The sequence below is a fragment of the Paracoccus litorisediminis genome (assembly GCF_009711205.1).
Classification (GTDB): domain Bacteria; phylum Pseudomonadota; class Alphaproteobacteria; order Rhodobacterales; family Rhodobacteraceae; genus Paracoccus; species Paracoccus litorisediminis.
The window spans coordinates 387512-501455 of sequence record NZ_WMIG01000002.1 but is presented as its reverse complement, the minus strand read 5'-3'; the positions used below and the strand labels follow the sequence as shown (position 1 = coordinate 501455).

Annotated in this window: 105 protein-coding genes (2 of these 105 cut by a window edge); 49 read left to right on the top strand and 56 right to left on the bottom strand. The window is 64.7% G+C overall.

All coding sequences use genetic code 11. The features are described 5' to 3' along the window. Positions 1-778, bottom strand: partial view of a multiple monosaccharide ABC transporter substrate-binding protein gene (chvE, locus tag GL300_RS07850; RefSeq protein WP_246195115.1) — the 5' portion only. 263 nt of this gene lie to the left of the window's left edge; 778 of the gene's 1041 nt are visible here — the first part of the coding sequence; it begins with the start codon at positions 776-778; its stop codon lies off the left edge, out of view. Positions 779-1068: 290 nt separating this feature from the next. On the opposite strand from chvE, the gene GL300_RS07845 reads away from it, so the two are divergent. Then, a complete protein-coding gene (locus tag GL300_RS07845) occupies positions 1069-2028 on the top strand; it encodes a LysR family transcriptional regulator (protein ID WP_155039042.1) in 960 nt (319 codons plus the stop codon). A gap of 1 nt (position 2029) precedes the next feature. Here the strand turns inward: GL300_RS07845 and GL300_RS07840 are convergent, their stop codons facing one another. Together GL300_RS07840 and efp are read right to left on the bottom strand one after the other, a co-directional pair. After that, complete coding sequence (locus tag GL300_RS07840) at positions 2030-2338, bottom strand: GNAT family N-acetyltransferase (protein WP_155039041.1); 309 nt, start codon at positions 2336-2338, stop codon at positions 2030-2032. Between the two features lie 126 nt (positions 2339-2464). Beyond that, entirely contained in the window at positions 2465-3028 is a 564-nt protein-coding gene (efp, locus tag GL300_RS07835) for an elongation factor P (RefSeq protein ID WP_155039040.1), read from the bottom strand. A gap of 344 nt (positions 3029-3372) precedes the next feature. On the opposite strand from efp, the gene GL300_RS07830 reads away from it, so the two are divergent. Beyond that, entirely contained in the window at positions 3373-3693 is a 321-nt protein-coding gene (locus GL300_RS07830) for a DUF6280 family protein (RefSeq protein WP_024842734.1), read from the top strand. 50 nt (positions 3694-3743) lie between these two features. Here GL300_RS07830 and GL300_RS07825 read toward each other — a convergent pair whose 3' ends face one another. Together GL300_RS07825 and GL300_RS07820 are read right to left on the bottom strand one after the other, a co-directional pair. After that, on the bottom strand, positions 3744-4460 hold the full coding sequence (locus GL300_RS07825; RefSeq protein ID WP_155039039.1) for an LrgB family protein: 717 nt from the start codon (positions 4458-4460) through the stop codon (positions 3744-3746). Next, on the bottom strand, positions 4457-4807 hold the full coding sequence (locus tag GL300_RS07820; RefSeq protein ID WP_155039038.1) for a CidA/LrgA family protein: 351 nt from the start codon (positions 4805-4807) through the stop codon (positions 4457-4459). Before GL300_RS07820 ends, GL300_RS07825 begins: the two co-directional genes overlap by 4 nt. Before the next feature lie 152 nt (positions 4808-4959). Between GL300_RS07820 and GL300_RS07815 the strand changes: the two genes are divergently transcribed. The 7 genes from GL300_RS07815 to GL300_RS27240 all read left to right on the top strand — a co-directional run bounded on the left by GL300_RS07815 (position 4960) and on the right by GL300_RS27240 (position 13225). Continuing rightward, positions 4960-8406: a chromosome segregation SMC family protein gene (locus tag GL300_RS07815; RefSeq protein ID WP_155039037.1), complete on the top strand. Its 3447-nt coding sequence runs from the start codon at positions 4960-4962 to the stop codon at positions 8404-8406. Between the two features lie 53 nt (positions 8407-8459). Continuing rightward, complete coding sequence (locus tag GL300_RS07810) at positions 8460-8915, top strand: YbjN domain-containing protein (RefSeq protein WP_155039036.1); 456 nt, start codon at positions 8460-8462, stop codon at positions 8913-8915. 9 nt (positions 8916-8924) lie between these two features. Next, complete coding sequence (locus GL300_RS07805; protein ID WP_155039035.1) at positions 8925-9365, top strand: RidA family protein; 441 nt, start codon at positions 8925-8927, stop codon at positions 9363-9365. Next, entirely contained in the window at positions 9365-10120 is a 756-nt protein-coding gene (locus GL300_RS07800; RefSeq protein ID WP_155039034.1) for a glycerophosphodiester phosphodiesterase family protein, read from the top strand. Before GL300_RS07805 ends, GL300_RS07800 begins: the two co-directional genes overlap by 1 nt. Then, on the top strand, positions 10117-10869 hold the full coding sequence (locus tag GL300_RS07795; RefSeq protein WP_155039033.1) for an SDR family oxidoreductase: 753 nt from the start codon (positions 10117-10119) through the stop codon (positions 10867-10869). The genes GL300_RS07800 and GL300_RS07795 overlap by 4 nt, the downstream gene beginning before the upstream one ends. Positions 10870-10900: 31 nt before the next feature. Continuing rightward, a complete protein-coding gene (locus GL300_RS07790) occupies positions 10901-12034 on the top strand; it encodes a GNAT family N-acetyltransferase (protein ID WP_155039032.1) in 1134 nt (377 codons plus the stop codon). A gap of 789 nt (positions 12035-12823) precedes the next feature. Further along, positions 12824-13225, top strand: coding sequence for an integrase core domain-containing protein (locus tag GL300_RS27240; RefSeq protein WP_343042928.1), 402 nt, complete (start codon positions 12824-12826; stop codon positions 13223-13225). Between the two features lie 660 nt (positions 13226-13885). On the opposite strand, the gene GL300_RS07780 is transcribed toward GL300_RS27240, so the two are convergent. Next, positions 13886-14674 carry a TIGR02186 family protein gene (locus GL300_RS07780; protein ID WP_155039031.1) on the bottom strand — a complete coding sequence of 263 codons (789 nt, stop codon included), beginning with the start codon at positions 14672-14674 and terminating at the stop codon, positions 13886-13888. Further along, on the bottom strand, positions 14671-15594 hold the full coding sequence (locus GL300_RS07775; RefSeq protein ID WP_155039030.1) for a sulfite exporter TauE/SafE family protein: 924 nt from the start codon (positions 15592-15594) through the stop codon (positions 14671-14673). Before GL300_RS07775 ends, GL300_RS07780 begins: the two co-directional genes overlap by 4 nt. Positions 15595-15797: 203 nt before the next feature. Between GL300_RS07775 and surE the strand changes: the two genes are divergently transcribed. From surE to GL300_RS07760, 3 genes are read left to right on the top strand one after another with little or no spacing between them, the layout of a single operon-like run. Further along, positions 15798-16589 carry a 5'/3'-nucleotidase SurE gene (gene surE, locus GL300_RS07770; protein ID WP_155039029.1) on the top strand — a complete coding sequence of 264 codons (792 nt, stop codon included), beginning with the start codon at positions 15798-15800 and terminating at the stop codon, positions 16587-16589. Between the two features lie 7 nt (positions 16590-16596). Next, a complete protein-coding gene (locus GL300_RS07765) occupies positions 16597-17247 on the top strand; it encodes a protein-L-isoaspartate(D-aspartate) O-methyltransferase (RefSeq protein ID WP_155039028.1) in 651 nt (216 codons plus the stop codon). Between the two features lie 31 nt (positions 17248-17278). Next, a complete protein-coding gene (locus GL300_RS07760; protein ID WP_246195104.1) occupies positions 17279-18451 on the top strand; it encodes a LysM peptidoglycan-binding domain-containing protein in 1173 nt (390 codons plus the stop codon). A gap of 42 nt (positions 18452-18493) precedes the next feature. Here the strand turns inward: GL300_RS07760 and GL300_RS07755 are convergent, their stop codons facing one another. From GL300_RS07755 to GL300_RS07735, 5 genes are all read right to left on the bottom strand, one after another. Further along, the gene (locus tag GL300_RS07755) at positions 18494-19105 is read right to left on the bottom strand and encodes a hypothetical protein (protein WP_155039027.1); all 612 of its coding nucleotides are present in this window, start codon (positions 19103-19105) and stop codon (positions 18494-18496) included. Between the two features lie 29 nt (positions 19106-19134). After that, on the bottom strand, positions 19135-20529 hold the full coding sequence (locus GL300_RS07750) for a TolC family outer membrane protein (RefSeq protein WP_155039026.1): 1395 nt from the start codon (positions 20527-20529) through the stop codon (positions 19135-19137). 33 nt (positions 20530-20562) lie between these two features. Further along, complete coding sequence (locus GL300_RS07745; protein ID WP_155039025.1) at positions 20563-21216, bottom strand: protein-L-isoaspartate O-methyltransferase family protein; 654 nt, start codon at positions 21214-21216, stop codon at positions 20563-20565. Between the two features lie 115 nt (positions 21217-21331). Continuing rightward, positions 21332-21769 carry a PaaI family thioesterase gene (locus GL300_RS07740; protein WP_155039024.1) on the bottom strand — a complete coding sequence of 146 codons (438 nt, stop codon included), beginning with the start codon at positions 21767-21769 and terminating at the stop codon, positions 21332-21334. 45 nt (positions 21770-21814) lie between these two features. Beyond that, positions 21815-22795, bottom strand: a complete 981-nt coding sequence (locus GL300_RS07735) for a zinc-binding metallopeptidase family protein (RefSeq protein ID WP_155039023.1) — start codon at positions 22793-22795, stop codon at positions 21815-21817. An 88-nt stretch (positions 22796-22883) separates the two neighbouring features. Here GL300_RS07735 and GL300_RS07730 point away from each other — a divergent pair, with 88 nt between their 5' ends. Next, positions 22884-23717 (top strand): aldo/keto reductase, encoded by an 834-nt coding sequence (locus GL300_RS07730; protein ID WP_211594961.1) that lies wholly within the window; start codon positions 22884-22886, stop codon positions 23715-23717. Between the two features lie 85 nt (positions 23718-23802). After that, complete coding sequence (locus tag GL300_RS07725; RefSeq protein ID WP_155039022.1) at positions 23803-24252, top strand: RbsD/FucU family protein; 450 nt, start codon at positions 23803-23805, stop codon at positions 24250-24252. 19 nt (positions 24253-24271) lie between these two features. Here GL300_RS07725 and GL300_RS07720 read toward each other — a convergent pair whose 3' ends face one another. From GL300_RS07720 to GL300_RS07700, 5 genes are all read right to left on the bottom strand, one after another. Continuing rightward, complete coding sequence (locus tag GL300_RS07720) at positions 24272-24628, bottom strand: hypothetical protein (RefSeq protein WP_155039021.1); 357 nt, start codon at positions 24626-24628, stop codon at positions 24272-24274. Between the two features lie 66 nt (positions 24629-24694). Continuing rightward, positions 24695-25738 carry a selenide, water dikinase SelD gene (selD, locus tag GL300_RS07715; protein WP_155039020.1) on the bottom strand — a complete coding sequence of 348 codons (1044 nt, stop codon included), beginning with the start codon at positions 25736-25738 and terminating at the stop codon, positions 24695-24697. After that, on the bottom strand, positions 25735-28845 hold the full coding sequence (locus GL300_RS07710) for an efflux RND transporter permease subunit (RefSeq protein ID WP_155039019.1): 3111 nt from the start codon (positions 28843-28845) through the stop codon (positions 25735-25737). Before GL300_RS07710 ends, selD begins: the two co-directional genes overlap by 4 nt. Further along, entirely contained in the window at positions 28845-30104 is a 1260-nt protein-coding gene (locus GL300_RS07705) for an efflux RND transporter periplasmic adaptor subunit (RefSeq protein WP_155039018.1), read from the bottom strand. The genes GL300_RS07710 and GL300_RS07705 overlap by 1 nt, the downstream gene beginning before the upstream one ends. Positions 30105-30216: 112 nt before the next feature. Further along, on the bottom strand, positions 30217-30390 hold the full coding sequence (locus GL300_RS07700; RefSeq protein WP_155039017.1) for a DUF1674 domain-containing protein: 174 nt from the start codon (positions 30388-30390) through the stop codon (positions 30217-30219). A 54-nt stretch (positions 30391-30444) separates the two neighbouring features. On the opposite strand from GL300_RS07700, the gene GL300_RS07695 reads away from it, so the two are divergent. The 9 genes from GL300_RS07695 (at position 30445) to GL300_RS07655 (ending at position 41456) form a co-directional block, all read left to right on the top strand. Beyond that, positions 30445-31716 (top strand): RsmB/NOP family class I SAM-dependent RNA methyltransferase, encoded by a 1272-nt coding sequence (locus tag GL300_RS07695; protein ID WP_155039016.1) that lies wholly within the window; start codon positions 30445-30447, stop codon positions 31714-31716. A 30-nt stretch (positions 31717-31746) separates the two neighbouring features. Beyond that, positions 31747-33393 (top strand): heparinase II/III family protein, encoded by a 1647-nt coding sequence (locus GL300_RS07690; RefSeq protein ID WP_155039015.1) that lies wholly within the window; start codon positions 31747-31749, stop codon positions 33391-33393. Positions 33394-33429: 36 nt separating this feature from the next. Then, positions 33430-35019: a bifunctional phosphoribosylaminoimidazolecarboxamide formyltransferase/IMP cyclohydrolase gene (gene purH / locus GL300_RS07685; protein ID WP_155039014.1), complete on the top strand. Its 1590-nt coding sequence runs from the start codon at positions 33430-33432 to the stop codon at positions 35017-35019. Positions 35020-35024: 5 nt separating this feature from the next. Further along, positions 35025-35753, top strand: a complete 729-nt coding sequence (lspA, locus tag GL300_RS07680) for a signal peptidase II (protein WP_155039013.1) — start codon at positions 35025-35027, stop codon at positions 35751-35753. A 32-nt stretch (positions 35754-35785) separates the two neighbouring features. Next, positions 35786-36349 (top strand): DUF3035 domain-containing protein, encoded by a 564-nt coding sequence (locus tag GL300_RS07675; RefSeq protein WP_155039012.1) that lies wholly within the window; start codon positions 35786-35788, stop codon positions 36347-36349. A 99-nt stretch (positions 36350-36448) separates the two neighbouring features. Further along, positions 36449-37870, top strand: a complete 1422-nt coding sequence (locus GL300_RS07670; protein ID WP_155039011.1) for a M16 family metallopeptidase — start codon at positions 36449-36451, stop codon at positions 37868-37870. Continuing rightward, entirely contained in the window at positions 37867-39180 is a 1314-nt protein-coding gene (locus GL300_RS07665) for a M16 family metallopeptidase (protein WP_155039010.1), read from the top strand. Before GL300_RS07670 ends, GL300_RS07665 begins: the two co-directional genes overlap by 4 nt. 43 nt (positions 39181-39223) lie before the next feature. After that, positions 39224-41035, top strand: a complete 1812-nt coding sequence (mutL, locus tag GL300_RS07660; protein ID WP_155039009.1) for a DNA mismatch repair endonuclease MutL — start codon at positions 39224-39226, stop codon at positions 41033-41035. 49 nt (positions 41036-41084) lie between these two features. Continuing rightward, positions 41085-41456: a DUF3775 domain-containing protein gene (locus GL300_RS07655; protein ID WP_155039008.1), complete on the top strand. Its 372-nt coding sequence runs from the start codon at positions 41085-41087 to the stop codon at positions 41454-41456. On the opposite strand, the gene GL300_RS07650 is transcribed toward GL300_RS07655, so the two are convergent. The 5 genes from GL300_RS07650 to GL300_RS07630 all read right to left on the bottom strand — a co-directional run bounded on the left by GL300_RS07650 (position 41457) and on the right by GL300_RS07630 (position 46498). After that, complete coding sequence (locus GL300_RS07650; protein ID WP_170297621.1) at positions 41457-42641, bottom strand: PQQ-dependent sugar dehydrogenase; 1185 nt, start codon at positions 42639-42641, stop codon at positions 41457-41459. It lies immediately after the preceding gene. A gap of 70 nt (positions 42642-42711) precedes the next feature. Beyond that, on the bottom strand, positions 42712-43764 hold the full coding sequence (locus tag GL300_RS07645; protein WP_155039006.1) for a saccharopine dehydrogenase: 1053 nt from the start codon (positions 43762-43764) through the stop codon (positions 42712-42714). Positions 43765-43792: 28 nt separating this feature from the next. Continuing rightward, the gene (locus GL300_RS07640; protein ID WP_170297620.1) at positions 43793-44659 is read right to left on the bottom strand and encodes a C40 family peptidase; all 867 of its coding nucleotides are present in this window, start codon (positions 44657-44659) and stop codon (positions 43793-43795) included. Continuing rightward, complete coding sequence (locus tag GL300_RS07635; RefSeq protein ID WP_155039005.1) at positions 44656-46050, bottom strand: leucyl aminopeptidase family protein; 1395 nt, start codon at positions 46048-46050, stop codon at positions 44656-44658. The genes GL300_RS07640 and GL300_RS07635 overlap by 4 nt, the downstream gene beginning before the upstream one ends. 70 nt (positions 46051-46120) lie before the next feature. Beyond that, positions 46121-46498 carry a hypothetical protein gene (locus GL300_RS07630; RefSeq protein ID WP_155039004.1) on the bottom strand — a complete coding sequence of 126 codons (378 nt, stop codon included), beginning with the start codon at positions 46496-46498 and terminating at the stop codon, positions 46121-46123. Positions 46499-46637: 139 nt separating this feature from the next. On the opposite strand from GL300_RS07630, the gene GL300_RS07625 reads away from it, so the two are divergent. Next, a complete protein-coding gene (locus GL300_RS07625) occupies positions 46638-47288 on the top strand; it encodes a carbonic anhydrase (protein WP_155039003.1) in 651 nt (216 codons plus the stop codon). A 65-nt stretch (positions 47289-47353) separates the two neighbouring features. Continuing rightward, on the top strand, positions 47354-48601 hold the full coding sequence (gene kynU, locus GL300_RS07620; protein ID WP_155039002.1) for a kynureninase: 1248 nt from the start codon (positions 47354-47356) through the stop codon (positions 48599-48601). A gap of 42 nt (positions 48602-48643) precedes the next feature. Here the strand turns inward: kynU and GL300_RS07615 are convergent, their stop codons facing one another. From GL300_RS07615 to GL300_RS07605, 3 genes are read right to left on the bottom strand one after another with little or no spacing between them, the layout of a single operon-like run. Next, positions 48644-49195, bottom strand: coding sequence for a biotin transporter BioY (locus tag GL300_RS07615; RefSeq protein ID WP_155039001.1), 552 nt, complete (start codon positions 49193-49195; stop codon positions 48644-48646). A gap of 1 nt (position 49196) precedes the next feature. Then, complete coding sequence (locus GL300_RS07610) at positions 49197-49811, bottom strand: energy-coupling factor transporter transmembrane component T family protein (protein WP_155039000.1); 615 nt, start codon at positions 49809-49811, stop codon at positions 49197-49199. Further along, the gene (locus GL300_RS07605; RefSeq protein WP_155038999.1) at positions 49786-50511 is read right to left on the bottom strand and encodes an energy-coupling factor ABC transporter ATP-binding protein; all 726 of its coding nucleotides are present in this window, start codon (positions 50509-50511) and stop codon (positions 49786-49788) included. The genes GL300_RS07610 and GL300_RS07605 overlap by 26 nt, the downstream gene beginning before the upstream one ends. Before the next feature lie 91 nt (positions 50512-50602). On the opposite strand from GL300_RS07605, the gene GL300_RS07600 reads away from it, so the two are divergent. Continuing rightward, positions 50603-51535 (top strand): pirin family protein, encoded by a 933-nt coding sequence (locus GL300_RS07600; RefSeq protein ID WP_155038998.1) that lies wholly within the window; start codon positions 50603-50605, stop codon positions 51533-51535. Here GL300_RS07600 and GL300_RS07595 read toward each other — a convergent pair. Genes GL300_RS07595 through ugpB form a run of 6 tightly spaced genes read right to left on the bottom strand, consistent with a single transcriptional unit; the run spans position 51532 to position 57351 of the window. Then, a complete protein-coding gene (locus GL300_RS07595) occupies positions 51532-52506 on the bottom strand; it encodes a zinc-binding dehydrogenase (protein ID WP_155038997.1) in 975 nt (324 codons plus the stop codon). The two genes, GL300_RS07600 and GL300_RS07595, sit on opposite strands and share 4 nt — an antisense overlap. Before the next feature lie 20 nt (positions 52507-52526). Beyond that, positions 52527-53135: a TetR/AcrR family transcriptional regulator gene (locus GL300_RS07590; protein WP_155038996.1), complete on the bottom strand. Its 609-nt coding sequence runs from the start codon at positions 53133-53135 to the stop codon at positions 52527-52529. Between the two features lie 54 nt (positions 53136-53189). After that, positions 53190-54254: a sn-glycerol-3-phosphate import ATP-binding protein UgpC gene (locus tag GL300_RS07585; RefSeq protein WP_155038995.1), complete on the bottom strand. Its 1065-nt coding sequence runs from the start codon at positions 54252-54254 to the stop codon at positions 53190-53192. Continuing rightward, positions 54255-55124: a sn-glycerol-3-phosphate ABC transporter permease UgpE gene (gene ugpE / locus GL300_RS07580; RefSeq protein WP_155038994.1), complete on the bottom strand. Its 870-nt coding sequence runs from the start codon at positions 55122-55124 to the stop codon at positions 54255-54257. Beyond that, complete coding sequence (gene ugpA, locus GL300_RS07575) at positions 55117-55998, bottom strand: sn-glycerol-3-phosphate ABC transporter permease UgpA (RefSeq protein WP_155038993.1); 882 nt, start codon at positions 55996-55998, stop codon at positions 55117-55119. Before ugpA ends, ugpE begins: the two co-directional genes overlap by 8 nt. A 54-nt stretch (positions 55999-56052) precedes the next feature. Beyond that, on the bottom strand, positions 56053-57351 hold the full coding sequence (gene ugpB / locus GL300_RS07570) for a sn-glycerol-3-phosphate ABC transporter substrate-binding protein UgpB (RefSeq protein ID WP_155038992.1): 1299 nt from the start codon (positions 57349-57351) through the stop codon (positions 56053-56055). 340 nt (positions 57352-57691) lie between these two features. Between ugpB and GL300_RS07565 the strand changes: the two genes are divergently transcribed. Continuing rightward, entirely contained in the window at positions 57692-58645 is a 954-nt protein-coding gene (locus GL300_RS07565; protein WP_155038991.1) for a hypothetical protein, read from the top strand. Here the strand turns inward: GL300_RS07565 and GL300_RS07560 are convergent, their stop codons facing one another. Then, positions 58646-59422: a DeoR/GlpR family DNA-binding transcription regulator gene (locus GL300_RS07560; RefSeq protein WP_155038990.1), complete on the bottom strand. Its 777-nt coding sequence runs from the start codon at positions 59420-59422 to the stop codon at positions 58646-58648. Between the two features lie 192 nt (positions 59423-59614). On the opposite strand from GL300_RS07560, the gene glpD reads away from it, so the two are divergent. The 11 genes from glpD (at position 59615) to purU (ending at position 72075) form a co-directional block, all read left to right on the top strand. Then, positions 59615-61192 (top strand): glycerol-3-phosphate dehydrogenase, encoded by a 1578-nt coding sequence (gene glpD / locus GL300_RS07555; RefSeq protein ID WP_343042927.1) that lies wholly within the window; start codon positions 59615-59617, stop codon positions 61190-61192. A 10-nt stretch (positions 61193-61202) separates the two neighbouring features. Continuing rightward, positions 61203-62279 carry an ABC transporter ATP-binding protein gene (locus GL300_RS07550; protein WP_155038989.1) on the top strand — a complete coding sequence of 359 codons (1077 nt, stop codon included), beginning with the start codon at positions 61203-61205 and terminating at the stop codon, positions 62277-62279. Positions 62280-62291: 12 nt separating this feature from the next. After that, positions 62292-63380: an ABC transporter ATP-binding protein gene (locus GL300_RS07545; protein ID WP_155038988.1), complete on the top strand. Its 1089-nt coding sequence runs from the start codon at positions 62292-62294 to the stop codon at positions 63378-63380. Beyond that, positions 63380-64255, top strand: a complete 876-nt coding sequence (locus GL300_RS07540) for a carbohydrate ABC transporter permease (protein ID WP_155038987.1) — start codon at positions 63380-63382, stop codon at positions 64253-64255. The genes GL300_RS07545 and GL300_RS07540 overlap by 1 nt, the downstream gene beginning before the upstream one ends. After that, positions 64252-65055 carry a carbohydrate ABC transporter permease gene (locus GL300_RS07535; RefSeq protein ID WP_155038986.1) on the top strand — a complete coding sequence of 268 codons (804 nt, stop codon included), beginning with the start codon at positions 64252-64254 and terminating at the stop codon, positions 65053-65055. The genes GL300_RS07540 and GL300_RS07535 overlap by 4 nt, the downstream gene beginning before the upstream one ends. Beyond that, positions 65055-65480, top strand: a complete 426-nt coding sequence (locus GL300_RS07530) for a DUF2160 domain-containing protein (protein WP_155038985.1) — start codon at positions 65055-65057, stop codon at positions 65478-65480. Before GL300_RS07535 ends, GL300_RS07530 begins: the two co-directional genes overlap by 1 nt. Before the next feature lie 60 nt (positions 65481-65540). Beyond that, complete coding sequence (locus tag GL300_RS07525) at positions 65541-67265, top strand: ABC transporter substrate-binding protein (RefSeq protein ID WP_155038984.1); 1725 nt, start codon at positions 65541-65543, stop codon at positions 67263-67265. Between the two features lie 63 nt (positions 67266-67328). After that, positions 67329-68816, top strand: coding sequence for a glycerol kinase GlpK (glpK, locus tag GL300_RS07520; protein ID WP_155038983.1), 1488 nt, complete (start codon positions 67329-67331; stop codon positions 68814-68816). Then, on the top strand, positions 68813-69946 hold the full coding sequence (locus GL300_RS07515; protein ID WP_155038982.1) for an iron-containing alcohol dehydrogenase: 1134 nt from the start codon (positions 68813-68815) through the stop codon (positions 69944-69946). The genes glpK and GL300_RS07515 overlap by 4 nt, the downstream gene beginning before the upstream one ends. A 265-nt stretch (positions 69947-70211) precedes the next feature. Further along, positions 70212-71099 carry a bifunctional methylenetetrahydrofolate dehydrogenase/methenyltetrahydrofolate cyclohydrolase FolD gene (gene folD / locus GL300_RS07510; protein ID WP_155038981.1) on the top strand — a complete coding sequence of 296 codons (888 nt, stop codon included), beginning with the start codon at positions 70212-70214 and terminating at the stop codon, positions 71097-71099. A gap of 91 nt (positions 71100-71190) precedes the next feature. Beyond that, a complete protein-coding gene (gene purU / locus GL300_RS07505) occupies positions 71191-72075 on the top strand; it encodes a formyltetrahydrofolate deformylase (RefSeq protein ID WP_155038980.1) in 885 nt (294 codons plus the stop codon). A 36-nt stretch (positions 72076-72111) separates the two neighbouring features. On the opposite strand, the gene GL300_RS07500 is transcribed toward purU, so the two are convergent. The 5 genes from GL300_RS07500 to GL300_RS07480 form a co-directional block, all read right to left on the bottom strand. Continuing rightward, positions 72112-73212 carry a flagellar basal body P-ring protein FlgI gene (locus GL300_RS07500; RefSeq protein WP_155038979.1) on the bottom strand — a complete coding sequence of 367 codons (1101 nt, stop codon included), beginning with the start codon at positions 73210-73212 and terminating at the stop codon, positions 72112-72114. Next, complete coding sequence (locus GL300_RS07495) at positions 73212-74225, bottom strand: flagellin (RefSeq protein WP_155038978.1); 1014 nt, start codon at positions 74223-74225, stop codon at positions 73212-73214. The genes GL300_RS07500 and GL300_RS07495 overlap by 1 nt, the downstream gene beginning before the upstream one ends. After that, complete coding sequence (gene flgK, locus GL300_RS07490; RefSeq protein WP_343042925.1) at positions 74222-75682, bottom strand: flagellar hook-associated protein FlgK; 1461 nt, start codon at positions 75680-75682, stop codon at positions 74222-74224. The genes GL300_RS07495 and flgK overlap by 4 nt, the downstream gene beginning before the upstream one ends. A 31-nt stretch (positions 75683-75713) precedes the next feature. After that, the gene (locus tag GL300_RS07485) at positions 75714-77048 is read right to left on the bottom strand and encodes a flagellar hook protein FlgE (RefSeq protein ID WP_155038977.1); all 1335 of its coding nucleotides are present in this window, start codon (positions 77046-77048) and stop codon (positions 75714-75716) included. Positions 77049-77134: 86 nt separating this feature from the next. Continuing rightward, positions 77135-77926, bottom strand: coding sequence for a flagellar motor protein MotB (locus tag GL300_RS07480; RefSeq protein WP_155038976.1), 792 nt, complete (start codon positions 77924-77926; stop codon positions 77135-77137). A gap of 143 nt (positions 77927-78069) precedes the next feature. Between GL300_RS07480 and GL300_RS07475 the strand changes: the two genes are divergently transcribed. The 4 genes from GL300_RS07475 to GL300_RS07460 are packed head-to-tail and all read left to right on the top strand — an operon-like array spanning position 78070 to position 82133. Next, positions 78070-78750, top strand: a complete 681-nt coding sequence (locus GL300_RS07475) for a paraquat-inducible protein A (RefSeq protein WP_155038975.1) — start codon at positions 78070-78072, stop codon at positions 78748-78750. Continuing rightward, positions 78747-79397, top strand: coding sequence for a paraquat-inducible protein A (locus tag GL300_RS07470; protein ID WP_155038974.1), 651 nt, complete (start codon positions 78747-78749; stop codon positions 79395-79397). The genes GL300_RS07475 and GL300_RS07470 overlap by 4 nt, the downstream gene beginning before the upstream one ends. An 8-nt stretch (positions 79398-79405) precedes the next feature. After that, positions 79406-81472, top strand: coding sequence for a PqiB family protein (locus GL300_RS07465; RefSeq protein ID WP_155038973.1), 2067 nt, complete (start codon positions 79406-79408; stop codon positions 81470-81472). A 1-nt stretch (position 81473) separates the two neighbouring features. Continuing rightward, entirely contained in the window at positions 81474-82133 is a 660-nt protein-coding gene (locus tag GL300_RS07460; protein WP_155038972.1) for a PqiC family protein, read from the top strand. A 1-nt stretch (position 82134) separates the two neighbouring features. Here the strand turns inward: GL300_RS07460 and ferA are convergent, their stop codons facing one another. The 7 genes from ferA to GL300_RS07425 all read right to left on the bottom strand — a co-directional run bounded on the left by ferA (position 82135) and on the right by GL300_RS07425 (position 89126). Beyond that, on the bottom strand, positions 82135-82680 hold the full coding sequence (gene ferA / locus GL300_RS07455; RefSeq protein WP_155038971.1) for a flavin reductase FerA: 546 nt from the start codon (positions 82678-82680) through the stop codon (positions 82135-82137). Between the two features lie 56 nt (positions 82681-82736). After that, entirely contained in the window at positions 82737-83534 is a 798-nt protein-coding gene (locus GL300_RS07450) for an inositol monophosphatase family protein (protein ID WP_170297619.1), read from the bottom strand. Then, positions 83521-84873, bottom strand: a complete 1353-nt coding sequence (locus tag GL300_RS07445) for a TldD/PmbA family protein (RefSeq protein ID WP_155038970.1) — start codon at positions 84871-84873, stop codon at positions 83521-83523. Before GL300_RS07445 ends, GL300_RS07450 begins: the two co-directional genes overlap by 14 nt. A 93-nt stretch (positions 84874-84966) precedes the next feature. Then, a complete protein-coding gene (locus GL300_RS07440; protein WP_155038969.1) occupies positions 84967-86583 on the bottom strand; it encodes a DUF2125 domain-containing protein in 1617 nt (538 codons plus the stop codon). Between the two features lie 215 nt (positions 86584-86798). Then, positions 86799-87140 (bottom strand): DUF2853 family protein, encoded by a 342-nt coding sequence (locus GL300_RS07435; RefSeq protein WP_155038968.1) that lies wholly within the window; start codon positions 87138-87140, stop codon positions 86799-86801. 83 nt (positions 87141-87223) lie between these two features. Continuing rightward, entirely contained in the window at positions 87224-88615 is a 1392-nt protein-coding gene (ahcY, locus tag GL300_RS07430) for an adenosylhomocysteinase (protein WP_192336211.1), read from the bottom strand. Positions 88616-88685: 70 nt separating this feature from the next. Beyond that, a complete protein-coding gene (locus tag GL300_RS07425; RefSeq protein ID WP_155038967.1) occupies positions 88686-89126 on the bottom strand; it encodes a hypothetical protein in 441 nt (146 codons plus the stop codon). Between the two features lie 162 nt (positions 89127-89288). Between GL300_RS07425 and GL300_RS07420 the strand changes: the two genes are divergently transcribed. The 3 genes from GL300_RS07420 (at position 89289) to GL300_RS07410 (ending at position 96750) form a co-directional block, all read left to right on the top strand. Further along, on the top strand, positions 89289-90215 hold the full coding sequence (locus tag GL300_RS07420; RefSeq protein WP_155038966.1) for a glucokinase: 927 nt from the start codon (positions 89289-89291) through the stop codon (positions 90213-90215). Between the two features lie 89 nt (positions 90216-90304). Then, positions 90305-92218, top strand: a complete 1914-nt coding sequence (locus GL300_RS07415; protein WP_155038965.1) for an autotransporter assembly complex protein TamA — start codon at positions 90305-90307, stop codon at positions 92216-92218. Beyond that, the gene (locus GL300_RS07410; protein WP_246195103.1) at positions 92218-96750 is read left to right on the top strand and encodes a translocation/assembly module TamB domain-containing protein; all 4533 of its coding nucleotides are present in this window, start codon (positions 92218-92220) and stop codon (positions 96748-96750) included. The genes GL300_RS07415 and GL300_RS07410 overlap by 1 nt, the downstream gene beginning before the upstream one ends. Before the next feature lie 77 nt (positions 96751-96827). On the opposite strand, the gene GL300_RS07405 is transcribed toward GL300_RS07410, so the two are convergent. The 3 genes from GL300_RS07405 to GL300_RS07395 all read right to left on the bottom strand — a co-directional run bounded on the left by GL300_RS07405 (position 96828) and on the right by GL300_RS07395 (position 102105). After that, positions 96828-99455 carry a DNA translocase FtsK gene (locus GL300_RS07405; RefSeq protein ID WP_155038964.1) on the bottom strand — a complete coding sequence of 876 codons (2628 nt, stop codon included), beginning with the start codon at positions 99453-99455 and terminating at the stop codon, positions 96828-96830. Positions 99456-99459: 4 nt separating this feature from the next. Further along, a complete protein-coding gene (locus GL300_RS07400) occupies positions 99460-100653 on the bottom strand; it encodes an aminotransferase class I/II-fold pyridoxal phosphate-dependent enzyme (protein WP_155038963.1) in 1194 nt (397 codons plus the stop codon). 126 nt (positions 100654-100779) lie between these two features. Continuing rightward, on the bottom strand, positions 100780-102105 hold the full coding sequence (locus GL300_RS07395; protein ID WP_155038962.1) for an amidase: 1326 nt from the start codon (positions 102103-102105) through the stop codon (positions 100780-100782). Positions 102106-102246: 141 nt separating this feature from the next. On the opposite strand from GL300_RS07395, the gene GL300_RS07390 reads away from it, so the two are divergent. Next, complete coding sequence (locus GL300_RS07390) at positions 102247-103470, top strand: UbiH/UbiF/VisC/COQ6 family ubiquinone biosynthesis hydroxylase (RefSeq protein ID WP_155038961.1); 1224 nt, start codon at positions 102247-102249, stop codon at positions 103468-103470. Between the two features lie 93 nt (positions 103471-103563). Beyond that, positions 103564-104139, top strand: a complete 576-nt coding sequence (locus GL300_RS07385) for a LolA family protein (RefSeq protein WP_155038960.1) — start codon at positions 103564-103566, stop codon at positions 104137-104139. 33 nt (positions 104140-104172) lie between these two features. On the opposite strand, the gene GL300_RS07380 is transcribed toward GL300_RS07385, so the two are convergent. The 5 genes from GL300_RS07380 to GL300_RS07360 form a co-directional block, all read right to left on the bottom strand. Further along, positions 104173-104751, bottom strand: coding sequence for a transglycosylase SLT domain-containing protein (locus GL300_RS07380; protein WP_155038959.1), 579 nt, complete (start codon positions 104749-104751; stop codon positions 104173-104175). A 78-nt stretch (positions 104752-104829) separates the two neighbouring features. Next, positions 104830-105876, bottom strand: coding sequence for a molybdenum ABC transporter ATP-binding protein (gene modC, locus GL300_RS07375; protein ID WP_155038958.1), 1047 nt, complete (start codon positions 105874-105876; stop codon positions 104830-104832). Beyond that, entirely contained in the window at positions 105873-106565 is a 693-nt protein-coding gene (modB, locus tag GL300_RS07370; protein ID WP_155038957.1) for a molybdate ABC transporter permease subunit, read from the bottom strand. The genes modC and modB overlap by 4 nt, the downstream gene beginning before the upstream one ends. Further along, positions 106562-107302 carry a molybdate ABC transporter substrate-binding protein gene (gene modA / locus GL300_RS07365; protein ID WP_155038956.1) on the bottom strand — a complete coding sequence of 247 codons (741 nt, stop codon included), beginning with the start codon at positions 107300-107302 and terminating at the stop codon, positions 106562-106564. Before modA ends, modB begins: the two co-directional genes overlap by 4 nt. A gap of 61 nt (positions 107303-107363) precedes the next feature. Continuing rightward, a complete protein-coding gene (locus GL300_RS07360; RefSeq protein ID WP_155038955.1) occupies positions 107364-107720 on the bottom strand; it encodes a winged helix-turn-helix domain-containing protein in 357 nt (118 codons plus the stop codon). A 105-nt stretch (positions 107721-107825) separates the two neighbouring features. Between GL300_RS07360 and GL300_RS07355 the strand changes: the two genes are divergently transcribed. Both GL300_RS07355 and GL300_RS07350 read left to right on the top strand, forming a co-directional pair. After that, positions 107826-109007 (top strand): acetyl-CoA C-acyltransferase family protein, encoded by a 1182-nt coding sequence (locus GL300_RS07355; protein ID WP_155038954.1) that lies wholly within the window; start codon positions 107826-107828, stop codon positions 109005-109007. A gap of 100 nt (positions 109008-109107) precedes the next feature. After that, a complete protein-coding gene (locus tag GL300_RS07350) occupies positions 109108-109812 on the top strand; it encodes a DUF1003 domain-containing protein (protein ID WP_155038953.1) in 705 nt (234 codons plus the stop codon). Between the two features lie 313 nt (positions 109813-110125). On the opposite strand, the gene GL300_RS07345 is transcribed toward GL300_RS07350, so the two are convergent. The 4 genes from GL300_RS07345 to GL300_RS07330 all read right to left on the bottom strand — a co-directional run. Beyond that, entirely contained in the window at positions 110126-110740 is a 615-nt protein-coding gene (locus GL300_RS07345; RefSeq protein ID WP_155038952.1) for a queuosine precursor transporter, read from the bottom strand. Between the two features lie 97 nt (positions 110741-110837). Then, the gene (locus tag GL300_RS07340; protein WP_155038951.1) at positions 110838-111815 is read right to left on the bottom strand and encodes an esterase-like activity of phytase family protein; all 978 of its coding nucleotides are present in this window, start codon (positions 111813-111815) and stop codon (positions 110838-110840) included. Then, positions 111788-112651, bottom strand: a complete 864-nt coding sequence (gene mepA, locus GL300_RS07335; protein ID WP_343042924.1) for a penicillin-insensitive murein endopeptidase — start codon at positions 112649-112651, stop codon at positions 111788-111790. Before mepA ends, GL300_RS07340 begins: the two co-directional genes overlap by 28 nt. Next, a protein-coding gene (locus tag GL300_RS07330) for an MFS transporter (protein WP_155038950.1) crosses the window boundary here: on the bottom strand, positions 112648-113944 show its 3' portion. The gene runs 62 nt beyond the window's last position; the window shows 1297 of its 1359 coding nt (coding positions 63-1359); its start codon lies off the right edge, out of view — the gene reads right to left on this strand; its stop codon occupies positions 112648-112650. Before GL300_RS07330 ends, mepA begins: the two co-directional genes overlap by 4 nt.

Sequence of the window (113944 nt, the reverse complement as noted above, 5' to 3'; positions counted from 1 at the left end):
CCGCGTCCTGACCCGAAACGATCGGCATCTTCAGGTCGCCCGAGCCATAGCCGACGCCTTTGAGCGAGGACAGGATACCGATCGACAGCCCGTCATAGGGCGACAGCACGCCGTTGACCTGCTTGTCGGTGTAGTTGGCCGACAGGATGTTATCCATGCGCGACTGGGCCGTTGCCGGGTCCCAACGCAGCGTGCCGACCTTGTCCATGCCCTGCTGGCCCGAGGGGATCACGATCTCGCCCGAGTCGATCATCGGCTGCAGCACCGACATCGCGCCGTCATAGAAGAAGAAGGCGTTGTTGTCGTCCGGGCTGCCGCCGAACAGTTCGACGTTCCACGGCTTCACGTCCGGGAAGCGCTCTTTCAGGCCCGCGACCAGGGTGTTGGCCTGCTCGACGCCGACCTTGAAGTTGTCGAAGGTGGCGTAATAGTCGATGTCGCCGGTGTCGCGGATCAGGCGGTCATAGGCGATGACCTTGATGTCCGCGGCCTTGGCGTTTGCCAGCGCGTTCGACAGCGTGGTGCCGTCGATGGCGGCGATGACCAGAACGTCCACACCCTTGGTGATCATGTTCTCGATCTGGTTCAGCTGGTTCGGAATGTCGTCATCTGCATATTGCAGGTCGGTCTGATAGCCGGCTTCCTGGAACTGCTTGACCATGTTGTCGCCGTCCGCGATCCAACGGGCCGAGGTCTTGGTGGGCATCGAGATGCCGACCATGCCTTCGGCCGCGGCGATGCCCGGCACGGAGAGCGCGGCAACCGAGGCGGCTGCCAGAGCGAGTTTCTTAAGGGTAAACAATTAATTTCCTCCCGTTATGGGGCACGACAGAAGAAGGCGCTTTTTCTGGCGCCCTTTATGGCAATCTTCCGGTGCATCCCCCCGACTTCGCGGGCCGTCCGGGCCCGTCCCGAGGCCGATCACCGCGGCAGCGGACTTCTGCCCCGCTTGCCTGCCCGCAAGTTATCTTTGTGCAGGGTTTGGCGTCAATTTCGGTTTCTGGAACTCGATATACCTATTATGGTATATCTTAGCGCTAACATCGAAATGGACGCGAGGGGCGACGGATGCGGACAAATCGCGATCTTGGCGACGAGCTGGTCTCTCGCGGCATAAAATTGAGGCAATTGGCGCTTTTGGTTGCCGTTCAGCGCAGTGGGCAGCTTAGTTTGGCGGCAGCCTTGATGAATATCACGCAGCCGGCGGCTTCGCGGCTGCTGGCTGACCTTGAGCGGATCGTCGGCGCGCAATTGTCGCAGCGTCATAGCCGGGGAATCACCCTGACTCCGGCAGGGGAACGGCTGGCCGAGCGGGCGCGGTCGATGCTGCGCGACCTTGATCTGGCGGGCCGCGAGGTGCGTGACATCAATCGCGGCAGCGTCGGATCGGTGCATGTGGGTTCCGTGACCGGCCCCTCATTGGATCTGGTCCTGCCGGTGGTGCGCAGCCTTGAGCGATCCGAGCCCTATCTGCGCTTCAAGATCGAGGTGACCTCCAGCGATCGGTTGGTGGCGGGGCTGCTCTCGGGCAATCTGGACCTGTATATCGGCCGTGTCCCCGAGGGGATCGAGGCCAGCCAGTTCGACACCATCCCGATCGGGGCCGAGCCGCTGTCGCTGGTGGTGCGCCGCGATCATCCGCTGGCCCGGCGCAAGGGACTGACATTAGAGGAATGTTTGCCCTTCGACTGGGTGATGCAGCCGACGGGCAGCATGCTGTGCGACACGGTCGAACGCTACCTGACCGGGCGCGGTCTGGCCCTGCCGAGCACGGTGATCTCGACCGGATCGCTGATGCTGTCCTTTGCCTTCGTCATGCGCTCACAGGCGGTGGCGGTGATGTCGAGTTCCGCCGCGCGGCTGTTCTCCGAGGCGGGCGAGGGGGGGCCGGTCACCGAACTGGATGTCGTGCCGGGCCTGAGCGTCCCGGCCTATTCCATCGTCACCCTGCGCGACCGAGAGCCGACGCCGGCAGCGCAGATCTTTCTGAAGGTGCTTGAGGAGGAATTGCGCGGGCGCGGCGCCTGATTTAGGCGATCCCGGCCCGAAGCTCGGCCCATTCCGGATGGCGATCGAATTGCGCCCGGACATAGGTGCAGCTCGGAACGATCTGCATCCCCTGCCGCCGCGCGTCGTCGATCAGCCGCTGGACCAGCGCCATGGCGACGCCGCTGCCGCGCATGGTGTCGGGGGCAAGGGTATGGTCGGCGACGATGACACCCGGTCCGCCGGAATGCCAGGTCAGCTCGGCTTCGCCATCGGCACCGGGAATCTGGGCCGCATAGCGCCCGGAAGTGCCGAAATCCTCATGCGTGATGCGAATTGCAGGTTGTGCCATGGGCTGCTCCGTCATTGCGACTCGGGACTGCAGCATAGGCGCGTTCGGCCCTGTCGGCAGAGCCATTTCGCACGCTTTGGCGCGAAATCGTGCAGTTGCGCCGGGTTTGACCCCGGCGCGACCGAATCAGGCGCGTTCCGAATACTCGAACATCTCGGTATTCACGACGATGTCCTCATCGACGCCGACGAAGGGAGGGATCATGACGCGCAGGCCATTGTCGAGGATCGCCGGTTTGAAGCTTTTCGAGGCGGTCTGGCCGTTCAGCACCGGCTCGGTCTCGACGACCTTGCAGACGACTTTCTGCGGAATGCGGACCGAAAGGGCTTCATCGCCGTAATATTCGACAGTGGCGGTCATGCCATCCTGCAGGAAGGGGCGGCGGTCGCCCAGCAGGTCGGCATCCAGCTCGATCTGCTCGAAGGTTTCATTGTCCATGAAGACCAGACGGCCGTCGGTTTCATACAGGAATTGCTGGTCCTTGTTGTCCAGGCGGACGTTTTCGACCTTGTCTTCGCTGCGGAAACGCTCGTTGAGCTTGCGCCCGTCGCGCAGGTTCTTCAGCTCGACCTGAGCGAATGCGCCGCCCTTGCCGGGCTTGACATGGTTGACCTTGACCGCGGCCCAGAGCCCGCCGTCATGTTCCAGCACGAGGCCGGGCTTGATTTCATTGCCGTTGATCTTGGGCATGCGAGGCGACCTTTTCGCGAAAATGTTGCGGCTCGCGCGTCTTGAACCGCATGTGCTGGCCCCTATATCCACGGGCACGTTCCGTCGCAACCAGATCGTCAATCCGGCGTTGTCAAGGGCTGTCGGGCGTTTTCGTTTGTCGTGAAAGCTTCAGCTGCCGCAAGCTATGATCAAGATCGGCTTGGGTTTGCGCGGGGCGCATGGCTGTCATGTGGGCTAGGGCATACCGAATCATTGGCAGGATCGGCTAAGTCGCCCCTTGCCCGCCAGTCTGGCGACTGTAGCGACCCGACATCGGTCAGGTCGGTATGATGCGGTACCGCAAGAAAAACAGGATACAGTAGATGCGCGATTTCGTGGATGGTTCGGCATTCAATTTTGAGCAAGGCCAACGTGCCCGCAAGCTTTTTGCCGCCGTTGTGCTGGCCGCACTTGATGATGCGATCGCGGATGACAAAAAATACGGCAACGGGCCTGATCAAATTGCACGTTGGGCACGGTCGCGCGATGGCCGCGAGGTTCTGTCCTGCGCTGGCATCGATCCGAACGAACGAGTCGTGAAGGGCCTGATGGAGTTCGTGGCCAAAGGCGTGCGGACCTCGGTCGCGCTGTCGCGCGAGGAAAGCGAACGCCGCCACGCCGCCGAAGAGGCAGACGCCGCCTGATCCCGGCCCCTGCTGCGCATCTGGGCCGTCCGCATGGGCGGCCTTTTTCGTTATTGGAACAGGCGCAGGACCAGCGGCGCAATGATCGCGGTCAGCACGGCGTTCAGCCCCATACCAATCCCGGCAAAGGCGCCAGCGGTCTCGTTGACCTGAAAGGCGCGGGCGGTGCCGATGCCATGCGCCGCGACCCCGACGGACAGGCCACGTGCACGCCAGTCATGGATTTTCAGCAAATTCAGCAGCGGTGTGGCGATGATCGCGCCGAAAATCCCGGTCAGCAGAACCAGGACGGCGGTGATCGTCGGTTCCCCGCCCAACCCCTCGGCAATGCCGATGGCGACGGGCGCGGTGGTCGATTTCGGCGCAAGGCTGGCCATCATCACCGGCGACAGGCCTGTCGCCTTGGCGATCACCAGGACCGATACCACGGCAGTCAGCGATCCTGCAGTCAGCGCCGCCAGCAGTGGCAGCAGCGCCTTGCGGACTCGGTGCAGGTTGTCGAATAGCGGCATTCCCAGCGCGACCGTGGCCGGGCCCAGCATGAAATGCACGAATTGCGCGCCCTCGAAATAGGTCTGGTAGCTGGTCCCGGTCAGCTCCAGCAGCACTGCCAGCAGCGCCACCGCGACCATGACCGGATTGGCCCAGCTTTGCCGCCCGGCCGCGCGAAAACAGCGATCCCCGATCCAATAGGCGAACAACGTCGCGGTCAGCCACAGCAGCGGCCCGCGCGACAGATAGGACCAGATCAGCGCCGCATCGGTCATTCGTGCCGCCCCAGCAGCCGCACGACGCCGACGAAAACCAGCGCCCCCACCGCGATGGCCAGTGCCGTCGAGACGGTCAGCGCAAGCGCGATGGCGAGGCCGTCGCTGCGGAACTCGGCCATATGGGCGACGACGCCGACGCCTGCGGGGACAAAAAACAGCGACAGGTTCGCCAGCAATCCGCGTACGACCGGGCGCAGCATCTCGGCCAGGGACGGGCGTATCAGGCAGCTTGCAACCAGCAACATCATCCCGATGACCGGCCCCGGCACGGTCAGGCCAAGACCGCGAGCGGCGATCTCTCCGATCAGCTGAAAGGACAGCAATATGGCCAGCGCGGGAATCATGGCGTCAGATTAGCGCGGCCTAGGGCAAGGTCCACCGCTCAAATATTGTGGATAACAGTGCGCGACCCTCCATATCTGGTGGCCAAGATTGACTTGAAGGCGCAAATCACCAAGAATTGCCGCATTTCACGTGAATCAAAGGCCTTGCCACATTGCGCTTCGACAGACTTCGCCTGAACGGATTCAAAAGCTTCGTGGACCCGACCGATCTGGTCATCCACGAGGGGCTGACGGGCGTGGTCGGGCCGAATGGCTGCGGCAAGTCGAACCTGCTTGAGGCCTTGCGCTGGGTCATGGGCGAAAATCGCCCCTCGGCCATGCGCGGCGACGGCATGGAGGACGTGATCTTTGCCGGAACGACGCGACGTTCCGCCCGCGCCCATGCCGAGGTGACGCTGACCCTTGATAACAAGGACCGCCTTGCCCCGGCGGGCATGAATGACAGCGACGCGCTGGACGTTACCCGTCGGATTACCCGTGATGCCGGCTCGGCCTATCGCATCAACGGCAAGGAAGTCCGTGCCCGCGACGTGCAGATGCTGTTCGCGGATGCCTCGACCGGGGCGCATTCTCCGGCGTTGGTGCGGCAGGGGCAGATTTCCGAACTGATCAACGCCAAGCCCAAGGCCCGACGCCGCATCCTTGAGGAAGCGGCCGGGATCTCGGGCCTGTATCAGCGCCGGCACGAGGCCGAGTTGAAGCTGAACGCGGCCGAGGCCAACCTGACCCGCGTTGACGACACGCTGGACCAACTGTCGTCTCAGGCCGCCTCGCTGGCGCGTCAGGCCCGCGCCGCCGCCAAGTATCGCGAAATAGGTGCCGTTCTGCGCAAGGCGGAAGGCCAGCTTCTGTATCGCCGCTGGCATGACGCCGATCAGGCCCGCACCCAAACCGCCGAGATCCTGCGCGAAGCGATCCGCGCCGCCTCTGACGCGGAAATCGCAGCGAAACGCGCCATTTCTGCCCGCGAAGAGGCCGACCGTCAGCTTCCGCCGCTGCGCGAGGAAGAACAGGTCGCCGCCGCAATTCTGTCCCGCGCCACCGTCGAACGCGAGGCTCTGGACGAGGCCGAGGCCCGCGCCGCGCAGGCGATCAAGACGCTGCTGGCCCGCATCAGCCAACTGGATCGCGACATCGAACGCGAATCTGCCCTGAATCGCGACGCGGTCGAGGTGATCGAGCGGCTGGAATGGGAACGGCGCGAGTTGGAAAAGGCCGGGCAGGGCCATGACGCCAAGCTGGAAGCCGCTGCCAGCACCGCCGAGGAAGCCGGCGAGGCGCTGCGCGAGGTCGAAGACAAGCTGGGCGAGTTGACCGACGAATCCGCCCGGCTGGCCGCGCGCTATCAATCCGCCGAACGGCTGGCCCATGACCTGCGCCAGATGCTTGACCGTGCCACGCGCGCCGCCTCCGAGGCCGAGGGCACGCTTGAGGCCGCGTCTGAAACCGGGAGCATCGCGCAATCCGCCCGCTCGACCGCCGAGGAAACCTTGGAGCAGGCCCGCGAGCGCGTCGAGGCCGCCGAGGACAGCCTGTCCGCCGCCGAGGAGGCCCGCGGCTCACTTGAGGCCGAGGAAGCCCTTGCCCGCGCCACCCGCGCCGAGGCCGAAGGTGAACTTTCCGCGCTGAATGCCGAAATGGCGGCCCTGACCCGTCTGGTTGAGCGCAATGACAAGGGCGGCGAGTCGCTTCTGGACCTGATCCGGGTGGAAAAGGGCTACGAGGCAGCCTTTGGCTCGGCATTGGGCGATGACTTGTCCTCGGGGCTGGCCAACGACGGCTCGGGCTGGCACGTGCTTCCCGGTTACGGCGCGGCCCATCCGCTGCCCGTGGGCATTGCGTCGATCGCAGCACAGGTCGAGGGGCCAGCGGCGCTGGAGCGTCGCCTGTCGCAGGTGGGGCTGGTCAAGGATGTCGCGACCGGGGCAAGGCTGCAATCCACGCTGACGCCCGGCCAGCGGCTGGTCACGCTGGAAGGCGACCTGTTCCGCTGGGACGGCATGCGCCTGCTGGCGGGCGAAACCGTATCGGCGGCGGCGCTGCATCTGCAAAAGGTCAACCAGCTGGCCGAGATCACCCGGCAGGCCGAGGCCGCGCAGGCCCATGCGACGGATGCGGTCGCCACGCATCTGGCCCTGCGCGACCGCCACATCGCTGCCAGTGAGGCCGAAAAGCGCGCTCGTGATGCTCGCCGCGAGGCTGAACGTGCGATGTCGGATGCCGCGCGCATCCTGACCAAGGCAGAATCCGAACTGTCCATGGCACAAAGCCGCGCCGAATCCGCCCGTGCCGAGTTGGACCGCCATCGCGCCGATGCTGGCGATGCTCGTACGCGCCTGTCCGATGCCGAACGCGCCATCGGTGAATTGCCGGATCGGGGCAGCATTGCCGCTGCGCTAGAACATGCCCGCACCGCGGTTGAGGCCGCGCGCATCGCCACGATGACCCGCCGTGGCCGTCTGGACGAATTGAAACGCGAGGTGCTGTCGCGCACCAAACGGCTGCAGGAAATCTCGACCGAGGAATCCGGCTGGCGGCTGCGTCTGGATCAGGCCGGATCACGCTCGGCCGAGCTGATCTCGCGCCGCGACCATGCTACCGAGGAGCTGGAGGCGGCCGAGGCCCAGCCCGAGGTTCTGGCCGAACGCCGCGAAGCACTGACAGAATCCGAAGCGCGCGCCGCCGCCCGTCTTGCCCGTGCCCGTGCCGCGCTGTCCGCCGCCGACCAAACCCTGCGCGTTGCCGCCGAGGCTGAGCGCGAGGCGGAACGCGGCGCATCCGACGCCCGTGAGACCCGCGCCGCCCGTCAGGCCCGTTCTGAGGCCGCGACCGAGGCCGAGGCCAATGCCCGCGCCCGTATCCAGGAAGACGCCGAATCCACCCCCGAGGCTTTGCTGGAGTCGCTGGGCGAATTGCAGCAAATCGCCCTTGCAGCGCTTGAGGACCAGATCCTGCGCCTGCGCCAGCAGCGGGATTCGTTGGGCGCAGTCAACCTGCGCGCCGAGGATGACAAGCAGGAGCTGGAAACCGAGCGCGACCGCCTCAGCGGCGAAAAGGAAGACCTGACCGAGGCCATCCGCAAACTGCGGCAAGGCATCGGCAGCCTGAACAGCGAAGGTCGTGAGCGTCTGCTGACCGCCTTTGACACGGTGAACCGCAATTTCACCACGCTGTTCACCCACCTGTTTGGTGGCGGCGAGGCGCGGTTGGTGCTGGTCGAATCTGACGATCCGCTGGAAGCTGGGCTGGAAATCATGTGCCAGCCTCCGGGGAAAAAGCTGTCGACCCTCAGCCTGCTGTCGGGGGGCGAGCAGACCCTGACCGCGCTGGCGCTGATCTTTGCCGTCTTCCTGGCCAATCCCGCGCCGATCTGCGTGCTGGACGAGGTCGACGCGCCGCTGGACGACGCCAACGTCACCCGCTTCTGCGATCTGATGGACGAAATGACCCGCCGGACCGAGACGCGATTCCTGGTGATTACCCACCACGCGGTGACCATGGCGCGGATGGACCGGCTGTTCGGCGTCACCATGGTCGAGCAGGGTGTCAGTCAATTGGTCAGCGTCGATCTGAAGCGCGCGGAAGCACTGGTGGCCTGAATCCGAAAACGCTAATAGGTCTGCCATTCCCCCTCGCGGAGCTTAAGACCAAGATGCGTGCGCTTTGCGCTTTCCTGACCATTGTCTGTCTGCACCCCCTGCCGCTTCTTGCCGCGCAGGTGACAGGCGATCCCGAAATGATCGGCCAGATCATGTCCGAAATGGGCCTGAAGGTCACGAAACGGCAGGACATCGAAGGCCTGCCCATGCTGGAAAGCGAGATCGACGACACGCTGTTCAACGTCTTCTTCTACGAATGCCATCCGCAATGCCGTCGGATGCAGTTCGTCACCGGCTTCCAGATGGCCGAGCCGATGACTACTGCCGATGCGAATGACTGGAACCGCGACAACCCCTTTGCCAAGCTGGTGGTGGCGGAATCGGGCAATCCCTATCTGGAAATGGATATCGGTCTTGCAGGCGACGGTCTGGGACGCGAGAATTTCGAGGACGCGCTGGAAACCTGGCGCGGTGTCCTTGGCGATTTTCGCGCCTCCATCACAGAGTAGGTAAAGACCATGAGCATCGAGACGAAACTCGCCGAACTGGGGATCACGTTGCCGGAGGCGCCCGCGCCTGCCGCGAATTACGTGCCTTACGTGATCTCGGGGAACCTGCTTTTCGTCTCGGGGCAGATCAGCACCGCCAAGGGCAAGCTGGGTGCCGATCTGGCGGTCGAGGCCGGGACCGAGGCCGCGCGGACCTGTGGCCTCGCGTTGCTGGCGCAGGCGCGCGCCGCGCTGGGGTCGCTGGACCGTGTGAAGCGCGTGGTCAAACTGGGCGGCTTCGTCAATTCGACCCCGGAATTCACCGACCAGCCCGAGGTGGTCAATGGCTGCTCGAACCTGATGGTCGAGGTTTTCGGCGACAAGGGCCGCCACGCCCGCGCCGCGGTTTCTGCGCCGGCTCTGCCGCGCGGCGTCGCGGTCGAGATCGAAGCGATCTTCGAGATCGAGTGATGGACCTGCATCCCGATTTCCTGCGCCTGCCGATCGCTCATCGGGGGTTGCATTCGCTTGGGCTGCCGGAAAACAGCATGGGCGCGTTCCGCGCGGCCATCGCCGCTGGCTACGCCATCGAATGCGACATTCAGGCGGCGGCGGATGGGACTCCGGTCGTGTTCCACGACGATGACCTGCCGCGCCTGACCGGGGCCGAGGGGCTGGTGCGCGCCCTTGGCATCGACGCGCTGTCCATGCTGCGCATCATGGGCACCGAAGAGTCGATCCCGACCTTGGCCGAATTGCTGGCCGAGGTGGCGGGCCGCGTGCCACTGCTGATCGAGATCAAGGATCAAAGCCTGCGCTCGACCGATCAGATTGGCGACCTGTCCGAACGCGTGGCCGAACTGCTGGGCGATTATGCCGGTCCGGTCGCGGTCATGTCCTTCAATCCGCATAGCATGGCGGCTTTCCATCGCGTCGCGCCGGATATCGCTGTTGGCCTGACCTCCTGCGACTACGACGCCGCGGATTGGCCGGATATCGATGCAACCACTCGCGTATCGTTGGCCGCCATTGCAGATTTCGACCGCGTCGGGGCCAGTTTCGTGTCGCATGACCGCAACGATCTGGACAATCCGGCGGTGACGGCGCTGAAGGCACGCGGCGTTCCGATCCTGACATGGACCATCCGCTCGTCCCAGCAGGAGCAGGCGGCGCGGCAGGGGGCCGACAATATCACGTTCGAAAACTATCTTCCGGGGGCAGCATGACCGATAGAAAATCCATGATCGTGACCGGGGGGTCGCGTGGCATCGGCCGGGCGGTTGCCCTTCTGGCGGCTGAACGCGGCTGGGACGTGGCAATCAGCTGGCGCGACGATTTCGCCGCCGGGCACGAGGTGCTGGAGCGCATCCGCGCCATGGGTCGCCGCGCCGTCGGCTTGCGCGCCGATGCCGCAAGCGAGGCCGACGTGGCCGCCCTGTTCGACGCGGCCGAGGGCGAGTTCGGGCGCATCGATGCCGTGATCGTCAATGCGGGCATGCTGGCCCGCGCGATGCCTTTGGCCGAAATGACGCTGGAGCGCATGCAGCGCGTCATCGACGTGAACGTGATCGGAGCGCTGCTGACCGCACGCGAAGCGGCACGGCGGATGGCGCGGCCCAAGGACCAGCCCTCGGCCTCGATCGTGCTGCTGAGTTCCGCTGCCGCGCGGCTGGGCGGTCCGGGGGAATATGTCGATTATGCCGCCAGCAAGGGGGCCATCGACAGCCTGAATATCGGGCTTGCCAAGGAGTTGGCGCCGCAGAACATCCGCGTCAATGCTGTTCGCCCCGGCCTGATCGAGACCGAGATCCACGCTTCGGGTGGCGATCCTGAGCGGGCGCAGCGCCTGTCCGTGGGTGTGCCGATGGGGCGTCCCGGCAGCGCCGAGGAAGTGGCCGAGGCAATCCTGTGGCTGGCCAGCGAACAGGCAAGCTATGTCACCGGGACAAACCTGGAAGTGACCGGCGGGCGCTGACAAGGCGAACCCGTCCGGTTAGGTTCGGCGCATGAGTGAACTCAGCGTCTCGGTCCTGTCTGCGATTTCCGGCATCGAACCCGCGCTATGGGATGGCTGCGGGGCGGGGGCCAACCCCTTCACCACGCATCGTTTCCTGTCCGCGCTGGAGGCGTCCGGTTCGGTCGGGCAGGGCACGGGCTGGCACCCGAGCCACCTGATCGCGCGGCTGGACAGTCAGGTGGCGGGCGTCGCGCCCTGCTACCTGAAGACCCACAGTCAGGGCGAGTACATCTTTGACCATGCATGGGCGCAGGCATTCGAGCGTGCGGGCGGCGACTATTACCCCAAGCTGCAATGCGCCGTCCCCTTTACGCCGGTCACCGGCCCCCGGCTGATTTCAAACCGTCCGGCGGTGCAGGGGGCGCTGCTGCAGGCGATGGCGCAGGTGGCCAAGCAATCCGGCCTGTCGGGCGTCCATGTCACTTTCTGCACCGAGGCCGAGGCCGAGTTGGGCGAGGCGGCGGGCTATCTGCCCCGCGCGAGCGAGCAGTTCCACTGGCTCAATCGCGGCTACGCATCCTATGAAGATTTCCTGTCCGAACTATCCTCGCGCAAGCGCAAGGCGATCCGCAAGGAACGCGAGCGCGCACAGGCTTTCGGCGGCACGATCAGCAGCCTGCGTGGCGACCAGATTTTGCCCCGGCATTGGGACGCGTTCTGGCACTTCTATCAGGATACCGGCAGCCGCAAATGGGGTCGGCCCTACCTGACGCGGGCGTTTTTCGACATCCTGCATGACACGATGCGCGACGATTGCCTGCTGGTTCTGGCCGAACGGGATGGCCGTCCGGTCGCGGGCGCGTTGAACATGCTGGGTACAGACACAATCTATGGCCGCTACTGGGGCTGCGTCGAGGATCACCCGCATCTGCATTTCGAACTTTGCTACCACCGGGCCATCGACTGGGCGATCGAGCACGGTCTGTCCCGTGTCGAGGCCGGGGCGCAGGGAGAACACAAGCTGGCGCGGGGCTACCTGCCGACACAGACCCATTCCCTGCACTGGCTGGCCGATCAGGGCTTCCATGATGCAGTGGCGGATTACCTGACCCGCGAGCGCATGGCGGTTGGGCAGGAAATCGAATTGCTGACCGAGATGGGCCCGTTCCGGCGCGGCGCCTAAATGACGAAACCTCTGGCTTACGTTGATAATGTTTTCGGATTCCGATTGGTCGCGTTATCGACGTTTGAGGTTGAACCGAGTAGCCGCGCGCCAGCGGCGAATGGTATTTGAAAGCAGAATACGTGGAAAGAACGGATATTCAGCGATTATCAGTGTGATCGATTCTGATCGACCGTTTGTGATAGATTTTGACAATCTTTTTACGGCTGGGTCGGATCTCAGTCGCCTCAGGTGGGCGGGTGCTTGGTGTCAAAAAAAGAATGTAAATTACGCGGCATTTCTTGAGAGTGATGGCCACAGGAAATATTTAGACCCGTCATTCTAAGATCAGATAACCTAGGTGAATTAAATTCTATTGCGCCGCAGCTTCAAGAAGCGTGTCTGCTATGGATCTTCAATGGGCGGCTACGCGGCATTGGCCTAAGCAAGTTTATGTCAGGCGGATACGGCATTGGCTACCAACCCAATATCATTAGACAATAAGGATGGAGGCGACTGGCAGACTGAAAGCTTCCTTGGTTGTCGACCAAAACGATGGTTCGCGCTTTGGAGTGAGAGTGCTTTCGCAGAGCGCAACGAAATGCGAGTTCTGGTGATGTATGATCCGTTCGAAAGATTGGACTCTCGGCATCCGGCACTCGTCCCGCGGGAAAAGCACAAAGTCCCCTTCCTTGGGTACGCCTTGGAAGGGCATGCATATTCGATCGGGATGTGGAGTGAACCCCTCGGGCTGGACCACGGGACCCTGAAGAACTGATACGCTGAACGGGCCTTGATCGGAGAAGGCTCATGACATCACGAGGTCCCCTATCGTCGGCATTCGACCCCATTCAAGCTGCAACTCTGCCAGGACATCCGTGCCGGGGTGATCGGCCGCCGGGATGCATTCATCACACGGACAGGGGCTGCCAATACGCATCCCAACTCTATCGCGAAGCTCTGGACGCTGCAGGTTTACTCGGCTCGATGAGCAGCGTCGGGAACCTCTATCACAATGCCCAATCCGAGAGTTTCATGAAGACCCTGAAGGTCGAGGAGGTCTATCTCGCCGGATACGAAACCTTCGCCGATGTAGCCGGCCGATTGCCGGTCTTCATCGAGCAGGTCTACAATACCCGAAGACTGCATTCAGCCCTCGGCTACCGTCCGCCCGAGGAATTCGAAACGCTAATCGCTCAGAAGGCGGCTTAGTTCGATGAAGTCCCGTGGTCCAGCCCGAGGGGGTAACTCCAATGGTGGCTCAAATATTTGCATTTTCTCTGTAGTCAGAGGTGATTGATGCGGATCGCAAATCGTTTCGTCTTGCGGCCTGAATTCACCGGAAGTTCGCCAGATAATATCTTTTTAGAACGCCAAATATAATCTCCATTTGACCGTGAGTCGGGCCGAGATTGTACTTGCACATGCAGAGATAAAATACTCGAGGGGATTCTTCCTGGATGGGCATCCCTGAGAAACTTCGGCGTGATGTACTTAAGGTGGTTCCTGAAGGGTATTTCCGATAGGCAATAGAAATTTTGTGCACAACCGGTTGATAGGGTGGCGTTAACGCGGATTTTCTTGATTGAAGTGTTGGCGATCCAGTTTGAGGTTTTCGTATCCGAATTTGATAACGGTTTGCGACACGCAAACTCAGCCCTAATCGCTTTGGGGTGGTCGATTTCGCTTCAGCGTTAGAAAGATAACCGCTACCTCAGGCCTGATTGCAGGCCGCGCGCTGTTGATGGGTAATCGATCCCCAACCAGGCCGGTGAAATTCAAGTTACAGCGGTCACGGCAAGATTTTTGCACATGCAGTTCTTGAGTTCGTGCCGGATACGATAGTCCCAGAGAAATTCAATGGCGCGGCGCCTAACGGCGCTGCAACTGCCGGAAGGCGGCCGAGGCGCCCCAGCCGGCGGCGACGGCGATGGCAAGCGACATGAAGCCATAGATGAAGGGCTGTTCCAGCGCGAGGCGGTAGAGCCAGCGTTCCAGCCCGACCTTGCGCACCTCGATCGGTGCGCGGAACGTGTCCATCACCTTGCCGTCGCGGACGAGAAAGATGCGGGTGCCGTAAAGCCCCTCGATCAGGTTCGCGGGCAGGCGGACATCGGCGCGAAACAGCGTCTGTTCGGCGACGGTGACCGCGCCATCATCCAGCCGGTACAGATCGTGATCCTCGCGCAGGCGGACCAGCGCCTCGGTATAGGGCACGACATCTTCGACCTCGGATGCCCCGGCAAAGGCGCGGATCGCTTGCGGGACCGAGATGCGGTAGCGGCTGTCCTCATCCGGGTTCAGGATGCGCTCCAGTGGCCGCGTCGTCGCTACGACATAGAAATTCGGGGCCGAGGCCACGCCGACCTTGCCGGTATTGACCCAGATGCCAAAGCGCCGCTCCTTGTGGCGGACGGTGACGGGTCGGGCAGGTCCCTCGACCGTGACGATCACGTCCAACGGTTCGGTGGTGGGGATCGGCGTCTCGCGCTTGATCGCGCCATAGATGATGATGTCCGAGCCGTCGAAACTGGTGGTGATGTCCACGTCGTCCCGCGACAGGTCCGCGACGATGCGCTCTGGCGGCGGCGCGGGCGGCCCGTCTTGCGCGGCCAAGGGCAGGGCGGATGCGATCAGCAGGGCGAGGGCACGCAGGATCATCCCACCACCCCCGGCGTCAGTGAATACAGGTCGTCCGGCTTCAGGAACAGGTCCAGCGCCAGCTTGCCGCAGACCGCCAGCACCAGAAGCGCCAGCAGGATGCGCAACTGCTCGGCCCGGAGTTTTGCACCCAGGGTCGTGCCGAACTGCGCACCGACCACGCCGCCCACGATCAACAAAACGGCCAGCATGACGTCGACGGTGTTGGACGATACGGCGTGCATCAGCGTGGTATAGGCCGACAGGAAGGTGATCTGGAACAGCGAGGTCCCGATCACGACCTTGGTCGGCATGCCCAGCAGGTAGATCATCGCCGGGACCATGATGAAGCCGCCGCCGACCCCCATCAGTGCGCCCAGCACACCCACCGCTGCACCAACCATCAGCACTGGAATCGCGCTGATATACAGACCCGAGGCGCGGAACTTGACCTTCAGCGGCCAGCGATGAACCCAACCATGCTGGTTGCGGCGCATCGGCTTGATCGGGCCGCTTTTCCGGGATCGATGCAGCGCGCGCAGGCTTTCCTGCAGCATCATCGCCCCGATCAGGCCCAGAAAGACCACGTAGCATAACTGCACAACCAAATCGACCTGACCCAGCCGCTGCAGCTTGTTGAACAGGATCACCCCGAAGGACGATCCGACCAGCCCGCCCGCCAGCAGCACCCAGCCCATGCGGAAATCGACGGTCTTGCGCTTCAGATGCGCCAGCACCCCGGAAAAGGACGAGGCCACGACCTGATTTGCACCGGTCGCCACCGCAATGGCCGGGGGGATGCCGATGAAAAACAGCAGGGGCGTGATCAGAAAGCCGCCGCCGACGCCGAACAGCCCCGACATCAGGCCGACGACGCCGCCAAGCCCGACAAGGGTGAAGGCGTTGACCACCACCTCAGCAATAGGAAGATATATCTGCATGTTCTGCCCGGCTTTCTGCCCGTTTTGATCCTGCCCTTGCCACGCTCCGACGTCAAACGCTGCAGTTGCATAAGCAGCGGGTTGTCGCAGATGTGTGGCGCGGATAAGCATGGTTTTGACGGGGATGTGATCGCGGACCGGGTGCCCCTTCGGGGCACGGCTCGCCCATTCCTTCGGGAACGGGTTGAGGAAGTGGGGGCGACATGCGGATCCTGATCACCAATGATGACGGCATCAACGCGCCGGGACTGGTCACATTGGCCGAAATCGCGGCCGAGATTGCCGGTCCCGAGGGCGAGGTCTGGACCGTCGCACCCGCGTTTGAGCAATCCGGTGTCGCGCATTGCATCAGCTATGTCCATCCGACCCTGATCGCGGAACTGGGTCCCCGGCGCTTTGCCGCCGAGGGCTCGCCCGCGGATTGCGTGTTGGCGGCCCTGGGCGACGTGATGCGGGACAATCCGCCCGATCTGGTGCTGTCCGGGGTCAACAGGGGCAACAATTCCGGCGAAAACGTGATGTATTCCGGCACCATAGGCGGCGCGATGGAGGCGGCACTGCAAGGCCTACCCGCGATCGCGCTGTCGCAATACATGGGCACGCGGACCTCAACCCTTGCCGATCCGTTCGAGGCCGCGCGCCAACACGGTCCACGCCTGATCCGCCAGCTTCTGGACCGCGGTGACTGGACATCGGACGCGGATTTCCGGCTGTTCTACAATATCAACTTCCCGGCCTGCGATGCGGCATCGGTCAAGGGGGTGCGGGTCGCGCCGCAAGGTCGTCGCAGTGGCGTGCGTTTCGAATCCGAGCCCTATCACGCACCGAACGGCCGCCGCTTCCTGTGGATTCTGGGTGGCTCGCAGACCTCGCCCGCCACGCCGGGGAGTGACGTGGACGCCAATATGCAGGACTATATCTCGTTGACGCCAATGCGCCCGGACCTGACCTGCCACGCCAGTCTGGCTGCCCTGCGCGTTCTGGAAGAGGGCTGATCCGCCGATGAGCGACGAACCCGAGGCCGCGGAACGAAAGATGCGTTTTCTGTTCGCCCTGCGTCAGCGCGGGGTGACCGATCCGCGCGTGCTTGAGGCGATGGAGCGCATCGATCGGGGCGAATTCGTGCGCGGCCATTTCGAGGATCGCGCCTATGAGGATACGCCCCTGCCGATTCCCTGTGGGCAGACCATCAGCCAGCCCTCGGTCGTCGGGCTGATGACGCAGGCACTGGAGGTTGGGCCGCGCGACAAGGTGCTCGAGATCGGCACGGGCTCGGGCTATCAGGCGGCGATCCTGTCGCTGCTGTGTCGCCGGGTCTATACGGTCGACCGCCATCGCCGTCTGGTGACCGAGGCCGAGGAGATCTTTCGCCATTTCGGCCTGTCCAACATCACCGCCATGGTTGCGGACGGTTCGCGCGGATTGCCCGAACAGGCACCCTTTGATCGCATCATGGTGACCGCCGCAGCCGAAGACCCGCCCGGCCCGCTCTTGGCGCAATTGAAAACCGGCGGTATCATGGTGGTACCGGTCGGTCAGTCGGATGCGGTTCAGACCCTGATCCGTGTGCGCCGGACCGAAAACGGATTTGATTACGACGAGTTGCGGCAAGTGCGCTTCGTGCCGCTGGTCGAGGGATTGGGACAGACATAATCCCCGGCCGCGCAGAGTGAGGAACGGGCAGATGGCAATCACATGGCGGCTGGCCTGCATGGTCGGCATGGTTTCAACACTGGTCGCATGCAATGCACCGGGAGGGGTGAACCTTTCGACCCTCGACCCCGATCTGCGTGGCTGGGGAGGCGGGGCCTTGGATACCGCAGGTGCTGCCGCTGCCGCGCCGCCGCGTCCGGTGCCGGACAATCGCGGCATCATCAGCTATCCCGGCTATCAGGTGGCCATCGCGCGGCAGGGTGAGACGGTAGCGACCATCGCCGCGCGGCTGGGGCTGAACGCTGGCCAGTTGGCCAGCTACAACGCCATTTCCGCCACCGCGCCGCTGAATGCCGGCGCGGTCGTGGCGCTGCCGCGCCGTGTCGCTGCCGGCGCGCCCGTGGCGGCGGCAACCCCGGTCACGTCCTCGACCGGGCAGGTCAGCGATCCCTTTGCCGGGCAGGGGATGAAGACGCCGACCGTGCCGCCGCAGGTGGGCGCGACCACTCCGACGCCGACCCAGCCCGCCGCAAGCCAGCCTCGGCAGCATGTCGTTGTTGCTGGCGAAACCGCATGGTCGGTGGCGCGGAAATACAATGTCTCAGTCAAGGATCTGGCCGAATGGAACGGCCTGTCCTCGAACCTGACGCTGCGCACCGGGCAACGCTTGCTCATTCCTGTTGCCGGGCAGCGTCCCGCAACGACTGCTGCGATCACCGCGCCGGGGGCAGGCAGTCCGACTCCGGCACCGCCCTCGGCGGCGCAGCCCCTGCCGAATGAAAAGACCCAGCCGACGAACAAGCCGGTCGACAAACCGGCCAGCCCCGACCTGGGCAAGACCCGAACCGCAGCATCGGGAAGTGGCAAGTTCCGTATGCCTGCCAATGGCGCGATCATCCGCGCCTATGAGAAGGGCAAGAATGAGGGCATCGACATTTCCGCTGCGCCGGGCAGCCCGGTAACGGCGGCGGGGTCGGGAACGGTGGCCGCGATCACCCGCGATACCGATCAGGTTCCGATCATCGTCATGCGCCACGACAACAATCTGATGACAGTCTATGCCGGTCTGGATAATGTCACCGTGACCAAGGGGCAGAAGGTCGGGGCCGGGACCACGCTGGGCAAGGCCCGCAATCAGGGCGTCGTCCATTTCGAGGTCCGTAACGGCTTCGACAGCGTCGATCCCGAGAAATACCTGAACTGACGGATCGGTGGACAGAGGCGGCCCGGTTGGTCCGCCCCTGCCTTACCCCTCGAAATAGATTTCGCGGATAAGGGATTCGACCTCAAGCCGAACCAGTTGTCGCAACTGGTGGCTGATTTGTAGACCGGTTTCCCCGGAAAGTTCTTCGCGCAGGACGGCGCGGACGGTCTCGCGCAGATCCGGTTGTGCGGACATCACATCTGCGAACAGGTTTTGCTCGGCAGGCAGGCTCAGTTCTGGCGCGAAGGCGGTCAGGGACAGTTCCTCTGGCACCTCGATCGCCGCAATCGAATCGGGGGCGATTTGCACGGGGTCAGCAGCCAGCAGGCGGGGCAGCGAGGTCATCCGGGCCAAGGCAGCCTCGGCCTCGGCGAACTCGACCTCCTCTTCGGGGGTCAGGGCGGGTTCTTCGACCAGCGGAACAGGGGCATTTGCAGCAATACGGCGCAAATCCGATTCTGCCGGAACCGGGACCAGATCCTGCCGGGCAAGGATCAGGGGCGGATTCCCAGCGCGGGAGTTCAGCGGCGCGGCGTAGGAATACGACGGCTCATCGCCCTCAACCTGATCCTGTGCAATCAGCCGCCGGATCGAGGCCAGAACATCCCCGACATTTTCAGCCTGCGCGCCGCGCCCTGCGAGGTCATGCTGCATGGTGTGCCCCCCGGCTGGGGGCAACAGCCTTAATTCTTGCCGATCGAGCGCAGCACCCGGTCGAGGCTTTCGCCCTGCCGGCTGGTGAAAGGCGCGTCCTTGACTGCTTTGTAATAGGCCGATGGGTCATAGGTCGGGATTCCCAGTTTCAGGTTTTCTACCGTCAACAAACCCATAGCCGACAAAAGTTGATAATGTGCTAATTGGAGATTAGCGACCGCGGTGATCTTGTCCGCCATCGCCTGCAGAAGGATCTGCTCGGCCTCCAGCACGTCCAGCGTGGTCCGCGCGCCCAGCGTCGCTTCCTCGCGCACGCCGTCAAAGGCCTGCCTGGCCGAAACGATCTGCTGGTCGATGGCGCTGATCTGCGCTCGCGCCACGTCGATTCCCGCCCAAGCCGTGCCGACCGCCTGATCGACCTGACGCGCAGTGTTCAGCAGCGAGGCGCGGGTGGCATCGCGGCTTGCCATCGCGCGGCGATGCGCGGCGGGCAGCCGGCCGCCCGAATAGATCGTCTGCGACATATCCAGTGAAACCGAGGCGCTGTCGGTCCGGACCGAGGTGCCCGTGTTGACCGTCTTGTTGCTTTGCGCCTGCAAGGCGGCGCCGCCGGTTAGCGACGGATTACGCTCAGCCGCAGCGGCGGCGACCTGCAATTCCGAGGCCGCGGCCTCGCGCTTGGCCTGCTGGATCAGCGGATGGGTGCGCTGCCCGATTTCGCGGGCGCTGACCAGGCTTGCCGGAAGTTTCGGCGTCGGCGGTGGTGCCGCTAGCTTGCCGGGGAATTTGCCGGTCGCCGCGCGGTAGCTTTCGCGGGCAACCTCCAGATCGCCCTGCGCCGAGGCCAGATCTGCGCGGCTGGCGGCAAGGGCGGCATCCGCCTGCGACACGTCGGTCTGCGTAATCTCGCCCACATCGAAGCGGTCGGTCGCGGCCTGCTGTTCCTCGCCCAGAACACGGACCGAGTTCTGTTGCAGCTCAACCTGTTCGGTGGCGCTGCGGACGTTCAGATAGGCCTCGATCGCACCCAGCAGCACGTCTTGTTCCACGCCTACAAGTGCGGCGCGGGTTGCCAGAACGTTTTCCTTGGCAATGTCGATGGCGATGGCGTTGCGGCCGAAATCATACAGCGTCATCGAGGCCTGCAGCCCAAGGCTGGCCGAGTTGGCGTCGAAGCCCTCGATATTCTGATAGGTATAGGACGCGAGCCATTGCACGATCGGGCGCAGCTGCGCCAGCGCGGCCGCAGCGTCTTCGTCCGCGGCGCGCAGCACGGCGCGGTTCTGCTCAAGCAGGGCCGAGTGGCGATAGGCCGCAACCATCGTATCGGCGAGCGTTTCGGCATTGGCCGGCAGGGCGGTCGCGCTGGCAAGCAGGGCGGCAGCGATCGGCCTTCTCAGACGTCTCAGCGTATTGCGGAACATGCCCTCTCCCCTGCCCCTGCCGGGGCTATTATTTTACAAGACGAAGCCGCGTTTTTCGGTAAAGCCCGGAAGCACCGGCGCGCCGGCATTGAAAGCGAAGCGCCAATTGATCCGGCCGTCAAGCTTGCGACCGAAGCGGACCACACCCAGATTGCCTTCGCGGAACAGCGCGACAATGCGGCCGCCATCGCGCAGCTGATCGGCCAGCGCTTCGGGCAGATGCTCGATCGCGCCCTCGATCAGGATGGCGTCATAGGGGGCCTGGCTGGCGCAACCCGCCTCAAGCGGGCCGGTCACGACGCCGACGTTGAACACGTCCTGCGCCGACAGGCGGGCCTGCGCCTCGGCAGCGATCTCGGCTTCGGATTCAAGGGCGACCACGGCCTCGGCGATGCGGGCCATGACGGCGGCGGTATAGCCATAGGCTGCGCCCACGTTCAGTGCCAGATCACCGGCCTGAAGGTTCAGCACCTCAAGCATCTTGCCCAGCGTGCGCGGCTCAAGCATGACGCGGCCTGCGGCAAGCTCGATATTCTGGCCGGCATAGGCCACGTCGCGGCGGGATTCCGGCACGAATTCCTCGCGCGGGACGTTGAGCATCGCCTCGATGACAGGATAGCTGGTCACGTCATTTGGGCGGACCTGGGTATCGACCATCATGGTGCGGCGCTGCGCGAAATCGGTCATAACGGGAACCTGTCTTCGTTTTGCTTTGGGTTCTATTGCCACGGAATGACGGACTGGGCAACGCCCCGAGCATTCTTTGCCGGGACGATCGGGCAATCCGGACACAATTGGCGCGCTAAGCCGGACCTGCGCTGCGGCCGTCATTCCAGTCCATGACCATCTGGGTCTGGGTGACGATGGCCGCGACCTTGCCATCGTTGCGGGTGATGGTGGTCTGCCAGATCATCGTGGTCCGACCCTTGTGCAGCGCGATGGTGCGGCCATGCACGGTATCGCCGATATGGATGGGGCGGATGAAGTTGGTCTTGCTTTCGATGGTGGTCGTGGCCTTGCCGGGCCCAAGGTTGATCGTCGCAGCCGTCCCGCCCAGATTGTCGGCGAATCCCATGATCGCGCCGCCATGCAGGACGCCGTTGCGATTGGCCAGATTGCCGGTCGCGGGCATGTCGCCGATCACTTCATCGGCATTGGCCCGCAGGATGCGAATGCCCAAAAACCGCGAGAATTCGGGCTGCTCGGCGGCGGCTTGCGCGGCTATTTCCAGATCATCCATCGCGAATCCCTTTTCCGCGCAGGCTGGATCGGCGCAGGTGCTGCGTCAAGCGGGCAGGGGCGTCATCGTCGCACCCTGTGACAGCCAGCGATGGGCAAAGCCCAGCTTGGCCCGGGTCGTTGCAGTCAGCACAAAGGGATAGACGTCAGGATTGTCGATGGCGCGGTTGATCTCGTTCACCGCCAGCGCGACCGAGGTTGCCACGGTCAGCAGATGTTCCGCATCGGTATCGGCATAAGCATCATAGCCCGGTGGCGGAATCTGCGGCCCGTTCAAGCCCGAGGCCATCAGGCTGTCGGTCATGTCGACCAGATGCAGGATATGGGCTGCGGTCTCGGCCCAGTCCTCATGCGGATGGGTGGTGGCGTAGTCGCTGATAAAGGTGTCGCCCTTGGCCAGCGGCTGGTTGTAATGATCCAGCAGTGCCGCCGCGTAATCGGCGCGTTCATCGCCGAACATGGCGCGGAACTCGGCCAGAAAACCGGGAAGCAGCGCAAGCCGTTCGAACAGGAAATGCGCGATCTCATGGCGGACATGACCGACCATCGAACGATAAAGCTCGCCCAGCTGTTGCTGGCGCAGGGCGCGCAGGGCGTCGTCGGCCTCGACCACGTTCAGGGTGATGACGCCCGCCGCATGGCCCATGGTGACCGGGACCTCATGCGGACCTGCATGTTCGGACAGCATCCGGAACTGGACGCGTGTGCCTGAATCGGCATCGGTGAACCAGTGCCAGCGCGCCAGATTGGCCAGCACCCAACGCTTGGCGGCCTCGCTTTGGGCCAGCAGATCGCGATTCCCCTCGACTGAAAGGTCCGGGATGGTGCCGGTCATCGCGCAGGATCGGCACAGCCCGCCGCTTTCTGCCGCCCAGTTGCAGCCGATCTGGTCGCGGTTCGGACAGGCGGGCGCGTCGCTGACGAAGCCTCCGGCCTCGGGCGCGAAGACTAGCGGCGTGCCGCAGGCGCAGAATGTGTTCTGAAAATAGACACGCTGTCCGCATCTGGGGCAGGTCAGGCGCTGCATGGGCAGGGACTCATTGTGTTCGGACCAGACTGCGGGAAAGATGAAAGGGGGGATTGCCTATCGGCCCCGACGGCAACAGGATTGGGGCATGATCCCTCGCACAAACCTTCCGGACGGAGAGATGGTTCCCGCGCTTGGCCAGGGAACCTGGATGATGGCCGAGCATGCTTCGCGCCGCGAGGCCGAGATCGCCGCCCTGCGCAAGGGATTGGATCTGGGCATGACGCTGATCGACACCGCCGAGATGTATGCCGAGGGCGCGGCCGAGGAACTGGTCGCCGAGGCCATATCGGGCCGTCGCGATCAGGTGTTTCTGGTGTCCAAGGCCTATCCCTGGAACGCCTCGGCGCGTGCCCTGCCACGGGCCTGCGCGGCCAGCCTGAAACGGCTGGGGACCGACCGGATCGACCTTTATTTGCTGCATTGGCGCGGCGATGTGCCCTTGGCAGAAACCGTCGCCGCGATGGAGGCCCTGCGCGATGCCGGGCATATCCGCCATTGGGGTGTCAGCAATTTCTCGGTCGCGGATATGGAGGATCTGTTTGCCGCCGGTGGCTGGCGCTGCGCCGCGAACCAGATTCTTTACAACCTGACCCGGCGCGGGCCGGAATGGGACCTGCTGCCCTGGCTGGCCGCTAAGGGGATTCCGGCGATGGCCTATAGTCCGGTCGAGCAGGGGCGGTTGGCGGGGAATGCCGACCTGCACCGGATCGGGCAGGGGCTGGGGCTGAGCGCGGCGCAACTGGCACTGGCTTGGGTTCTGAACCGAACCGGCATGATCGCCATCCCCAAGACCGGCCATGCAGCCCATGTCTCGCTGAACCTGCGCGCCGCCGAACTGGGGCTGACACCCGCCATTCTGGCCGAAGTCGAAGGCATCTTTCCCGCACCCATGACTGCACAGCCGCTTGAGACGATTTGACAGGGCATTGACGAGCGGTCTCTCAAAACGTCATTTGGCAGCATAGTCTGGAAGTAGCCGGTTCATTCCGGCCAGGAGGGGTAAGATGCTCAAGGGGATCCATTCGACGATCTCGCCCGAGTTGCTGTATGTCATGGCGCAAATGGGTCATGGCGACGAGTTGGCAATTGTTGACGTCAATTTTCCTGCCGCGAGCGTCGCCCGGCATCTGCCCTACGACAAGGTCCTGACCATTGGCCTCAGGCTTCCGCAGGCTGTGACGGTCATCACGAACCTGATGCCGCTCGACACGTTCGTGCCGGCAGCCGCGACCTCGATGCAGGTCGTGGATGATCCCGACGCGGTGCCCGAGGCGATTGCCGAAACCATCCCGATCATCGAGCGTGCCGGCTCGGCATTGCAGTCGATCGATCGTTTCGGCTTCTATGAATTCGCCCGAAACAGCTTTGCCATCCTGCAGTGCCACGACACCCGGCTTTACGCGAACATGATCCTGAAAAAGGGCGTGATCACGGCGAACCCGGCGCGGGCCTGATCGGAAACCAGCAAAAAAATCAGCAGACCGGCGCGGGCTCCGGGCGGCCCTTCAGGTCCAGCCCCCGTGCGGTCGGCGATTGCCATGTCTTGGTGTGACGTGTCGCGCCCTGCGGGTTGGTGCCGATCATCGACCCGCCTGTCCCGCCACTCCAGCCGGTTGAACCAGCGTTCGATGGCGCGGTGCCGTCGGCGGTCGCCGCGTCGGGTGTAGCGGGCTCGGCCATGGCGGCGGCGGGCGGGCAATCCCCGGGTTCGAGTGTCGCCTGCCGCTCAGCGGGGGGCGCAGGGGTCGGCGTGGTTTGGGCGAAGACGGGCAGGGCCAATGCAGCGGCAAGGCCAAGGCCGATCAGTCGGGGCAGGTAAAGGCGTCTCATGGTCTGATCCCTTCACGTGATCCGACCGAACGCCCGGACAGCGCCGGGCGTTCCCCCGAAAGGACTTCAGGCGACGGTGATGCCCGCGCTGCCTTCTTCGGCGTGACCGATGATCGCGGCCAGCGGGAAGCCTGCCGCGCGGATCATCTGCAGGACCGTTTCGGCGGTTTCGGGCGCGCAGGCGACCAGCAGCCCGCCCGAGGTCTGCGGATCGGTCAGCAACGCGCGCTGCCAGTCGGGTAGCCCTTCGGGCAGCAGCACTTCCGACCTATAAGCCGCCCAGTTCCGGGTCGAGGCACCGGTAAAGAACCCCGCCTGCGCCAGTTCGGATGCTCGCGTGAGCAACGGCAAGCTGGCCAGATCGATGCGCAGCCGCAGACCGGAGCCGCGTGCGATTTCCAACCCGTGCCCCAGAATGCCAAAGCCGGTCACGTCGGTGATGGCATGGACATCGTCGCGCTTGGCCAGATCGCTGCCGACCCGGTTCAGCGTGGTGGTGCTGGCGACCATCTCGGCCAGGCCCTCGGCATCCAGCGCACCTTTCTTGATCGCGGCAGAGTAGATGCCGACCCCCAACCCTTTGGTCAGGATCAGCGCATCGCCGGGGCGCGCATCGGCATTGCGGCGCAGTTCGGACGGATGGCACAGCCCGATCACCGCAAGGCCATAGATCGGCTCGGGCGCGTCGATGGAATGGCCGCCGGCGACCGGGATACCTGCCTCGGCGCAGATCTCGCGTCCGCCCTCAAGGATCTGGCGGATCTGTTCGGGGGGCAGCTTGTCGATGGGCATGCCAAGGATCGCCAACGCCATGATCGGTCGTCCGCCCATGGCGTAGATGTCGGAAATCGCGTTCGTCGCCGCAATGCGTCCGAAATCGCGCGGATCATCGACCATCGGCATGAAGAAATCGGTCGTGGCGATGACGCAGGTATTGTCGTCGACCTGCCAGACTGCCGCATCGTCCGAGGTCTCGGTCCCGACCAGCAGTTGTGGGAAGGCCTGCGCCACCGGCTGCCCGGCCAGCAATTCGCGCAGCACCGAGGGCGCCAGCTTGCAGCCGCAGCCGCCGCCATGCGCAAGAGAGGTCAGTCTGGGATGTTCGTTCATGTCACCTGTTCCTTCTTGCGCCGCAGGTCGGTCAGCCAGCGTACGGTAACGTAGAAGGCGGGCACCATGAAGATGCCAAGGAACGTGGCCGAGATCATCCCGCCCATCACCCCGATCCCGATCGAGTTCTGCGCCCCCGCCCCCGCGCCCTTGGCAATGGCCAAAGGCAGCACGCCAAGGATGAAGGCCAGCGAGGTCATCAGGATCGGCCGCAGGCGCTGGCGCGCGGCCTCGGTCGCCGCGTCGACGGCTGTGCGGCCCTTGTCCTGCAACTCACGCGCAAATTCGACGATCAGGATGGCGTTTTTCGCCGCAAGCCCGATGGTGGTGAGGATGCCGACCTTGAAATAGACGTCATTGGCCTGCCCCAGTGTCAGCGCGGCGATCACCGCGCCCAGCACCCCCACCGGAACCGCCAGCATGACCGAAAACGGGATCGACCAGCTTTCGTAAAGGGCGGCCAGCGACAGGAACACGACCAGCGCCGAGAGCGCGAACAGGAAGGGTGCCTGATTGCCCGCCTGACGTTCCTGATAGGACAGGTCGGTCCATGCCAGCCCGTAGCCGCCGGGCAGGGCTGCCACCAACTCCTCCATCGCGTCCATCGCTGTGCCCGAGCTGACGCCCGGCGCGGGTTGCCCCTCGATGGCGATCGCGTCGATGCCGTCGATGCGGGACAGGCGCGGCTCGACCGGTTCCCAGCGCACGGTCATGAAGGCGCTGAAGGGCACCATCTCTCCGTTCGAATTGCGGGCATACCAGCTGTTCACGTCCTCGGGCTGCATCCGGTTTTCGGCGCGGGCCTGCACGATCACCGGGCGCAGTTGCGCGCCAAGGGCGAAGTCATTCACCTCATCCCCGGCAAAGATCGTCGCCAGCATCGAGTTCACCGCCGGGACGGATACGCCAAGGCTTTCGGCCTTTTGCTGGTCGATATCGATGCGCAGCGCGGCCTCATCCTCGGCCCCGCCGCTTTCGGTGTTCTGCACCCGCGCGTCATTCTTGGCGTTCTGCTCCAGCAGGTCCGCGGCGGCGGTCAGTGCCTCGACCCCGCCTCCGGACTGGTCCATCAGGTAGAAGGTGAAGCCGGAAGAGTTGCCCAGACGCGGAATCGCTGGCGGTTGCATAAAGAAGATGCGTCCCGCCCGATGCCCCGAGAAATGCGCATTGGCCCGCTGCGCGACCTTGGCCGCAGCCAGTTGGCTGTCGCCGCGCAGGTCGAAATCGCGCAGCTTCACAAAGATCATCGCCTGGTTCTGCGCCGTGCCAGCATAGCCAAAGCCCATGGCGACAAAGACCGATTCAACCGCGTCCTTCTCCTCGGTTCGCATATAGTCCTCGATCTCTTGCACGACGGCGGCGGTCTGCTGCGCGGTCGAACCTTCGGTCAGGGTGATGCGCGATTGCAGCACGCCCTGATCCTCGGTCGGGATGAAGGTGGTGGTCATGCGGTTGAACAGATCGAACGCGCCATAGCTGATCGCGGCCAGCACCAGCAGCATCAGGAAGGGCCGCCGCAGGCTGCGCCGGACGGTGGCGGAATAGCCGCGCGTCACCCGGTCGAAGCCTGCGTTGAACCAGCGTGCGGGCGCAAAGCGCGCCTCGCCATGGCCTTGGCGCAACAGGCTGGCGCACATGGCGGGGGTCAGGATCAGCGCGACCAGCAGCGACAGCACCATGGCGGTGATGATCGTGACCGAGAATTGCCGATAGATCACACCGGTCGAACCGGCCATGAAGCCCATCGGCAGGAACACCGCCGACAGAACCAGCGCGATGCCGATCAGCGCGCCACTGATCTGGCCCATGCTCTTTTCGGTGGCCTCGACCGGGCCGAGGCCCTCCTCGGCCATGACGCGCTCGACGTTTTCGACGACGACGATGGCGTCATCGACCAGCAGGCCGATGGCCAGAACCATGGCGAACATGGTCAGTGTATTGACCGAATATCCCAAGGCCGCCAGCATCCCGAAGGTGCCCAGCAAGACCACCGGAATGGCGATGATCGGGATCAGCGTCGCACGCCAGTTCTGCAGAAACAGCAAGATCACCAGAAACACCAGAACGATGGCTTCCAGCAGGGTGTGATACACCTTCTCGATGGACAGCTCGACGAAGGGCGCGGTGTCATAGGCGATATGGACCTCGACCCCCTCGGGCAGGGCGTTCTTCAGCCCGTCAAGCGTCGCGCGCACCGCATTCGCCGTCTCGACCGCATTGGCCCCGGTCGCAAGGTTCACCGCGAAGCCCGAGGCGTTCATGCCGTTATAGCGGGAATCGCGGCCATAGCTGACCTGGCCGATCTCGATCTCGGCCACGTCGCCCAAGCGGACGGCGGCGCCATCCTCGCCGGTCTTCAGCAGGATGTTGCGGAAATCGTCGATCGAGGTCAGCTGGCTTTGCGCGGTGATGGTGGCGGTGAATTGTTGGCCCCGGACGGTCGGCTGGCTGCCCAGATCGCCCACGGACACGGTGCTGTTCTGTTCCGATACGGCGCTGGTGATGTCGGTCGGTGTCAGCTGAAACTGCGCCAGCCGCAGCGGGTCCATCCAGATCCGCATCGCATATCCCGAGCCAAAGACGTTCACGCCGCCCACGCCCTCGGTCCGCTTTACCGGGCCCTCGACCACCTGTTCCAGCAGGTTGCCCAGCTCAATCGTCGAGTGCTCACCCCTGGTCGAGACCAGCGAGCCGACCATCAGGATCGACGAGGACGACCGCGACACCGACACCCCGTCGCGCTGCACCGGCGAGGGCAGGCGGCTTTCGACCGAGCGGACCTTGGACTGCACCTCGTTCAGCGCATCGACCGGGTCGGCGCTGTCGTCAAAGGTCAGGGTGATCGCGGAACGCCCCTGCGACGAGGTCGAGACGGTGTAGATCAACCCGTCCAACCCGGTCAGCGCATCCTCGATCGGCGTGGTGACCGAATTCTGCACCGCCCGCGCGGTCGCGCCGGAATAGTTGGCGGTGATACGGATCGTCGTCGGTGCAATGTCGGGATATTGCGAGACCGGCAGCCCCAGCAGCGACCAGCCGCCGATCAGCATGGTCACGATGGCCAGAACCCATGCGAAGACCGGGCGGTGAATGAAGAAACGCGCCATCAGTTGCTGCCCGCCGGCTTGTCCTGCGCAGGAGCTTTATCCGCGGCTTTATCGGCGGCCTGATCGGGTGCCATGTCGCCATCAGCGGCGATCTCGCGCACCACGCCCTGTTCGTCGATGCGCACGGGAACGGCCTTGACCTCGGCCCCGGCGCGCAGGTTGTCCAACCCGTCCAGAACCAGGTTTTCGCCGGGACTGACGCCCTGCGTCACGATCCAGCTGTTGCGGTAGCTGCCCTGCTCGCTCAGCGTGATCTGCTGGGCCTTGCCGTCGCGCACGACATAGGCGGTCAGCGTGCCGTCCGAAGCGCGCTTGGTCGCGCGCTGCGGCACCAGCACCGCGCGGGTCGAACCCAAGGTCACCTCGACCCGCAGGAACTGGCCGGGCAGGATCATGTGGTCGGGATTGTCGAATTGCAGGCGGATCGGCACGGTCCCGGTGGTGGGCGACACCTTGATGCCGGGGCTGACGATGCGGCCCTCGCCCTGATATTCGTCGCCGGTTTCCAGCGTCAGATGCGCCTGCACCTCGCGGTTGCGGATCAGTTCCCCCGCGTCGAACTTGGCACGGTTGCGCAGGATGCTGGCGCTGGATTGCGAGACATCGACATAGATCGGGTCAAGCTGGGTGACAGTGGTCAGCGCTTCGGACTGGTTCGCGGTGACCAGATCGCCGACCGAGATCCCCGACACGTCGGCCAGCCCGTCGATGGGGCTGGTGATCCGCGTGCGGTCCAGCGACAGCTTGGCGGAATCGCGGGCGGCCTCGGCGGCCTTCAGCGCGGCCTCGGCCTGTTTCAGCGCGACCTCGGCGGCGGCGCGATCGACGGCCGAAACGCCGGACCCCTCCAGCCTGCGGTAGCGGGTGACGGTGTTCTGGGCCTCGGTCAGGCTGGCCTCGGCCCCGGCGACGCTGGCTTCGGCGGCGGCGAGTGCTGCGGCAAGGGTCTCGGGATCGATGCGGAACAGCACGTCGCCGGTCTTGACCGGGCGGCCGGGATCATAGGTGACTTCAAGGATTTCGCCGCCGACCTGCGGGCGGATCGTTGTCTGCTGATAGGCGATGGCGCGGCCGGGCAGGGTGACGGTGTAGGGGACTTCCTCTTCGGTGGTGGTCATGACGCCGACCTCGGTCGGGCCTTGCGGGCCACGGCCGCCCCGCTGCTGCGCCCATGCGGGCGTCAGCGCCAGCCCCGAAACAAGCAGCCCCGCAACAAGCTTTTGGGCCACCCATTTCGACATCCCGTCACCAAAGCTCATCTGCCGTTCCTCGCGGTTCTTTCTTGCAGACTGTCTAGTCCGCGAACCCCAATGGCAAGTAAACGACCGGCAGGCAGGCGATCACGGAATCGCCAACGCTTGTGAAGCGGCGTCAGAAGTCGACGCAGATGCCTTTCTTCTCGTAATCGCCGTAGCGCACCGGCTCGGGGCCGTCGCGGCCTCCCAGCTCGACCGGCAGGTCGACAGGCGCGGCATTGCGGCGGCGCTCCTCGGCTTCGGCGAGGGCGCGAATGGCGGCGGGCGGCAGATCCTTGCGGTCGGTCATGGCGGTTTTCCCTGCATCACGCTAGACCTGCGCAATCTAGGCAAGGGGACGCGAATGGACAAGACGCGCAAAATGGAACGCGGCGACGCCGCCCGGCAGGGCGCGCTGAAGCTGCTGGCCGCGGTCGAGGACGGCGCGACCCTGGACGAGGCTGGGGCCCTGATCGAGCGGCTGCCCCCCGCCGACCGCGCCCGCGCCCGCCGGCTGGCGCTGGAGGTCCTGCGCCGTGGTTGGCGCGCCGATGCGTTGCTCGAGCCGATGCTGGCGCGCAAGCCCCGCCCCGACATTCGCCGCATCCTGCGGCTGGCCACGGTCGAGATGCTGGCCTTGGGCGAGGCGCCGCATGGCGCGGTCAATGCCGCAGTGACGCTGTGCCGTGGGCTTAGCGGTAAGGGGCAGGCGGCAGCGGGCATGGTCAATGCCGTGCTGCGCAAGGCGGCTGCGGCTAAGGACGCATGGGCGAAACTGCCGCCGCAAAAAATGCCCGACTGGCTGCGCGCTCCGGTCGCTGCCGCATGGGGCCGCGACGTGACCCGCGCCATCGAAGCCGCGCATGAGGCGGGCGCACCCTTGGACCTGACCGCGAAAGCCGGGGATGCACCCGGCGAGGCGCTGCCGACCGGATCGTTCCGCCTGCCTTCGGGCACGCAGGTCAGCGCGCTTGAAGGTTACGACAGTGGCGACTGGTGGGTGCAGGATGCGGCCGCCGCCATGGCCGTGCGGGTCCTCGACCCGCAACCGGGCGAACGCATCGCCGATCTTTGCGCCGCTCCGGGGGGCAAGACCATGCAACTGGCCGCCGCCGGGGCCGAGGTCATCGCGCTGGACATCTCCGAATCCCGGCTGGCCCGCGTGGCCGAAAACCTGGCCCGCTGTGGCCTGTCGGCCAAGCTTGTCGCCGCCGATGCGCTGGAGTGGCGGACCGATGCGCCCTTGGACGCGGTGCTGCTGGACGCGCCCTGTTCCGCCACCGGCACGATCCGTCGCCACCCGGAACTGCCGCTGATCCGAGACGGCAGCGCAATTGCCGAACTGGCCGACCTGCAGGCGCGGCTGATCGACCATGCGTTGAGCCTGCTGAAACCCGGTGGGCGGCTGGTCTTTGCCACCTGCTCGCTGCATCCCGCCGAGGGCGAGGAGCAACTGACCGCCACCCTTGCCCGCCATCCCGACCTGACGGTCGAGCCCGCCACCGCGCCCGGGGTCGAGCCCGGCTGGCTGACCGAAAGCGGTGCCTTGCGCCTGCGGCCCGACCTGTGGCCGGAACGCGGCGGTATGGACGGATTCTTTATCGCGCGCTTGCGAAAATCCGGTGTGAAGTCCTAAGCTTGTCGGGTTCCAGCAACAGCGGCACCCATGAACGACACGCCTTCCCCAAGGGGTTTCCTGCGCCGGCCCGAGCCCAAGGCCATCGGCCATTCCGGCCGTGGTGAGCAGATCATCGAGGGCAAGCTGCATCTGGGCGGCCTGACGCTGACCGGCGAGTTTCTGGACAATGACATGCCCGCCTCGGTTGCGGCGGAATTGCACGGCTTTGGCTGGCTGGATGATCTGGCGGCGGTCGGCTCGCCGCGGGCGCGCTCGGTCGCGCAGCATCACGTGCTGCATTGGCTGAAGCGCCACCGGGTTCCACATGCCGATGCGCCGGAATGGACGCCTGCGATCGCCGGGCGGCGGGTGCTGCACTGGATCTTTCATGCCGGGATGATCCTGCCCGGCCTCGACCGCGACGGGGCCGAGCCCTATTTCCGCTCGTTGGACCAGCACCTGACCCATCTGCGTGCGACCTGGTATGACTGCACCGATGGGCTGCCCCGGCTTGAGGCATTGGCCGGCCTGGCGATCGGGGCGATGTCCTTGCGTGACCGTCAGGCCGTCGCCCGTCCTGCGCTGATCGCCTTGGCCGAGGAAGCCGATGCGATGGGCGTCGCCACTCTGTCGGAATCGCGCGCGCCGGAAACCCTGCTTGAGGCGATGGCACTGCTGGTCTGGGCGCAGGAGGTCGCGGACGAAGCCGGGCTGGAATCGCCCGCCGAGCTGCGCGCGATCATTGCCGAGATTGCCCCGATCCTGCGCAGCCTGCGCCATGCCGACGGGTCGCTGCCCAGCTTTCATGGCGGCGGGCGCGGCGCTGCCGGCCGTCTGGACCGCTGCCTGCGCGCGGCCGAGGGTGCGGCGCTGCCGGTGCATGGGCTGGCCATGGGTTTTGCCCGCATGGCGCGGGGGCGCACGACGCTGATTCTGGACGCGGCCCCTCCGCCCGGTGGACCGGCGGCGGTGCGGGCGCATGCCTCGACGCTGGCGTTTGAGCTGACCGTGGCCCGCCAGCCGCTGATCGTGAATTCAGGTCCCGGCGACGGATTCGGGTCGCTTTGGGCCAAGGCCAGCCGCGCGACGCCCTGCCATTCGGCCCTTTGCCTCGAAGGGTTGTCCTCATCCCGGCTGAACCCCAACCGGCAGGAGGGCGAGCCCGACATCCTGACCGAGCGTCCGGCGCTGGTCTGGGCGGGCGATTGCGACGCGCTGGGGAATCTTACCCCGCCCGATTGCGGCCCTGCCCATTCGACCGAACCTGCGCATCTTTTGTCCGGCCATGACGGCTGGCTGGACAGTCACGGGCTGACCCATCTGCGCGAATTGTGGCTGGCCCCCGACGGGGTGGCCCTGCAGGGCGAGGATTCGCTGGCCGCGCTGGATGCCAGCGCCCAGTCGCAACTGGACCGTGCCCGCCCGCCCGAGGGGCTGGGATTCGACATCCGTTTCCACCTGCATCCCGATATCGAGGCCCGCCAGCTGGGCCAGGTGATCGACCTGACCCTGCCCACGGGCGAGCATTGGCAGTTCAGCCATGATGGCGTCGGACAGGTCCGGCTGGAGGCCAGTTGCCTGCTGGATCGCGGCCTTGCCGAGCCTCGGCCTTCGCGCCAGATCGTGCTTACCGCGCGATTGCAGGGCCGCGCCATTCAGATCGGCTGGACCTTGGCGCGTTCCGGCGCTAGGTGACGGGGCAAATTCGCGATCCATGACGGGGCCCCACCGATGACCGACCGCATTCCGCTGAAACGCGCGCTGATTTCCGTTTCCGACAAGACTGGCCTGATCGACTTTGCCCGCGCGCTTGCGTCGCGCGGCGTCGAGCTGCTTTCCACCGGCGGCACCGCCAAGGCACTGCGCGAGGCGGGCCTGTCGGTGATCGACGTGGCGCAGGTCACCGGCTTCCCCGAGATGATGGACGGCCGCGTCAAGACGCTGCATCCGGTCGTGCATGGTGGCCTGCTGGCGCTGCGCGACAATGCCGAGCACATGGCTGCCGCCAATTCGCATGGCATCGGCATGATCGACCTGCTGGTCGTCAACCTGTATCCCTTCGAGGAAACCGTCGCCAAGGGCGCCGATTACGACGATTGCATCGAGAATATCGACATTGGTGGCCCGGCGATGATCCGTGCCGCGTCCAAGAACCACGCCTTCGTCACCGTCGTCGTCGACGTTCAGGACTATGCCGCCGTGCTGGCCGAACTCGACGCCAACGACGACACGACCAGCTACACCTTCCGTCAGCGTCAGGCCCAGATCGCCTATGCCCGCACCGCCGCCTATGACGCGGCCGTGTCTGCGTGGATGGCACAGGCCATTGGCGAGGAAACCCCGCGCCGCCGCAGCTTCTCGGGCGAACTGGCCCAAACCCTGCGCTATGGCGAGAACCCGCACCAGTTGGCGGCCTTCTACAAGGACGGCTCGGATCGTCCGGGTGTTGCTACCGCCAAGCAGTGGCAGGGCAAGGAACTGTCCTATAACAATATCAACGACACCGACGCGGCCTTCGAGCTGGTCGCGGAGTTTGACCCGGCGGGTGGACCGGCTGTTGCGATCATCAAGCACGCCAATCCCTGCGGCGTTGCCCGTGGCGCCACCGCCGTCGAGGCCTATCGCCGTGCCTATGACTGCGACCGGACCTCGGCTTTTGGCGGCATCGTCGCGCTGAACTGCACGCTGGACGCTGACACCGCCCGCGCCATCACCGAGATCTTCACCGAGGTCGTCATCGCCCCCGACGCGACCGAGGAAGCGCGCGAAATCTTTGCCGCGAAGAAAAACCTGCGCCTGCTGACCACCGGCGGCCTGCCCGATCCGACCGCCGCAGGGACCTCGTTCCGTCAGGTGGCGGGCGGCTTCCTTGTGCAAGGCCGCGACAATGGCCACGTCAAGCGCGAGGACCTGAAGGTCGTGACCAAACGCCAGCCCTCGGCCGAGGAACTCGACGACCTGCTGTTTGCATGGACCGTCGCCAAGCACGTCAAGTCGAACGCCATCGTCTATGTCAAGGATGGCGCGACTGTCGGCGTTGGTGCGGGCCAGATGAGCCGGGTCGATTCGACCCGCATCGGCAAGCGCAAATCCGAGGACATGGCCGAGGCGCTGGGTCTGGACCAGCCGCTGACCATCGGATCGGCAGTGTCGTCGGACGCGTTCTTCCCCTTCGCCGACGGGATCGAGGCTTTGGCCGCCGCTGGCGCCAAGGCGGTGATCCAGCCGGGTGGCTCGATGCGTGATGCCGAGGTGATCGAGGCCGCCGACCGTCTGGGTCTGGCCATGGTCTTCACCGGCCAGCGGCATTTCCGTCACTGATGGCGATGCAGCCCGCGACCCCCAAGCCGCGGAAGGCGCTGACGGCTCCGCGCAAGGCCGGCGCCCGGAACCGGGCGCCCAACACGCCGGTCTGGCGCCGCGTGGCGCTGGTCGCGGCGATCATCTTTGTGCTGGACCAGGCGCTGAAATACCTGGTCGTGCATCTGCTGCAGCTGGACCGCGTGCGCGAGATCGACGTGCTGCCGCCCTGGCTGAACCTGCGCATGGCCTGGAATCAGGGCATGAATTTCGGCCTGTTCTCCAGTGACGTCGACGTGATGCGCTGGGTGCTGATCGCGATTGCCGTCGCGGTCTGTGTCTGGGTCGGGGCATGGGTCTTGCGTGCCAATCCCTCGCGGTTGGCGCAGATCTCGGCCGGGTTCCTGATCGGCGGCGCGCTGGGGAACGTGATCGACCGGCTGATGTATGGCGCGGTCGCGGATTTCCTGAACATGTCGCTGCCCGGCTGGCAGAATCCCTACAGCTTCAACGTCGCCGATATCGCGATCTTTATCGGCGCGCTGGGGTTGGTTCTGCAGCCCCCCGAGGCGAAATCAAGCCCGGCGAAACGACGCGAGCCCGCGCGGTCGGGCGCCGCAAAACCGCCCGCCGCCGTCAAACCGGCAACGCGGGCCACGACCAAGCCGCCCAGCCGCGCCGCTCAGGGCGAGCTCTCGCTGGACGATCCGGCAGGGGGCGACAAGCCCCGTGACGAGGGCGGCAATTCACGCTAAGAACAGCGCCAGAAGAATGTGAGGGACGGGACATGCGGGCGATCGCGGTGACAATGACCTTGCTGGGGCTGGCCGCCTGCAGCAGTGATCCGCAGCTGATGAATACCAGCACGGGCCGTTCCAGCCCGGATGAATTCGCCATCCTTCCGACCAAGCCGTTGTCGATGCCGACGGATCTGAACGTGCTGCCCTCGCCGACGCCGGGCGGCACGAACATCACCGATCCCACCCCCGAGGCCGATGCGGTCGCGGCGCTTGGCGGTAATCCCGCAGCGCTGTCGCAGCAGGGTATCGGTGCGGCGGACGGGGCGCTGGTCAACCACGCCTCGCGCTTTGGTCGCGATCCCGCGATCCGTATCACCACCGCCAAGGAAGATTACGAATGGCGCAGCCGCAATTCGCGCCGCGCGCTGGAAATCCTTGCCCGTACCGATGTCTATTACCGCGCCTATGAGCCGATGACGCTGGACAGCTGGGCCGAGCAGGAGCGCTGGCGTCCGACCGGCGTGCTGCTGCCCGCTGCCCCCCCGATCATCGAAACCGGCGGCCTGCCGCCCGAGGCGCAGGAATCGGCGGATCGCCTGCTGCGGGACTAAGGGCGCAGTCCCGATCACGGCATGATGACGGCCTGCTGACTTGCGCGGCGGGCCCTCACAGGGCAGTTTCTGGCAGCGACCCGGAACCGGAGCCTGCCCATGACTATCCTCAAGCGCCTCTCGCCCCTTGCACTGGCGCTGTTGGCCGCGACCCCCGCGCTGGCCGAAATGCCCAAGGGAATCAGCCATTTCAAACTGGATAACGGCCTTGAGGCTGTGGTGATCGAGGATCACCGCGCCCCGGTCGTCGTGCAGATGCTGTGGTACAAGATCGGCTCGGCCGACGAACAGCCCGGCAAATCGGGCATCGCACATTACCTTGAGCACCTGATGTTCAAGGGCACGGACAAGCTGGGTCCGGGGGAATTGTCCAAGACCGTGACCGCCAATGGCGGCATGGACAATGCCTTTACCAGCTATGACTACACCGCCTATTTCCAGCGCATCGCCGCTGATCGCCTGCCGCTGGTCATGGAGATGGAATCCGACCGGATGGCCAATTTGAAGATCGGCGAGGACGACTGGAAAGCTGAACGCCAGGTGGTCCTTGAGGAACGCTCGCAGCGCACCGACAGCGATCCCGGCGCGCAATTCGGCGAGGAGCGCAGCGCCGTCCAGTTCTACAACCATCCCTATCGCCGCCCGGTCATCGGCTGGCGGCAGGAAATGGAGGGGCTGACCCGCGACGACGCCGTTGCATGGTATGACGCGCATTATGCCCCGAATGACGCGGTGCTGATCATCGCGGGCGATGTCACCGCCGAAAAGGCCAAGGAACTGGCCGAGAAATATTACGGCCCGATCGCGCCCAAGGCGGACAGCACCCGCAAGCCCCGCCCGCAGGAGCCTGAGCAGCGTGCCGACCGCCGCATGGAGCGCAGCGATCCGCGCGTGCCCCAGCCGGTGCTGATCCGCACCGTGCTTGCACCCGAACGTAATGCCAGCGATCAGAAACAGGCCGCCGCGCTAAGCGTGCTGGCCGAATTGCTGGCCGGATCGGCGCAAACCTCGGTTCTGGCGCGTGATCTGGTGTTGACCGGCAAGGCGCTTTACGTCGATGCCTCCTATGACGGGCTGACCGTGGACCCGACCACCTTTGGCATCTCGCTGGTTCCCGCGCCTGGCACCAGCAATGCCGATGCCGAGGCGGCGCTGGACGCGGCGCTGGCGAAATTCCTGCAGGACGGGCCGGATGCGGCGCAGTTGGAGCGGGTCAAGACCCAGATCCGGGCCTCGCGCATCTATGCTCAGGATTCGGCGCATGGCCGGGCCTATGATTACGGGCAGGGCCTGTCGGTCGGGCTGACGGTTGAGGATGTGAACGACTGGCCCGATGTACTGGGTGCAGTCACCGCCGAGGACATCCGCGAGGCCGCGAAGCTGGTGCTGGAAAGCCGGGGCAGTGTGACCGCGTGGCTGCTGCCCGAAGCGGCCCCCGCCAATGCCGCCCCCGGACCCGCTGCCGAGGCTGCCGCCCAACCTGTCCCGACTGATGCCGCCAATACCGAGGTCGTCCAATGATCCGCGCGCTTGCCACATTCGCCTTTGTCGCGCTGGCGGCCTTGCCCGCCCGCGCCATCGATATCCAGCAGATCACCTCTCCGGGCGGGATCAAGGCGTGGCTGGTCGAGGACCACTCGATCCCCTTCACCGCGCTTTCGCTGATGTTCAAGGGCGGGGCCAGCCTTGATGCGCCGGAAAAACGCGGCGCGATCAACCTGATGACCGCGCTGCTGGAAGAAGGCTCGGGGCAGATGGACTCGGTCCAATATGCCGAGGCGATCGAGGCCTTGGGCGCATCGAACCGCTTCGATGTCAGCGATGACGCGCTGGTCGTCAGCAGTCGCGCCCTGACCGAGAACCGCGACGAAGCCGCCGAATTGCTGCGTCAGGCGCTGGCCGAGCCGCGTTTTGACGCTGATGCGGTCGAGCGCGTTCGCGCGCAGGTGCAATCGGTGATCATGAGCGAGGCGACCGATCCGAATTCGATCGCCAGCAAGGAAATGGCCAAGCTGTCCTGGGGCGATCACCCCTATGCGACCTCGGTCAACGGCACGGCGGAATCGGTCGCAGCCCTGACCCGCGACGATTTGATCGACGCCAAGAACCGCGTTCTGGCGCGCGACCGTGTCGTCGTCGCGGCGGCAGGCGACATCAATGCCGAGGATCTGGGCAAGCTGATCGACAAGATCCTTGGCGACCTGCCTGAAACGGGCACGGCCCCGCTGCCGGAAAAGGCGCAACTGAAACTGACCGGCGGCGTCACCGTGCTCGACTGGGACAGCCCGCAGACCGTGGTCAGCTTTGCCCAGCCCGGCCTGCCGATGTCGGACCCCGATTATTTCGCGGCCTTCGTCGCCGATCACATTCTGGGCGGCGGCGGGTTCTCCTCGCGGCTGATGGATCAGATCCGAGAAAAGCGCGGGCTGACCTATGGCGTGGGCACGGGCCTCTCGAATGGCGTCTATGGCGAGACATGGGCTGGCGGCATGGCCAGCGCCAATGAAAAGGTCGCCGAGGCCGTCGGTCTGATCCGGCAGGAATGGGACCGTTTCGGTGAGACTCTGGTGACCGAGAAGGAACTGACCGACGCCAAGACCTACCTGACCGGCGAATATCCCCTGCGCTTCAACGGCAATGGCAAGATCGCGGGCATTCTGGCCGGGATGCAGTTGATCGGCCTGCCCGCCGATTACGTCAACACCCGTAACGCCCAGATCGAGAAGGTCTCCGCCGAGGATGTCCAGCGCGTCGCCAGGCGCCTGCTGGATTCCAACCAGATCCGCTTTGTTCTGGTCGGCAGGCCGCAGGGTATTCAGGCCTCGAACTGACGAATCCTTTCCCATGCAGGCAGGAAATGCTAAATCTGGGGGCATGAATTCTCATGCCCCCAACATGCGCCCCATCATCCGCCAACTGGACGAATCCGCGGCCAACCGCATCGCGGCGGGCGAGGTGGTCGAGCGTCCGGCCTCGGCAGTCAAGGAACTGGTCGAGAACGCGCTTGATGCCGGTGCGCGCCGGATCGGCATCGCCATCTCGAAGGGCGGCAAGGGGCTGATCCGGGTCAGCGACGACGGCTGCGGCATGACCGCCGAGGATCTGCCTCTGGCGCTCTCGCGCCATGCCACCAGCAAGATCGACGGCAGCGACCTGTTGGACATCCGAAGCTTCGGTTTTCGTGGCGAGGCCCTGCCCAGCCTTGGCGCTGTCGGTCGGCTGACGATTTCCAGCCGCGCGCAGGGCTTTGACGGCGCGCAGATCGGCGTGGTCGGCGGGCGTATCACCCCGGTCAAGCCCGCTGCTGGCAATCGCGGCACGGTCGTAGAACTGCGCGACCTGTTCTTTGCCACCCCGGCGCGGCTGAAATTCCTGCGCACCGATCGGGCGGAAACGCAGGCCGTGGCCGAAGTCATCCGCCGCCTTGCCATGGCCGAACCCTATGTCGGCTTCACCCTGACCGATGAGGACGAAGGCCGCACCCTGTTCCGCGCCGATGCCGAACAGGGCGAGTTGTTCGATGCGTTGCAGACCCGGCTGACCCGGATCATGGGGCGCGAGTTTATCGACAATGCCCTGCCCATCGACGCGACCCGCGACGGTATCACCCTGACCGGCTTTGCGGCGCTGCCGACCTATTCGCGCGGTGCGGCGGTGGCGCAGCATCTGTTCGTCAATGGCCGCCCGGTCCGCGACAAGCTGCTGACCGGGGCGCTGCGGGCAGGTTACATGGATGTTCTGGCCTCGGGGCGGCATCCGGCGGCGGTGCTGTTCGTGACCTGCGATCCGCATATGGTCGATGTGAACGTCCACCCGGCCAAGGCCGAGGTGCGCTTCCGCGAACCCGATATCGCGCGCGGGCTGGTGGTCAGCGCCCTGCGACACGCGCTGGCGGGGGCAGGGCATCGGTCCTCGACTACGGTGGCGACGGCGGCACTGTCGGTTGCGCGGCCCGAACCCGAAGCGGCCCCGCGCACCTATCAGGCCGATTATCGGTCCGCGCCGCGCCCCTCGGCGCAAGCCATTGCCGCCAGCCTTGCCTTTCAGGCCCCCGGTTTCGCCGAAACGCCGACGGCAAGGGTCGAGCCTGAAACCGTGGTCGAACCTGATGCGCCCTTGGGGGCAGCCCGCGCGCAATTGCATGAAAACTGGATCATCGCCCAGACCGCCGACGGCATCGTCATCGTCGATCAGCATGCCGCGCATGAGCGGCTGGTCTATGAGCGGCTGAAGGCGCAGGCCGAGGCCAAGGGCATCGCCAGCCAAGCCCTGCTGATCCCCGAAATCGTCGAGCTGTCTGACGCCGATGCCCAGCAGATCCTGTCCATCGCCGATGAGCTGGCTGCACTTGGGCTGGTGATCGAACCCTTCGGTGGCGGTGCCATTGCGGTGCGCGAGGTGCCCGCGCTGATTGCGCGCATCAATGCGCCCGCGCTGATCCGCGATATTCTGGACGATCTGGCCGAGCAGGGCGCATCAGATCGGTTGCGGTCGCGGGTCGATGCGGTGCTGTCCTCGATGGCCTGCCACGGCTCGGTCCGATCGGGGCGGCGGATGTCCGGGGATGAGATGAACGCCCTGCTGCGCGAGATGGAGCGCACCCCGAAATCGGGCCAGTGCAACCATGGCCGTCCGACATGGATCGAGCTGAAGCTGTCGGATATCGAACGGCTGTTCGGGCGCTAGTTGACCTGAACGCGCCGCGGCGCGACACTTGCGCAAAGGAGACTTCTCCATGCTCGAGATCAGCCCCGCCAAGATCGCCCATGTCATCATCCGCGCCCGCGAATATGACAGCGGGGTCAACGCTTGGGCGCATAGCGGCCAGCGGACCGGGCGGGGTACGGAAACTGAGCTGTCGGAATTCATCGCCAGCCTGAATGACGACGAAAAGGCCAGCCTGGTCGCCGTCATGTGGATCGGGCGCGACACGTTCGGTGCCGAGGATCTGGCCGAGGCGATCCACACCGCCAAGGTCGAGAACCGCTCGCCCACCGAGACTTACCTGATGGGTGAGCCGCAATTGGCCGATTATCTTGAAGCCGGGATGGAGGCGCTGGGGATTTCCCCCGAAGAGGCCGAGGATGACCTGCACCACCCGGTCTGATCAGCGCGACAGCCGGATCAGCGCCCCATCCTCGGCATCGGTCAGCACCATGATTGCGCCATCCGGGGCAATGGCCACATCGCGCACCCGTCCGATGCCTTGCGCAAGATGCTGTTCGCCGATGACATGGCCGTCCTTGATCTTCAGCCGGACCAGCGCCTTGGCCTGCAAGCCGCCGATCAGTGCGTCGCCCTGCATTTCGGGAAACATCGCGCCATCGTAAAAGGCCATGCCGCTGGGGGCGATCACCGGGTCCCAGTAATAGACCGGCTGCTCCATACCTTCTTGCTGGGTGATGCCCTTGCCAATCGCTTTGCCGCTGTAATCCTCGCCATAGGTGATGATCGGCCAGCCGTAATTGCGACCAGCCAGCGGCATGTTCAGCTCATCCCCGCCCTTGGGGCCGTGTTCTACCGTCCATAGCCGACCCTCGGCGTCCAGCGCAGCGGCCTGCAGGTTGCGATGTCCCCAGGACCAGATCTCGGGCTGGCCGCCGCCATTGGCAAAGGGATTGCCGCTGAGCCCGCGCCCGGTCATCGGGTCGATCCGCAGCACCTTGCCCAGATGGGTATTCACGTCCTGCGCCAGTTGCCGGGCCTTTGGCAGCGAACGCTCTCCCGTCGTCACGAACAGCCCGCCCTGTTGGTCGAACACCAGCCGAGAGCCGTAATGCATGGTCGATTCCCATGCCGGCTCTTGCCGGAAGATCACCTTGGCCCCTTCGATCCTAGTGCCATCGGCAGAAAGCGTCCCGGTCGCCACCGAGGTCGAGGTCTTGCCGCCCTCGCGGGTCTCGGCAAAGCTCCACCAGATGCGGCGGGTCTGGGCGAAATCCGGGGCGACGGCGACATCCAGCAGGCCGCCCTGCTTGCGGGTGTCGACCTTGGGCAGGCCGGCCAGCGGTTCCGACAGCTTGCCGTCTGCGAAAAGCCGCATCCGGCCCGGTTTTTCGGTGATCAGCCAACTGCCATCCGGCAACAGCGCCATACCCCAGGGGTTCTCCAGCCCCGAGATCACGCTTTGCTGTTTCACGTGAATTCCGTCCTGCAATTCCGGCGCGCGCGTCTGGCCCTGAAAGGCCGGGCTCTGCCCGGCGGCATTGGGTGGGGCGCTGTTCATCTGCTGGGCAAATGCGGGACCGGCCACCATGGCGGCCAGCAGGGCGATCAGGCTTCGGCGTTTCATCGTCAGGCTCCGTCGCAAGGGCTTCATGGCCAAACCCGATGCGCGGCGCGGGCGTTCCCTGACGATTCCGTCAGAGCCGGGCCAGATGGTGCTGAAACAACGCCTCGGCCCGGCCCCATGCGTCCTGATCGATGCGGTCGAGCGTCGCCAGAACCGGCAGGATCTGACCCGCGAAATCCACCGAGCTTTCCAGCGGCAGCAGCGAGGGCAGGTTGTCGATCGCCATCACGTCCAGCGGCGGATCGGCCACGCGCAGGGCCGGCTGCGCCCAGTCGGTTACCCGGTCATAGACCTTGATCGGGTTGAACTCGCTGGTCGGGTCGCAGGCGACATCGCCGATGACCGACAAAATCCGCGCCGGAGACAAGGCGTCCTGATCGATGAAGACCGGCGCGCCGGGCTGGGCAAGAATGCAGTTGATGAACAGGTCATGCATCAGGATCTGCGGATAGGGGCCGCCGCCTGCCGTCTCGGCCATGTCCCATTTCGTGACCGCGACTCCCATCCGCGTCAGCAGGTCCGAGGCTCCGCTGCCGACCCGACCGAGCGCGCCAATCACGATGGCGCGCGGACGGGGCAGGCCGGTTGCGTCGATCTCGGCCCTGATCGCGTCGCACATCACCGTTTGCGAGGCAAAGGTGCTGACCGGTCCGCAGATGCCGCCGCGCTTCTGCGCCGCCCAAGCCTTGAGCGACACTGCCGCTCCGGCAAAGCCCGCCCAATAGCCAAAGGCCGCCAGTCGACGCCCGTCGGCTCCGGTCAGGTATTCAAGATCATAAAGCAGTCCGCCGCCGGCCCGGAAACGGCGCAGCAACTCCAGTCCGGCGGGCTGCCCCTTATAGGCGTGGCCGAACATGATATGGCGATGCAGCAGGGGTGTGCCGGTTTCCGGCAGTTCCTTCAGGCCATAGATGATCGCGTCGGCGGGGGCATCCGGCCAGCTGCCCTCGGGCGCGATCTCGGCACCCGCGGCGGCATAGTCGCGGGTCGGCAGGATGCGATGTGGACTGTCCTCGACCGTGACGCGAAAGCCTTGCGCGATCAGGGTGCCGACACCCTCGGGCGTAATGCCGACTCGCCGTTCATTGGGGCGGCTTTCGGATCGAACCCATAGATGCACCATTGCCGCCCCCTTTGCTGTTTTCGCCCGGTTAGGGAAAGGTCGCCCTTGCTTCAAGCGGCGGGCGACGGGCACCGCGGAACGGCCCCTGACCTGCCGCGTCGATGCGCGCGATTGCCGATTGGATGGGCTCGATCACGACATTCATGCTGAAGGCCGTGGCATGGATCATGCGGTCGGCATCCAGCGCCAGCGCGACATGGCCGGGCCAGAACAGCAGGTCATTGCGGCGGATATCGCCCTGAACCAGCGGGAAGGCATCCTGCTGCATGTCGCTGTCGCCGGGGCAGGCAACGGCGCAAGCCGAGAGCGCAGCTTGGGCCAGACCCGAGCAATCAATCCCCGAACGGCTGTTGCCGCCCCACAGATAGGGGGTGCCGATCAGCGTTTCCGCTACCGCCGCCGGATCGCTGGCCGGGGTCTGGGTCAGATGCTGCGCCGGTACCCAGCCACCCGCGGCCAGACGGGCAAAGCCCTTGTCGATTTCGGTCACCGACAGACGCGCGCCCATGGACAGCATCCCGGTTTCGCGCAGTTTCATGTTCGCTTCCGGGTAGATATGGGTCGCGGGGGCGCTGACCCGATGCGTGATCGGATGATCCGCCGGGCCAAGCGCTTCGGCGCGCAGCCAGCCGCAATAGCCATCCGCTTGCGACTGGACAAAGGCCCAGCCTTCCTGTTCGTCCACCACCAGCAGATCGACGCCGAAATTCACCTGACGGTCGCGCGCACCGGACGGGGCGCGGCACAGATCGGCCAGCGGCACCCCCAGCCGCATCAGCCGACCCGCCACATAGGCCGGACGCTCCAGCACGCCGCGCAGACTGTCCAGCGCGACGCGATCGGTCGCCGGCGTCAGGCGGCGATCGGTGGGGCGGGTCAGGATGGCGTCGGTCATTTCAGGATCTCCGGCAGGGCGTTCAGGATGGCGCGCATGCCCTGGCCCGCGCCACCCTTGGGACGACCGGGAGCAGCGCTGGGTTGCCAGCCATAGATGTCGAAATGGATGTAATTCCCGGCTTTCTCGGTAAAGCGGCGCAGGAACAGGGCGGCGGTGATCGCCCCGGCGAAGCCGCCGCCGGGCGCATTGTCCAGATCGGCGATGCCCGGCTCGATCATCGATTCATAGGGCTCCCAGAAGGGCAGGCGCCAGACCGGATCGGCATGGTCGCGCCCTGCATCATGAACGCTTTGCGCCACGCTGTCATCGTCGCAGAAGAAGGGCGGCAGGTCCGGCCCCAGTGCCACCCGCGCCGCGCCGGTCAGCGTCGCCATCGAGATCAGCAGCGCGGGCGCTTCCTCATCGGCAAGGGCCAGCGCGTCGCCCAGAACCAAACGGCCCTCGGCATCGGTATTGTTCACCTCGACCGTCAGGCCCTTGCGGCTGGTCAGGATGTCGCCGGGGCGGAAAGCATTGCCCGCAATGGCGTTTTCGACCGCCGGGATCAGTACGCGCAGCCGCATCCCCGCAGTCAGGCCCAGACGGGCCAGTGTCTCGGACAGGCCCAGCACATTCGCCGCGCCGCCCATGTCCTTTTTCATCAGCCCCATCGACGAGGGCGGTTTGATGTCCAGCCCGCCGGTGTCAAAGCAGACCCCTTTGCCGACCAGCGTCAGCATCGGGCCTTCGCCGGGGAAGCGCAGGTCAATCAAGCGCGGCGCCTGCGCGCCCGCCCGTCCGACGGCATGGATCATCGGGAAATTCTGCGCCAGCAGATCGTCGCCGGCGATGACGGTGACCGTGGCCCCGTGACGGGCGGCCAGATCGCGGGCCGCGCGTTCCAGATCCTCCGGCCCCATATCCGAGGCGGGCGTGTTGATCAGGTCGCGTGCCAGATATTCGCCGGCAGCCAAGGCCAGCACGCGCTGCGCATCGACGCCCTCGGGGCAGACCAGCCGCGCCGCCGGGACCTCGGCCTTGCGGTAACGGGTGAAGCGGTATTGCGCGAACAGCCAGCCAAGCGCGCCGGTCGCTAGGTCCAGCCCCTCGGGCCGGTTGGCCAGATACCAGTCGCCCTTGGGCAGAGATTCGGCGGCCTTGGCCAGCAGGTAGCGGTCGCGGCCCTTTGACTGCGGGCCGATGCCGTAAAGCGCGCCAGCGATGCCGCCGTCAGGCGTGGGAAGCAGGCAAAGCTGCCCGGCCTTTCCTGCAAATCCTTGCGCCTTGGCCCATGCGGCGGCGGCGGGCGTGGTCTCGGGTGGCAGATCCGGCCCGTCGGTTCCGGGGCGGACAAGCCACAGATGCAGCGCGGCGTCAGAGGGGGCGGCGAATTCGGGAAGTTCGGGCATGTGCATGGGCCTTGGTCCTAGTCTTGCTAGGCAAGGTAACGCGCGGGAAGCGCATCGCAAGCCCGTTCGGCTATTCCGGCGCGGGCCGGTCCCAGACACAGGTCAGGGACTGGTTCCCGATCCGCATCAGCCGGGCCGAGGTTGCGACCAAAGCGGCAACGTCGCGATGCTCCGCGCAGCGTCCGACATCGATGGCCACCCCAGCCAGCGTGACCAACCCCATCTGCCAGGCCAGACGCGACAGTCGGTCGGCATCGCGCGCGACCCCGGCCAGATCCCCCTGTCCCACTGCCAGCAGCGTGCGGCTGAGGGCCAATGCCATCTGCTCCAACGCCGCGCCGATCACCTCGGACGCGGTGGTTTCGCCCAGTTCCTGGACGATTCCTTCCAGCCTGCGCCGGTCTATCGTCACGCGCTCTTCGACCGAAAGCCTTGCTATCTTTACCATCGAACCACCAGGAACAGCCTTGTCGCTGGCAGGCAAACTGTCATCAATCCATCAAGAAATGGTTGAGACGATCGGGCTAAACCTCTCGAACTTTATCGGTTCGGGCTGTATGACGTGCCAAACGGTAGAAGAGGATGTCATGAAACAGGCCCGACCGCTGCCCCATTACCTCGTCCAGCGCTATCAGGGCTGGCGCGCCACCGCATTCAATGAAAACCGCAGCTGGTATCGCCGCCTTGCCGAAGGCGGGCAGCATCCGCGCGCCATGGTCATCGCCTGCTGCGATTCGCGGGTGCATGTCACCTCGATCTTTGGCGCGGATACGGGCGAGTTCTTTATTCACCGCAATATCGCCAATCTGGTGCCGCCCTATCTGCCCGACGGCCAGCAGCACGGGACCTCGGCGGCGGTGGAATATGCGGTCAATGCGCTCAAGGTCGCGCATCTGGTGATTGTGGGGCATACCGGTTGCGGCGGTGTCGCGGGTTGCCATGCAATGTGTTCCGGTCACGCTCCCGAGCTTGAGGAAAAGACCAGCTTTGTCGGTCGCTGGATGGACATCCTGCGCCCCGGTTACCAGCGTGTCAGCGAACTGCCCGAGGCCGATCAGGTCGCCGAGCTGGAACGGCAGGCGGTGCTGATCTCGCTGGAAAACCTGATGACCTTCCCCTTCATCCGCGAGAATGTCGAGGCCGGGAACCTGTCGCTGCATGGCGTCATCCACGACATCGCCGAGGGCACGCTGCTGGAATACAGCCCGGAAACCGACAGCTTCGCTCTGGTCGGCTGAGCCGGACTTGTTGCCGGGCCGTCAAGGCTGGTATGGCAGTGCTGTACCAGCCGAAAGGACGTCCCATGACCGCGCTGCCTTCCTCCGATGACATTGCCCGCATGGACGCGGCTGACCCGCTGGCCGCATTGCGCGAACGCTTCCTGCTAACCAAGGGTGAAGTCTATCTGGATGGGAATTCGCTGGGCGCGGCCAGTATCGACGCCTTGGCGGCCTTGCAGGTTGCCGCCCGTGATGAATGGTCGCGCGACCTGATCCGCAGCTGGAACAGCGCCGGCTGGTTCGATCTGCCGGTGGAACTGGGCGACCGGATCGGTCGGCTGATCGGGGCGGCAGCGGGGCAGGTGGTGGTCACGGACACCACCTCGATCAATATCTACAAGGCGCTGCATGCGGCGATCGGGCTGCGGCCGGGTCGCGACGTGATCGTGGCCGAGGCGGGCAGCTTTCCGACCGACCTGTACATGGCCGAGGGGGTGATCTCGGCCCTGCCCGGCATGAGCCTGCGGCTGGAAGGCCGCGACGCCTCCCGGATCGAGGATCTGCTGGACGAGCGTGTCGCCGTGGTGCTGGTCAATCACGTGAATTACCGCAGCGGCGAATTGCGCGACATGGCGGCGCTGACCCGCAAGATCCACGCCTCGGGTGCGCTGGTGGTCTGGGATCTTTGCCATTCGGCGGGGGCGCTGCCGGTCGAACTGGATGCCTCGAATGCCGATTTCGCGGTCGGTTGCAGCTACAAATACCTGAATGGCGGGCCCGGCGCGCCAGCCTTCCTTTATGCCGCTAGCCGCCATCTGGGGCAGGTCGCGCAGCCGCTGAGCGGTTGGTGGGGCCATGCCCGGCCCTTTGCCTTTGAGACCGGCTATGCGGGCGATCCGGGCATTCGCCGCTTTCAATGCGGCACCCAGCCGGTCCTGTCGCTGCGGGCGCTGAAAGGCGCGCTGGACATCTGGGATCAGGTCGACATGCAGGCCCTGCGCGCGAAAAGCCTGTCGCTGACCGATCTGTTCATCGAGCTGGTCGAGGGGCAATGCGCCGGGTTGGGGCTGACCCTGCAGACCCCGCGCGAGTCCGCGCAGCGTGGCAGTCAGGTCGCCTTTGCGCATGAGAATGCCTATGCCGTCATGCAGGCGCTGATCGCGCGGGGCGTGATCGGGGATTTCCGTGCGCCCGACATCCTGCGCTTCGGCTTTGCGCCGCTTTACCTCAGCCATGCCGATGTCGCCCATGCGGCGGATGTACTGCGCGACGTGCTGCAGACCGAGGAATGGCGCGAGGCGCGCTTCGCGGTGCGCGCTGCCGTGACCTGAACGTGAAAGGGCCTGCCCGGAACCGGACAGGCCCGATGTCTTTCAGGCGTTGGCGGTCCAGCCAAGGGCCCGCGGGCGCGCCTTGGCGATGGCCGCGACCAGCATGCCGGTGATGGCGGCTTTCAGCAGGTCGCCCGGAATGAAGATCGCCATCAGCATGGTGCATTCGCTGATGCTTTTTCCCAGGCTGAGCGACATGCCGACAATGCCGAAAGCGTAAAGCACGACGACGCCACCCAGCACCGCGCCGATGAAGGCGCGCAGCCCCACATGGCGCAGGCGGGCATGTTCGACGAACCATCCGGTCACAAAGGCTGCGATGGGGAAACCCACAAGGAAGCCCGCGGTCGGTCCGGCAAAGACCGCAAGACCGCCGCGGCCTCCGGCCAGAAGCGGCAGGCCGATGGCGACCAGCAGCAGGAACAGCATCACCGACAGGAAGCCGCGCTTCGCGCCCAGCATGGCCCCGGCAAGCATGATACCCATGCCCTGCGCCGTGATCGGCACGCCAAAGGCCAGGGTTATCTTGGGGACCAGCCCAAGTGCTGCGATCAGCGCCGCGAAAAGCGCGATCTGTGCGACGTTTCTTTCCATGTCACTCCTCCGTGAGGGGATTCAGGCCGCCGCGCGCCCGCAACGCTTCGGCCAGATGATCCGCATCGTCCAGCGCCAGAAGCGCCATTGGCAGGACGATATGCCAATTCGCCCGGCGGGGCGAGCGTGCCCGCCATGCCTCCAGCAGCATCCGGCCCTTGCCGATCAGGACTGGGGTGAAGCGGATGACCAGCGGGATGGCGGATTCGATCACGCCGACCGGCAGTCCGATCCGACGCAGCGGTGCCAGCAGGCGATGCAGCAGATCGGTCATGTCGCCAAGGCTGGTGGTCATCGTCACCAGATTGGCCAGTGCCAAAGCCGCGACCATGCGCAGGGCGGTGCGGATGCCCTCGGGCCAGTTGCCGGCGAAGGCGTGCCAGACCAGCAGCAGCGCGACAAAGGGCCAGATCACCCGTATTTGCCGCAGCCCGTGGCCGAGAAAATGTCGCCCCGGCAAAGCATAAAGCACCAGCGTCAGCGCCAGCACCATTGCCTGCGCCCAAAGCGGCTGCAGCAGGAACAGCGCGGTCGTTGCGCATGCCAGCGCCAGCAGCTTGGCCCCCGCGGGCCAGCCATGCGCGCGGGTCCTAACCGGCGAGGTCAGCGAGATCATCGCCTGCCCCTTCCCGGATCATCGCGGCTTCGAACTCGGCCAGCAGGTCGGGACCGTCCTCGGCCCGGATCTGGCCCTGATCCAGCCAGCAGACATGGCCGTAGCCCGCCAGATCGCGCGGATCATGCGAGATATGCAGGATATTGGCACCGCTGCTCTCCAGATGGCGGGTCAGCTGCATCCGGGTCGGGATGTCCAGCCCGGCAAAGGGCTCATCAAGGATCAGCCAGCGCGGCTGCATTGCCGTCACCGCCATCATGCACAGCAGATGCTTCTGCCCCTGAGACAGCGCCTCGGTGGTGGCGTCGATCCAATGGGACTTGCCGAAGCGGGCCAGCGTCGCTTGTGCGGCGTCGCGCGCTTCCAGCTTGCTGCGGCCCATCTGGCGCAGGCCAAAGCAGATTTCCTCAAGCACGGTGGGAAAGATGATCTGATGCTCGGGGTTCTGGAACAGGATGCCGACGGTGGCGATGGCGGCGCGGCGGTCCTTGCAGACATCGACGCCTTCGATCAGCACGCGCCCTTCCGAAGGGGCGACCAGCCCGGCCAGCAGCCGCGCCAGCGTGCTTTTGCCGGAACCGTTGCGGCCGATGATGCCGATGCGGGGCGCGTCCAGCCGCAGCGTGATCCCCTGCAGGATCCGGCGCGGGCCGATGGCGTGGGACAGGCCCTGAATCTGGATGCCGGAACCGGCTTGCATGCATTCGCCTCACGAGACGGTTTGTCAGAATCGCGAACCCCTCTAACATCTTTGTAGCCGGTTGAAACCCGCATCACCCAAGGAGGGTCGCATGAGCTGGAATCCCGCACTCGAACCCGGATGTCCCGATCAGGTCTCGCTGGACAGCATCGAGACCCTGATCATCCCGCGCGCCCGTGACCTTGGCGCCTTCGAGGTGATGCGTGCGCTTCCCGCGCCGAAACGGCAGATGGTCGGGCCATTCATCTTCTTCGATCAGGCCGGTCCGGCTGAATTCCTGACTGGCCAGGGCGTCGATATCCGTCCGCATCCGCATATCGGGCTGGGCACGGTCACCTATCTGTATCAGGGCGATTTCCACCACCGCGACAGCATCGGCACCGATCAGGTGATCCTGCCCGGCGCGGTCAACTGGATGGTGGCGGGCAAGGGCGTCACACATTCCGAACGCACCAGCGCGCAGGGCCGCAAGGGACCGCATTCGCTGTTCGGCATCCAGACATGGATCGCCCTGCCCGAAAGCCATGAGGATATCGACCCGGTCTTTGAGCATCACGAAAAAAACCGCCTGCCCGATTTCACCGATGGCGGCATCCATGCGCGGCTGATCCTTGGCCGCGCCTATGGCGAGACTGCGCCTGCGACCATGTATTCGGACACGTTCTATCTGGATGTGGCTCTGGACCCCGGTGCGCGCTTCCCGCTGCCCGACGACCATGAGGATCGCGGCATCTATGTGACCCAGGGCTCGGTGCTGATCTCGGGGCAGGAGTTTCCGGCGGGGCGGATGATGGTGTTCCGGCCGGGGGACAAGATTACCGTCGCAGGTGGCGCGCAGGGTGCGCGCATCATGGCGCTGGGGGGCGAGACCCTGAACGGGCCCCGCTATATCTGGTGGAACTTCGTCGCCTCGTCACAGGAGCGGATCGAGCACGCCAAGCAGGAATGGGCCGCCGCGAATTGGGGGCAGGGGCTGTTCCACCTGCCACCCACCGACCATGACGAGTTCATTCCGCTGCCTTAAGGGCGCAGCAGCACCTTGCCCGCCTTGCCCGGAGCAAGCGAGGCGCGCACGGCATCCCCAATCTGGTCGAAGCTGTAGATGCCTTCGACCGGCAGCTTCACCGCGCCCTGGATCACCAGACCCATCAGTTCGGCGATCAGCCGTGCCATGCCCTCGGGGCCAAGTGCGACCGCCACCTTGGACGCCCAGTAGCCCTTGACCACTGCTTGCTTGTAGATTAGGTCGCCCGCGTCCACGATCATCGGCTCTCCGGTCATCGACCCGAATGAGACCAGCACGCTGTCATCGCCCAGCACGCTTAGCAACTCGCCGCTGGCCTTGCCGCCGATGGAATCGACACCTGCGCGGATCGAGGCACCGTCGGTCAGCGCGCGGACACGGTCCTGCCAGCCCTCGGTCGAGGCGACGACATTGGTGATGCCCAGTTCGGCCAGTTCGGCGATGGTTTCCTCGCGGCGGACAAGGCTGATGACATTGATGCCGCGCGCGGCGCCCAGCATGGACACGGCCTTGCCGACCGCACCATTGGCGGCGTTCAGGATGATCCAGTCGCCCTTTTCCAGCTTCAGGAACTCCAGCAGCGTAAGCGAGCTGAAGGGCATGGCGATGAGTTGCGCGCCCTGTTCGTCGCTGATCGCGTCGGGCAGCGGCACCACCGAATGCGCGGGAGCCACGAAATACTCGGCCCAGGTGCCGTGGACTCCGGCGACGGCAATGCGCTGGCCGATGGTCAGGCCGGTGACGCCGGGACCGACCGCGTCGACGGTGCCGACAGCCTCGGTGCCGCCGATGGCGGGCAGTTCGGGCTTGTAGCCATAGACGCCGCGCACGGTGACCAGATCGTGGTTGTGGATCGAGGACAGAATGGTGCGAATGCGGACCTGACCTTCGGCGGGTTCCGGGATCGGGCTGTCGGCGGCGGTCAGGACATCGGCGGGTTCACCGAAAGTCGAATGGATGGCACTGCGCATGGCAATCTCCTTGGATATGTTCATTCGTGGGGTCCGCAATCCAGCAGGCGCTCGGTTGCGGTAAGGGCGCGCTCAAGCGGCGCGGAGCTGCGGGTCAAACGGGAAAGCAGCGCCGCCCCCAGCCACATCTGGTAAAGCGTCTGGGCCAATGCCTTGGGCTTGGTGCCCTGCGGAAGCGAGCCGTCCTTGCGCCCGTCGCGGATCACATCGGCCAGCCGGGCGACCAGCGCCTCGGTTCCGTCGCTCAGGACGTGGCGCATGTCTTCGGACAGGTCAGAGACCTCGGCGGCCAGCTTGACGACGATGCAATCCTCGGCCCAGCCGGGCTGGCCTGCGGTGGCATCCTCGGCCAGCCAGCCCTGGAAATAGCGCATCAGACGGGCGCGACCGGTGCCTTCGGTCAGCAGCGAATCCAGCTTCTGGCCGTAATCCTCGATGTAGCGCTGCAGCAGCGCGACGCCGAAGGCCTCTTTCGAGGCGAAATAATGGTAGAAACTGCCCTTGGGCACACCCGAGGCCGCAAGGATCTCCTGCAGGCCAAGGGCGGCGAAACCCTTCCTTTGCACCAGCGCGTGGCCGGTTTTCAGGATGGTCAGACGGGTGGATTCGGTCTTGGTCGGTGCGTTCATGACCGGCATATAGGAACGAATAGACCGGTCGTCTAGTAAGAATAGACCAGTCGTCTAGAAATTTTCCAACCTCCGCCCGTCCGTGGGGTCGAAGACATGCAGATGCTGCGGATCGGGCGCGACATCGACCCGGTCACCGCGTTGCGCTTGCGTCGTGCCGGGCAGGCGCAGGGTCATGGCGGCGTCCGATCCCGCGATCACCCCATAGCCAAAGGCATCCGCGCCCAAACGCTCGACCGAGCGCAGATCGACCGGGATTGCGGGCTGCCCGGTCTCGGCCAGATTCAGATGCTCGGGACGCAGGCCCAGCCGCAGGCTGCCCGCAGGCAGGCCGGACAAGGGCAGGCGATGACCGCCGGGCAGGGTGACGCCGCCCGCCTCGGCCTCGACCGTGAAGATGTTCATCGCCGGAGAGCCGATGAAACCTGCGACGAATTCCGTGGCCGGGGTCTGATAGACCTCCAGCGGGGTCGCGATCTGTTCGGCCACGCCCTTGTTCATCACGATCAGGCGGTCGGCCAAGGTCATCGCCTCGACCTGATCATGGGTGACGTAAAGCGTGGTCTGGCCGGTGCGCAGATGCATCTCTTTGATCTGCAACCGCATCTGCACCCGCAGCTTGGCATCCAGATTGGACAGCGGCTCATCAAGCAGAAAGGCCGAAGGCTCACGCACCAAGGCCCGGCCCATGGCGACCCGCTGGCGCTGGCCGCCGGACAAGGCGCGGGGCTTGCGGTCCAGATAGGGTTCCAGTTCCAACATGCGGGCGGCTTTGGCCACCTGCGCCTCGATCTGATCCTTGGGCATTTTCGCGATCTTCAGCCCATAGGCCATGTTCTCGCGCACCGACATGTGGGGATAAAGCGCGTAATTCTGGAAGACCATGGCGATGTCGCGCTCGCGCGGTTCAAGGTCGTTGACCACCTTGCCGCCGATTTCCAGCGTCCCCGAGGTGATCGCCTCAAGCCCGGCGACCATACGCAGCAGCGTGGACTTGCCGCAGCCCGAAGGGCCGACGATCACCACGAATTCGCCATCGGGAATGTCGATGCTGATGCCATGGATGACCTGATTTCCGGAATAGCTTTTGCGGACGTCGTTCAGAAGGATGCGGGCCATTTATTTCTCCGTCTCGACCAAACCCTTGACGAACCAGCGCTGCATCAGCACGACCACAAGGATCGGCGGCAGGATGGCCAGCACGGATGTGACCATCACCAGGTTCCAGGGCGTATCGGCATCCGCAAAAGAGATCATCTTCTTCAGCGCGATGACGATGGTGTTCATTTCGTTGGAATTCGTGACCAGCAACGGCCACAGATATTGCGTCCAGCCATAGATGAACTGGATGACGAAGATCGCCGCGACATTGGTCAGCGACAGCGGCCACAAGATGTCGCGAAAGAACCGCCACGGCCCGGCACCATCCACCCGTGCGGCCTCAAGCAGCTCATCGGGAATGGTCATGAAGAACTGCCGGAACAGCAGCGTCGCCGTGGCCGAGGCGATCAGCGGCAGGATCAGGCCCGGATAGGTGTCGATTAGCCCCAGATCGACCATGACCTTGTAGGTGGGCTGGATTCGGACCTCGACCGGCAGCATCAGCGTGATGAAGATCAGCCAGAAACACACCATGCGCAGCGGAAAGCGAAAGAACACGATCGCATAGGCCGAGGCCATGCTGATCGCGATTTTCCCCAGCGCGATCCCCAGCGCGACGATGGTGGTGTTGGCCAGCAGCCGCCACAGGCTGACGCCGCCGATCCGGCTGACCCCGCCGCTGAAGGCGTCGCGGTAATTGGCGGCGGCCTCGGGGCCGGGGATCAGCGGCAGGGGCGGGCGCAGGATGGTCTGGGTCGTATGGGTCGAGGCGATGAAGACGTAATAGACCGGAAAGGCCACCACGATCACGCCCAGCACCATCCAGAAATGCGCAATCAGCCTTTCGCTTGCGCGGGCGGCGATGGGGCTGTCGGGTGCTTCAGCCATAATGCACCCTCCGTTCGATGAAGCGGAACTGGAACGCGGTCAGCGCGATCACGATCACCATCAGGATCACTGATTGCGCGGCGGATTCGCCCATGATCAGGTTCACGAAGCCGTCGTTATAGACCTTGTAGACCAGCGTTTCCGTGGCCTTGCCAGGCCCGCCTCCGGTCACGGCATGGATGATCCCGAAGGTGTCGAACAGTGCATAGACCGTGTTCACCACCAGCAGGAAGAATGTCGTAGGCGCCAGCAGCGGAAAGGTAATGGTCCAGAAGCTGTGCCGGCGGCTCGCGCCATCGATGGCGGCGGCTTCCAGCAGTGAGCGGGGGATGGCCTGCAGTCCCGCGACGAAGAACAGGAAGTTATAGCTGATCTGCTTCCATGTCGCGGCGGCGATGATCAGAATCATCGCGTGATCGGCATTCAACAGCGGATTCCAGTTGATGCCCATGACCCGCAACGGGCGGGCCAAGGTCCCGAAGCTGGGATTGAACATGAACAGCCACAGCATCCCGGCGATGGCGGGCGCAACGGCATAGGGCCAGATCATCAACGTGCGATAGAAGCCTTTGCCGCGAATGATCTTTTCCGCCTGCACCGCCAGAAACAGCGCAATCGACATCGCCAAAAACGCGACCGAGGCCGAAAAAACCGCCGTCACCTGCACCGAGTTCAGGTAATTCGGATCGCTCAGCACCTTCCGGAAATTCGCCAAGCCGACAAAGGTCGAACTTAGCCCGAAAGGGTCCTCTTTCAGCATGGATTGCCGGAACGCCTGCGCGGCGGGCCAGTAGAAAAAGATCAGCGTAATCGCAAGCTGTGGTGCCAGCAAAAGCCAGGGCAGCAGCCTGTGCGGAAAGACCGTGCGTCTCATCCGTCCCCCCTTGTCGGTGGGGCGGGCAGCCAAGGGCCGCCCGCCGGTTCCGGCTTAGCCGCCGGTGAGGTCCCTGATCGCGGCATTGCCGCGCTCGGCTGCGTTTTTCAGCGCGGTTGCGGCATCCTGCTGGCCCGCCAGCATCTTTTCGTATTCTTCGTTCTGGATGTCGCGCAGTTGCGGCAGGTTCGGCGCGCGCACGCCTTTCGAGTTCTCGGTCGGCGGCTTGCCGGACATCTGCAGGATCGGCACCTCGCGCGCCGGGTTCTTTTCATAGAATCCCGACGCCTTGGTCGCCTCATAGGCGGCCATCGTTACCGGCAGATAGCCCGACTGTTCGTGCAGGAACTGTTGCACCTCGGTCTTGGACAGATAGGCAAAGAAGGCGGCGACGCCCTTATAGACCTCATCGGATTTGCCACCCATCACCCAAAGCGAGGCTCCGCCCGGCGTGGTGTTTTGCGGCGCACCCGCAGCGGTTTCGTCATAGGGCAACTGCCCGATGCCGTAATTCATCCCCGATTTGACGATGTCGCCCAGGCCACCCGAACTTTCGGTCAGGATGCCGCATTCGCCCGAGGTGAAGTTCTGCTTGGCCTCGCTGGTGCGGCCGCCATAGACAAAGACGCCCTCTTTCGCCAGATCGGCAAGTTCGTGGAAATGCTTGACGAAAAGCGGGCCGTCGATCTTCAGCTCCGGCACTCCGGCCAGTCCGTTTTCGTTCGTGGCCCAGCTGACATTGTTCCAGGCGGCGAAGTTCTCGGTATGGATCCAGGTCAGCCAGGTCGAGGTATAGCCGCAGGTCGCAGCCCCCGATTCCTTGATCTTGCGGGCGGCGGCCCAGACCTCGGCCCAGGTCTTGGGCGGGTTGTCCACATCAAGGCCCGCCTTCGCGAAAATGTCCTTGTTGTAGTAAAGGATCGGCGAGGACGAGTTGTAGGGGAAGGACAGCATCTCGCCTTCCGGGGTGGAATAGTAACCGACGATCCCGGCCAGATACTGGCTTTTGTCGAAGGTCTGGCCGCCTTCCTTCAGGACCTCGGCCACCGGCTTGATCGCGCCCTTGGCGCCCATCATGACGCCGGTGCCCACGTCAAAGACCTGCATGATGTCGGGGGCCTGTCCGGCGCGGAAGGCGGCGATGCCCGCGTTCAGCGTTTCGGGATAGGTGCCCTTGAACACGGGTTTCAGCTCATATTCGGACTGGCTGGCATTGAAGTCGCTGGCGATCTTGGTGACGACTTCGGCATTGGCACCGGTCATCGCGTGCCACCAGGAAATCTCGGTCGCGGCATGGGCAGACAGGGGCAGGGCCGCCATCAGACCTGCGCACCAGAGTGCGGTCTTCTTCATGGATGAACCTCCGTTCCATGTGGTCCGGCAGACCGAAATCCGCCGCGCATGGGCGGGCTGGGATGGCCCGTCCACGGACCGGATCCTCCCCATCCGGCCCTGTGAGTGTAGTCCGACCAGACATGGCGCTGTCAATTCGCAATGCTTGGTGACAGCGGCATGACCATGGGGCAGGAATGTTTTTAGTGTCCGGCAGGAAACCATGCGGCCCCGGTAATCGTTGAGATGCCAGCGGACGGGACCCGTCATACAGGGGAGATTTCCGAATGAATTCGATCATTTACATTGTCGGTCTGGTGGTTGTGGTGCTGTTCATCCTATCCATGCTCGGCCTGCGGTAATGCCAGATCAGGCGCCGGTCGCGGGTCGCGGCCAGGTCGACTGGGGCGCAGTGCTGGCCGGTGCGGTCGTTGCCGCCGGTGCTGCGCTGGTACTGACCACGCTGGCGGCCGGGCTGGGATTTGGCTCGGTTTCGCTGGGGGTGGATGGCGGTATCAGTGTGATTGGCCTGATCCTGACCGGGGTCGTCTCGGCCTGCTCGATGCTGTTGCCGTACTGGCTGGGCGGCTATGTCGCTGGGCGCATGCGTCGCCCCGTTGGCGGCCGATCGGCGGATGGGCTGAATGGTCTGGTGGTCTGGGGGCTGGGATTGATCCTGACCACCATGGTCACCGGAGGCCTGATCGGCGGCACCGTCCGCGCGGTCGAAGAGGGCGTCCATGCCACCACCGAGGCCGCAGGCGATGCGATGGGCGCCGTCGTGCAAGAGGCCAAGGATATGGCGGGTCAGGTTCATCTGCCCGGTTTCGATGATCTGCTGCCTGATACCATCCCGAACAATCCGCTTGATTACATCGCGGACAGCCTGCTGCGTGCCGACGGTCCGCCGCCGCAGCTTCCACAAGGTGAAGGGATTGAGATTCGCCGCCAGATCATCGCCGTGCTGGTGCAGTTGCTGCATCGGGGCGAGATCTCGGATGAGGATGCCGGTTTCCTGCATCGCAAGGTGGCCCAGATAACCGGTCTGGCCGAGGATGCTGCCAAGGCCCGCGTCGATCAGGCCATTACCCGTGTTCAGGACATTCGCACCGAGACCCAGCAGAAGGTCGAGGCCGCGAAATCCGAAGCCGAAGCCAAGCTGACCGAGGCCAAGGCCGTTGCGGCCGGTCTCGCGGACAAGCTGCGGCTGGCGGCCATGCTAAGCGCCTTTGTCATGGCCGCATCGGCCCTGCTGGCGGCGTTGGCAGCGCGTGCCGGTGCGATCCGCGGTGGCAGGACGCGCGAGGCGACCTGATTACTCTTGCGGATGGGCGGGGCAGATCTGGATCTGCGTTCCCCATTCGGCGCAGCGCGCGGCCAGATCGCGGGGCAGCGGGCAATCGGTGAACACCGTGTCGATCTCGGACAGGCTGGCGATGCGGGCGGGGGCCGGGCGGCCCAGCTTGGAATGGTCGGTGACCAGAAAGGCCCGGCGCGCCTGACGCAGGATGGCGCGGCTGACCCGCACTTCGGCCAGATCGAAATCCAGCATGTCGCCGTCATGGTCCAGGGCCGAGGTCCCGACCACCGCGTAATCGACCTTGAACTGCTCGAAGAACTGCGTCGTCAACTCTCCGACCAGCCCGCCGTCTGACCGACGCAGCGCGCCCCCTGCCACCATGATCTCGCAGCCGGGATTGGCCAGCAGGATATTGGCCACGTTCATGTTGTTGGTGACCACGGTGATGTTCGAGTGATGGACCAAAGCCTGCGCCACCGCCTCGGTCGTGGTGCCAAGGTTCAGGATCAGGCTGCAATTGTCGGGAATGGCGGCGGCGCAGGCCGCGCCGATGGCGGATTTGGCATCCGCATTCATCCGCCGCCGCGCCTCATATCCCAGATTGACCGTGCCCGCGCGGGGAATCGCGCCGCCATGCACGCGGTCCAGCAAGCCTGCCTCGGCCAGCTCACCCAGATCGCGCCGGATGGTCTGCAGCGTCACCTCGAACCGCTGGGCCAGATCGTCGACCTGCACACGACCCTCGCTGCGCGCCAGATCAAGAATCTGGTTCTGCCGAATGCCCAGTGCCATGTCGCCTCCCTTGTCGCGCGCTTCCCGGATGAAGATGAAGCCATTCGCAAATACGCGCAAGTCTGCCATACCGCAAATATAAATGTTCGTTTTGTTGGTTTGCGCAAGGTAAACGAAAATATCTGTTGACGGATACGTGAGCGCGGGTGCAGCTTTCGCTTCAGACGGGGTTGGGAGGCTTCGGAGGGTCGGGTGTCGTCGCAAGCAGGTTTGGTCAGTGATCTTTTCATCATCGGCGGCGGCATCAATGGCTGCGGGATCGCGCGTGACGCGGTCGGGCGCGGCCTGTCCGTTACGCTGGCCGAGATGGGCGATCTGGCCCAGGCAACCTCGTCTGCCTCGACCAAGCTTTTCCATGGCGGGTTGCGTTATCTGGAATTCTTCGAATTCCGGCTGGTCCGCGAGGCGCTTGAGGAACGCGAGACGCTGCTGTCTGCCATGCCTCATATCAGCTGGCCGATGCGTTTCGTGCTGCCCTATTCCCCGGACATGCGGTTCGAATCCGACACGCCGACTTCGCGGCTGCTGGGGATGGCGATGCCGTGGATGCGGGGCCGTCGTCCGGGTTGGCTGATCCGTCTGGGATTGTTCCTTTACGATAATCTGGGCGGACGAAAAATCCTGCCGGGCACGCGCAGGCTGGACCTGTCCAGTGATCCCTTGGGCCGTCCGCTGAAGCAGGGTTTCCGGCTTGGCTGGGAATATTCCGATTGCTGGGTACAGGATGCGCGGCTTGTCGTGCTGAACGCCCGCGATGCCGAGGCGCGGGGCGCAACGATCCTGACCCGTCGCCGCGTCACCCATGCCGAGCGCGTGGACGGCTTGTGGCACATCACCACCGAAGGCGCGGATGGCCCGGCAGTCCATCAGGCCCGCGCGCTGGTCAATGCCGGGGGTCCGTGGGTCGAGGATGTCATCCGCAATGTCACCCATATTCCCACGACCGAAGGCGTCCGGCTGGTTCGTGGCAGCCATATCGTCGTGCCGAAACTCTATGATCACGACCGCTGCTATTTCTTTCAGGGGACGGATGGGCGGATCATCTTTGCCATCCCCTATGAGCAGGATTTCACCCTGATCGGCACCACCGACATGGACCACAAGGGTCCGCCCGGTGAGGCCCGCTGCACCGACGAGGAGCGCGATTACCTTTGCGCCTTTGCCAGCCGCTATTTCGCGCTGCCGGTGACGCCCGCACAGGTGGTCTGGACCTATTCCGGGGTGCGGCCGCTTTACAATGACGGTGCGAAATCGGCCACGGCGGCGACGCGGGACTATGTACTCAGCTTGCATGAGGACGGGCCGCCGCTGCTCAACGTCTTTGGCGGCAAGATCACCACCTATCGGCGGCTGGCGGAAAGTGCGCTGGCAAAGCTCGCGCCGCATTTCCCGCATTCCGGGGCGGCATGGACGGCGCGGGTGCCACTGCCGGGCGGCGATTTTCCGGTCAGCGGCGTGGCCACGCTGACCTCGCGCATCGCCGCACGCTATCCATTCCTGACGGCGCCGCAGGTCCAGCGTCTGCTGCGCACCCATGGGATCGAAGTTTTCGACGTGCTGGGCAATGCCGTCTCGCGCGCCGACCTTGGCCGGGATTTCGGTGCCGGCCTGTCCGAGGCCGAGGTGAACTGGTTCCTGACCCGCGAATATGCCCGCACAGCCGAGGACATCCTGTGGCGGCGCACCAAGCTGGGATTGAAGATGACAAGCGAACAGATCGACGCGCTGGCGGCATGGCTTGCGGGCCGCGCCGCAGACGCGGCCGAGTGAGGGAGAGGCAATGGTTCTGGAATTGCAGGCAGTGTCACGGATGGTCGAGGGGCGGGTCCATATCCACCCCACCAGCCTGACATTGCAGAATGGCACGATGAACGTGCTGCTGGGGCCGACCTTGTCGGGCAAGACCAGCCTGATGCGGCTGATGGCGGGCTTAGATGCGCCGACCACGGGCCGCATCCTGTGGCATGGCGAGGACGTGACCGGCAAGCGCGTGCAGGACCGGGGCGTCGCCATGGTCTATCAGCAATTCATCAACTATCCCGGCCTGACGGTTTACGAAAACATCGCCTCGCCCCTGCGCATCCTTGGCCGCCCCAAGGCCGAGATCGACCGCAAGGTCCGCGAAACCGCCGAGATGCTGCACCTGACGCCGATGCTGGCGCGCAAGCCCTTGGAACTGTCGGGCGGCCAGCAGCAGCGCTGCGCCTTGGCCCGCGCGCTGGTCAAGGGCGCGGGGCTGGTCTTGCTGGATGAACCCTTGGCGAACCTTGACTACAAGCTGCGCGAGGAATTGCGGGTGGAAATCCCCCGCATCTTCGAGGCCTCGGGCGCGATCTTTGTCTATGCGACCACCGAACCCGAGGAAGCGCTGCTTCTGGGCGGCAATACCGCGACCCTATGGGAGGGGCGCGTCACCCAATTCGGCCCGACGCCTCGCGTCTATCGCGAGCCGGTCGATGCGACCACGGCGCGGGTCTTCAGCGATCCGCCGATGAATTTCACCTCGGCGGTGAAGCAGGGCGCGCGGCTGAGCTTCGGTGAGGGCGTCGATGCCCCGGCCTTTGCGGTTCAGGATGGCAGCTACATGGCCGGTTTCCGTGCCAATCACCTGTCGCTGGAACGCCCCTCGGCGGCGGCGCTGGATCTGCGCTGCAAGGTGATCGTGACCGAGATCACCGGCGCGCAAAGCTTCATCCATGTCAGCCATGGCGAGGATCGCTGGATCGCGCTGGTCGAAGGGGTGCAGGTGCTGGAACCGGGGCAGGAAATCTCGCTGTGGCTGGATCCGCGCCACATCTATCTGTTCGACGGCGAGGGTCGGCTTGCCGCCCCCGCCGCCTATGCGCAAGCCGCCTGAGGGAGGGGGATCATGGCACAGATCACGCTTGAAAACCTTGCCCACAGCTACAGTGCGCATCCGAAATCGGACAGCGACTATGCGCTGAAGGAAATGACCCATGTTTGGCAGGATGGCGGCGCCTATGCGCTGCTGGGGTCCTCGGGCTGCGGCAAGACCACGCTTTTGAACATCATCTCGGGTCTGCTCAGGCCCAGTCAGGGACGCATCCTGTTCGGTGATCGCGACGTGACCGACGCGCCCACGACCGAGCGCAATATCGCGCAGGTTTTCCAGTTCCCGGTCGTCTACGACACCATGTCCGTGCGCGACAATCTGGCCTTTCCGCTGCGCAATCGCGGCATGGATGCGGCCTATATCAAGACCCGCGTCGACCAGATCGCCCGCATGATCGGGATGGAGGCGATGCTGTCCCGCAAGGCCCAAGGCCTGACGGCGGATGCGAAACAGAAGATCAGCCTTGGCCGCGGAATGGTTCGTGAGGACGTGAACGCCATCCTGTTCGACGAGCCGCTGACCGTCATCGACCCGCATATGAAATGGGAACTGCGCACCCAGCTGAAACAGCTGCACCGCCAGTTCGGCCATACGATGATTTATGTCACCCATGACCAGACCGAGGCGCTGACCTTCGCCGACAAGGTCGTGGTCATGTATGACGGCCGCGTCGTGCAGATGGGCACGCCCGAGGAGCTGTTCGAGACACCCGCGCATACATTCGTCGGCTATTTCATCGGCTCTCCGGGGATGAATTTCATCGACGCCAAGATCGACGGCCACCGCGCCATGCTGATCGGCGGCACGCAGGTGGATCTGGGCGCGCATTACGGCACACTTGCCGGGCGCACCCGCATCGGCATCCGCCCCGAACATGTCGTGCTGTCCGATCAGGGCCTGCCGGTGACCATTCGCCGGATCGAGGATGTCGGTCGTCACCGGATCCTGCGGGCCGAACTGTCCGGCACTCCCTTCAATATCGTCCTGCCCGAAGACGCGCCTCCGCCCGGCCCCTCGCCGCGCGTGGCGTTTCTGCCGGGCAAGATCGGCGTCTATGCCGATGACTGGCGGGTCGCCCCGCAAGCTGTGGAAAGGGCCGCCTGATGCAGAAAATCCAGAACAACAAGGCCTGGTTCCTGGTTCTGCCGGTGTTGGCGCTGGTCGCCTTTTCGGCGGTGATCCCGCTGATGACGGTGGTGAACTACGCTTTCAACGACACTTTCGGGAACAATGAGTTCTTCTGGGCGGGCCTCGAATGGTTCGATGAGATGATCCATTCCTCGCGCCTGCATGGGGCGCTGGGGCGGCAGATCCTGTTCTCGGCCATCGTGCTGGCGATCGAGGTGCCGCTGGGCATCTTTGTCGCGCTGAACATGCCCAAGAAGGGCTTCTGGTCCAGCCTTGTGCTGGTCGTTATGGCGCTGCCACTGCTGATCCCGTTCAACGTGGTCGGTACGATCTGGCAGATCTTTGGCCGCGTCGATATCGGCCTGCTGGGACATACGCTTGAGGCGCTGGGGCTGGATTACAACTACGTCAACGATCCGATCGACGCCTGGGCCACGGTCATCGTCATGGATGTCTGGCACTGGACCAGCCTTGTCGCGCTGCTGTGCTATGCCGGGCTGCAGTCGATCCCGCAGGCCTATTATCAGGCCGCGCGCATCGATCAGGCCAGCCGTTGGGCAGTGTTTCGCTATATCGAGCTGCCCAAGATGAAGGGCGTGCTGCTGATCGCCGTGCTGCTGCGCTTCATGGACAGCTTCATGATCTATACCGAGCCCTTCGTGCTGACCGGCGGCGGTCCGGGCAATGCCACCACCTTCCTGTCCATCGATCTGGTCAAGATGGCAGTGGGGCAGTTCGACCTTGGCCCGGCGGCGGCCTTCAGCCTGATGTATTTCCTTGTGATCCTTCTGGTCAGCTGGGTGTTCTACACCGTCATGACCAGCATGGACAAAGCGGAGGCAGCCCAATGACACCGCGTTCCGCCAAGATCGTCATGACGCTTTACCTGCTGTTCCTGATGATCCCGATCTACTGGCTTGTGAACATGAGCCTGAAGACCAATGCCGAGATCACCGGGACCTTCAGCCTGTTTCCGCAGAACCTGACCTTCCGCAACTATCAGGTGATCCTGACCGACCCCAGCTGGTACATGGGCTATGTCAACTCGATCATCTTCGTGGTGATGAACACCGTCATCTCGATCGCGGTGGCCTTGCCTGCGGCCTATGCCTTCTCGCGCTACAATTTCATCGGGGACAAGCACCTGTTCTTCTGGCTGCTGACCAACCGGATGTCACCGCCCGCGGTCTTCGCGTTGCCCTTCTTCCAGCTGTATTCGTCGATCGGGCTGTTCGACACGCATATCGCGGTGGCGCTGGCGCATTGCCTGTTCAACGTGCCGCTGGCGGTCTGGATCCTTGAGGGTTTCATGCGCGGAGTCCCCAAGGAAATCGACGAGACTGCCTATATCGACGGCTATTCCTTCCCGCGCTTCTTCGTGAAAATCTTCATGCCGCTGATCGCCAGCGGAATCGGGGTCGCCGCCTTCTTCTGCTTCATGTTCTCATGGGTCGAGCTGCTGTTGTCGCGCACCCTGACCTCGGTCAACGCCAAGCCGATCGCGGCGACCATGACCCGGACGGTTTCGGCCTCGGGGATGGATTGGGGCGTGCTGGCTGCGGCGGGCGTGCTGACCATCGTGCCCGGCGCGCTCGTGATCTGGTTTGTCCGCAACTACATCGCCAAGGGCTTTGCCCTGGGGAGGGTCTGATGATCGACGCAGCAATCCCCGCCCATCGTCGCGGCAACTGGCAGGCCGTCTACCTGACCGCCGCGACCCTCCTTGGCGCCGTCCTTGCCTTCCTGGTCTGGGCCACGCCCACCAAGGACGGCGCCAAGGACTGGACCGCGCCGATGATCCCCGGTGGCTGGATGGCCTGGAGCTTTCCGGTCGCGGCCTTCTTTTGGGTGATCGCCAGCCTGCTGGTCCTGTTCACTATTCTGGCCATCCGCTTTCCGGAAACCCCGCGCCGGGGCATCCTGCGGATCGAGACGACACGTGGCGACCGGCTATTCATCACGCTGCTGGGTTCGGCCTTCATCTGTCTGGCTTGGCTGTTCTTCTTTGGGGCTCCGGTTTGGTGGGGGCTGGCTTTGTGCCTGGCCTATGCCGCCGCGGTGTTCCGCTGGGTTTGAAATACCGGGCGGGGCTCAGGCCCCGCGCGGAAGAATGGACGTCTCATCAGGGAGGAAAACATGAGACCGACACGGACGACCACAGCGATCGCATTGGCGCTGATGGTCATGGGAGGAGCCCCGGCCTGGGCAGACATGGAGGCCGCCAAGAAATTCCTGGACGCCGAGATCGGCGATCTGTCCACGCTGCCACGCGCGGATCAGGAAAAGGAAATGCAATGGTTCATCGACGCCGCAAAACCGCTGGCGGGGATGGAGATCAAGGTCGTCTCGGAAACGATCACCACCCACGAATACGAATCCAAGGTGCTGGCTCCGGCCTTTACCGCCATCACCGGCATCAAGATCACCCATGACCTGATCGGCGAGGGTGACGTCGTCGAGAAGCTGCAGACCCAAATGCAGACCGGCGAGAATATCTATGACGGCTATGTCAACGACTCGGACCTGATCGGCACCCATTGGCGCTATCAGCAGGCCCGCGACCTGACCAAGTGGATGGCAGATGAGGGCAAGGCCTTCACCAGCCCGACGCTGGATCTGAACGATTTCATCGGGTTGAAGTTCACCACCGCGCCGGATGGCGACCTGTACCAGCTGCCCGACCAGCAATTCGCGAACCTTTACTGGTTCCGGTACGACTGGTTCAACGATCAGAAAACCAAGGACGACTTCAAGGCCAAGTATGGCTATGATCTGGGCGTCCCGGTGAACTGGTCGGCCTATGAGGACATTGCCGAATTCTTCACCGGCCGCGACATGTCCTATATCGAAGGCGGCCCGGCCAAGGCCTGGGGCAATATGGATTACGGCAAGAAGGACCCCAGCCTTGGCTGGCGTTACACCGATGCCTGGATGTCCATGGCTGGCATGGGCGACAAGGGCGAGCCGAACGGTCTTCCGGTCGATGAATGGGGCGTCCGCGTCGACGAGAACTCGCGTCCCGTCGGCTCCTGCGTGGCGCGCGGCGGTGCGACGAACGACGCGGCTGCGGTCTATGCCGTGACCAAGGCGATCGAATGGCTGCAGAAATACACGCCGCCGGAAGCGCAGGGCATGACCTTCGGCGAGGCAGGTCCGGTTCCGGCGCGGGGCGACATCGCACAGCAGATGTTCTGGTACACCGCCTTCACCGCCGACATGGTCAAGGAAGGCACTGCCGTGGTGAATGCCGACGGTACGCCGAAATGGCGCATGGCCCCCAGCCCGCATGGTGCCTATTGGTCGGAAGGGACCAAGATCGGCTATCAGGACGTGGGTTCGTGGACACTGATGAAATCGACCCCGGTGGACCGCGCGCAGGCCGCATGGCTTTACGCGCAGTTCGTTACCTCGAAGACCGTGGACGTGAAGAAATCCCATGTCGGGCTGACCTTCATCCGCGAGTCGACCATTCGCGACAAGTCCTTCACCGAACGCGCGCCCAAGCTTGGCGGTCTGGTCGAGTTCTATCGCTCGCCCGCCCGCGTGCAATGGTCGCCGACCGGCACGAACATCCCCGATTATCCGAAGCTGGCTCAACTGTGGTGGCAGAATATCGGCGATGCCATGTCGGGCGCCAAGACTCCGCAAGAGGCGCTGGATGCGCTTTGCGCAGAGCAGGAAAAGGTGCTGGAACGGCTTGAGCGCGCTGGCGTTCAGGGCGACCTCGGTCCCAAGATGAACGAGGAAAAGGACCCGCAGGAATGGCTGGACGCGCCCGGCGCGCCGGTGGGCAAGCTGGAAAACGAAAAGCCCAAGGGCGAAACCGTTTCCTATGACGAGCTGATCAAGTCCTGGCAGTAAGGGCTTACGGGGGCAGGGCCTTGCGCCTTGCCCCTTTTTCCATTTTCCGTCCCCGGTTCCAGCATGACCCATATCCTTGCCATTGATCAGGGGACGACCTCGTCCCGTGCGATCCTGTTTGACGCCTCGCTCAAGGTGATTTCCTCGGCGCAGGAAGAATTCCGCCAGCATTTCCCGGCCTCGGGCTGGGTTGAACATGACCCCGCCGATCTGTGGGCCACTGCCGCCGCGACCGCGCGTGCCGCCATTGAGCGGGCAGGCATCGGCGCGGCCAGTATCGCCGCCATCGGCATCACCAACCAGCGCGAGACGACCCTGCTTTGGGACCGCGCCACGGGCCGTGCACTGCATAATGCCATCGTCTGGCAGGACCGTCGCACCGCCGATATGTGCGAGCGGCTGAAGGCCGAGGGGCATGAGGCGATGATCTCGGCCCGGACCGGGTTGCTGCTGGACCCCTATTTCTCGGGGACGAAACTGGCGTGGCTTCTGGACAATGTCGAAGGCGCCCGGTCGCGGGCCGAGGCGGGCGAGCTGGCCTTTGGCACGGTTGACAGCTGGCTGATCTGGAACCTGACCGGGGGCAAGGTGCATGCGACCGACGCCACCAATGCTGCGCGGACGCTGCTTTATAATATCGCCGAGAACCGCTGGGACGAGGATATCTGCAAGCTGCTCGACATCCCGATGCAGCTTCTGCCCGAGGTGCGCGATTGCGCCGCCGATTACGGCATGACCCGCGCCGACCTGTTCGGGCACGAGATCCCGATCCTTGGCGTCGCCGGAGATCAGCAGGCCGCCACCGTGGGTCAGGCCTGTTTCCAGCCCGGAATGATGAAATCGACCTATGGCACCGGCTGTTTTGCGCTGCTGAACACCGGGCCGGACATGGTGCCCTCGAAGAACCGGTTGTTGACCACCATCGCCTATCGGTTGAACGGGCAGACGACCTATGCGCTGGAGGGCTCGATCTTCATTGCGGGCGCGGTGGTGCAATGGCTGCGCGACGGGCTGAAGATCATCCGCACCGCATCCGAAACCCAGCCCCTGGCGCAAAAGGCCGACCCTTTGCAGGATGTGGTGATGGTCCCGGCCTTTACCGGGCTTGGCGCGCCCTATTGGCGCCCCGATTGCCGGGGCGCGATCTTTGGCCTGACGCGCAATTCCGGCCCCGCCGAATTCGCCCGTGCGGCGCTGGAAAGCGTGGGCTACCAGACCCGCGACCTGCTGGAAGCGATGCGGGCCGATTGGGGTTCGGCGGGTGGGGCGGTGCTGCGGGTCGATGGCGGGATGGCGGCCAGCGACTGGTCGATGCAGTTCCTGTCCGACATTCTGGGCGCGCCGGTCGATCGACCCAAGGTGACGGAAACCACCGCGCAGGGGGCTGCCTATCTGGCCGGGCTGCAGGCCGGGCTGTGCCCGCCGCCCGATCAGATTTCCGGTCAATGGGCGCTGGATCGCCGCTTTGAGCCAAAGATGGATGACAGCCTGCGGCAGGCAAAGTATGCCCGCTGGAAAAAGGCCGTTGCGGCCACGATGGAGGCTGCATGAATTCCTTTGGCTTTGCCCTGCCGGGCCGCGTGATGTTCGGGCGGGGTGAGGCGCAAAAGGCTCCGGCGCTGATCCGGGCTTACGGTACGCGCGGGATCGTGGTGCATGGCGCGGATGGGACCCGGGCCGAATGGCTGGTGCAGGCTTTGCGCGCCGAGGGGGCCGAGGTCCTGACGCTTGCCTGCGGATCAGAACCGACGCTGCAGATGCTAGAGGACACGCTGGCACAAGCGAAGGGATTCCGCCCCTATTGGGTCGCGGGCTTGGGCGGAGGTGCGGCGCTTGATCTTGGCAAGGCATTGGCCGGGTTGATCCCGGCGCCGGGCGGGATCATGGACCACCTTGAGGTTGTCGGCCGCGGGTTGCCGCTGGCCGCCGCGCCCTTGCCTTATATCGCACTGCCGACCACCGCTGGTACCGGGGCCGAGGCCACCCGCAACGCGGTGATCGGCCTGCCCGAACATGGCCGCAAGGTTTCGGTCCGGGATGAGCGGATGCTGCCGCGTATCGCGATCGTCGATCCGGCGCTGACGGATCACTGCCCGCGAGCGGTGACACTGGCCTCGGGTCTGGATGCCTTGGCGCAGGTGATCGAACCTTACGTGTCCTCGAAGGCCACCCCCTTTACCGACGCGCTGGTGCGCCCGGTCATCGCGCCGGGCCTGCGCGCGCTGGTGCGGCTGATGCAGGCCGAGGATGCGGATGCGCGCGACAGGCTGGCATGGACCAGTCTTTGCGGTGGGATCGCATTGGCGAATGGCGGGCTTGGCGCGGTGCATGGACTGGCGGGCGTGATCGGTGGCGTCACCCCGGCCGCGCATGGCGCGATCTGTGGTGTGTTGCTGGGGCCGGTGCTTGAGATGAACCGCCGGCTGGTTGCCGATCCCGCGCGCATCGACGAGGTCTGCGTGATTATTGCCGATGTACTGGGCGGCGATGCGGCGGACGCGCCGCAGACCTTGGCGCAATGGGCCGCAGATTCCGGCTTGCCCGGGCTGCGCGCGCAGGGACTTGAGCCTGCGCAGCATGTCGCCGTGGCCGAGGCCTCGCTCGCCAGCTCCTCGATGAAGGGAAATCCGGTCGCGCCTGAAGTGTCCGAACTGGTCAAAATAATGGCCGCGGCCGGCTGACGGCGAGGGCGCAGGCCTGCCCGATGCGACATCGCCGCGGGATCAACGCGGCGGTGCCTGAAAGCGCCACGCCCATGTCGCAAATCGCCTCGCGTCGCCCGAATGTCTGTTCCAGAACGGTTCCCGGTTGGAGAAGCGAAAGGAAAGATGATAGGGCCTCGGCGCAAATCAGGGTCTTGATCCGGTTCATGCCTGCGCGCGGCGCTGACGCGGCGGTCGGCAGGTCCGTTGTCAGGGCCATTGGCGAAGCGAAGGAGTGCGGCGAATGACAGCGGAACTGATTGACGGCAAGGCGTTTTCTGTTCGAGTTCGGGGTCTGGTTGGGGCGCATGTGGCGCGGCTGGCGGCGCAGGGCATTGTTCCGGGGCTGGCAGTGGTGCTGGTGGGCGAGGATCCGGCCTCGGAGGTCTATGTCCGCAACAAGGGCATCCAGACCCGCGAGGCCGGGATGAACTCGTGGGAATACAAGCTGCCCGCCGACACCTCGCAAGAGGCGCTGATGGCGCAGGTCGCGGCGCTGAATGCCGATCCGGCGGTGCATGGCATCCTGGTGCAACTGCCGCTGCCGAAGCATCTGGATTCTGAGGCGGTGATCAATGCCATCGATCCGTCGAAGGACGTGGACGGGTTCCATATCCTCAATGTCGGTCTGCTGGGCACCGGGCAGAAGGCGATGGTGCCCTGCACGCCGCTGGGTTGCCTGATGATGCTGCGCGACCGGCTGGGCGATCTTTCCGGGCTGAACGCGGTGGTGGTCGGGCGCAGCAATATCGTCGGCAAGCCGATGGCGCAGCTGCTGCTGGGCGAAAGCTGCACGGTGACCGTGGCGCATAGCCGGACTAGGGATCTGGCCGAGGTTTGCCGCCGCGCCGATATCCTGGTCGCGGCGGTGGGCCGTCCGCGGATGATCCCCGGCGACTGGATCAAGCCCGGCGCGACCGTGATCGATGTCGGCATCAACCGCATCAGCGAAGACGGCCGGACCCGGCTGGTCGGCGACGTGGATTTCGACAGCGCGGTTCAGGTCGCCGGCGCCATCACCCCGGTGCCGGGCGGGGTCGGGCCGATGACCATCGCCTGCCTTCTGGCCAATACGCTGACCGCCTGCTGCCGCGCCCATGGCCTGCCCGAGCCCGAGGGGCTGACGGTCTGAAGCGGCCCCAATCTTTCCGGGCGCAGCGCCGCCCGGAAGGCCAATGCAAGAAAGAACAAGCGGCTGCGGCCCAATGACAGTGGAGACCCCGATGACGAAATACTGCCTGACCGTCACCTGTCCCTCGACCCGGGGGATCGTGGCCGCGATCTCGGCCTATCTGGCTGGCAAGGGCTGCAACATCACCGACTCGAGCCAGTTCGACGATGCCGAGACCGGGCGGTTCTTCATGCGGGTCAGCTTCGTGTCGGAAGAGGGCGTGGGACATCAGGAGTTGAACGAAGATTTTGCTCAGGCGGGCAAGGCCTTCAACATGACCTATGCCTTCCATGACGAGGCCGAGAAGATGAAGGTCGTCATCATGGTCAGCCGCTTCGGCCATTGCCTGAACGACCTGCTGTATCGCTGGCGGATCGGGGCGCTGCCCATCGACATCGTGGCGGTGATCTCGAACCACATGGATTACCAGAAGGTGGTGGTGAACCATGACATTCCCTTCCACTGCATCAAGGTCACGCGCGAGAACAAGCCGCAGGCCGAGGCCCAGCTGCTGCAGGTGGTCGAGGATACCGGGGCCGACCTGATCGTGCTGGCGCGCTACATGCAGGTGCTGTCGGATGAACTGTGCCGCAGGATGTCGGGGCGGATCATCAATATCCACCACTCCTTCCTGCCCAGCTTCAAGGGCGCGAACCCCTACAAGCAGGCATATGAGCGCGGCGTGAAGCTGATCGGAGCGACCTCGCATTACGTCACCGCCGATCTGGATGAAGGCCCGATCATCGAGCAGGACATCATCCGCGTCACCCATGCCCAGTCGCCGGACGATTACGTCAGCCTGGGCCGCGATGTCGAAAGCCAGGTCCTGGCCCGCGCCATCCACGCCCATATCCATCGCCGCTCCTTCCTCAACGGCAACAAGACCGTCATCTTCCCCGCATCACCCGGAAGCTATGCCAGCGAAAGAATGGGGTAAGTACCGCGGGCCAAGGGGCGCGCGGGACAGATCGTCCTAATTCACGATGAACTCCGCATGCAGCGCACCGGCTGCATGAATGGCCTTCAGCACGTCGATCATGTCGCGCGGCCTGATCCCCAACGCGTTCAAGCCGGCGACCACATCCGATAGCGAGGTTTCGCCCGACACTTCGGCAAAGCCGATACCGGGTTCCTGCGTGATCTCGGCCTGACTGCGGGGCAGGACCACTGTATCGCCGGGCGCAAAGGGGTTTGGCTGGGACACGATCGGTGCTTCGCGGACCCTCAGGGTCAGGTTCCCCTGCGACACGGCCACGCGATCGATGCGGACATCTTCGCCGATCACGATCGTCCCCGACTTGTGGTCGATGACAACACGGGCGGAATTTTCGGGTTCGACCGAGATATTCTCGATCCGGCCAATCAGTCGGGCAGGGTTCACCTTGCCCAGCGTCGATGAATCGATGGCGATTGTGCCCGAGTCGATCAGTTCCGCCAGACCTGATCCAAGATCGCGGTTGATCGCGGCCTCAACCCGCGCTGCCGTGGTGAAGTCGGGATTGCGCAGGGCAAGGCGAATATTGGTCATCTGCGAAAAATCAAAGGCCACCTCGCGTTCGACCCTGGCACCCGACGGTATCGTGCCTGTGGTTGGCACACCCTGGACGACCGAGGCGGCCTCGCCGCTGGCCTCAACCCCCCCGGCCAGAACGGAACCCTGTGCAACCGCGTAGATTTCGCCATCTGCCGCGTTCAGCGGTGTCATCACCAAAGTCCCACCAAGCAGGCTTTTCGCATCCCCGATAGCGGCGACATTGACACCGATCTGCGATCCTGACCGGGCGAAAGGCGGCAGCGTCGCCGTCACGATGACAGCAGCCACATTCTTGGGTCGGAATGCTTCATCCGTGACATTCACGCCCAATCGCTCAAGCAGCCCGGCCATAATTTCTTCGGTGAAGGGCGAGTTTCGCAGACTGTCACCCGATCCGTTAAGACCGACCACCAGCCCATAGCCGACAAGATCGTTGCCCCGGACACCTTCGACGTTCGCCAGATCCTTGATCCGCACCGGTGCTGCCTGCCCCATTGCCCCCCAAAACGCAGCCAGGATGACCAGAAGGGCAACGCGCATCACAGGTAATCCGTCAGGCTGAGCTTCGACAGGCGCGCGGTTACCGCATAGAGCGTCTCAAGGTTGGATTCGAGTTCGCTCATCGCGGTGGCGGCCTCATAGGGGTCTGCCGCAATGAGCGTGTTGCGCGCCAGCGCCAGCGCCGAGCCTTCGGCCTCATTGGTGGTCTGTGCCTTGGCGGCGGCCTCCTGTTGCACACCCAGAACGGTGCGCGCCGAGGTCATCTGCATCTCGCCCTCGACCATCATCCGACCCGCTTGGCGCGAGATTTCGCGGCGGGTCTCATGATCCAGCGTGTCATTCTGGGCCAGATAGGCCATCGTCGCGAGGCCTTTCAGAACGGTTCGAAGCTCGGTCGAGTTGCCGGTAATCTTGGGCTCGACATTCCGTCCCGGCGAAATGGCGATCGAAAAATTGCCTTGGTCATTGCCGGTAAAGGCCTGATCCGAAAATCCTCCGCCGCCCGCAGGCGCGTCAAAGAACGTATCTATCGCGGCAATAACTCCGCTGACCGAGGTCGCTCCACCGATCGCGGTAGTCAGATCGCTCAGCAGGTCGTCATAGCTGACCATCGCGGGCTGATCGGTGCGACTGCCCGAGAACACGAACCGGCCCCCGACAGAGGTATTGAGAGCATTCAAGGCGGTCTTCAGATCGGCCGGCGCCTTGTCCAGATACACGCCCAGCGTCGCGGGCGAGGCGACAATCGCATCTGACATGAGTACCGTCCCGGTTTCCGACACGATGCTCTGGATACTGCCCAATGCCGTCTGCATGGCCGACAGAACGCCCTGAGCCTCGCTGAGATTGTTTGAATAATCCTTGAGCGTGGTCAGCCGGTTCTCGATCTGCGAGATCCGGTTCAGGTCACCCCGCAGCGCCTGAGGAATGTCGGATTTGATGCCCGTCGTCGCCTCTTGCGAGATCGCACTCAGCCGCGACTTGATCGCCGTCTGGGACAGGCGCAACTGATAGGAACGGGCCAGATCGCTGATCGAATTGAATTGGGTCATGTCAGCCTCAGAAGTTCGTCGAGCATGTTGCTGGCGGTCTGGAGGACCTTGGCATTGGCCGAGTAGGCCCGCTCAAGCGTCAGCAGGGCCTGCATTTCGGTGTCGGTATCGACGCCCTCGGCCAAAAGTGCGGTACGAAGACCTTCTGAACGGGTCTGGTCCTGAACGCTGGCAGTGTCGCTGCGCAGGCGAAGACTGGCGGCTTGCGAGGCGATATCCGACGCGATCCCAAGCAGCGACTTGGGCGCACCGGGCAGTGCCGAGGACGCGGGACTGCGATTTTCGGACAGTGCCGTGCTCATCCGCAACAGCAGCCCGCTTTCGCCAGCATCACCGGCGTCAGTGGCGTTCCTGCCGGCCCGAATTCGCCACAACTGACCGCCTTGGGCCGGGTCCATCTCGGCGGCGATCGACAGCCGGTTGGCCAGACCGCGCTCGGTACCAGCGGTAAAGTCGGACTGCCCATCTGCGAACAGGCCGTGCTCGCCCACGGTCAGGCTGGGGTCCAGCGAGGGGTCTGCGAAGCGGTCGTAGATCTCGCGCGCGAATGCGTCGATCTGTTCCTGATAGGCCGGGGCAAGCTTGTCCCTTATTTCGAAGTTGGCCGCGAGTGAGCCGCCCGAGAAAATCTGCATTTCAGACTGGCTGAGCGCTTTGCCGTTCACCGAGACGGTGCCAAGCGCGCCATTTTCGACTGTCATGTCGGGGGTGATCGTGCCAGCCGCAGTGAATTCGATCTTTGCCGGGGTCGTCCCGTCCAGAAGCGTCCCGCCCCCTTTCGTGAAGATCGCAACGCGGCCATTTTCGCGCGTGACTTCAACGATGGGGACAATGCTGGAAATATCGTCCAGCACCGCCTGCCGCGCATCGACGAGCGAAGACGGGTCCTGTCCCTGCGCCGAGAACGACGTGATCTGCCGGTTCAGCTCGGCGACGCGCTTCAGTGCAGTGTTCAACCGTCCGACGTCATTCGCGATCGACTTGTCCGCTGCAATCCTTGCATCCGAGATGCCTTGGGCGATGCCACCGATCTTGCCTGCCAGTTCAGTGGCGGCATCCAGCACCCCTTGCAGGCGGACATCGCTGTCCGGTCGGGCGGTGGCCGAGACGATGGCAGTGTCCAGCGCCGTCAGATAAGTGACCAGTGAGGTGCTGTCATTTGCTGTGCCAAAGCTGGTTTCCATCGTGGCATGAAAGCTGGCGACGGCGGATGATCCGGCGGCATTCGCCATCGAGATCCGGCTGTCGCCAAGCAATCCCGCATTCACCATCCGACGGACGCCGTCGATTGCGACGCCGCCGCCATTGGCCGCGTAGACCCGCGATGACAGGTCAAGTTCGCGCCGCGCGTATCCGGCCACCGACTTGTTCGAGATGTTTGTCGAAACGATCTCGGTTGCGCGCGATGTCGCGGTCAGACCGGACAGCGAATTCGAGATTGCTGATGAAAGGCTCACGGGATCAGTCCTTCTTCAGGGGGGATGGCCCTTAACGCTTGAGGTTGGTGGTTTCCTGCAGCATCTCGTCGACGGTGGTGATGATCTTGGCGTTGGACGAATAGGCCCGCTGGGTCTGGATCAGGTCGGTCAACTCGGCCGCCACATCGGTGGTCGAGCTTTCGCGCGCATAGCCCGCCACCGAACCGGTCGGCCCGTCACCCGCGTTCCACAGGAAGAACGAGCCCGATTCCGGCGAGACCTGATAGGACTGGTTGTCCAGCGCGATCAGGCCGTTGGGATTGGGCACGTCGACCAGCGGGATCTGAAACAGCAGCCGGGTCATGCCGTTATCGTACGTCCCGCGCAGGTAGCCGTTCTCATCGACCTCCACCGCGGTAAGCACGCCTGCCGCGGTGCCGTTCTTGGTGATGTTGGTGGGCGAGAAATCCGAGCTGATCTGGGTCAGTCCGCTCGCGCCGCCCGGCGTGCCGATGGTGATGGTGATCGGGCCATGCGCTGCGTTGACCGTCAACTGCCCCGTCGCCGGATCATAGGCACCGCCTGACAGTGTCGTCACCGAGCCCAGCGGCCCACCGGGGGCGTCGTTGAAGTCCAGCGTATAGGAGCCGACAAGGGTCTCATCCGCCACAGTTGCCGGATCGTCAGTGACCGCCATGTCCCTGATCTCCATGGTCCAGGAGTTCGAGCGACCGCTGCCAGCCGCGCCGACGGTCGGGACAAAGCTCATGTTCAGCGACCGTGACGCGCCGAGATTATCGAAATACTCGATCGTGGTCGAAGAGGTGGTCGCAGTCGATCCGCCCACCGTTGCCTCGGCCGGCAGGTTGAAGCCGACACTGATCGCGGTGGTCGGTTCGGCATAGGTGTCATTGGCATTCAGAACGATCGGCCGCAGCGCCGAGGTCGAGTCGCGCGGCACCGAGGGAAGGGTCCCGTCGCGGTTGGCGGGCCAGCCCATCAACACAAGTCCCGAGGATGTCCGCAGCACCCCTTCGGCATCGGTCCGGAAGGCTCCGGTCCGGGTCAGGGTCAGCGGAGCATTGCCGGTGCCAAGGTTGTTCATCTCGGTCATGCTCATCACCGGCAGCATGCCCCGCCCGGTAATCGCGAGGTCCAGCGCGTTGCTGGTTCCGACCAGGCTGCCACGCTGATCGACGACACGACCGGAATGGGCCAGAACACCGCCCGCCGTGTATTGACCACCGCTGCCCGATCCGCCGATCACCACGCTTTCGAATTCCGTCGATACGCGGCGATAGCCGTAGGTGCTGGAGTTCGCGATATTGTCCGAGATACCGGCAAGCCGGGCGGAGTTCGCGGCGAGGCCGGACACACCGGCGCTGAGAGCAGAGGAAATCGACATTCGGGTGATCCTGTCTGAGTCGAATTGGCTTCAGTCTGGGGTGCCGCCGGTAAAGAATGCCCTAACGGGTGCGCTGTATTTCCGGCCTATCTAAGTAAAATCACTTCGATCCGGTTGTTCGCCGGGTCCATCGGGTTGATCGAGCGGTTGCAGCGATCGGCAAAGGCCGCGACCCGCAGAATGCGTTTTTCGTTCAGCCCCGCGCCTTCCAGCAGGTTGCGTACTGCGTGGGCGCGCGCGTCCGACAGCGCCCAGACCGGCGAATGAACCAGAAGCTCGGGATAGGTGCGGACATGACCGGTGATGGCCAACTGGTTTTTGACCCGGCCAAGCACCCCGGCCAGAATCCCGGCCAGTTCGCGTAGCTCAGGGCTGGGCTGGGCGCTGTCCTCGACGAAAAGCGGCTCATCCAGCAGGTCGGTCAGTTCGATCACCAGCCCTTCATCGGTCATGCGGGTGACGACATGTTTCAGCAGATTGACCCGCTGCATCGATTCCGCCCCGCGACCGGTCAGCGCGTCCTGCACATGTTTCACCATCGCGTCGAATTCGGCGTCGCGCGCCTGACCACCCTTCGTATCGCGCGAAGATCCCAGGCCCCTGCCGGAATTCGTATCCTCGTTCTGCAGGTCGCCGCCGAAGGGTCCATGCGCGCCGCCCTTGCTGGACTGCACGATGGTCGGGTTGAAATATTCGGCCAGACCCTGACGCTGCTTTTCGGTGGTCGCGTTCAGCAGCCACATCAGCAGAAAGAACGCCATCATTGCGGTGACGAAATCGGCATAGGCGACTTTCCATGCGCCGCCGTGGTGACCGCCACCGCTGCTTGCCTGCACCCTTTTGATGATGATCGGGCTACCGCCTGGCTTTGCACCCATGTGACACCTTTTCCCCGCGAGTCTGTCAGGGAGTAAGCCTCAGACGCTAAGATCGGGTTAATTGCGGCAATTCGCCCGAAATTCCGCGGCGTAGGAATGCCGGTTTGCCTTGATTGCGGCGGGGCAGGGCATATTCTTGGGCGATGAATGTCGAAGGCGATTACGATCTGACCACGGGTGCGGGGCTTGTCGCCTGTCCGCGCTGCGATGCGCTGCATGTCGAGCATGACCTGCAACCCGGTGAGACAGCTCGCTGCGTGCGCTGCAATGCGCTGCTGGCCAGCCCTCGGGCGGGGGCGTTCACCCGGATCATCGCCCTATCGGTCACCTCTCTGGTGCTGATGGTGGGGGCGGTGTTCTTTCCCTTCCTCGAAATCTCGCGCATGGGATTTGGCAACGAAACCTCGCTGTTCGGGGTGGCGATGGCATTTTCGCATGGCGCGCTGATGCCGCTGACCGTGGCGCTGATGGCGACGATCATCGGTCTGCCGGTGCTGCGCGCCCTGCTGCTGGTCTATACGCTGCTGCCGCTGTCGCGTGGCCGCGCGCCCTATACCCATGCCGTCGGCGCCTTCCGCCTGTCCGAGAGCCTGCGCCCCTGGTCGATGGCCGAGATATTCGTCATCGGCACCACGCTGGCGCTGGTCAAGGTCGGGGGGCTTGCCAATATCAGCCTTGGCCCGGCCTTCTGGGCGTTTTGCGGGCTGATCGTGGTCAATGCGGCCAGCAATGTCTTTACCAGCGCGACCACGATCTGGGATGCGATCGAGGATGGCGGCATGGCCACCGACGGGCGTGAACTGGCAAGGACCGTCGCGAAATGAATGAGGATCACGCCGCCCCGATCATGACGGCGCATCGCGCGGGGCTGATCGGCTGCCGCAGCTGCGGTCGCGTCTGGCCCGAGGCGGAAACCCATTGCCAGCGTTGCGGGGCCGAACTTGTCCCCCCAGACCGCCGCTCGCTCAGCGCGGTCTGGGCATGGCTGATCGCGGGGTTGATTTTCTATATCCCGGCCAATCTGTTCCCGATGCTCAAGACCTCGACCTTTGGCGGGCTGCGCGGGAACACCGAATCCACCATTCTGGGTGGCGTGGTCGAGCTGCTGCATTACGGCAACTGGTTCGTTGGCGGCGTGGTCTTTGTCGCCTCGATCGTCGTGCCGATCGGCAAGTTCATCGCGATCGCCTGGCTGGCGCGGGTTGCAGGCCGTCCGGCCACGGTCCATGACGCGCATTGGCGGCTGGGTCTTTACGAGGTGGTCGAGTTCATCGGGCGCTGGTCGATGATCGACGTCTTTGTCGTCGCGATCCTTTCGGCGCTGGTGCAACTGGGATTCGTCGCCTCGATCCATCCCGGCCCGGCGGCGGTCTGTTTCGCGCTATCTGTTGCTTTCACGATGCTTTCTGCGCAAAGCTTTGATCCAAGGTTGATCTGGCGAGGATTGCCGCTGCGAAGCCGCAAGGACTGAACTGACATATGACCGAGACTCCTTCGCCTGACGGCCAGAATGCCGCCTTGAAGCCTGCCGAACCTGTCCGCAAGACTGCCGCGCGCGCCGCAAGGGCGGGCTCGTCGCTGATCTGGCTGGTTCCGATCATCGCGCTGATCGTCACCCTGGGCGTCGGCTGGAACATGCTGGCCAGCCGGGGCACGCTGGTCACCGTGGATTTCAAGGACGCGACCGGCATCATCCCCGGCGAGACCGCGTTGAAATTCCGCGAGATTACCGTGGGCAAGGTCGAATCCGTCCGCTTCACCGAGGATCTGCAGCAGGTCCGCGTCCAGATCCGCGTCGACAAGGATCTGGCGCCGTTTATCGATCAGGACGCGCAGTTCTGGATCGTGCGACCACAGGTCTCGGCGCAGGGGATATCGCGTTTGGACACGGTGCTGACCGGGGCCTTTATCGAGGGTTACTGGGACGACAAGGCAACCGGACAACTGACCGAATTCCAGGGGCTTGAGCGGCCGCCGCTGACCAATCCCGGCGAAAGGGGCACGCTGATCGTCCTGCATGCCGACCGCTCGCGTGGGATGACCGAGGGTGCCCCGGTGCTGTTCCGCGGTATCCCGGTCGGGCAGATGCAGAACCTGCGGCTGGCCGAAGACGATGAGGGCGTCTTGGCCGATGTCTTTATCGCTGCCCCGCATGACGCGCGGCTGACCAGCAATACCGTGTTCTGGGACACGTCGGGCTTCTCGGTGTCCTTCGGGGCGCAGGGGGTGGCGCTGAACGTGAACTCGCTGGCGACGGTGCTGCAGGGCGGGGCGGAGTTCGCCACGCTGACCTCGGGTGGGCAGCCGATCAAGAACGGCCACCGCTTCGAAATGCAGGCCGATGAGGCCTCGGCGCGGGCCAATCTTTATACCGACACGTCGAATGCGTTGCGCCTGACCATGCTGGTCGACGAATCCGTCAAGGGACTCGAGACCGGGGCGAATGTCCAATATATGGGCCTGACCGTCGGTCGGGTCACCAATCTGGCCGCCAAGGTGGTTCCGGGCGAGGCCGGGGCCGAGCAGGTCGATCAGGAAGTGACACTGGCCGTCACCCCCGAACGTCTTGGCCTGAGCGGCGAAGTCACGCCGGAACGCGCACAGGAATTCATGGCCGAACAGGTCCGGCAGGGCCTGCGCGCCCGTATCACCAGCGCCGGTTTCTTTGGCACCTCGCTTGAGGTCGAACTGGTCAGCCTCCCCGAGGCCGAACCCGCCGAACTGGACCTGACCGCCCAGCCCTATCCGGTCATTCCGTCGGTGCCGGGTCAGGTTTCGGACTTCTCGCAGACCGCGCAGGGCTTCCTGTCGCGGGTGGGCCAGCTGCCGATCGAGGAGGCGCTGAAATCCGTGACCGACATGATGAATTCGGTCACCGCTCTGGTCAGCAGCGAGGATACGCGGGCCATTCCCTCGGCGCTGCGTGGCACCTTGGACGATGCCAAGGCCACCAGCGGCGAGATGCGCCAGATCGCGACCGAATTGCGTGAATCCGGTGCGGCGGGCCAGATCCGCAACATGGTGGATGAGGCCGCCGCCGCCGCCGAGGCGGTCAAGCTGGCCGCCGCCGAGGTGCCGGCCATGGTCGAGGAAATCGACAAGGCCGCAACCAAGGTCGGTGAGGTCGATTTTGCCGCCATCTCGACCGAGGCCGAGGGCATCCTGAAGGATGTCCGCGCGATGATCGGCACCGAGGATGCCGGGCAGCTGCCCAAAAACCTGTCCGATACGCTGAAGGCGGCCTCGGGGCTGCTGACCGATCTGCGCGACGGCAATGCGGCTGGCAGTCTGAACGAGGCCCTGGCCTCGGCCAAGACGGCGGCAGACAGCGTGTCTACCTCGGCGCAGCGCCTGCCGCAGCTTTCGGCGCGACTTGAAGCGCTGGCGGCACGGGCGGAAAGCGTGATCGCGGCTTATGGCGACCGCTCGGCCTTCAACAATGAATCGATCAATCTGATGCGCGAGATGCGGCGCGCGGCCAATTCCTTTGGCAGCCTTGCCCGCACCATCGAACGCAATCCGCAAGCCTTCATTCTGGGACGGTAAGATGCGCCAATACGTGATCGCCTCAATCCTGCTGGCCGTATTGGCGGGCTGTTCGAGTGGCGAAAAGACCGCCCGTTTCCTGATCGACCCGCCAACCACCGGCGAACGGCTGCCGAACCGTCTGGGCACGACCGAACTCAAGGACGTATCGCTGCCCGATTACGCCTCGGCTGGCGAGGTCAGCTGGCAAAGCGCGGATGGGGCGGTGCGCTCAAACACCAAGCAGCTTTGGGCCGACAATCCGCAGCGCGCCTTTACCCAGACACTGGCGCGGGCGATTTCGGACCTGTCCGGCGCAACCGTGATCGGAGAGCCTTGGCCCCTGGCCGAGCCGCCGCGTCGCACCCTAGAAGTGCGGGTGGAAAAGGCGCTGGCGCAATCGGACGGGACCTATCGTCTGGCGGGACGCTATTTCGTCGGCGACAGCCGCTCGGGCGGGGCCAATCAGGCGCGCAACTTCGACATCCATGTACCGATGGGTGAGGGCGGCGCGGCCAGCCCAGCCACGGTCGCGCGCGCGCAATCGCTGGCCATTGCGCAGCTGGCGCGTCAGATCGCGGTGCTGGGCGGGCCGGGCAATTCGCTGCGGACCTCGTCCGCGCCGCCGTCGAATATCGACGACATCTTCTCGCAGCCGCTGCCGCCGCTGGAAGGCAGCTGAGTCAGCTTTCCTCGGGATCGAACTGGCCGAAACGTCCGGCGGCAAAGACCAGCGGGTGATCGCCCGGCCCTGCCACGGTCACCCGCAGCACACGCCCCACCATCACCGTATGGTCGCCCGCCTCATGCGCGGCATGGGTTTGGCAGTCGAACCGCGCCGCGACGCCGGGAATCACCGGCACGCCCTGATCGTTCAACAGATGGTCCAGCCCGTCGAACTGCGCGCCGCCTCGGGTGAAGCGCAGGCAGGTGTCCAACTGCTCGGCCCCAAGGATATGCACGGCCCAATGCTGTGCCTCGACAAAGCCCTGATGCCTGGTCGAGGTCCGCGCCGGGCACCACAGCACCAGCGGCGGCTCAAGCGAGACGCTGCTGAAGCTGTTCACCGTCATTCCCATCGGTCCCCGGCTGCCTTGGGTCGTGACCACGGTGACGCCGGTGGCGAATCGTCCCAACGCCTCGCGCAGCAGGCGGGCCTCGGCATTGGCGGGGTGGAAGGTGATTTCGTCAGCGAGCCGGTCGCGGGTCGCGGGAGGAATGCGGCGCATGCGCGGGCCCTGTCATCGTGCTGTCGCTACCTTCATAGCCGCGCGGCACAGGGGCATCAAGTTCGGGCCCGCGCCCCGGGTGCGTCGCCCAAAGCTGCGATCAATTGGCCATGCAGGCGCGGCGGCGCGATCAGCAGCCCGTCCGACAGGGCGCGGGCGGTGTTGAAGCGCATCTCGCGGCCGGAAATCTCGGTGGCGATACAGCCCGCGCGTTCGGCGATCAGGCTGCCAGCGGCAATGTCCCATTCCCATGCGGCGCGGGTCGACAGCGTCGCGTTGAACTGCCCCTCAGCGACAAGGCACAGCCGCCATGCCAGCGAAGGCCGGAATTCGCGCCGGATCGGCGGCACGCGGCCTTGCCAGAAGACCGGGTCAAGGCTGGGCTTCGATGCCAGAACCGTCGCGCCCTCGATGTCATGATCTCGGGGCGTCATCGGCTGCCCGTTGAGCAAGCCGGGACCATGCACATGGGCGCTGTAGGTCATGTCGCGGGCGGGCAGGTGGACGACGGCGGCGGTCACCCGGTCGCCGGTGGCGATGGCAAGGGAATGGGAAAACCCCTCTTGCCCGGCCAAAAAGGCCCGCGTCCCGTCGATCGGGTCGATGATGAAGCAATGCTCGGCGTCCAGCCGCGAGGCATCGTCGGCCGATTCCTCGCTTAGCCAGCCGTAATGCGGGCGGGCGGTGCGCAGAAGCTGTTCAAGATGGGCGTTGACGGCCAGATCGGCCTCGCTGACCGGGCCGGCGCCTGCGTCCTTTTCCCATGACTGCGGGTCGTTGCGCCAATAGCGCAGCGCGATCTCACCGGCCTCGTGCGCGGCCTGTTCCAGCAGCGCAAGATCATTCGCCGGCAAGGGTCATCCCTTCGACCAGAAGGCTGGGCACACGCATCGCGCGCCAGTCGCGCAGGTCATTGGCGGCTGTCACATGCATCAGCATGTCACGCAGGTTGCCCGCGATGGTGCATTCGTTGACGGCATGGGTGATCTGGCCGTTTTCTACCCAGAAGCCGCTGGCCCCGCGCGAATAATCCCCGGTGGTGGAGTTGATCGAGGCCCCCAGCATCGAGGTCACGATCAGCCCGCGGCCCATGTCGCGGATCAACTCGTCGCGCGTGCTTGTGCCGGGGGTCAGCGCAAGGTTGGTCACGCCCGGAGAGGGCGGACTGCCCGCGCCGCGCATGGCGCTGGCGGTCGATTCCATCCCCAGCTTGCGCGCCGTCGCCAGATCCAGCGTCCAGCCCTGCAGCACGCCATCGCGGACCAGCGCACGGTCTGCGGTCGGCAGGCCCTCGGCGTCGAAAATGCGCGAGCCGCCCATGCGCGCCAGATGCGGCAGCTCGATCAGGTCGAAACCGGGGGGCAGCACCTGTTCGCCAAGCGCATCGCGCAGCCAGCTTGCGCCGCGCGCCACTGCCGCGCCATTCACCGCGCTGACCAGATGCCCGATCAGACCCGAGGCGACGCGTTCGTCGTAAAGGATCGGAAATGCCCCAGTCGGGGGCTTTTTAGCCCCGCGCCGTTCCACGGTGCGTTCGGCGGCCAGACGGCCGATTTCCTCGGGTTCGGGCATGTCGGACAGGTGGACGCGGGATTCCCCGGCCCAGTCGCGCTCCATCCCCGTGCCCTCACCGGTAATGGCAATGGTGGACAGCCCATGCCCGCTGCGCCCCAGCCCGGCCGAAAAGCCGTTGGTCGCGGCTATCCACATCTGCCGGCGCGAATGCGAGGCCGAGGCGGATTCGATCTTGGACACGCCGTCAACTGCCAGCGCTGCCGCTTCGGCGCGCAGGGCGGCGTCCTGCAAGGCTTCCGGGGTCGGATCGGCCCCGTGATCGTAAAGGTCCAGCCGGCTGCTGTCGGTGTCGCGGGTCAGTTGATCGGCCTCGGCCAGACCAAGATTGTCATCGACCGGGGTTTCGCGGGCCATGGCGACGGCGCGGGCGGCGATTTCCTGAATCGTGCGCGCGGAGTGATCCGAGGCCGACACACAGGCCTGACGCCCGCCCAGCAGCACGCGCAGTCCGATTTCGACCCCTTCGGCGCGTTCGGCATGTTCCAGCTTGCCCGCGCGCACATCGACCGAGACAGCCGCTGCACTGACCGCGACCGCATCGGCCTGATCGGCCCCGGCCTGTCGCGCGGCGGACAGAAGCTGTTCGGTCAGGGACTGAAGGCGGGCAAATTCGGACATGGCTGCTCCTTATATGGCAGACGGGGCCCGGAACCGGGTCCGAACCCCGTCGAATCCTGCCGGAGCATGGCGCGGGCCTGCTCCGGCGGGGTCTTACTTGATCTGTTGACCGTTGGCAAAGATCGCGCCGCCTTCCTTGAACTCAAGGTCGGTGGCCATCTTGTCGGTGCTGCCCTCCACGGGCTTGGCGAACATCGCCAGCATCATGCGCACGCCCATCATCTGGTCCTGCGGGATCAGGCCAATGCTGCCCAGCGTATCGACCAGCGTATTCACGCCCTCATATTCGGCATGGATCTGCCCGACCGGAGCCTCAAGACTGCCGCCATCGGTGGCCTTCAGTTCACCGGTGGCATTGGCCTTGGCGCCCAGCAGATCCAGCGCGAACTTGTTGATCCGCATCTCGACCGGCTCAAAGCCCGAGGGCTCGGCGGCGACCTCATCGTCCATCGCGTCGGTCTCGGCCTCGGCCTGAGCATCATCGGCGGGGGCGTCGGGGGCAACGCCCTCGGCCGTCGCGCTGTCGGTATCGTCCGCCGGGACGGTTTCATCCGCTTCGGGCATGGCGAACAGGTCGCGCGTGACCTTCATCAGCCCGCTCAGGTCCAGTTCAAGCGAGGCCGGGGTCCGCGGCAGGCTGGCCTGCGGGTCGAACATCTTCCAGATATCCTCGGCCATGGTCACGCCGGTCAAAGCATAGGCAAAGCTGAAGGGCTGCGCTTCCTCGCGCTGCGAGACCGGCAGCTTCAGGTCCATGCTGCCGCTTTCGATCGCATAGCTGACGGGGAAGGGGATCTGCGGCGAAGTCAGGCTGAAATCCATCGCCTTCGAGCCAACCCGGTAGCCCATGCCGTCCTGCGACAGCGAGAAGGCGGCGTCAAAGCCCTTGCCCTGATAGGTGCCGGTGCCGGTCGAGGGCTGGCCGTTTTCGTCCATGCCGGAATAGTCGAAGGTCGCATTGACGGCGCCCGCCTCGAACTTGCCGTCCATGGCCAGCCCGGCCTTGAGCGCGGCGTCCATTTCCTCTTCCATATTGGTGAAGTCGCCGGGGGCCGACATGCTGCCCTGGCTTTTCAACCCGTCGAGGCTGCCCGCGAACTTGACCTTGCCGTCCTGATCGTCGGTGACGTCGCCGTTGAAGGTCAGCGCCTCGGTATTCATGGCATAGTCGTATTTGTTCGGGGTGCCCGAAACGACATGGAAGGTGCCGGTGGAATTGGTCAGCGCGAAATTCATCGGCAGTGGGGTCTGCGTGCCTTCCGTGGTGATCGTGGTCGTCGTCAGGTCGATCGTCGGATAGTCGAATTCATGCGTCATGTCCTCGGGCGCGCCCGAGGTGGTGATGCGGTTGCCGGGAATGCGGACCGTCATCGGGATCGCATAGTTGCTGCCTTCGGGTTCCTCACCCTCAAGATTGACGGACAGCTCCTCGGCAAAGACGGTGCTGACCTTGCCATTGCCGTCATCGGTCAGCACGACCTGCGGCAGCTTCATGCTCATGCGCCCGGTATCGGCACCGCCGGCGATCAGCACGTCGTGCACGGTCAGGGTGCTTCCGGCCTTGTCCCGGCTGCCTTCGGCCACGGAATAGCCCACGGACTCGTAGTAATCGATCCAGGACTGCCAGACCTGCTCGGGCGTGACATCGGCGAGTGCGGGTGCGGTCATGGCCGTCAGGGCCAGAGCGGAACTCGTCAGGCGGCGGAACATCTGAAAAACCTTTCTTGGTCCGTAAGTCTGGGGCCGGATGTCGGGAAACGACAGCCCGGAGCGTGCGGTTAATGCATAAAAGAACAGCTTATGCGGATTTGCCAGTGCCCGAATGAGAAGGATAGCGCGAACTTGACCGGAATCGCAAAGCGGGCAGGGACTGGCCTGTCCCCGCCACGCCGCAAGGGCTGGATTGGCGGTTGCCCGCCCGTCGGTCAGGCGTAGGCGGATTCTTTGCCGAAATGCGTGCAAAGCAGGTAATAGACCACCGCGCGATACTTGTTGCGGTTGGCGCTGCCGTATTTGGCCACGACCGCATTGATCGCGTCCATCAGTGCCGGCCCGTCGGGCAGGCCCAGCTTCTTCATCAGGTAATTGTTCTTGATCCGCTCAAGCTCGGCGGGGTCGCTGGCCGCGACGGTTTCGGCATCGGCGCTGTAGATCGAAGGACCGCAGCCGATCACCACCTTGGTCAGCAGGTGCAGGTCAGGCGAGAGGCCCAGCTTGTCCTTCATGTCGGCGGCGTATTTCGCGATCAGGTCGTCCCGTTTGCTCATTTGTCTTCCCCCGAAAAGTGATCCTTCCGGGGGAAGCGTAGCTGGCTGCAGACAAATAGCAACCAAAACCGGGGGTTTGGCCCTTAGTAGCGGTAGTGCTCGGCCTTGAACGGGCCCTCGGGCGTGACACCGATATAGTCGGCCTGTTCCTTGGTCAGCGTGGTCAGCTTGACGCCGATCCGGTCCAGATGCAGGCGGGCGACCTGCTCATCCAGATGCTTGGGCAGGATATAGACGCCGGGCTGGTATTCGTCGCCCTTGGTCCACAGCTCGATCTGGGCCAGCACCTGATTGGTGAAGCTGGCGGACATCACGAAGGACGGGTGACCTGTGGCGTTGCCAAGGTTCAGCAGACGGCCCTGCGACAGCAGGATGATGCGATTGCCCGAGGGCATCTCGATCATGTCCACCTGGTCCTTGATATTGGTCCATTTGTGGTTTTTCAGCGCGGCGACCTGAATTTCGTTGTCGAAATGGCCGATATTGCCGACGATGGCCATGTCCTTCATCTCGCGCATATGCTCGATGCGGATGATGTCCTTGTTGCCGGTGGTAGTGACGAAGATATCCGCCGTGGCGGCGACGTCTTCCAGCAGCACCACTTCGAAACCGTCCATTGCGGCTTGCAGCGCGCAGATCGGATCGACCTCGGTGACCTTCACGCGGGCGCCCGCGCCGCGCAGCGAAGCGGCCGAGCCTTTGCCCACATCGCCATAGCCGCAGACGACGGCGACCTTGCCTGCCATCATCACGTCGGTGGCGCGGCGGATGCCGTCGACCAGCGATTCCTTGCAGCCGTATTTGTTGTCGAATTTCGACTTGGTGACGCTGTCGTTGACGTTGATCGCCGGGAAGGGCAGCTGGCCCTTTTTGTGCAGATCGTACAGACGATGGACGCCGGTGGTGGTTTCCTCGGAAACGCCCTGCAACGCGGCACGCTGCTGGGTGAACCAGCCCGGCGACTGCGCAAGACGTTTCTTGATCTGCGCGAACAGGCACTCTTCCTCTTCCGAGGTCGGGACGGCGATCAGGTCGGTTTCGCCGGCTTCGACACGCGCGCCCATCAGGACATACATGGTGGCATCGCCGCCATCGTCCAGAATCATGTTCGCGGTGCCTTCGCCGAACTGGAAGATCTGGTCGGTATAGGTCCAGTAATCGGTCAGGGTCTCGCCCTTGATGGCATAGACCGGGATGCCGGCGGCAGCGATGGCGGCGGCGGCATGGTCCTGCGTCGAATAGATGTTGCAAGACGCCCAGCGGACTTCCGCGCCAAGGGCGGTCAGCGTTTCGATCAGGACGGCGGTCTGCACGGTCATGTGCAGCGAACCGGCGATGCGTGCGCCCTTCAGCGGCTGGCTGGCACCGAACTGAGCGCGCAGCGCCATCAGGCCCGGCATTTCGGTTTCGGCGATGTCCAGTTCCTTGCGCCCGTAATCGGCCAGGCTGATGTCTCGGATGATGTAATCGGTCACGGCAATGCCTCAAGAAGGGGAAGTTGCCGCGCCCAATATCATTTACCGCGATTTCCTGCAAATCGCCCGATCAGCTGCCAAGGCCCGCCTTGGTGAAATAGGATTGCGGGCTTTGCGCATCGCTGAAGCCGATCCCCGAGGCGATGACGCAGCTGGTGGCATCCGGGCGTTCCAGCACCACAGTCCATGTCCCCATCAGATCCGAGCCCCATAGCGCGGTATCGCTGGCATTGGTCGCGATCCGGCTTTCGCCGAAATCATCGCTAAGTGTCTGTGCGATCTCGGCATCATGGCCGCACCACGGCTGGTCACCGCTGGCCTGTTCCGACAGCGGCAGGCGGCGGGCCATTTCGCGCACGGCTTGCGGTTCCATCCCGGCCACGGCCGACCAGCCGCGCGGATTGGCAAGGTTTTCCTCGCGTGAGGTGGTGGCGGCATGGGCCGACAGGCTGGTCAGCGCCAGCAGCATCGCCAGCAGCGCCGTATTCGTCTTGCGGATCGGGTTCAGCATCGTTCTTAACCTCTCGCTTGCGCGTTCGATCTGGACAAATAACAGACGAAAGCGTGGCAAAGTTCCCGCAAACCACGGAAACGGCTTCATGCGAGCGCTAGCATGACTGGCCGCAATCCCCTAAGAAGGCGGCCAAGACCTGATGCGAGAAGGGGACAGGACATGGCGATCTTGCTGGCGGATGTGGGTGGCACGAATGCCCGTCTGGCATTGGCGCGGACCGATGAGGGCATCTATACCGGCAGCATCACCCGGTTCCGTGGCGACGATCATCCCGACTTCGATGAGGTCGTGCGTCTGTTCCTTGAACGCGAGGGCAATCCCCGGATCGAGGCCGTCTGTGTCGCCGTCGCCGGTCCCGTCTCGCAGGGGCAGGCCCGCCTGACCAATCGCGACTGGAATTTCAGCGAGAAGCGCCTGATCGAGCTGACCGGCGCGGGCCGCGCCCGGCTGATCAACGACCTGACCGCGCTTGGCTATGCCACGCCCTCGCTGTCGGGGGATGCGGCGGGTTTCCTGCGCGAAGGCCCCAAGGCCGAGGCCCTGAACGGCCAACGGTTGGTGGTGAATGCCGGGACCGGCTTCAACGTCTGCGCGGTCAAGGTCATGCCCGGCGGCGCCATCGCCTGTTTCGAACATGAGGTGGGCCATACCCGCCTGCCGCTTTCAGTCTGGGCTCCGCTGGTCGAGGTGCTGGGCGATCGCGCCGCACCCTTCGATTCCGTCGAGGAACTGTTCGCGGGACGCGGGTTGGCGCGTCTGCATGCGCAAATGACCGGGACCGCGCCGGGTCGCGCCGAAACCGTGGTCGAGGCGGCGGGTGCCGGTGATGCGGCCGCTCAGGCGACATGCGATCTGTACGCGCGGCTGTTCGGCCTGATCTGCCGCGAACTGGCCCTGCAGTTCATGCCGATGGACGGGATGTTCCTGGCGGGCAGCGTCGCGCGCAGTGCGGCTCAGCGGCTGGAGATCTTTGAGGCGGCCTATCTGTCCGATCCGCTGATGGCGCAGATCCCCGCTGCGGTGCCGATCGGCATGATCCGTGACGACATGGCCGCACTTCACGGGTGTCTTTCCGCCATTGCGTGAAGATTTCCGCTCATCCGGGCCATGAAGCTGGATTTCACAGCGATTTGACTGCAAAACTCCCCAAAACGACCAAAAAAGGGCGGATGGGGATGAGACGACTTCTGAAGGCAGGCACCGCTGCCGCATTCGTGCTGTCAGCGGGGACGGATCAGGCGCTGGCCCAATCCGCAGGCTCGTCCTCTTCGTCACCGTCCTCTGCGTCGTCATCGCCATTTTCCGGGCTGTTCGGCGGTAAGAAGGGGAATGAGACCTCTCCGGTCGATATCAATATCTCGGTCGCCGGCTCGAACGAGGATCTGCCGCCAGCGATCCGCAATACCTCGTTGCTGATCTCCGCCCAGAACGAGGGGCGCGTCACCGGGCAGGACATGCTGGCCGCTGCGCGCGGCGATTATGCCCGCATCCTTGGGGTGCTCTACGATCAGGGCTATTACTCGGTCACCATCAACATCCTGCTGGACGGGGTCGAGGCCGCTACGGTAGCGCCGCTGGATGCGCCGCATATCGTGCGCAAGGTGCAGGTCACGGTCGATCCCGGCCCGCGCTTCCGCTACAGCCGCGCCGATATCGCCCCCGTCGCACCGGGAACCGAATTGCCGCCCGATTACCGCAGGGGTGAAATCGCCCGCACCGGCGACATGAAGACGGCGGCGACCTCGGCGGTTGAGGGTTGGCGCAATGTCGGCCATGCGAAAGCCGACGTGGCCCAGACCGAGATCATCGCCGATCATGACACCAACCTGATCGAAAGCGATATCCGCCTGGCGCCCGGCCCGTCGCTGACCTTTGGCGAGATGAAGATGCGCGGCTATCAGCGCATGGACCCACGCCGCTTGCGCAAGATCGCGGGTTTCCCCGAGGGCGAGCGTTTCGACCCGGAAAAGCTTGAGGATGTCAGGAAACGCCTGCGCCGCTCGGGTGTGTTTTCCGCGATCACGCTGACCGAGGCCGATTACGTCAATGCCGACAACTCGCTGGATGTCGATCTGCTGGTTACCGAACAAAAGCTGCGCCGGATCGGCGGCGGCTTTGAATATTCCAGCATCGATGGCATGCGGCTGACCGGCTACTGGATGCACCGCAACCTGATGCGCGGAGGTGAGCGGCTGCGCATCGATGCCGATATCGAGGATATCGGCTCGCAACTGACCGGGATGGATTACAAGCTGGGCGTGCGTATCGACCGCCCGGCGACATTGCATCCCGACATCACAGGCTATGTCGCCGCGCAGGTCACCAGCGAGGATGAGGAAGATTACGACCAGAAGACCGGGACCTTTGGTCTGGGCTTCACCTATATGCATGACGATGAGCTGACCGCCGATATCGCGTTGCAGTTCCGCGCCTTGCAGGTCGATGACGATTCAGGCCGCACGGATTTCCGGCTGTTCGCCCTGCCGATGTCGGTGACATGGGACCGGCGCGACGAATCCACCGATGCCAAGCGCGGCTTCTGGTTGTTCGGCTCGACCACGCCCTTCGTCGGTCTGCAGGACGAGACCGGGACCGGGGCGCAGGTCGTTGCCGAAGGTCGCGGCTATTACAGCTTTGGCGCGGATGACCGGGTGACGCTGGCGGGGCGGTCGCGGCTGGGCACGGTGCTGGGCTCCGAGCTTGAGGAAACGCCGCGCGACTACCTGTTCTTCTCGGGCGGGGGTGGCACCGTGAGGGGGCAGCCCTTTGAATCGCTGGGCGTCGAGGTGATTCCGGGCAAGGATGGCTTCGTCAAGACCGGCGGCATGAGCATCGCCGTCCTGAATGCCGAGGCCCGGGTCCGTGTCCGCGAAAAAATCGGCGTGGTGGCCTTTGTCGATGCCGGGCGCGTCTGGGAGGAAAGCGGCTTTACCGGTGGCAGCGGCTGGCATGCCGGGGCCGGGGCGGGCCTGCGCTACGACACGCCGATCGGCCCGATGCGCTTTGACATCGCCCATCCGCTGGGTGGCGGTTACAAAGACGACGATGCCGGCACTCAGCTTTACATCGGATTGGGGCAGGCCTTCTGATGAAACTGCATGATCTGATCCCCCGCCTTCTTGTCGTGATCTGGCTGGCAGCCATGACGCCGCTTGTGGCCATGGCGCAGGAGACCGGGACGACCGACGACAGCGCCGCCCAGATCTCGGAAGAGGTCGAGGATGACCGGGGCTTCATCACCCGCTTCCTTGAGGAAAAGCTGTCGGGCGCCGGGCGTCAGGTGGTGATCGAGGGGTTCCAGGGGGCGCTGTCCTCGCGCGCGACATTTACCCGGATGACCATCGCCGATGATGACGGCGTCTGGATCACGCTGGAAAATGGCGCGATGCAATGGCACCGGGCGGCATTGCTGCGGGGTCGGGTCAATATCGACGAATTGTCCGCGGATCGCGTGATCCTGCCGCGTCTGCCCGCAGGTGGCGATGACGCCGCCCCCGCCCCCGAGGCGCGGGAATTCTCGCTGCCGCAACTGCCGGTGGGCGTGCATATCGCCAAGCTCAATATCGGTCGGGTCGAACTGGGCCAGCCGATCATCGGTCAGGAAGCGGTTCTGTCGGTCTCGGGCGCGATGAACCTCGAGGGCGGCGAGGGCGACACCAACCTGACCATCAACCGCGTCGACGGTCCGCGCGGCCAATTCGGGCTGGTCACCTCGTTTTCCAACGAAACCCGCATCCTGAAGCTGGACCTGAAGCTGGACGAGGATGCGAACGGGCTGTTCACCAATATCGTGCGGATGAACGGCCGTCCCGCCGTCCGGGCCGAGATAACCGGCAACGGCCCGGTGTCGAATTTCGATGCCGATATCAAGCTGGATACCGACGGTCAGCCGCGCGTCGCGGGCAAGGTCTCGACGCGCGAAGAGGCGCGCGGCGAAGCGCCGGGCATCGCCTTTCACGCCGAGTTGACCGGCGATGTCGCGCCGCTGATCGCGCCGGGCCGGCAGGAATTCTTTGCCGGGCAATCGGTGATCCGCGCCGATGGCTGGCGCGGGCAGGATGGACGGCTGGTTGTCCCCGAGCTGAAGATCTCGACCGGGGCATTGGACCTGCAAGGCGCGGTCGAGGTGAACAGCAAGGGCGCGCCACAAAGCGCCAACCTGACGCTGTTGCTGGGCAGCGATGCCGGGGCGACGCAGCTGCCGGTGACCGTCCCCTTCGGTCAGGCGCAGACCACCGTCAGTTCGGGCAATATCCGCCTGCAATATGATGCGAAACAGGGCTCGGGCTGGAGCCTGAGCGGGCGTGTCGGCGATTTCAAGCGACCGGACCTGAGCCTGTCCGAGGTTCGGCTGGACGGGCGTGGGCGGGTGAACCTGACGCCCGAACAGTCGCTGCAAGAGGTGCGCGGCTGGGTTGCCTTTGGCGCGGATGACATCCAGCCCAGCAATCCCGGCCTTGCCGATGCGATTGGGGACACGCTGAACGGCGGTCTCAACTTTGCCTTCACCCCCGGCAATGCGATGAAGCTGTGGGGGATGAACATCAATGGCGATGAGTTCCGGCTGCAAGGCGCGCTGGACGTGTCGGGGCTGCGCACCGGGATCGCGCTTGCGGGCGACATCACCGCCCAGCATCTGAACATCACCACGCTGTCCAAGATCGCCGAGCGCGATCTGGGCGGTAAGGCCGATGTGCATCTGAAGGGGCGCTATGTCCTGCTGAGCAAGGCTTTCGATGTCGATGCCAGCATCGAGGGCAACGATATCAGCGTCGGGCAGGAGCAGGCCGACCGGATGCTGGCCGGGGCGTCGCGCATCGAACTCAGCGCCAAGCGTGACGGTTCGGGCATCCAGTTGCGTCATCTGCGCGTCAATGCCCAGAACCTGACCGCCGAGGCACAGGGCTTTATCAGCAGCTGGGCCAGTGACGTGACCGCCCATGTGGTGATGCCAGACCTGTCGGTGGCCGATCCGAAATATGCGGGCGCGCTCAGCACCGATCTGAAGCTGACCGGGGCAGCGCGGCAGCGCCTGCTGAATGTGACCGGCCAGGGGCAGGACCTGATCCTTGGCATCCCCGAGGTGGACGGGCTGTTCAAGGGCCAGACCCAGTTGAACATCGACCTGATGCAGGTAAACGGCACCTATGAGTTGCAGAAATTCGCCCTGTCGAACCCGCAGGCCACGGTCGAGGGCTCGGGCCGGTTCAGCCAGACGGCGCTGGACGGCAAGCTGAAGCTGTCGATGCCCGATCTGGCGGTGCTGGGTCGCGGCTTCTCGGGCGGGTTCACCGCCGAGGGCACGGCCTCGCAGCAAGGGGATACAAGGCGGCTGGACCTGACCGGGCAGGGCAAGGACCTGCGCTTTGGCCAGCAGGATGTGGATGGCGCGCTGACCGGTGCGACCGACCTGAAGCTGACAGTTCAGCAGCGCGGCAAGGAAATCACCGTCGAGCGTTTCGATCTGTTGAACCAGCAGATGACTGCCAAGGTGCAGGGCAGGATCGCCGAGACCGGGACCAACATGACCGGGAATGTGGACATCAAGTCTTTGGCCAGCTTCGGGCGCGGCTGGCGCGGGTCGCTGGTGGCGCAGGGCAGTTTCAAGGATGATGGCACCGGGGCGCGGCTTCTGGACGTAACCGGGACCGGGCGCAACCTGTCCTTCGGGCAGGCGCAGGTCGATGGCGCGCTGGCGGGTGAAACGCGACTTGCCGTTCGCGGCACCGAGCGCAATGGCGTCTTTGCGATTGAGACGGCGCGGGTGGAAAACCCCAGACTGAACATGGCGGCCACCGGCAAGGTGGGGGCGGGCGCGACCGATCTGCGCGCCGACCTCCGCGCCGATGATCTGCGCTTTCTGGGTCGCGGCTTCCGTGGCGCGGTGCGCATGCAGGCCACGGTGGCCGATCAGCAGGGCGGGGCGCGGGCGATCACCGCCAATGGCTCGGCGCGCGGGCTTGCCATCGGCAATCCCAAGGCCGATGCGGTTCTGGCGGGTGAGACACGCTTTGATCTGGCCGCCAACCAGCGTGCCGATGGAAGCTTCACCATCAACCGGTTGCAGGCCGATAACCCGCAACTGCGCATCACCGGCGATGGCAGCCCGACCGAGGGCGTGAACCTTGACGCAAGGCTGAGCGATCTTGGCCTGCTGGTCGCGGGTTTCCCCGGCCCGGCCGAGGTCAAGGGCCGCATCCGCAATACCGGCACCGGCTATGACGTGAACCTGAACGCCACCGCGCCGGGTGATACTACCGCCCGGATCAGCGGCACGGCGGCGGCGGATGGCTCGACCATGGATCTCCGGGTCGAGGGAACCAGCAACGCGGCGGCGGCGAACCCCTTCCTGCGCACCCGCAGCATCGAGGGACCGCTGAATTTCGATCTGCGCATGAATGGCGCGCCTTCGCTTGAGGCGCTGAGCGGGCGGGTCGGGCTGGCCAATGGCCGTCTGGCCGAGCCTCGGCTGGGGCTGGCTGTCGACAATCTGAATGCCAATGCCGATTTCAATGCGGGCCGGATCAATGTCGATATCAACGGCAATGTCGAGGCCGGAGGTTCGATCAGCGTGCGCGGTCCGATTACGCTGACCGGTGACCGCGCCATGGATCTGGACGTGCGCGTGATGGATGTCGTGCTGCGCGACCCGAACCTGTACCAGACGCAGGCCAGTGGCACGATCCATATCGGCGGCTCGCAAAGGGCGGGACCGCTGGTTCAGGGCCGCATCAACCTTGGCCATACCGAGTTCCGCATCCCCTCGACCGGGCTTGGCGGGGCAAGGGCCATTCCCATCATCATCCATCGCAGCGAGCGCCCGCCGCAGCGCCAGACCCGCGCCAAGGCCGGGCTGCTGGAATTCCCCAGCGATGCCTCGCGCCAGGTGGGAATGAGCGCGCCGCCCGCGACGCCTCCGGCGGTGCCGGCCCGCTTTGATCTGGTGTTGTCGGCGCCCGATCAGGTGTTTGTCCGCGGTCGCGGCGTCGATGCCGAACTGGGCGGCGAGATCCGCCTGACCGGCAATGCCCGCCAACCGATCCCGATCGGCTCGCTGGAGCTGATCCGGGGACGGGTCGATCTGCTGGGCAAGCGCTTCGATCTGACCGAAGGGCTGATCGAGATGCAGGGCAGCCTGATCCCGGTGATCCGGCTGGTCGCCGAGTCCGAACAGGACACCATGACCGCCCGCATCATCATCGACGGCGATCTGCGCAATCCCGACATCACATTCGAATCCTCGCCGGAAATGCCCGAGGAGGAGGTGCTGTCGCAGCTGCTGTTCGGGCGGGGTCTGGACAATATCAGCGGGCTGCAGGCGGCGCAGCTGGCCAGTGCCATCGCCACGCTGGCGGGGCAGGGGGGTGACGGCATTGTCGCGCGGCTGAGGAAGTCGACGGGTCTGGACGATCTGGACCTGACCACCGACGATCAGGGCCGGGTTTCGGTCCGGGCGGGGAAATACCTGTCCGAGAACGTCTATACCGACGTGCAGGTGGGCGACGAGGGCAAGACCAAGCTGAACCTGAACCTCGACCTGTCGAAAAGCCTGACGGCGCGGGGGTCGGTGGCCAGCGATGGTGAAAGCACCTTGGGCCTGTTCTACGACCGCGATTACTGAGCCTGAGCGCAGGCAAGAAAAAGGCCGGGCATCGAGCCCGGCCTTTTTCTTTTGTTGCCCCTTACATCGGTCGGGGATCAGACCTCGGGGACGAGGACTTCGCGCTTGCCGACATGGTTCGCGGGGGTGACGACGCCCTGTTCCTCCATTTGCTCGACCAGTCGCGCGGCCTTGTTATAGCCGATGGCAAGCTTGCGCTGGATGTAGCTGGTCGAGCATTTGCGGTCCTTGGCGACGATCGCCACGGCCAGATCGTAAAGCTCGGCATCGCCACCTTCGCCCGAGGACAGGCCCAGCACCTGATCGATGCTGTCGGCGCGTTCCTCGTCCGGGCCTTCGACGACGCCAGACATGTAGCTGGGCGGGCCGAAGGATTTCAGGTGGTTCACGACCTCTTCGACTTCCTCGTCCGAAACGAAGGGGCCGTGGACGCGGGTGATCTTGGACCCGCCCGCCATGTAGAGCATGTCGCCCTGACCCAGAAGCTGTTCGGCCCCCTGTTCGCCCAGAATGGTGCGGCTGTCGATTTTCGAGGTGACCTGGAAGCTGATCCGGGTCGGGAAGTTCGCCTTGATCGTGCCGGTGATGACATCGACGGAGGGGCGCTGTGTCGCCATGATCAGGTGGATCCCGGATGCCCGCGCCATCTGTGCCAGCCGCTGGATGCAGGCCTCGATTTCCTTGCCCGCGACCATCATCAGATCGGCCATCTCGTCGACGATGACGACGATATAGGGGAAGGTCTCTGGCTGGAATTCCTCGGTCTCGAAGATCGGCTCACCGGTATCCTCGTCGAAGCCGGTCTGGACGGTGCGCTTGAACATCTCGGACTTGTCCAGCGCCTCGCGGACGCGGCCATTATAGCCTTCGATGTTGCGCACGCCCATCTTGGACATGCGGCGGTAGCGTTCCTCCATCTCGCCGACGACCCATTTCAGCGCGACGACGGCCTTTTTCGGATCGGTAACGACGGGCGAGAGCAGATGGGGAATGCCGTCATAGACCGACAGTTCCAGCATCTTGGGGTCGATCATGATCAGCCGGCATTCTTCGGGCGTGAGCTTGTAGAGAAGCGACAGGATCATGGTGTTGATCGCGACGGATTTCCCCGAGCCGGTGGTCCCTGCGATCAGCAGGTGGGGCATCTTGGCCAGGTTGGCCACGACCGGGCCGCCGCCGATATCCTTGCCAAGCGCCAAGGGCAGCGGCTGCGTGCCATCGGCATAGGACGGGGCCGAGAGCAGCTCGCGCAGCACGACTTTCTCGCGGCGGATGTTCGGCAGTTCGATCCCGATGACCGAACGGCCCGGCACGGTCGAGACCCGCGCCGACAGCGCCGACATCGAGCGCGCGATGTCATCGGCCAGACCGATCACGCGGCTGGCCTTCAGGCCCGGTGCCGGTTCCAGTTCATACAGCGTGACGACGGGACCGGGGCGGACATCGGTGATCTGGCCCTTGACGCCGTAATCATCCAGCACCTCCTCGAGCAGGCGGGCATTCTCGGCCAGCGCCTCGGGCGGAAGCTGGTGGCGCTCGACGGTCGAGGCCGAGGCCAGCAACGACAGGGGCGGATGTTCGTAGTCATTCGCGGCGAAATCCGAGGGGCGGGATTGCGGACGCTTCTGTGGCGCGGCGGCGCGGGTGGGCGCGGGCGCGGGGATATAGGCGTCCTCGTCGTCCTCATCCTCATCGTCGGTCAGCTGCGGCTCGATACGCTCGGGCGCGGGGCGGGCCCCGGTCAGCTTGGCCGTCACCGCAGACAGGACCGAGCCCTTCTCGACCGGGTGTTCGGAGCGCTGGCGCAGCACATCGGTGATGCGGGCCGAAATCTCGTCATCCGAGGGCGGCATGTCGTCATCGGCGTAATGGGTTTCGGGCTCGATCAACTCGGGCTCGGGCGCATAATCGCCATGGACCGGCGGCGGGGCACGGCGGCGCGGCGCGGGTGCGGCGCGGGAATCGGCTGGCAGGCTGGCGGAGCTTGCCTCGGCCAGACGGGCGCGGCGGGCCTCGGAGCGGGCCTTCATCTGATGCGCGGTGCCCATGCCAAAGCGCAGGGTCCGGTCGATCGCCAACAGCAGCAGCAGCCGCGCCGTCACCAGCCCGTCGCGCAGGAATCGGGTGGTGACCGAAAGCTCGGCCCGGTTGAAGCCCAAGCCGTAAACGGTCAGCGCGATCATGCCGCCCGCGGTCAGCAGCGCAAGAATGCGGATCGAGATCGACGCCTTCAGCGGCATCATCGACAGCAAGCCGCCCATGACCGCATCGCCGGCATTGCCGCCCAGCCCGAAGGCATGCGGCCATGTGTCGGGCGGGGTCAGGGTGGCGGCATAGCTGCAGGTCAAAAGCAGCGCGGGCGCCAGATAGATCGCCCGCAGGCAGCGTTCGGCCCCGCGATGCAGCATCATGCGCAGACCCCATCCCATGACGCCGATCGCCGGCAGGATCCACGTCCAGCCCAGCAGGGTGATCAGCGCCGAGGACAGCGTGGCCCCCGGTCGGCCCAGCAGGTTCTGTGCGGGCTCATCCGTGGCGGAAAGATAGCTGGGATCGTCGGGCGAATAGCTGGCGAACATCATCACGATCACCACGCCCAGCACGACCAGAAGCGCACCCATCAATTCGTTGCCGCGGCGCTTCAGGGCCGCCTGGGTGGATTGGTCGAAGAGCGGATCGCGGTGTTTCGCCTGCCAGCTCGCCATGCGGTTAACCCCCTTGGTACAAACAGTTCTTCAGCCGGTTCAATGCAGCCTCGGTCTGGTCGGCCGGATCGACCAACGCGACCCGGATATAGTCCCGGCCCGGATTTCCCGCCGCAGTGTCGCGCGACAGATAGGCGCCGGGCAGGACCTGTATGCCTGCCTCGGACCACAGCTTCTTGGCCGCGTCCTCGCCGGTGCCGACATGTTCGGGCACCCGCAGCCACAGGAAGAATCCGCCCTGCGGCGCGGCATAGCCCGGCATATTGCCCAATACGCGGTCGGCCACGGCGAATTTCGCGTGGTAAAGTGCGCGGTTTTCTTCGACATGCGCCTCATCAGCCCAGGCGGCGGCGCTGACGCGCTGCACCGGCAGGGGCAGGGGCGCGCCGGAATAGCTGCGCAGGCGGCGCAATTGCGCGATCTGCTCGCGCCCGCCCGCCGCAAAGCCCGAGCGCAGCCCCGGCAGGTTCGACCGCTTGGACAGCGAGTTGAACATCACCACGCGGTCGGCCAGTCCCATGCGGGTCGCCACCGCCAATGCGCCGGGCGGAGGGGCGTCGCGCCAGATCTCGGAATAGCATTCATCCGAGAAGATCAGGAAATCATGGCGGTCGGCCAAGGCGATCAGCCGCTCCAGATAATCTTCTGAGGCAACGGAACCCTGCGGATTGGCGGGTGAGCACAGATAGGCAATCGCCACCCGGTCCAGTAGTTCCGGGGCCAGCTGGTCGAATTGCGGCAGGAAATCGGTTTCGGCGGTGGCCGGGACAAAGATCGGCTCGGCCCCAACGGCGGCGGCGGCCACGGCATAGACCTGATAGAAGGGATTCGGAATCAGGATCGCAGGTCGCTGACCCGCCTTGCTTTCCGGGCACAGCGCCAGCGCCGCGTTGAACAGCCCCTCGCGCGTGCCATTGACGGTGGTGATGCGGGCGGGCTCGACCTCGATCCCGTGGCGGCGACCGATCCAGCCGGAGATCGCCGAGAGCAGTTCCGGAATACCCTCATTCGAGGGGTATTTGCCGAATTCGCGAATGCTTTCCGCCATGATCCGCCCGGTGAATTCCGGAACGGCGTGGCGGGGTTCGCCGATCGTCATCACGACCGGGTCTGCGGCGGGGGCGATGCCCGCAAGCAGCGTCCGCAGGCGCGGGAACGCGTATTCCGGCAGGTTCGAGAACCGCTCGGGTAGTGCCATGACTGCCTCTCATTCGGGGTCGTGCCGCCCCGTGTCCTGAAAAGGATACCGGCAAAGCCCCATTGCGTCCAGAGTTTCGGGCCGAAGCCCCCTTGTTTCGCGGGACATTCCCGCAGTTTGCGCAGATTAGTTCAGGCTGGCCTCGGCCGAGGCCGCTGCAACCAGAAGCTGCAGGTCCTTGCCCGCATGGCCCATCATCATCAGCCCGCAGGCCGGGTGGCCGGTGGGCAGGGTGATTGCGGGCAGGCCCAGCAGGTTGCCGATCCGGGTATTGCGCAGCGCCAGCATGTTTTCGATGGCGAAATAGGCCGGTTCGTTCAACAGACGCTGGGTATCGGGCGGCAGAATCGGCGAGGTTGGCAGGATGACCGCGTCATAGCCCGCGACCAGCCGCGCCCAGTCGGCCCGCAGCCGGTCAAGCTTCTGCCAGCCCGCGACGAAATCGGCGGCGCTGACCTCGCGCCCGCCGCGGAAGCGTTCGAGGATCGGCGGATACATCAGTTCCGGCGCGTCCTCGATCTGGTCGCGCCATGTGCCATAGGCCTCGGGGGCGAAAAGCGTGGGCGAAAGCGCCATGGCATCGGTGACGCAAGGCGGCGTGGCATGGGTGATGCGCGCGCCGGCTGCGGCAAGGCGGGCCACCGCGTCCTCGAAGGCGGCGACCGGACCTTCGCGGGCGTCGTCAAAGGGCACGCCGTCCAGCACCAGAAGCCGAAGGCGGTGCGATGCGGCATCCGTCAGGTCGGGGACCGGTTGGCCGGACAGCAGGGCAAAGATTGCAGCGCAATCCTCGACCGTGCGGGCAATCGGACCGGCCACGTCGAAGCGCGAGCACAGGGGCACGACGCCCCGGCTGTCGACCACGCCATGCGTCGGCTTGAAGCCCACCAGCCCGTTCCACGCCGCAGGCAGGCGAATCGAGCCGCCGGTATCCGATCCGACCGCTGCTGCCGCCAGTCCCAGCGCCACCGAGACCGCCGCACCAGAACTGGAGCCGCCGGGCGCCAGCGCCGGGTCGATGCTGTTCGGCGGCGTGCGGGTCATCGGGTTCAGGCCAAGACCGGAAAAGGCCAGCTCGGTCATATGGGTCTTGCCCAGACAGACGAGCCCTTGCAGCGTCGCCTCGGCCAGGATGGCCGCATCGGTTTCGGGGGTGCGCCCGGCCAGCAGACGCGAGCCTGCCTCGGTCGGGGTGCCAGCGCTGTCGATATTGTCCTTCCAGCTGATCGCCACACCGTCCAGCAGGCTGCGGCGCAGCCCGGCTTTGGCGCGGTCATGGGCGGCGATGGCCTCGGCCCGCGCGCGGGCGGGCGTGGTGCGGGCATAGATGCTGCCGCCATAGGGATGGCGCGATGAGGCGTCCAGATAGGCCTCGGTCTGTTCCACGGGGCTGATCAGCCCGGCCAGAATCGCCCGGCCCTGTTCCGATGCCGATACCTTGAGCCAGTCCATTCCCGTTCCCCTTGCCGTTCAGATCCAAGGCGCACAGGCTAACCAGCCCGGCCCGGCGCTGCAATGGCGCGCAAGGGTCAGCAGCGCGCGTATCGCAATGCCGCATGGACAATACCCCGCCGGGGCGCATAGTGCGAAACCATGATTAAGGATTTCGACATCGTGATCGCGGGCGGCGGGCTGAACGGCCCGGCGCTGGCGCTGGCCTTGGCTGGCGCCGGACTGAACGTCGCCGTGGTGGACAACCGCCCCGCCGATGCCCGCGCGGGCGACACATTCGACGGTCGCGCCTATGCGCTGGCCTTGGCCTCGCAGCGGCTGCTGGCGGCGTTGGGGCTGTGGAAAGGACTGGCGGACCAGGCCCAGCCGATCCTGAAGGTCGAGGCATCGCAGGGTTTTGCCGGTGCGGGTGCCGGTCCCTTCGGCCTGCATTTCGACAGTGCCGAGATCGAGGAAGGGCGTCTGGGCTACATGCTGGAGGACCGCTTCCTGTATCGCGCGCTGCTGGCCGCGATGGAGGGGCGTGTGACGCATCTGTCCGGCGTCTCGGTCACCGGGCAGCAGCCGGGACCGACCGGCGTCACCGTGGCGTTGTCGGACGGGCGCGAAGTCTCGGCCAGTCTGCTGGTCGGCGCGGATGGCCGCAAGTCGGGCGTGGCCGAGCGCGCGGGCATCCGGCGGCTGGGCCATGATTACGGCCAGATCGCCCTGGTGGCGGCGGTGGATCACGAATTGCCCCATAATGGCACGGCGCATCAGTTCTTCATGCCGTCCGGGCCGCTGGCGATCCTGCCCTTGCCGGGCAATCGCAGTTCGATCGTCTGGTCGGAAACCGCGGATGAGGCGCGGGCGATTCTTGATCTGGACGATGCGGAATTCCTGCAGGTGCTGCGCCCGCGCTTCGGAGATTTCCTTGGCGCGATCAGTCTGGCCGGGCCGCGATTCTCGTATCCGCTGAACCTGACCTTGGCCGAGCATTACATCGCCCCGCGCATCGCGCTGATCGGTGACGCGGCGCATGGCGTCCATCCCATCGCCGGGCAGGGGCTGAACCTTGGCCTGCGCGACGTGGCGTCATTGGCCGAGGTGCTGGTCGCCGCGCGTCGCCGCGGCGAGGACATCGGGACCGAGCCGGTTCTGACCCGCTATCAGGAATGGCGCAGGCCCGACGCCACCACGCTGGCCTTGGGCATGGACGGGGTGAACGCGCTGTTTTCCAACGGTAATCCATTGCTGCGTGCCGCGCGTGAACTGGGCATGGGGCTGGTCGATGCGCTGCCACCCTTGCGGCGGGGTTTCATGCGGCAGGCGGCCGGGTTGCGGCTGGACCCGATGCCGCGCCTGCTGGCAGGGCAGAAACTGTAGCGGGAACGGTCACGCCCCCGCGAGCGTTCCTGCCCCGCACATCCAAGCGAACGTGAATGTGCAACGCATTGGAGACACGGTATCATTCCGCACATGAACATCAGATCGCTCGCCCTCGCGCCCGTCCTCGCCCTCGCCATGGCTTTTCCGGCTTTGGCGGATAAGATCCCGCTGAACGAGATCTCGAATTATCTCAATAGCCTGAAGACCGCGCAGGCCGCGTTCACGCAGGTCAATCCCGATGGCAGCATCTCGACCGGGACGGTCTATATCCACCGCCCGAACCGAGTGCGCTTCGAATACAAGGGCAGCAAGAATCTGGTGCTGGCCTCGGCCGGGCAGGTGGCGGTCTATGACGGCAAGACCCGTGGCGGGCCGCAGCAATATCCGCTGTCGAAAACCCCGCTGTCGCTGATCCTTGGTCCCAATATCAATCTGGGCAAGGCGCGCATGGTCACCGGCTATACCGAGAAGAAGAACACCACCGTGGTGACCGCGCAGGACCCGGCGCATCCCGAATACGGCAATATCCAGATGGTATTCACGGCCAACCCGACGCAATTGCGGCAATGGGTGGTCAAGGATGACGCGGGCAAGCGCACGACGGTCATCCTTGGCGACATGCGGACCGGCGTGTCGATCCCGCCGTCGAAATTCGCAATCAAGTAAGAACTGGCCCGCCGCGATCCGGCGGGCCTGAATTTACCGGCAGGCGGTCAACTGCATGCGGTAAAGTTCCGACCGCGCACCGACCTTGTTCGCCACGCTCATCAGCCACGGCTTGCTGCGATGCGAGCCATTGTTAAAGCCCGACCGTCCCTCGTGATAGGCCAGATATTGCGAGGCGGCGTCCTGCTTCGATATCCCCAGAATCCGGGTGGTGTCGTTCATGTACCAGCCCATGAAATCGGTGGCGTCGCGGATATTGTCGCGCTTGGCCCCGCGATTGCCGGTCTTGCGCCGGTAATCGTCCCAAGTGCCGTCCAGCGCCTGACTATACCCATAGGCCGAGCTTTGCCGTCCCATCGGGATGATTCCCAGCGCATAGCGATGCGGCGTCTTGGCATCGCCGATGAATTTCGATTCCTGATGGATGGTGGCCATCTGCACATAGATCGGGATGCCCCAGCGCTTTTGGGTCGATTGCATCGCCCGGTAATAGGCGGGACGCTCGGCTGCCAGCAGGCAGGCATTTTCCAGATTGCGAGGCGCCTTGTAATTTCCACCGCCCCCACAAGAGGCGACCAGCCCGACGATCGCGAGCTTCAGAAACCTGTTCATACTGCCCTCATCCACGTTTTTGTCTGCGAGCATAACGGAATTCGCCCGCCGCGTGCAATTGACAATGGCTCGATTGGTCTAGCTGGGCAGGACCGAGACCGATTTCACGATGGCAAAACAGGCGGCTCCGGGGGTCAGTCCCAGCGTCTCGACCGAGCGGGGCGTGACCTGCGCCAGCATGCGTTGGTCGCCAAGCGTCAATTGCACCAGCCCGCCGCTGACCTGCACGACCGTCGCGGGCAGGACGTTCAGCGCCGACAGTCCTTGCGGTGGGTCGCGTGACAGGATGACCTCATGCGCAAGGACGCGCAGCCGCAATTCCTGACCGGTTGCGGCCTCGACTTCCTGCAGCAGCATCGGACCGGCGGCGGTCCTGACCCGCAGCATGCCGTCGGGTTCATGGCCTTCGACGGTGGCATGGATCAGCGCACCTGCCTCGCGCGCGCCCAGTTCCGGGGCAAGCCGCGGATCGGCCAGAATCGTTTCCAGCGGGCCGGAATGGGTGACGCGGCCGCGCTGCATCAGCACCAGTGTCGTGGCAAGGCGCAGCACCTCGGGGACGGAATGGCTGACGTAAAGGATGGGCAGTCGGACCTCATCTCGCAGGCGCTCCAGCCAGGGCATGATCTCGGCCTTGCGGCTGTCGTCCAGCGCGGCAAGGGGTTCGTCCATGACCAGCAAGGCCGGATCGGACAGCAAGGCGCGACCGATCGCGGTGCGCTGCTTTTCGCCGCCCGACAGCGTGGCGGGGCGGCGCTGCAGCAGCGGCCCCAGCGCCAGCATCTCGACGATGCGGTCGAAGTCGCGGCCCGCGCCGCGCCGCCAGCGGGCGGGGTAGCGCAGGTTCCGTTCCACCGTCAGATGTGGAAACAGCCGCGCATCCTGAAAGACATAACCGATGCGGCGTTCCTGCGGCGCAAGATTGGTGCGGCCATCGAACAGCACCCGCCCATCCAGCGCGATACGCCCGGAATCAGGCCGCAGCAGCCCGGCAATCGCATTGATCGTGGTGCTTTTCCCGCAACCCGACGGTCCGAACAGCGCGGTGACGCCGACCGGGGCCTCGAAGGCCACGTCCAGATCCAGCCCCGGAAAGCCATGACGAAAGGCGACGGACAGGCTCATATCCGCTGCGCCGCCCGTCTTGCCAGCACTTCCGACAGCAACACCGCACCCATGGCGACCACGACCGAGACCAGAACCAGCCGCAGCGCCGGCCCCTCGCCGCCCGGCGTTTCAAGAAAGGCGTAGATGGCCGAGGGCAGGGTCTGGGTCTGCCCCGGAATATTCGAGACAAAGGTAATGGTTGCCCCGAATTCGCCCATCGCCTTGGCAAAACCCAAGGTCGCCCCGGCAAGGATCGCCGGCATCATCAAGGGTAGGGTGACGGTGGCAAAGATCCAGACGCGCGGTGCGCCCAAGGTCGCCGCGGCCTGTTCCAGCTTGGGATCGACCGCTTCAAATCCCAGCCGGATCGCGCGCACCATCAGCGGAAAGGCCATGATTGCTGCGGCCAGCGCAGCACCGGTCCAGCGAAAGGCGAAGACGATGCCCAAGGGCTTCAGCAGGCTGCCGACCGGCCCCTGTGTGCCAAAGGTGATCAGCAGCAGGTAGCCGGTGACCACCGGCGGCAGGATCAGCGGCAAATGAACGATGCCGCTGAGCAGCCCGTGTCCCGGAAAGCTGCGCCGCGCCAGCACCCAGGCGATGGCGGTGGCAAAAGGCAGGCTGGCCAGCGTCGCCACCAGCGAGACCCGCAGCGACAGGGCGACCGCCTGCCATTCCTGCGGGCCAAGCCAGTTCGCAAGACTCATGGCAGGACGGTAAAGCCCTGCGCCTCGAAGACCGACTTCGCGGGGTCGGCCTTGAGGCTTTGCAGGAAGGCCGCGGCTTGCGGCGTGTCGGCGTTCTTGGTCACCGCGCCGGGATAGATGATGGCGTCATGACTGTCGGCGGGGAAGGTTCCGACGACGCCCACGCCCGGCTCGGCCACGGCATCCGAGCCGTAGACGATGCCCAAGGGTGCCTCGCCGGTCGCGACCAGCATCAGGGCGGCACGGACATTGTCGGCTTGCGCGACTTGCGGTTCCACCTTGCTCCACAGCCCCAGTTTTTCCAGCGATTGCTTGCCATACTGCCCGGCAGGAACCGAGTTGACCAGCGCCATGGCCAGCTTGCCATCGGCCAGCAGCGCGGGCAGTTCAGTGACCTCGGCGCTTGCCGGTTTGCCGGTCCCGACCAGCACCAGCGTATTGCCCAAGATGTCGGTGCGGGTGGCTTCGTCTATATCGCCCGATTTCTGCACCTCATCCATCCAATCGGTCGAGGCCGAGATGAAGATGTCGGCGGGCGCACCGGCCTGAATCTGCTGGGCCAGTTTCGAGCTGCCCGCATAGGAAATCACCACCTTGTCGTCATGGGATTCCTGCCATTTCGCGGCAATCTCATCCAGCGCGGTCTTGAGGCTGGCGGCGGCGAAAATCGTGATCTCATCGGCATGGGCCGCGGGCGACAGGGCGATCAGGGCGGCGGCAATCAAGGGTAGGCGCATCGGAGCATTCCTTCCGTTATGTCCAGACTGACATAACCGTAAGCCCCGGATCGCTCAACCGTTATTTCGCGTCAGACATATCGGAAAGCGCGGCGCTCAGGCTGGCAAGCTCGGGCGCGGCGCGGACCAGTTCCTCAAGCCTGCGGTAATCGGCCAGCACCTTTCGGCCCAGTTCGGTCAGGGTGGCGCCGCCGCCTTTCGCTCCACCCCGGCTGCTGTCGACAAGCGGCGTGCGGAAATGGCTGTTCATCTCTTCGACCAGCGCCCAGGCGCGGCGATAGCTCATCTTCAGCCGTCGCCCGCCGGCCGAGATCGAGCCTTCCTCGGCGATGGCTTGCAGCAGGTCGGCCTTGCCCCGGCCAAAGGTCAGGCCTTGGTTGAAATGCAGCCTCAGGCTCAGACGGGGATCGTTTTCCATATGCGCATTCTCGGGAAGTAACGTGGCGTAGGCAAGCACCGGCGGGGGGTTCCGGCGCCCTGCGCAAGGCTTTAGCGTCACGGCAACGAAGGTTGGAGGACCATCATGTCACAGAATGAAATCGTCATCCTGTCCGGCGCACGGACGGCCATCGGCGGATTCGGCGGCAGTCTGGCCGCAATCACCCCGATCGATCTGGCAGCGACCGTCACCCGCGCCGCGATCGAGCGTGCCGGGATCGAGGCTGACCGGATCGGTACCGTTGTCTTTGGCCATGTCCTGAACACCGAGCCGCGCGACATGTACCTGTCCCGCGCCGCGATGCTGAATGCTGGCGTGCCGAACACCACGCCAGCAATGAATGTGAACCGGCTTTGCGGTTCGGGGGTGCAGGCCATCGTCTCGGCCGCGCAGGCGCTGATGCTGGGCGATGCGGATTTCGCCGTGGCCGGTGGCGCGGAATCGATGAGCCGCGCCCCTTATGCCGTCCCCGCCGCCCGCTTTGGGGCCAAGATGGGCGATGTGCAGATGCTGGACATGATGGTCGGCGCGCTGACCTGCCCGATGGGCACCGGCCATATGGGCGTGACGGCCGAGAATGTCGCGCGGGAATATGGAGTGACGCGCGAGGAGCAGGATGAATTCGCGCTGGAAAGCCAGCGTCGTGCGGCACTGGCCATCGCCGAGGGGCGTTTCAAGGACCAGATCGTTCCGGTCGAGGTCAAGACCCGCAAGGGCCTCGTGGCATTCGATACCGATGAGCACCCCAAGGAAACCAGCCTCGACAAGCTTGCCAGCCTGAGGCCCGCTTTCCAGAAGGACGGGTCGGTGACGGCCGGCAACGCCTCGGGGATCAATGACGGGGCGGGGGCGCTGGTGCTGGCGCGGGGCGATGCTGCGCGGGCTGCGGGTCTGACGCCCGCTTTCCGGGTGCTGGGCTATGCGGTCGCGGGCGTGCGTCCCGACATCATGGGCATTGGCCCGATCCCGGCGGTTCAGGAACTGCTGCGCCGCACCGGGCTGAAGGCTGCCGATTTCGACGTGATCGAATCGAACGAAGCCTTTGCCGCACAGGCGCTTGCGGTCAGCAAGACGCTGGAGCTTGATCCCGCCAAGGTGAACCCGAATGGCGGGGCCATCGCCCTGGGCCATCCGGTCGGCGCGACGGGCGCGATCATCACCATCAAGACCATGCACGAGCTGATCCGCACCGGTGGCAGCAAGGGCCTGATCACCATGTGCATCGGTGGCGGTCAGGGCATCGCGCTGGCCATCGAACGGATCTGACGCTGAGCACGGTCGGCCCTGCCCGGGCCGACCGGACGCGCCGATTGGCAGGGCGGGTTCAGGCGGCTATCGTCGGACCCGCATCGCTTGGGGCCGTCAGATGAACCACAACCCATCCGCCATGATGAATTGCTCGGTCTGCGGCAGGGAAGTCGCGCGGCAGGATCTGACCGAAGCGGCGCATGTCCGTCCCTCGATCGCCGCATTGATCCGCGAAAACACAGTGGGATGGGGCGAAGACAGTCTGATCTGCCCCGACTGCATGCAGCAATACCGCCAGCTTTACCTGACCCGCCTGCTGGCCGATGAGACGGGCGAGTTGGGCGAGCTTGAGCAACAGGTGGCCGCCGCGCTGAACCGCAACGAACTGCTGACACTGCAATACGCCCCTGACGACGTGGACGAGGACCTGAGTTTTGGCGAACGCATGGCCGACCGCGTTGCCAGTTGGGGCGGCTCATGGGCCTTCATCCTGACCTTTCTGCTGGTTCTGCTGATCTGGATGGCCGCGAATTCGCTGGTCCTGCTGATGCGGCCCTTTGACCCCTATCCCTTTATCCTGCTGAATCTGGTCCTGTCCTGCGTCGCGGCGCTGCAGGCTCCGGTCATCATGATGAGCCAGCGTCGGCAAGAGGCCAAGGACCGCCGTCGCGCCGAAAACGATTATCAGATCAACCTCAAGACCGAGCTGGAGCTGCGCCAGCTGCATGAAAAGATCGACCACCACCTGATGCATCAATGGCATCGCCTGCTGGAGATCCAGCGCATTCAGGTCGATCTGCTGCACGAAATGAAGCAGGGCTAGGCCGCGCGACTCGGGCAGCGATTGCCTGAAAAACAGGGCCTGAGATTCGGGCAAAAAAAGCGGGCCCGGAAACCGGGCCCGCACAATGGGAACGGGCCGCTTCCTTGGGAAACGACCCGCGAGATCCACGGAGATGGTCCGGTTAGGGTTGGTGCCCACCGTCCCAGTCAGGGTTTACGACCCTTGGGGCTGCCCTCAGGCCACGGCCCCCCTGACTGTCCCGACACCTCTCTCCAATATCACTCTCGACACTGGACCACCTCCTTTCAATGTGTTGCCGTATGATCTTAGCGTGCCACAGATCAGGACTCAGTCAATGCATTTGAGCGCGCTTCTGGATCAAATTTCCGACGATGATACGGAAGGGCACCAGAGCCAGGATTGCCTGCGCCATTTTGACCATCCAATCGGCAACTGCCAAAGAAACCCACAACGGTTGCGCGGGACCATGCCCAAGCAGGGGGACCAGCTCATTTGCCCAGGAAACGTCATCAGCCGGAAACAAAGGTGTGAGCGTGGCCGAAAAGGCGATGGTGAAAAAGACGGCGGTATCGAACACCGAACCGGCAATCGTCGCGGCCAGTGGCGGCAACCACCAGTTGTATTTCCGCAACGAGTTGAAGACGGAAATATCCATCAGCTGCGCGGACAGGAACGCGGCACCGGATGCGATGGCAATCCGCAGCGTCGTCTTGTCCATGCCGGCGGCGATGATCGAGCACAGCACCCCGGTCACGAAACCGGCGAAGACGACCTTGCGCGCAGCGGCCGGGCCATAAACGCGGTTCATGATGTCGGTGACGAGGAAGGCGACCGGATAGGTCAGTGCACCCCAAGTCAGCCAGCTACCCAAAAGGTGCTGGACCAGAATGTTCGAGGCCACCACGACGATGGCCATGGCGATGACGCCAGGAAGAATACGGGACATGTCGGATTCCGTTTTGACAAGGTAGCGGAGACTCGGCCCCGGCCTTCTGGGGCAGCGCCGAATACGCCCGCGTGGTTGGGCATGTCAACAGCGATGCCTATTCGGTCAGGCGGTATTCCACGATCTGGGTCTGCTGGAAGGCGTGGAAATTGTCGTCCGCGATCAGGGTCAGCCGGATCCCATTGCCATCGTCCCAGACCGACATCCCCTCAAGATTGTCATATTGCAGCGGGTACGAGGTCAGCAGCACCTGTTCCTGCGACAGCCCCTCGGCGGTCATGTCAAAGCGCCGGACGCGGCTGCGGAAACCCAGCAGCCCCATGAAATCACGCTCAAGCAGGTAAAGTCGCCCGTCGGGGCCGACATCGGCATCGACGGCAAGGAAGTCTCCGCGTCGGGGGATGCTGAAGGGCTGGTCCCATTTCCCGTCGCGAAAGCGCCAGACCGGGAAGGGGCGCTTCAAGCCGCCCGAGCGTTCCGGGATGGTCAGCAAGGTGTCATCCGCCATGATCGCCAGCGATTCCAGCGAGGAATTGCGCTGCAGCTTGCGAAACGCGTCGATGCGGGGCAGCAGATGAGCGGGGCTGTCGGGGCTGTCGTGGCCCACCACGCGGGTCAGCCCTTCATAGCTGATCCAGATGCGACCGTCGCGGCCGATGGCCAGCCCCTCGCTGTCGCCTTTCAGGCCGGGCTGCAGTTTCTGACCTTCGCTGTCCCGTAGCCGGGTGTGGCCCTGAGTGATCAGATTGGTGATGCGACCCGCATCATCCCGCTCGATCCGGCCCCAGCGCAGGGTGGCACGGTCGGAAAGCGCGATGAATCCCGCCCCGTCATCATTGATGTGAAGGCCAGAAAAGCCGCCGAAATCGACATCCGACATGCTCCAGCGATAGGTGCCGACATGCTCGACGCGGGGCAGATTGCCGGTGCCCGGGCTGACCGAGCCCGCCGTGCAGGAATGCGAAAGCAGGACCGCGAGCCCCAGAAATGCAAGTGCGAGCCCGCTGAGGGCTCGCCTTGTCCATCCCCGGTGTGTCGCGCCTTGGCTTAACGTGCGGTGGCGACGGCCTGGCATTGGCGGGGCATCTCACTTAGTCGATAGCTGCGGGGGTGGCGATAATCGGGATCGGGCGGCACGGGCTTGACCCGGCTGGGATCGATGCGGTTCTTGATCCATTCGGCGGCCTCGGCGCAGCCGTCGCCTGCGGGCGGCGCATCCTGCTGCTGGCAGGCGGAACCCGCCGGGCAGCTGAGGCGGACGTGGAAATGGTACTGGTGGCCGTTGATCGGGCGCACCTTGCGCAGCCAGCTGCGGTTGCCCTTCTCCATCTGGCACATGGCGACCTTGGCCATTGGATCGATGAAGATGCGCTCGACCCGCGGATCGCGGGCGGCGGCGCGGATGATCTGCATATGCGAGGCCGACCAGTTTCCGGACAAGGCCGTGCCCTTGCCATTCGTCACCGAGACCGAGGAAATGCCCTCGCGCTGACCGGGGGAGAGTTGCAGGCTGGGCGGCGGCATCAGCCAGATATCGGCATCCAGCCCCATCTGGTGGCTGGCATGGCCAGTGACCATCGGGCCCCCGCGAGGCTGGCTCATATCGCCGATATACAGCCCCTTCCAACCCGCCTGCCGCGCGGCCTGCGACAGGCCGATCACGAAATTCACCAGCTCGGGATGGCCCCAGTTGCGGTTGCGCGACAGGCGCATGGCCTGCCAGGTCGGGCCGGTTTCCGGCAATTGCACCGCGCCGGTGACGCAGCCCTTGGAATAGAAGCCGATGGCGGCGGGACGCCCGCCGGTCGGACCGCGGTTCGCGCCAAAGACATCCTTGGCAAGCGGATCTGCCGTAGCGGGCAGCGCAGCCGCCAGCGACAAGGCCAGCATGCTCAGGAATTTGCGGATCACTGCTCGGGTTCCCCTCTTGCTTTGACCCAGTGTAACAAAACCAGCGAAATAAGGAACATCACGATCAGCGGAGAGATGCCCAGCCGCAGGTTTCCGCTGAAATGCGTGACCAGCGCGATCAGGAAAGGTGCAAGGAAAGTCGTGGCCTTGCCAGACAGCGCGTAAAGGCCAAAGACCTCGGTCGCGCGTTCGGGGCTGGTATGCAGGACGACCAAGGTGCGCCCCGAGGCCTGCAGGACGCCGCCCGCGCCGCCGATCAGCGCTCCGCACAGGAAGAACAGCGCATCGGGCAGGCGCGAACCCTCGGGCAGGGGGAAGCCCATGATCTGGCTGCGATCCATGCCGATGACGATGGCGCAGACAAGGATCAGGGCCAGCGTGCAGATAATTGTCACCGGTTTCGGCCCCCAGCGCCGGTCGGCCCGTCCGCCCAGCCAGCAGATCACCGTGGCCGACATGGCCGCGACAATGCCGAAGATCCCCGACAGGATCACCGGCCAGCCCAGCACGGCGGCGGCGTAGATCCCGCCGAATGCATAAAGCCCGTTCAGCGCATCGCGCGAGAACATCGAGGACAGCAGGAATGCCGCCAGCGAGCGGCGCTGGCCAAGACTGAGGATCAGCCGCCACAGGTCGCGCATCGCGCCCCCGATCCGCAGCGGGCGTTTTGGTCCCGGGGTTTCGCGCACCCAAAGCGCAAAGGGGATCATGAAGACCAGAAACCAGATCGCGGTGAAGGGACCGACGGCGCGCGTGCCCTCGCGCAGCGCTGCGTCCAGCCCAAGGATCGGCGGAATGCCCAGCAGCGTCAGGCCGGTCTGCGCGTTTTCGGCCAGCAAAAGCAGCACCGCGAACAGCGACAGCACCCCGCCCAGATAGCCAAAGGCAAAGCCCGAGCCGGAGACCCGCCCGATCTCTTCCCTTGGCGCAAGGCCGGGCAGCATGGCATTGGTGAAGATCGTCGCGAACTCCATCCCGATCAGGCCAAGGCCAAAGCAGATCAGAACCGGGATCAGGTTGGGCTGATCGGGGGCAAGGAACCACAGGCCCCAAGCACCGGCGACATAAAGCGCCGAACAGGCCCAGACCCAGATCAGCCTGCGCCCGCTATTGTCGGCGACCGCGCCAAGGATCGGGGCCAGCACCGCGATGATGAAGCCCGAAATCGCCAGCCCGTAACCCCATAGCGATTGCGAGGCGGCGGCGGCGGCCTCGGGTGTCAGGCCCTGTTGGGTGTAATGCGCCCGGGCGATTTCGGCGAAATAGACCGGAAAGATGAAGGTGGTCAGCAGG

What these genes read in the sequence shown, in the direction of transcription:
- modC (WP_155038958.1), bottom strand. Translation starts at nt 105,876, where the DNA reads ATGAGCCTGTCCGTCGCCTTTCGTCATGGCTTTCCGGGGCTGGATCTG.
- GL300_RS07595 (WP_155038997.1), bottom strand. Translation starts at nt 52,506, where the DNA reads ATGCGCAGTGCCATCCATTCGACTTTCGGTGAACCCGCCGATGTCCTG.
- GL300_RS07740 (WP_155039024.1), bottom strand. Translation starts at nt 21,769, where the DNA reads ATGGATGATCTGGAAATAGCCGCGCAAGCCGCCGCCGAGCAGCCCGAA.
- GL300_RS07585 (WP_155038995.1), bottom strand. Translation starts at nt 54,254, where the DNA reads ATGGCCCGCATCCTTCTGAACGACGTCCGCAAAAGCTATTCCGGAAAT.
- kynU (WP_155039002.1), top strand. Translation starts at nt 47,354, where the DNA reads ATGACCGCGCTGCCTTCCTCCGATGACATTGCCCGCATGGACGCGGCT.
- GL300_RS07750 (WP_155039026.1), bottom strand. Translation starts at nt 20,529, where the DNA reads ATGTTCCGCAATACGCTGAGACGTCTGAGAAGGCCGATCGCTGCCGCC.
- GL300_RS07845 (WP_155039042.1), top strand. Translation starts at nt 1,069, where the DNA reads ATGCGGACAAATCGCGATCTTGGCGACGAGCTGGTCTCTCGCGGCATA.
- GL300_RS07345 (WP_155038952.1), bottom strand. Translation starts at nt 110,740, where the DNA reads ATGTCCCGTATTCTTCCTGGCGTCATCGCCATGGCCATCGTCGTGGTG.
- surE (WP_155039029.1), top strand. Translation starts at nt 15,798, where the DNA reads ATGCGGATCCTGATCACCAATGATGACGGCATCAACGCGCCGGGACTG.
- GL300_RS07535 (WP_155038986.1), top strand. Translation starts at nt 64,252, where the DNA reads ATGACACCGCGTTCCGCCAAGATCGTCATGACGCTTTACCTGCTGTTC.
- GL300_RS07435 (WP_155038968.1), bottom strand. Translation starts at nt 87,140, where the DNA reads ATGAGCAAACGGGACGACCTGATCGCGAAATACGCCGCCGACATGAAG.
- GL300_RS07640 (WP_170297620.1), bottom strand. Translation starts at nt 44,659, where the DNA reads ATGACCGACGCCATCCTGACCCGCCCCACCGATCGCCGCCTGACGCCG.
- GL300_RS07735 (WP_155039023.1), bottom strand. Translation starts at nt 22,795, where the DNA reads ATGCAGCGCCTGACCTGCCCCAGATGCGGACAGCGTGTCTATTTTCAG.
- GL300_RS07440 (WP_155038969.1), bottom strand. Translation starts at nt 86,583, where the DNA reads ATGTTCCGCCGCCTGACGAGTTCCGCTCTGGCCCTGACGGCCATGACC.
- purH (WP_155039014.1), top strand. Translation starts at nt 33,430, where the DNA reads ATGACCGACCGCATTCCGCTGAAACGCGCGCTGATTTCCGTTTCCGAC.
- ugpB (WP_155038992.1), bottom strand. Translation starts at nt 57,351, where the DNA reads ATGAAGAAGACCGCACTCTGGTGCGCAGGTCTGATGGCGGCCCTGCCC.
- GL300_RS07355 (WP_155038954.1), top strand. Translation starts at nt 107,826, where the DNA reads ATGTCACAGAATGAAATCGTCATCCTGTCCGGCGCACGGACGGCCATC.
- GL300_RS07460 (WP_155038972.1), top strand. Translation starts at nt 81,474, where the DNA reads ATGCGCCAATACGTGATCGCCTCAATCCTGCTGGCCGTATTGGCGGGC.
- GL300_RS07800 (WP_155039034.1), top strand. Translation starts at nt 9,365, where the DNA reads ATGGACCTGCATCCCGATTTCCTGCGCCTGCCGATCGCTCATCGGGGG.
- GL300_RS07630 (WP_155039004.1), bottom strand. Translation starts at nt 46,498, where the DNA reads ATGGTAAAGATAGCAAGGCTTTCGGTCGAAGAGCGCGTGACGATAGAC.
- GL300_RS07615 (WP_155039001.1), bottom strand. Translation starts at nt 49,195, where the DNA reads ATGGAAAGAAACGTCGCACAGATCGCGCTTTTCGCGGCGCTGATCGCA.
- GL300_RS07565 (WP_155038991.1), top strand. Translation starts at nt 57,692, where the DNA reads ATGCCAGATCAGGCGCCGGTCGCGGGTCGCGGCCAGGTCGACTGGGGC.
- purU (WP_155038980.1), top strand. Translation starts at nt 71,191, where the DNA reads ATGACGAAATACTGCCTGACCGTCACCTGTCCCTCGACCCGGGGGATC.
- GL300_RS07515 (WP_155038982.1), top strand. Translation starts at nt 68,813, where the DNA reads ATGAATTCCTTTGGCTTTGCCCTGCCGGGCCGCGTGATGTTCGGGCGG.
- GL300_RS07795 (WP_155039033.1), top strand. Translation starts at nt 10,117, where the DNA reads ATGACCGATAGAAAATCCATGATCGTGACCGGGGGGTCGCGTGGCATC.
- ugpA (WP_155038993.1), bottom strand. Translation starts at nt 55,998, where the DNA reads ATGAGACGCACGGTCTTTCCGCACAGGCTGCTGCCCTGGCTTTTGCTG.
- ferA (WP_155038971.1), bottom strand. Translation starts at nt 82,680, where the DNA reads ATGCGCCGCATTCCTCCCGCGACCCGCGACCGGCTCGCTGACGAAATC.
- GL300_RS07445 (WP_155038970.1), bottom strand. Translation starts at nt 84,873, where the DNA reads ATGTCCGAATTTGCCCGCCTTCAGTCCCTGACCGAACAGCTTCTGTCC.
- selD (WP_155039020.1), bottom strand. Translation starts at nt 25,738, where the DNA reads ATGAACGAACATCCCAGACTGACCTCTCTTGCGCATGGCGGCGGCTGC.
- GL300_RS07745 (WP_155039025.1), bottom strand. Translation starts at nt 21,216, where the DNA reads ATGACCGATTTCGCGCAGCGCCGCACCATGATGGTCGATACCCAGGTC.
- GL300_RS07415 (WP_155038965.1), top strand. Translation starts at nt 90,305, where the DNA reads ATGAGACGACTTCTGAAGGCAGGCACCGCTGCCGCATTCGTGCTGTCA.
- mutL (WP_155039009.1), top strand. Translation starts at nt 39,224, where the DNA reads ATGAATTCTCATGCCCCCAACATGCGCCCCATCATCCGCCAACTGGAC.
- GL300_RS07820 (WP_155039038.1), bottom strand. Translation starts at nt 4,807, where the DNA reads ATGATTCCCGCGCTGGCCATATTGCTGTCCTTTCAGCTGATCGGAGAG.
- lspA (WP_155039013.1), top strand. Translation starts at nt 35,025, where the DNA reads ATGCAGCCCGCGACCCCCAAGCCGCGGAAGGCGCTGACGGCTCCGCGC.
- GL300_RS07380 (WP_155038959.1), bottom strand. Translation starts at nt 104,751, where the DNA reads ATGAACAGGTTTCTGAAGCTCGCGATCGTCGGGCTGGTCGCCTCTTGT.
- GL300_RS07725 (WP_155039022.1), top strand. Translation starts at nt 23,803, where the DNA reads ATGCTCAAGGGGATCCATTCGACGATCTCGCCCGAGTTGCTGTATGTC.
- glpK (WP_155038983.1), top strand. Translation starts at nt 67,329, where the DNA reads ATGACCCATATCCTTGCCATTGATCAGGGGACGACCTCGTCCCGTGCG.
- GL300_RS07790 (WP_155039032.1), top strand. Translation starts at nt 10,901, where the DNA reads ATGAGTGAACTCAGCGTCTCGGTCCTGTCTGCGATTTCCGGCATCGAA.
- GL300_RS07775 (WP_155039030.1), bottom strand. Translation starts at nt 15,594, where the DNA reads ATGCAGATATATCTTCCTATTGCTGAGGTGGTGGTCAACGCCTTCACC.
- GL300_RS07670 (WP_155039011.1), top strand. Translation starts at nt 36,449, where the DNA reads ATGACTATCCTCAAGCGCCTCTCGCCCCTTGCACTGGCGCTGTTGGCC.
- GL300_RS07830 (WP_024842734.1), top strand. Translation starts at nt 3,373, where the DNA reads ATGCGCGATTTCGTGGATGGTTCGGCATTCAATTTTGAGCAAGGCCAA.
- GL300_RS07500 (WP_155038979.1), bottom strand. Translation starts at nt 73,212, where the DNA reads ATGCGCGTTGCCCTTCTGGTCATCCTGGCTGCGTTTTGGGGGGCAATG.
- GL300_RS07610 (WP_155039000.1), bottom strand. Translation starts at nt 49,811, where the DNA reads ATGATCTCGCTGACCTCGCCGGTTAGGACCCGCGCGCATGGCTGGCCC.
- GL300_RS07675 (WP_155039012.1), top strand. Translation starts at nt 35,786, where the DNA reads ATGCGGGCGATCGCGGTGACAATGACCTTGCTGGGGCTGGCCGCCTGC.
- GL300_RS07410 (WP_246195103.1), top strand. Translation starts at nt 92,218, where the DNA reads ATGAAACTGCATGATCTGATCCCCCGCCTTCTTGTCGTGATCTGGCTG.
- GL300_RS07690 (WP_155039015.1), top strand. Translation starts at nt 31,747, where the DNA reads ATGAACGACACGCCTTCCCCAAGGGGTTTCCTGCGCCGGCCCGAGCCC.
- GL300_RS07475 (WP_155038975.1), top strand. Translation starts at nt 78,070, where the DNA reads ATGAATGTCGAAGGCGATTACGATCTGACCACGGGTGCGGGGCTTGTC.
- GL300_RS07525 (WP_155038984.1), top strand. Translation starts at nt 65,541, where the DNA reads ATGAGACCGACACGGACGACCACAGCGATCGCATTGGCGCTGATGGTC.
- GL300_RS07495 (WP_155038978.1), bottom strand. Translation starts at nt 74,225, where the DNA reads ATGACCCAATTCAATTCGATCAGCGATCTGGCCCGTTCCTATCAGTTG.
- GL300_RS07590 (WP_155038996.1), bottom strand. Translation starts at nt 53,135, where the DNA reads ATGAACGCACCGACCAAGACCGAATCCACCCGTCTGACCATCCTGAAA.
- efp (WP_155039040.1), bottom strand. Translation starts at nt 3,028, where the DNA reads ATGCCCAAGATCAACGGCAATGAAATCAAGCCCGGCCTCGTGCTGGAA.
- ugpE (WP_155038994.1), bottom strand. Translation starts at nt 55,124, where the DNA reads ATGGCTGAAGCACCCGACAGCCCCATCGCCGCCCGCGCAAGCGAAAGG.
- GL300_RS07390 (WP_155038961.1), top strand. Translation starts at nt 102,247, where the DNA reads ATGATTAAGGATTTCGACATCGTGATCGCGGGCGGCGGGCTGAACGGC.
- GL300_RS07780 (WP_155039031.1), bottom strand. Translation starts at nt 14,674, where the DNA reads ATGATCCTGCGTGCCCTCGCCCTGCTGATCGCATCCGCCCTGCCCTTG.
- GL300_RS07545 (WP_155038988.1), top strand. Translation starts at nt 62,292, where the DNA reads ATGGCACAGATCACGCTTGAAAACCTTGCCCACAGCTACAGTGCGCAT.
- GL300_RS07655 (WP_155039008.1), top strand. Translation starts at nt 41,085, where the DNA reads ATGCTCGAGATCAGCCCCGCCAAGATCGCCCATGTCATCATCCGCGCC.
- GL300_RS07695 (WP_155039016.1), top strand. Translation starts at nt 30,445, where the DNA reads ATGGACAAGACGCGCAAAATGGAACGCGGCGACGCCGCCCGGCAGGGC.
- GL300_RS07710 (WP_155039019.1), bottom strand. Translation starts at nt 28,845, where the DNA reads ATGGCGCGTTTCTTCATTCACCGCCCGGTCTTCGCATGGGTTCTGGCC.
- GL300_RS07405 (WP_155038964.1), bottom strand. Translation starts at nt 99,455, where the DNA reads ATGGCGAGCTGGCAGGCGAAACACCGCGATCCGCTCTTCGACCAATCC.
- GL300_RS07650 (WP_170297621.1), bottom strand. Translation starts at nt 42,641, where the DNA reads ATGAAACGCCGAAGCCTGATCGCCCTGCTGGCCGCCATGGTGGCCGGT.
- modB (WP_155038957.1), bottom strand. Translation starts at nt 106,565, where the DNA reads ATGAGTCTTGCGAACTGGCTTGGCCCGCAGGAATGGCAGGCGGTCGCC.
- GL300_RS07840 (WP_155039041.1), bottom strand. Translation starts at nt 2,338, where the DNA reads ATGGCACAACCTGCAATTCGCATCACGCATGAGGATTTCGGCACTTCC.
- GL300_RS07805 (WP_155039035.1), top strand. Translation starts at nt 8,925, where the DNA reads ATGAGCATCGAGACGAAACTCGCCGAACTGGGGATCACGTTGCCGGAG.
- GL300_RS07700 (WP_155039017.1), bottom strand. Translation starts at nt 30,390, where the DNA reads ATGACCGACCGCAAGGATCTGCCGCCCGCCGCCATTCGCGCCCTCGCC.
- GL300_RS07760 (WP_246195104.1), top strand. Translation starts at nt 17,279, where the DNA reads ATGGCAATCACATGGCGGCTGGCCTGCATGGTCGGCATGGTTTCAACA.
- GL300_RS07635 (WP_155039005.1), bottom strand. Translation starts at nt 46,050, where the DNA reads ATGCCCGAACTTCCCGAATTCGCCGCCCCCTCTGACGCCGCGCTGCAT.
- GL300_RS07350 (WP_155038953.1), top strand. Translation starts at nt 109,108, where the DNA reads ATGAACCACAACCCATCCGCCATGATGAATTGCTCGGTCTGCGGCAGG.
- modA (WP_155038956.1), bottom strand. Translation starts at nt 107,302, where the DNA reads ATGCGCCTACCCTTGATTGCCGCCGCCCTGATCGCCCTGTCGCCCGCG.
- GL300_RS07425 (WP_155038967.1), bottom strand. Translation starts at nt 89,126, where the DNA reads ATGCTGAACCCGATCCGCAAGACGAATACGGCGCTGCTGGCGATGCTG.
- GL300_RS07705 (WP_155039018.1), bottom strand. Translation starts at nt 30,104, where the DNA reads ATGAGCTTTGGTGACGGGATGTCGAAATGGGTGGCCCAAAAGCTTGTT.
- GL300_RS07755 (WP_155039027.1), bottom strand. Translation starts at nt 19,105, where the DNA reads ATGCAGCATGACCTCGCAGGGCGCGGCGCGCAGGCTGAAAATGTCGGG.
- GL300_RS07720 (WP_155039021.1), bottom strand. Translation starts at nt 24,628, where the DNA reads ATGAGACGCCTTTACCTGCCCCGACTGATCGGCCTTGGCCTTGCCGCT.
- GL300_RS07340 (WP_155038951.1), bottom strand. Translation starts at nt 111,815, where the DNA reads ATGCCAGGCCGTCGCCACCGCACGTTAAGCCAAGGCGCGACACACCGG.
- GL300_RS07665 (WP_155039010.1), top strand. Translation starts at nt 37,867, where the DNA reads ATGATCCGCGCGCTTGCCACATTCGCCTTTGTCGCGCTGGCGGCCTTG.
- GL300_RS07560 (WP_155038990.1), bottom strand. Translation starts at nt 59,422, where the DNA reads ATGGCACTGGGCATTCGGCAGAACCAGATTCTTGATCTGGCGCGCAGC.
- GL300_RS07625 (WP_155039003.1), top strand. Translation starts at nt 46,638, where the DNA reads ATGAAACAGGCCCGACCGCTGCCCCATTACCTCGTCCAGCGCTATCAG.
- GL300_RS07420 (WP_155038966.1), top strand. Translation starts at nt 89,289, where the DNA reads ATGGCGATCTTGCTGGCGGATGTGGGTGGCACGAATGCCCGTCTGGCA.
- GL300_RS07485 (WP_155038977.1), bottom strand. Translation starts at nt 77,048, where the DNA reads ATGTCGATTTCCTCTGCTCTCAGCGCCGGTGTGTCCGGCCTCGCCGCG.
- GL300_RS27240 (WP_343042928.1), top strand. Translation starts at nt 12,824, where the DNA reads ATGACATCACGAGGTCCCCTATCGTCGGCATTCGACCCCATTCAAGCT.
- GL300_RS07465 (WP_155038973.1), top strand. Translation starts at nt 79,406, where the DNA reads ATGACCGAGACTCCTTCGCCTGACGGCCAGAATGCCGCCTTGAAGCCT.
- GL300_RS07385 (WP_155038960.1), top strand. Translation starts at nt 103,564, where the DNA reads ATGAACATCAGATCGCTCGCCCTCGCGCCCGTCCTCGCCCTCGCCATG.
- GL300_RS07730 (WP_211594961.1), top strand. Translation starts at nt 22,884, where the DNA reads ATGATCCCTCGCACAAACCTTCCGGACGGAGAGATGGTTCCCGCGCTT.
- GL300_RS07540 (WP_155038987.1), top strand. Translation starts at nt 63,380, where the DNA reads ATGCAGAAAATCCAGAACAACAAGGCCTGGTTCCTGGTTCTGCCGGTG.
- GL300_RS07550 (WP_155038989.1), top strand. Translation starts at nt 61,203, where the DNA reads ATGGTTCTGGAATTGCAGGCAGTGTCACGGATGGTCGAGGGGCGGGTC.
- GL300_RS07530 (WP_155038985.1), top strand. Translation starts at nt 65,055, where the DNA reads ATGATCGACGCAGCAATCCCCGCCCATCGTCGCGGCAACTGGCAGGCC.
- GL300_RS07470 (WP_155038974.1), top strand. Translation starts at nt 78,747, where the DNA reads ATGAATGAGGATCACGCCGCCCCGATCATGACGGCGCATCGCGCGGGG.
- GL300_RS07645 (WP_155039006.1), bottom strand. Translation starts at nt 43,764, where the DNA reads ATGGTGCATCTATGGGTTCGATCCGAAAGCCGCCCCAATGAACGGCGA.
- GL300_RS07480 (WP_155038976.1), bottom strand. Translation starts at nt 77,926, where the DNA reads ATGGGTGCAAAGCCAGGCGGTAGCCCGATCATCATCAAAAGGGTGCAG.
- folD (WP_155038981.1), top strand. Translation starts at nt 70,212, where the DNA reads ATGACAGCGGAACTGATTGACGGCAAGGCGTTTTCTGTTCGAGTTCGG.
- GL300_RS07600 (WP_155038998.1), top strand. Translation starts at nt 50,603, where the DNA reads ATGAGCTGGAATCCCGCACTCGAACCCGGATGTCCCGATCAGGTCTCG.
- GL300_RS07765 (WP_155039028.1), top strand. Translation starts at nt 16,597, where the DNA reads ATGAGCGACGAACCCGAGGCCGCGGAACGAAAGATGCGTTTTCTGTTC.
- GL300_RS07825 (WP_155039039.1), bottom strand. Translation starts at nt 4,460, where the DNA reads ATGACCGATGCGGCGCTGATCTGGTCCTATCTGTCGCGCGGGCCGCTG.
- GL300_RS07400 (WP_155038963.1), bottom strand. Translation starts at nt 100,653, where the DNA reads ATGGCACTACCCGAGCGGTTCTCGAACCTGCCGGAATACGCGTTCCCG.
- GL300_RS07360 (WP_155038955.1), bottom strand. Translation starts at nt 107,720, where the DNA reads ATGGAAAACGATCCCCGTCTGAGCCTGAGGCTGCATTTCAACCAAGGC.
- GL300_RS07810 (WP_155039036.1), top strand. Translation starts at nt 8,460, where the DNA reads ATGCGTGCGCTTTGCGCTTTCCTGACCATTGTCTGTCTGCACCCCCTG.
- GL300_RS07395 (WP_155038962.1), bottom strand. Translation starts at nt 102,105, where the DNA reads ATGGACTGGCTCAAGGTATCGGCATCGGAACAGGGCCGGGCGATTCTG.
- GL300_RS07605 (WP_155038999.1), bottom strand. Translation starts at nt 50,511, where the DNA reads ATGCAAGCCGGTTCCGGCATCCAGATTCAGGGCCTGTCCCACGCCATC.